This is a genomic window from Streptomyces sp. NPDC006872, assembly GCF_040635845.1.
GTDB lineage: Bacteria > Actinomycetota > Actinomycetes > Streptomycetales > Streptomycetaceae > Streptomyces.
This window is the reverse complement of the sequence record NZ_JBEYIL010000003.1, coordinates 478,587-593,929: the sequence shown is the minus strand read 5'-3', so window position 1 is coordinate 593,929 and position 115,343 is coordinate 478,587. Positions and strand designations below refer to the sequence as shown.

The 115,343-nt window shown below is 70.0% G+C and carries 91 protein-coding genes, 1 tRNA gene and 5 pseudogenes (2 of these 97 cut by a window edge); 48 read left to right on the top strand and 49 right to left on the bottom strand.

All coding sequences use genetic code 11. The features are described from left to right. The 6 genes from ABZ725_RS11690 to ABZ725_RS11665 form a co-directional block, all read right to left on the bottom strand. Positions 1–1,697, bottom strand: the 5' portion of a protein-coding gene (locus ABZ725_RS11690) for a peptidoglycan DD-metalloendopeptidase family protein (protein WP_358802495.1). Its footprint begins 412 nt before the window's first position; the window shows 1,697 of its 2,109 coding nt (coding positions 1–1,697); its start codon is at positions 1,695–1,697; the stop codon falls past the left edge of the window. Between the two features lie 6 nt (positions 1,698–1,703). Next, positions 1,704–2,378 (bottom strand): hypothetical protein, encoded by a 675-nt coding sequence (locus tag ABZ725_RS11685; RefSeq protein WP_358802494.1) that lies wholly within the window; start codon positions 2,376–2,378, stop codon positions 1,704–1,706. A 201-nt stretch (positions 2,379–2,579) separates the two neighbouring features. After that, positions 2,580–2,942, bottom strand: coding sequence for a DUF4913 domain-containing protein (locus ABZ725_RS11680; RefSeq protein ID WP_358802493.1), 363 nt, complete (start codon positions 2,940–2,942; stop codon positions 2,580–2,582). Continuing rightward, complete coding sequence (locus ABZ725_RS11675; protein WP_358802492.1) at positions 2,939–3,961, bottom strand: hypothetical protein; 1,023 nt, start codon at positions 3,959–3,961, stop codon at positions 2,939–2,941. The genes ABZ725_RS11680 and ABZ725_RS11675 overlap by 4 nt, the downstream gene beginning before the upstream one ends. Further along, the gene (locus ABZ725_RS11670; RefSeq protein WP_358802491.1) at positions 3,958–4,569 is read right to left on the bottom strand and encodes a hypothetical protein; all 612 of its coding nucleotides are present in this window, start codon (positions 4,567–4,569) and stop codon (positions 3,958–3,960) included. The genes ABZ725_RS11675 and ABZ725_RS11670 overlap by 4 nt, the downstream gene beginning before the upstream one ends. A 23-nt stretch (positions 4,570–4,592) precedes the next feature. Further along, positions 4,593–5,090, bottom strand: coding sequence for a hypothetical protein (locus ABZ725_RS11665; protein ID WP_358802490.1), 498 nt, complete (start codon positions 5,088–5,090; stop codon positions 4,593–4,595). A gap of 329 nt (positions 5,091–5,419) precedes the next feature. Here ABZ725_RS11665 and ABZ725_RS11660 point away from each other — a divergent pair, with 329 nt between their 5' ends. The 10 genes from ABZ725_RS11660 (at position 5,420) to ABZ725_RS11615 (ending at position 16,888) form a co-directional block, all read left to right on the top strand. Further along, positions 5,420–7,081, top strand: a complete 1,662-nt coding sequence (locus tag ABZ725_RS11660) for a conjugal transfer protein (RefSeq protein ID WP_358802489.1) — start codon at positions 5,420–5,422, stop codon at positions 7,079–7,081. 60 nt (positions 7,082–7,141) lie between these two features. Then, on the top strand, positions 7,142–7,405 hold the full coding sequence (locus ABZ725_RS11655) for a hypothetical protein (RefSeq protein ID WP_307164503.1): 264 nt from the start codon (positions 7,142–7,144) through the stop codon (positions 7,403–7,405). 55 nt (positions 7,406–7,460) lie between these two features. After that, on the top strand, positions 7,461–7,946 hold the full coding sequence (locus ABZ725_RS11650) for a hypothetical protein (RefSeq protein ID WP_351919024.1): 486 nt from the start codon (positions 7,461–7,463) through the stop codon (positions 7,944–7,946). Positions 7,947–8,018: 72 nt separating this feature from the next. Next, positions 8,019–11,018 (top strand): ATP-binding protein, encoded by a 3,000-nt coding sequence (locus ABZ725_RS11645; protein ID WP_351919022.1) that lies wholly within the window; start codon positions 8,019–8,021, stop codon positions 11,016–11,018. A gap of 53 nt (positions 11,019–11,071) precedes the next feature. Next, entirely contained in the window at positions 11,072–11,662 is a 591-nt protein-coding gene (locus tag ABZ725_RS11640) for a hypothetical protein (protein ID WP_351919020.1), read from the top strand. A 53-nt stretch (positions 11,663–11,715) separates the two neighbouring features. Next, on the top strand, positions 11,716–13,908 hold the full coding sequence (locus ABZ725_RS11635; RefSeq protein ID WP_358802488.1) for a hypothetical protein: 2,193 nt from the start codon (positions 11,716–11,718) through the stop codon (positions 13,906–13,908). A 65-nt stretch (positions 13,909–13,973) separates the two neighbouring features. Further along, positions 13,974–14,201 carry a hypothetical protein gene (locus tag ABZ725_RS11630; RefSeq protein ID WP_358802487.1) on the top strand — a complete coding sequence of 76 codons (228 nt, stop codon included), beginning with the start codon at positions 13,974–13,976 and terminating at the stop codon, positions 14,199–14,201. Beyond that, positions 14,198–14,959, top strand: coding sequence for a hypothetical protein (locus tag ABZ725_RS11625; protein WP_358802486.1), 762 nt, complete (start codon positions 14,198–14,200; stop codon positions 14,957–14,959). The genes ABZ725_RS11630 and ABZ725_RS11625 overlap by 4 nt, the downstream gene beginning before the upstream one ends. Before the next feature lie 133 nt (positions 14,960–15,092). Continuing rightward, positions 15,093–16,601 carry a WhiB family transcriptional regulator gene (locus ABZ725_RS11620; RefSeq protein WP_358802485.1) on the top strand — a complete coding sequence of 503 codons (1,509 nt, stop codon included), beginning with the start codon at positions 15,093–15,095 and terminating at the stop codon, positions 16,599–16,601. A 23-nt stretch (positions 16,602–16,624) separates the two neighbouring features. Beyond that, positions 16,625–16,888, top strand: a complete 264-nt coding sequence (locus ABZ725_RS11615) for a hypothetical protein (protein WP_351919009.1) — start codon at positions 16,625–16,627, stop codon at positions 16,886–16,888. 6 nt (positions 16,889–16,894) lie between these two features. Here the strand turns inward: ABZ725_RS11615 and ABZ725_RS11610 are convergent, their stop codons facing one another. From ABZ725_RS11610 to ABZ725_RS11585, 6 genes and pseudogenes are all read right to left on the bottom strand, one after another. After that, positions 16,895–17,554 carry a Uma2 family endonuclease gene (locus ABZ725_RS11610; RefSeq protein WP_358802484.1) on the bottom strand — a complete coding sequence of 220 codons (660 nt, stop codon included), beginning with the start codon at positions 17,552–17,554 and terminating at the stop codon, positions 16,895–16,897. A gap of 104 nt (positions 17,555–17,658) precedes the next feature. Next, positions 17,659–17,796 (bottom strand): annotated as a pseudogene (locus tag ABZ725_RS11605) (ATP-binding protein); the annotation flags it as partial. Positions 17,797–18,086: 290 nt separating this feature from the next. Then, complete coding sequence (locus ABZ725_RS11600) at positions 18,087–18,359, bottom strand: DUF6406 domain-containing protein (RefSeq protein ID WP_358802483.1); 273 nt, start codon at positions 18,357–18,359, stop codon at positions 18,087–18,089. Further along, complete coding sequence (locus ABZ725_RS11595) at positions 18,343–19,665, bottom strand: hypothetical protein (protein ID WP_358802482.1); 1,323 nt, start codon at positions 19,663–19,665, stop codon at positions 18,343–18,345. Before ABZ725_RS11595 ends, ABZ725_RS11600 begins: the two co-directional genes overlap by 17 nt. A 181-nt stretch (positions 19,666–19,846) precedes the next feature. Further along, entirely contained in the window at positions 19,847–22,639 is a 2,793-nt protein-coding gene (locus tag ABZ725_RS11590; RefSeq protein WP_358802481.1) for an ATP-binding protein, read from the bottom strand. Positions 22,640–23,012: 373 nt separating this feature from the next. After that, entirely contained in the window at positions 23,013–23,507 is a 495-nt protein-coding gene (locus ABZ725_RS11585) for a hypothetical protein (RefSeq protein WP_358802480.1), read from the bottom strand. A 54-nt stretch (positions 23,508–23,561) separates the two neighbouring features. Here ABZ725_RS11585 and ABZ725_RS11580 point away from each other — a divergent pair, with 54 nt between their 5' ends. Continuing rightward, a complete protein-coding gene (locus tag ABZ725_RS11580; RefSeq protein WP_358802479.1) occupies positions 23,562–24,491 on the top strand; it encodes a M48 family metalloprotease in 930 nt (309 codons plus the stop codon). Positions 24,492–24,511: 20 nt separating this feature from the next. Further along, positions 24,512–26,641, top strand: a complete 2,130-nt coding sequence (locus tag ABZ725_RS11575; RefSeq protein WP_358802478.1) for a hypothetical protein — start codon at positions 24,512–24,514, stop codon at positions 26,639–26,641. 10 nt (positions 26,642–26,651) lie between these two features. On the opposite strand, the gene ABZ725_RS11570 is transcribed toward ABZ725_RS11575, so the two are convergent. Beyond that, positions 26,652–27,224 carry a hypothetical protein gene (locus tag ABZ725_RS11570; RefSeq protein ID WP_358802477.1) on the bottom strand — a complete coding sequence of 191 codons (573 nt, stop codon included), beginning with the start codon at positions 27,222–27,224 and terminating at the stop codon, positions 26,652–26,654. A 277-nt stretch (positions 27,225–27,501) separates the two neighbouring features. Between ABZ725_RS11570 and ABZ725_RS11565 the strand changes: the two genes are divergently transcribed. Next, positions 27,502–30,051: a hypothetical protein gene (locus tag ABZ725_RS11565; protein WP_358802476.1), complete on the top strand. Its 2,550-nt coding sequence runs from the start codon at positions 27,502–27,504 to the stop codon at positions 30,049–30,051. A 108-nt stretch (positions 30,052–30,159) separates the two neighbouring features. Here ABZ725_RS11565 and ABZ725_RS11560 read toward each other — a convergent pair whose 3' ends face one another. The 5 genes from ABZ725_RS11560 to ABZ725_RS11540 form a co-directional block, all read right to left on the bottom strand. Beyond that, positions 30,160–30,612: a helix-turn-helix domain-containing protein gene (locus ABZ725_RS11560; RefSeq protein ID WP_351918986.1), complete on the bottom strand. Its 453-nt coding sequence runs from the start codon at positions 30,610–30,612 to the stop codon at positions 30,160–30,162. A gap of 5 nt (positions 30,613–30,617) precedes the next feature. Then, on the bottom strand, positions 30,618–31,799 hold the full coding sequence (gene dnaJ, locus ABZ725_RS11555; RefSeq protein WP_358802475.1) for a molecular chaperone DnaJ: 1,182 nt from the start codon (positions 31,797–31,799) through the stop codon (positions 30,618–30,620). A gap of 42 nt (positions 31,800–31,841) precedes the next feature. Further along, on the bottom strand, positions 31,842–32,498 hold the full coding sequence (gene grpE / locus ABZ725_RS11550; RefSeq protein ID WP_351918982.1) for a nucleotide exchange factor GrpE: 657 nt from the start codon (positions 32,496–32,498) through the stop codon (positions 31,842–31,844). Next, entirely contained in the window at positions 32,495–34,330 is a 1,836-nt protein-coding gene (gene dnaK / locus ABZ725_RS11545) for a molecular chaperone DnaK (RefSeq protein WP_351918980.1), read from the bottom strand. The genes grpE and dnaK overlap by 4 nt, the downstream gene beginning before the upstream one ends. A gap of 95 nt (positions 34,331–34,425) precedes the next feature. After that, positions 34,426–35,730 (bottom strand): MraY family glycosyltransferase, encoded by a 1,305-nt coding sequence (locus ABZ725_RS11540; protein WP_358802474.1) that lies wholly within the window; start codon positions 35,728–35,730, stop codon positions 34,426–34,428. Positions 35,731–35,936: 206 nt separating this feature from the next. Between ABZ725_RS11540 and ABZ725_RS11535 the strand changes: the two genes are divergently transcribed. The 4 genes from ABZ725_RS11535 (at position 35,937) to ABZ725_RS11520 (ending at position 40,932) form a co-directional block, all read left to right on the top strand. Then, a complete protein-coding gene (locus ABZ725_RS11535) occupies positions 35,937–38,231 on the top strand; it encodes a (Fe-S)-binding protein (protein WP_358802473.1) in 2,295 nt (764 codons plus the stop codon). A gap of 176 nt (positions 38,232–38,407) precedes the next feature. After that, on the top strand, positions 38,408–39,514 hold the full coding sequence (locus ABZ725_RS11530; RefSeq protein ID WP_358802472.1) for a Yip1 family protein: 1,107 nt from the start codon (positions 38,408–38,410) through the stop codon (positions 39,512–39,514). Positions 39,515–39,749: 235 nt separating this feature from the next. Continuing rightward, positions 39,750–40,523, top strand: coding sequence for a hypothetical protein (locus tag ABZ725_RS11525; protein WP_358802471.1), 774 nt, complete (start codon positions 39,750–39,752; stop codon positions 40,521–40,523). Positions 40,524–40,707: 184 nt separating this feature from the next. Continuing rightward, a complete protein-coding gene (locus tag ABZ725_RS11520; RefSeq protein ID WP_358802470.1) occupies positions 40,708–40,932 on the top strand; it encodes a cold shock domain-containing protein in 225 nt (74 codons plus the stop codon). Positions 40,933–41,205: 273 nt separating this feature from the next. Here the strand turns inward: ABZ725_RS11520 and ABZ725_RS11515 are convergent, their stop codons facing one another. After that, on the bottom strand, positions 41,206–42,717 hold the full coding sequence (locus ABZ725_RS11515) for an SDR family oxidoreductase (protein ID WP_358802762.1): 1,512 nt from the start codon (positions 42,715–42,717) through the stop codon (positions 41,206–41,208). A 136-nt stretch (positions 42,718–42,853) separates the two neighbouring features. Here ABZ725_RS11515 and ABZ725_RS11510 point away from each other — a divergent pair, with 136 nt between their 5' ends. Beyond that, positions 42,854–43,048: a hypothetical protein gene (locus ABZ725_RS11510; RefSeq protein WP_358802469.1), complete on the top strand. Its 195-nt coding sequence runs from the start codon at positions 42,854–42,856 to the stop codon at positions 43,046–43,048. Between the two features lie 88 nt (positions 43,049–43,136). On the opposite strand, the pseudogene ABZ725_RS11505 reads toward ABZ725_RS11510, so the two are convergent. From ABZ725_RS11505 to ABZ725_RS11475, 7 genes and pseudogenes are all read right to left on the bottom strand, one after another. After that, positions 43,137–43,466 (bottom strand): annotated as a pseudogene (locus ABZ725_RS11505) (phosphoribosyltransferase family protein); the annotation flags it as partial. Positions 43,467–43,557: 91 nt separating this feature from the next. After that, on the bottom strand, positions 43,558–44,775 hold the full coding sequence (locus ABZ725_RS11500; protein WP_358802468.1) for a tyrosine-type recombinase/integrase: 1,218 nt from the start codon (positions 44,773–44,775) through the stop codon (positions 43,558–43,560). A 41-nt stretch (positions 44,776–44,816) separates the two neighbouring features. Next, a complete protein-coding gene (locus tag ABZ725_RS11495; RefSeq protein ID WP_358802467.1) occupies positions 44,817–45,008 on the bottom strand; it encodes a helix-turn-helix domain-containing protein in 192 nt (63 codons plus the stop codon). After that, entirely contained in the window at positions 45,005–46,360 is a 1,356-nt protein-coding gene (locus ABZ725_RS11490; RefSeq protein WP_358802761.1) for a replication initiator, read from the bottom strand. The genes ABZ725_RS11495 and ABZ725_RS11490 overlap by 4 nt, the downstream gene beginning before the upstream one ends. A 299-nt stretch (positions 46,361–46,659) precedes the next feature. Further along, positions 46,660–46,857 (bottom strand): hypothetical protein, encoded by a 198-nt coding sequence (locus tag ABZ725_RS11485; protein ID WP_020130201.1) that lies wholly within the window; start codon positions 46,855–46,857, stop codon positions 46,660–46,662. Then, a complete protein-coding gene (locus ABZ725_RS11480) occupies positions 46,854–48,155 on the bottom strand; it encodes an FtsK/SpoIIIE domain-containing protein (RefSeq protein WP_358802466.1) in 1,302 nt (433 codons plus the stop codon). The genes ABZ725_RS11485 and ABZ725_RS11480 overlap by 4 nt, the downstream gene beginning before the upstream one ends. Beyond that, positions 48,155–48,502 carry a hypothetical protein gene (locus ABZ725_RS11475; protein WP_358802465.1) on the bottom strand — a complete coding sequence of 116 codons (348 nt, stop codon included), beginning with the start codon at positions 48,500–48,502 and terminating at the stop codon, positions 48,155–48,157. Before ABZ725_RS11475 ends, ABZ725_RS11480 begins: the two co-directional genes overlap by 1 nt. A 168-nt stretch (positions 48,503–48,670) precedes the next feature. Between ABZ725_RS11475 and ABZ725_RS11470 the strand changes: the two genes are divergently transcribed. After that, entirely contained in the window at positions 48,671–49,450 is a 780-nt protein-coding gene (locus ABZ725_RS11470; protein ID WP_358802464.1) for a GntR family transcriptional regulator, read from the top strand. Positions 49,451–49,860: 410 nt separating this feature from the next. On the opposite strand, the gene ABZ725_RS11465 is transcribed toward ABZ725_RS11470, so the two are convergent. Next, complete coding sequence (locus ABZ725_RS11465; RefSeq protein WP_358802463.1) at positions 49,861–50,163, bottom strand: hypothetical protein; 303 nt, start codon at positions 50,161–50,163, stop codon at positions 49,861–49,863. 320 nt (positions 50,164–50,483) lie between these two features. Further along, complete coding sequence (locus ABZ725_RS11460) at positions 50,484–51,050, bottom strand: ATP-binding protein (protein WP_358802462.1); 567 nt, start codon at positions 51,048–51,050, stop codon at positions 50,484–50,486. A 193-nt stretch (positions 51,051–51,243) separates the two neighbouring features. On the opposite strand from ABZ725_RS11460, the gene ABZ725_RS11455 reads away from it, so the two are divergent. The 4 genes from ABZ725_RS11455 (at position 51,244) to ABZ725_RS11440 (ending at position 55,842) form a co-directional block, all read left to right on the top strand. After that, positions 51,244–52,596 carry a tetratricopeptide repeat protein gene (locus ABZ725_RS11455; RefSeq protein WP_358802461.1) on the top strand — a complete coding sequence of 451 codons (1,353 nt, stop codon included), beginning with the start codon at positions 51,244–51,246 and terminating at the stop codon, positions 52,594–52,596. Positions 52,597–52,959: 363 nt separating this feature from the next. Further along, complete coding sequence (locus ABZ725_RS11450; RefSeq protein WP_358802460.1) at positions 52,960–54,048, top strand: patatin-like phospholipase family protein; 1,089 nt, start codon at positions 52,960–52,962, stop codon at positions 54,046–54,048. A gap of 247 nt (positions 54,049–54,295) precedes the next feature. Next, complete coding sequence (locus tag ABZ725_RS11445; RefSeq protein WP_358802459.1) at positions 54,296–54,661, top strand: hypothetical protein; 366 nt, start codon at positions 54,296–54,298, stop codon at positions 54,659–54,661. Next, positions 54,658–55,842, top strand: a complete 1,185-nt coding sequence (locus ABZ725_RS11440; RefSeq protein WP_358802458.1) for a hypothetical protein — start codon at positions 54,658–54,660, stop codon at positions 55,840–55,842. Before ABZ725_RS11445 ends, ABZ725_RS11440 begins: the two co-directional genes overlap by 4 nt. A gap of 756 nt (positions 55,843–56,598) precedes the next feature. Here ABZ725_RS11440 and ABZ725_RS11435 read toward each other — a convergent pair. Beyond that, a pseudogene (locus ABZ725_RS11435) lies at positions 56,599–56,802 on the bottom strand (phosphoribosyltransferase family protein); the annotation flags it as partial. Then, positions 56,799–57,374, bottom strand: a complete 576-nt coding sequence (gene dcd / locus ABZ725_RS11430) for a dCTP deaminase (protein ID WP_358802457.1) — start codon at positions 57,372–57,374, stop codon at positions 56,799–56,801. The gene dcd and the pseudogene ABZ725_RS11435, both read right to left, overlap by 4 nt. Before the next feature lie 513 nt (positions 57,375–57,887). On the opposite strand from dcd, the gene ABZ725_RS11425 reads away from it, so the two are divergent. Continuing rightward, positions 57,888–57,961 (top strand) — tRNA-Gly (locus ABZ725_RS11425). Between the two features lie 762 nt (positions 57,962–58,723). Here the strand turns inward: ABZ725_RS11425 and ABZ725_RS11420 are convergent. Further along, positions 58,724–58,966 (bottom strand): hypothetical protein, encoded by a 243-nt coding sequence (locus ABZ725_RS11420; RefSeq protein WP_358802456.1) that lies wholly within the window; start codon positions 58,964–58,966, stop codon positions 58,724–58,726. 478 nt (positions 58,967–59,444) lie between these two features. Between ABZ725_RS11420 and ABZ725_RS11415 the strand changes: the two genes are divergently transcribed. Together ABZ725_RS11415 and ABZ725_RS11410 are read left to right on the top strand one after the other, a co-directional pair. Next, positions 59,445–59,801, top strand: a complete 357-nt coding sequence (locus ABZ725_RS11415) for a hypothetical protein (RefSeq protein ID WP_358802455.1) — start codon at positions 59,445–59,447, stop codon at positions 59,799–59,801. 661 nt (positions 59,802–60,462) lie between these two features. Next, positions 60,463–60,969 (top strand): SLATT domain-containing protein, encoded by a 507-nt coding sequence (locus ABZ725_RS11410; protein ID WP_358802454.1) that lies wholly within the window; start codon positions 60,463–60,465, stop codon positions 60,967–60,969. On the opposite strand, the pseudogene ABZ725_RS11405 reads toward ABZ725_RS11410, so the two are convergent. Beyond that, positions 60,966–61,133, bottom strand: a pseudogene (locus tag ABZ725_RS11405) (site-specific integrase); the annotation flags it as partial. The gene ABZ725_RS11410 and the pseudogene ABZ725_RS11405 overlap by 4 nt on opposite strands. A gap of 434 nt (positions 61,134–61,567) precedes the next feature. Here ABZ725_RS11405 and ABZ725_RS11400 point away from each other — a divergent pair. After that, entirely contained in the window at positions 61,568–63,193 is a 1,626-nt protein-coding gene (locus ABZ725_RS11400; RefSeq protein ID WP_358802453.1) for a GMC oxidoreductase, read from the top strand. 93 nt (positions 63,194–63,286) lie between these two features. Here the strand turns inward: ABZ725_RS11400 and ABZ725_RS11395 are convergent, their stop codons facing one another. The 8 genes and pseudogenes from ABZ725_RS11395 to ABZ725_RS11360 all read right to left on the bottom strand — a co-directional run bounded on the left by ABZ725_RS11395 (position 63,287) and on the right by ABZ725_RS11360 (position 70,502). Then, positions 63,287–63,775, bottom strand: coding sequence for a carboxymuconolactone decarboxylase family protein (locus tag ABZ725_RS11395; RefSeq protein ID WP_358802452.1), 489 nt, complete (start codon positions 63,773–63,775; stop codon positions 63,287–63,289). 2 nt (positions 63,776–63,777) lie between these two features. After that, entirely contained in the window at positions 63,778–64,854 is a 1,077-nt protein-coding gene (locus ABZ725_RS11390) for a dihydrodipicolinate reductase (RefSeq protein WP_358802760.1), read from the bottom strand. 108 nt (positions 64,855–64,962) lie between these two features. Then, a pseudogene (locus ABZ725_RS11385) lies at positions 64,963–65,178 on the bottom strand (VapC toxin family PIN domain ribonuclease); the annotation flags it as partial. 116 nt (positions 65,179–65,294) lie between these two features. After that, positions 65,295–65,969 (bottom strand): response regulator transcription factor, encoded by a 675-nt coding sequence (locus ABZ725_RS11380; protein WP_358802451.1) that lies wholly within the window; start codon positions 65,967–65,969, stop codon positions 65,295–65,297. 40 nt (positions 65,970–66,009) lie between these two features. Next, complete coding sequence (locus ABZ725_RS11375; protein WP_358802450.1) at positions 66,010–66,762, bottom strand: ABC transporter permease; 753 nt, start codon at positions 66,760–66,762, stop codon at positions 66,010–66,012. Then, the gene (locus ABZ725_RS11370) at positions 66,755–67,681 is read right to left on the bottom strand and encodes an ABC transporter ATP-binding protein (RefSeq protein ID WP_358802449.1); all 927 of its coding nucleotides are present in this window, start codon (positions 67,679–67,681) and stop codon (positions 66,755–66,757) included. Before ABZ725_RS11370 ends, ABZ725_RS11375 begins: the two co-directional genes overlap by 8 nt. Positions 67,682–67,785: 104 nt before the next feature. Next, a complete protein-coding gene (locus ABZ725_RS11365) occupies positions 67,786–68,931 on the bottom strand; it encodes a histidine kinase (protein WP_358802448.1) in 1,146 nt (381 codons plus the stop codon). A 20-nt stretch (positions 68,932–68,951) separates the two neighbouring features. Then, positions 68,952–70,502, bottom strand: coding sequence for a PucR family transcriptional regulator (locus tag ABZ725_RS11360; protein ID WP_358802447.1), 1,551 nt, complete (start codon positions 70,500–70,502; stop codon positions 68,952–68,954). 115 nt (positions 70,503–70,617) lie between these two features. Here ABZ725_RS11360 and ABZ725_RS11355 point away from each other — a divergent pair, with 115 nt between their 5' ends. Then, positions 70,618–72,078 (top strand): sodium:solute symporter, encoded by a 1,461-nt coding sequence (locus tag ABZ725_RS11355; RefSeq protein WP_358802446.1) that lies wholly within the window; start codon positions 70,618–70,620, stop codon positions 72,076–72,078. A 101-nt stretch (positions 72,079–72,179) separates the two neighbouring features. Beyond that, positions 72,180–72,944: a class II aldolase/adducin family protein gene (locus tag ABZ725_RS11350; RefSeq protein ID WP_358802445.1), complete on the top strand. Its 765-nt coding sequence runs from the start codon at positions 72,180–72,182 to the stop codon at positions 72,942–72,944. A gap of 26 nt (positions 72,945–72,970) precedes the next feature. On the opposite strand, the gene ABZ725_RS11345 is transcribed toward ABZ725_RS11350, so the two are convergent. Both ABZ725_RS11345 and ABZ725_RS11340 read right to left on the bottom strand, forming a co-directional pair. Further along, positions 72,971–73,636, bottom strand: a complete 666-nt coding sequence (locus tag ABZ725_RS11345; RefSeq protein ID WP_358802759.1) for a response regulator transcription factor — start codon at positions 73,634–73,636, stop codon at positions 72,971–72,973. Further along, on the bottom strand, positions 73,621–76,140 hold the full coding sequence (locus tag ABZ725_RS11340) for a histidine kinase (protein ID WP_358802444.1): 2,520 nt from the start codon (positions 76,138–76,140) through the stop codon (positions 73,621–73,623). Before ABZ725_RS11340 ends, ABZ725_RS11345 begins: the two co-directional genes overlap by 16 nt. 137 nt (positions 76,141–76,277) lie before the next feature. On the opposite strand from ABZ725_RS11340, the gene ABZ725_RS11335 reads away from it, so the two are divergent. From ABZ725_RS11335 to ABZ725_RS11300, 8 genes are all read left to right on the top strand, one after another. After that, a complete protein-coding gene (locus ABZ725_RS11335) occupies positions 76,278–77,429 on the top strand; it encodes a type II CAAX endopeptidase family protein (RefSeq protein WP_358802443.1) in 1,152 nt (383 codons plus the stop codon). 388 nt (positions 77,430–77,817) lie between these two features. Further along, complete coding sequence (locus tag ABZ725_RS11330; protein ID WP_358802442.1) at positions 77,818–78,951, top strand: LacI family DNA-binding transcriptional regulator; 1,134 nt, start codon at positions 77,818–77,820, stop codon at positions 78,949–78,951. 92 nt (positions 78,952–79,043) lie between these two features. After that, the gene (locus tag ABZ725_RS11325) at positions 79,044–80,642 is read left to right on the top strand and encodes an FAD-dependent oxidoreductase (RefSeq protein WP_358802441.1); all 1,599 of its coding nucleotides are present in this window, start codon (positions 79,044–79,046) and stop codon (positions 80,640–80,642) included. Between the two features lie 102 nt (positions 80,643–80,744). Continuing rightward, complete coding sequence (locus ABZ725_RS11320) at positions 80,745–82,874, top strand: hydantoinase/oxoprolinase family protein (protein ID WP_358802758.1); 2,130 nt, start codon at positions 80,745–80,747, stop codon at positions 82,872–82,874. Then, the gene (locus ABZ725_RS11315) at positions 82,871–83,470 is read left to right on the top strand and encodes a hypothetical protein (RefSeq protein WP_358802440.1); all 600 of its coding nucleotides are present in this window, start codon (positions 82,871–82,873) and stop codon (positions 83,468–83,470) included. The genes ABZ725_RS11320 and ABZ725_RS11315 overlap by 4 nt, the downstream gene beginning before the upstream one ends. 3 nt (positions 83,471–83,473) lie before the next feature. Further along, the gene (locus ABZ725_RS11310; protein ID WP_358802439.1) at positions 83,474–84,763 is read left to right on the top strand and encodes a transporter; all 1,290 of its coding nucleotides are present in this window, start codon (positions 83,474–83,476) and stop codon (positions 84,761–84,763) included. A 52-nt stretch (positions 84,764–84,815) separates the two neighbouring features. After that, the gene (locus ABZ725_RS11305; RefSeq protein ID WP_358802438.1) at positions 84,816–85,817 is read left to right on the top strand and encodes a hypothetical protein; all 1,002 of its coding nucleotides are present in this window, start codon (positions 84,816–84,818) and stop codon (positions 85,815–85,817) included. Between the two features lie 286 nt (positions 85,818–86,103). Further along, a complete protein-coding gene (locus ABZ725_RS11300) occupies positions 86,104–86,976 on the top strand; it encodes a hypothetical protein (protein ID WP_358802437.1) in 873 nt (290 codons plus the stop codon). 125 nt (positions 86,977–87,101) lie between these two features. Here the strand turns inward: ABZ725_RS11300 and ABZ725_RS11295 are convergent, their stop codons facing one another. Both ABZ725_RS11295 and ABZ725_RS11290 read right to left on the bottom strand, forming a co-directional pair. Continuing rightward, positions 87,102–88,424: a DUF5933 domain-containing protein gene (locus tag ABZ725_RS11295; RefSeq protein ID WP_358802436.1), complete on the bottom strand. Its 1,323-nt coding sequence runs from the start codon at positions 88,422–88,424 to the stop codon at positions 87,102–87,104. 372 nt (positions 88,425–88,796) lie between these two features. Further along, the gene (locus ABZ725_RS11290; RefSeq protein WP_358802435.1) at positions 88,797–92,174 is read right to left on the bottom strand and encodes a CHAT domain-containing protein; all 3,378 of its coding nucleotides are present in this window, start codon (positions 92,172–92,174) and stop codon (positions 88,797–88,799) included. A gap of 100 nt (positions 92,175–92,274) precedes the next feature. Between ABZ725_RS11290 and ABZ725_RS11285 the strand changes: the two genes are divergently transcribed. Continuing rightward, positions 92,275–92,832 carry a hypothetical protein gene (locus ABZ725_RS11285; RefSeq protein WP_358802434.1) on the top strand — a complete coding sequence of 186 codons (558 nt, stop codon included), beginning with the start codon at positions 92,275–92,277 and terminating at the stop codon, positions 92,830–92,832. A 250-nt stretch (positions 92,833–93,082) separates the two neighbouring features. On the opposite strand, the gene ABZ725_RS11280 is transcribed toward ABZ725_RS11285, so the two are convergent. Further along, entirely contained in the window at positions 93,083–93,676 is a 594-nt protein-coding gene (locus ABZ725_RS11280; protein ID WP_358802433.1) for a TetR family transcriptional regulator, read from the bottom strand. Positions 93,677–93,934: 258 nt separating this feature from the next. On the opposite strand from ABZ725_RS11280, the gene ABZ725_RS11275 reads away from it, so the two are divergent. The 6 genes from ABZ725_RS11275 to ABZ725_RS11250 all read left to right on the top strand — a co-directional run bounded on the left by ABZ725_RS11275 (position 93,935) and on the right by ABZ725_RS11250 (position 105,914). Beyond that, a complete protein-coding gene (locus tag ABZ725_RS11275) occupies positions 93,935–94,882 on the top strand; it encodes a patatin-like phospholipase family protein (RefSeq protein ID WP_358802757.1) in 948 nt (315 codons plus the stop codon). A gap of 1 nt (position 94,883) precedes the next feature. Beyond that, complete coding sequence (locus ABZ725_RS11270) at positions 94,884–96,473, top strand: NAD(P)/FAD-dependent oxidoreductase (RefSeq protein ID WP_358802432.1); 1,590 nt, start codon at positions 94,884–94,886, stop codon at positions 96,471–96,473. Positions 96,474–96,635: 162 nt separating this feature from the next. Further along, positions 96,636–102,164 carry a glutamate synthase-related protein gene (locus ABZ725_RS11265; protein ID WP_358802431.1) on the top strand — a complete coding sequence of 1,843 codons (5,529 nt, stop codon included), beginning with the start codon at positions 96,636–96,638 and terminating at the stop codon, positions 102,162–102,164. 5 nt (positions 102,165–102,169) lie between these two features. Next, a complete protein-coding gene (locus ABZ725_RS11260) occupies positions 102,170–103,897 on the top strand; it encodes a sulfite reductase flavoprotein subunit alpha (RefSeq protein WP_358802756.1) in 1,728 nt (575 codons plus the stop codon). 2 nt (positions 103,898–103,899) lie between these two features. Next, positions 103,900–104,808 (top strand): hypothetical protein, encoded by a 909-nt coding sequence (locus tag ABZ725_RS11255; RefSeq protein WP_358802430.1) that lies wholly within the window; start codon positions 103,900–103,902, stop codon positions 104,806–104,808. Between the two features lie 143 nt (positions 104,809–104,951). Then, positions 104,952–105,914, top strand: a complete 963-nt coding sequence (locus tag ABZ725_RS11250) for a D-alanyl-D-alanine carboxypeptidase family protein (RefSeq protein ID WP_358802429.1) — start codon at positions 104,952–104,954, stop codon at positions 105,912–105,914. A gap of 9 nt (positions 105,915–105,923) precedes the next feature. Here the strand turns inward: ABZ725_RS11250 and ABZ725_RS11245 are convergent, their stop codons facing one another. Further along, a complete protein-coding gene (locus ABZ725_RS11245) occupies positions 105,924–108,164 on the bottom strand; it encodes an MMPL family transporter (protein ID WP_358802428.1) in 2,241 nt (746 codons plus the stop codon). Between the two features lie 96 nt (positions 108,165–108,260). Between ABZ725_RS11245 and ABZ725_RS11240 the strand changes: the two genes are divergently transcribed. Continuing rightward, on the top strand, positions 108,261–109,013 hold the full coding sequence (locus tag ABZ725_RS11240) for a TetR/AcrR family transcriptional regulator (protein WP_358802427.1): 753 nt from the start codon (positions 108,261–108,263) through the stop codon (positions 109,011–109,013). A 10-nt stretch (positions 109,014–109,023) separates the two neighbouring features. Here the strand turns inward: ABZ725_RS11240 and ABZ725_RS11235 are convergent, their stop codons facing one another. Further along, positions 109,024–109,779: a hypothetical protein gene (locus ABZ725_RS11235; RefSeq protein ID WP_358802426.1), complete on the bottom strand. Its 756-nt coding sequence runs from the start codon at positions 109,777–109,779 to the stop codon at positions 109,024–109,026. Beyond that, positions 109,769–110,311 carry a SigE family RNA polymerase sigma factor gene (locus ABZ725_RS11230; RefSeq protein WP_358802425.1) on the bottom strand — a complete coding sequence of 181 codons (543 nt, stop codon included), beginning with the start codon at positions 110,309–110,311 and terminating at the stop codon, positions 109,769–109,771. The genes ABZ725_RS11235 and ABZ725_RS11230 overlap by 11 nt, the downstream gene beginning before the upstream one ends. 182 nt (positions 110,312–110,493) lie before the next feature. Between ABZ725_RS11230 and ABZ725_RS11225 the strand changes: the two genes are divergently transcribed. Then, positions 110,494–111,696, top strand: coding sequence for a sigma factor-like helix-turn-helix DNA-binding protein (locus ABZ725_RS11225; protein ID WP_358802424.1), 1,203 nt, complete (start codon positions 110,494–110,496; stop codon positions 111,694–111,696). Between the two features lie 14 nt (positions 111,697–111,710). Continuing rightward, positions 111,711–113,417: a transglycosylase domain-containing protein gene (locus ABZ725_RS11220; RefSeq protein ID WP_358802423.1), complete on the top strand. Its 1,707-nt coding sequence runs from the start codon at positions 111,711–111,713 to the stop codon at positions 113,415–113,417. A gap of 40 nt (positions 113,418–113,457) precedes the next feature. On the opposite strand, the gene ABZ725_RS11215 is transcribed toward ABZ725_RS11220, so the two are convergent. Beyond that, on the bottom strand, positions 113,458–114,195 hold the full coding sequence (locus tag ABZ725_RS11215; RefSeq protein WP_358802422.1) for an SGNH/GDSL hydrolase family protein: 738 nt from the start codon (positions 114,193–114,195) through the stop codon (positions 113,458–113,460). A gap of 383 nt (positions 114,196–114,578) precedes the next feature. Here ABZ725_RS11215 and ABZ725_RS11210 point away from each other — a divergent pair, with 383 nt between their 5' ends. Then, a protein-coding gene (locus ABZ725_RS11210) for a BTAD domain-containing putative transcriptional regulator (RefSeq protein ID WP_358802421.1) crosses the window boundary here: on the top strand, positions 114,579–115,343 show its start. The gene runs 1,311 nt beyond the window's last position; 765 of the gene's 2,076 nt are visible here — the first part of the coding sequence; it begins with the start codon at positions 114,579–114,581; the stop codon falls past the right edge of the window.

The following is a 115,343-nucleotide window of genomic DNA, read 5'->3' as shown; positions in this document are numbered from 1 at the left end:
ATGCCGCGCTGCGCCCAGCCGAGGACCGCGCGGATCACGGGGTCGTCGGAGTCGGGGAGAACACCGGAGGCGCCGGCGCCGTCCGGGGCGACGGCCGCGCTGCCGTTCTCCTCCGCGCAGTCGGCGTACTGGGCGTCCTTGCCCTGGTCGTCGGAGTCGGCGGAGCCCGGGACCGTGCCGTAGTCGGGGTTGGCGGTGATCCGGCCCTTCATCCACTCCTGGGGGTCGACCATGCCGGGGCCCGCGTCCTGGCCGCCGACGAACGGGTTGTCGACCCCCGGGACCCGCACCTCCCAGTGCAGATGGGGTCCGGTGACGTTGCCGGTCGCGCCGACCGTGCCGATCTGCTGACCGCGCTTGACCGTCTGGCCGACGGACACCTTGATGGTGGTCTGGTGCGCGTAGAGCGTGATGACGCCGTCCGCGTGCTGGATCTCGGTCATGTTGCCGTACGAGCCGCCGGGGCCCGCGTGGACGATCTTGCCGTCGGCCGGTGCGTAGATCGGAGTGCCGGAGGTCGCCACGAGGTCGAGGCCGGTGTGGTAGCCGAGGCTCCACATGCTGCCGTTCTCGTGGTACTTGGTGCCGAGCGTGTAGGTGCCCTCCTTCAGCGGCCACTGCCACCCGGCCCCGCCCGTGGGCTGCTTGGCGGCCGGGAAGGCGACCGTGGTGACGCCGGTCGACAGGAGGGTGTTCGCCGTGTACGCGGCCGGCTCCATGGCCGTGGTGGTCGTCTCCTCATCGCCGCCGTCCAGCGGCGGGGTGGACCACGAGCGGGGCGAGGTCGCGGCGATGCTGAGCGCCGAGCCGGGTTCGGCGTTGTTGCCGACCGGCTCCGGGATGTCCGACTGCTGCCCGAGCGTGGGGAAGTCGGGGTTCTTGTCGACGGTCGCCTTCAGATGGGCGTACCAGCGCTTGATCAGGTCCTGATCGCCCGTGAGCACGCCGTGGTAGCGGGTGGCCTGGGTGATGACGACCCGCGGGTAGATCGTGTTGGACGCCGTGGAACCGGAATAGATCTGCAGCGCCTTGAAGGCCTGGGTCTCGGCCTTCTTGGCGTGCAGGAAGTTGGCGGCGGCCCAGGCCGCGTCGTCGATGTTGTAGAGGTCCTTCTTGCCGTCGCCGTTGCCGTCGGCGCCGTAGTCCGTCCAGGCGGGCGTGCCGAACTGCAGGATGCCCATGTAGCCGAGGGAGTTCTTGCCCCCGGGCGCGGCCGACTTGTCCTGGCCGTACTTGGTCTCCTGGTACATCTGTCCGGCGATGAGCGCCCAGTCGAGGCCCTCGTAGCGGGCGGCGGCGCGCATCGCGGCGAGGATCATCTTCGGCGGTATCTCGTTGCGCGCCGTCTCGCTCGGCATGTACATCTTGCCGGCCGGCAGGATCGGGTTGGTGGCCGCGGCGTCACCGGTGTTGCCGGCGTCGGCGTTGTCGGCGTAGTCGCCGCAGGCAGCCGCGACGGCGCCGTTTCCGGTCCCGCCGATCATGCCCATGAGGACGACGATCGCCAGGGACATGCCGCCGAAGGTCAGCAGCCCTCCGCTGCCGCCGAGGATGAGCCAGAGCTTGAGGTTGCTCTTGTCCTTGCCCTTGCCCTCGCCCTGACCGCCGCCCCCCGACGCGGCCTGCCGGGCCTTCTTGGCGGTCTTGGCGATCTTCGCGGCCTTCTGCGCGGCCGCGAGTACGGCGGGTGCCACCATGCCGGCTCACTCCCCCGATTCGTCAGAGGCGCCCACGTCGCCGAGACCGAAGATGTCGAAGCCGGAGACGACCCACGCGCCGCTCTCCTCCTTGACGGTCACCAGCCACTCGTTGGACTCCGTGGTGGTCTTGCCGTTCGCGGTCAGGGCGGCGGTCACGTCCACGACGCTGGAGATCGAGCGGCCGCTGTCCCGCACCAGGTCGTCCGAGATCATCGCGTCCCGCACGACGGTCGCCGTGCCCTTCGACGAGCACCGGTCGGCCTCGCACTGGGCCCACGCCTTGTCGGTGGGCAGGGTGGTCGCCTGCTCCATCTGCGTCTCGCCGGTGGTCAGTCGCAGCAGCGGGGCGCTCCAGGTCGCCGACTTGCTGGTGTGGTCGTACGTGCTGAGGCCGGCCATGTACGTCGCCATGACCTCGTGCGCCTGGGCCACCTCGTCGAGCGCGACGATGGGAGTGGCGCCGCCGCTCGGCGCCTGCGTGCCGTCCGATCCCGGGTCCGCGTTCGCGGCGTCCTGCCCGCCGGGCGTCGCGGCGGGAGTCGCCGAACCGCCGGCGCCGGCCCCGTCCCCGTCGTCCCCGTCGAAGACGGTGAACACCGTGAGCACGGCGACCAGAAGAACTCCGAGCACCGCCAGGGCGAGCAGCCCCGAGCGCTTGCCCTCCGCAGGCAATTCCACGTTCCCGCGCCTCCCTTGTGTTGAGCCGGTACGGCGGGTGACCGGGACACGGTAGGTGGCGGGGGAGGCGGGGAGTCGGGGGAATTCCCGGCGGGGAAAGGGAGGGGGCGGGCGTCGGGAAAACGGAGGAAAGCCGGGGCCGGACTCACCTCACCGCGGCACCGTCCGCGGCACGCGGATCCGGCGGCCCGCCGCGGGCGGTCACTCGGGTCGCGGATCCACCGGCAGTGGGTCGAACGGGTACGCCGTGTGCCCGTCCTTGGGCGAACAGGCCGCGAACGGGCCCGCGTCGGCGTCCATCAGCACGCGCAGATGCGGATCCGCGTGATGCAGCCACCACGTCGACATGCCGAGCGCGGGGTCCTGGCGCAGGTGCTCCCAGGCCAGCCAGAGCGCGGAGAGTCGGGCGCCGGCCTCGGGGTGCTCCCACCACCTCGGGCACCAGGTGGCCGAAGAGCCGTTGAGACGGCGGCGGATCACCTGGGCGAGGTAGTCGGAGACGAAGACGAAGACGTCCGCGAAGTAGAACTCCGGCTCCTCGGCGGCGGGTTCGGTACCGGTCATCGTTCGACTCCTGCGGGCTGCTGCTGAGGCATCGGGGGCGGCAGGGTCAGGGCCGCGGCGGGATCGAGGACTCCATGGCCCGCGGTCGGCCCGCGCGGGGCAGCGGGACGGGCGACGGGCCGCACGTCGACGCCGGGGAGGAACTCGTTTCCGGCGGCGCGCCGCGCCGGCTTCGCCCTGGCGTTCAACTCCTCGTACGAATCCGCCAGTTGGAGTCGCCACAGGGCCGCTTCATGGCCGTCGCGCAGCTTCTCGGGCACCTCGACGCCGCCGAGCTTGCGGGCGAACTCCTTCGGGGACTTCGCCGGGTCGAAGTCGTCCATGCACACCTGTGCCCGCAGGGCGTCGTTCGTGATCAACTCGTCGATCTCCGGCGGCAGATGACCATGCCGTGGCGCGGGCAGGGGGAACTTGATGTTGTCCTTGCCGACGTTGTCGTGGGCGAGCAGCCGAGGCAGTTCGTCCTTGCCCAGGACGGACGACCTCATGATGTCGGTGGCGAAGGCGACGACGGGTCCCTGGGCGGCTTCGGCATAGCGCTGCGAGACCGTCGACCAGACCTCGGGGGCGAGGTCCGCCACCTCGGCGGAGTCCAGCTCGTAGTCCCTGACGAGCGCGCTCTGCACATGCTTGTTCCACAGCTGGTACGAGTCGAGCCGACTGCCCGCCGGGGAGTCCTCCAACACCTGGAAGTCCCTCGTCCTCCCGCAGGCCTGCGCCAGGAAACGATGTCCCACCGGTTCCGGCGCGCCCTCGGGCTGCGACATGAACGACCAGAACGCCCGTACGGCGCCGCGGCCCTCGTGGGTGACGGAGTCGTTCTGCGCCACGTCACGAACGAAGGAAGCCAGGTCCGGTACCTGACGGCCCTGTTCGTGGGCCGCCCGCCAGTCCGCGTAGATCCGCTCGGCCACCGCCGCGCCCTCCTCCCGCGACTGCGGCTGCGCCTGTCGGGAGGAGCTCTGCAACGCCAGCGCGTCCGCGATCTCGGCCCGCGTCGGAGGAGCGTCGAAACTCACCCGGCCTCCCGCACGGCCGGGTACACGGACAGGCTGATCATCGATCCGCCCGGCCGATCCTGCGTCCACGTGGGGAACGACACCGACTGCTCCAGGACGAACGCCGCGCCACCCTCGCCCGGTGCCGTCCAGTGGGCGAGCCGGTACGGGCTGCGGCGCCGCAGCCGGGACTCCCGCTCCTCCCAGAACGTGGGGGCCGGCGGTTCCGGGAAGTCCTCGGCGTCCCAGGCGCCCGTCCACAGCGGAGCGCCCAGCACACCCGCGGCCGCGTCCAGGCAGACGGGCCAGCGCTCGTCCGCGGCGGCCAGCACGGCGCTGTTGGCGCCCGCCTCGTCGGCCTTCACATGCCAGGCGTCGTAGCCCACGCCGGAGACGGGGGCCCACTGGCCGTCCGAGTAGAACGTCAGCTTCCCCCCGCTCGGGCCGCGCACGACCAGCTGCCGGTCGAACGTCAGGGGCTCCCACCCGTACCGCCCGCACCACTCCCGCAGCACGCGCTCCGGGCCCCACGGCGGACCCGGCCACACCGAAGCCCAGTCAACTCCCCGCAGCACCGTCAGCTCGGCGGCGAGGTCCTGTGCCGTGCGGCCGGTCGTCTCCGTCAGCATGGCTACCCCTCTCGATCAGGCCATCAGGTCAGGACGATACCGAGCAGCAACAGCAGCACCACGATCGCGCCCATGACGATGCGCGCCGTCGGGTCCTCGCGTTCCCACAGGTCGTGGACGACGGCCCAGCCGGTCATTCGGGCGGCACGGCCGCTCTGGAGCCGCGCGCCCACGGGCTGCTGTTCCTCGCTGTCGTCGTCCCCGTCGGACGTCGACGGCTCGTCGTCGTCGATCCCGACCGGCAGACCCTGCTGCTCCTGGGCCACCAGGACCATCTGCTCGAGGAGTTCGGGAATCGTGTTCGGCGTGAGGGGATAGGCGAAGGTGCCGTACGGCGTCTCCACACACAGCCGGGCCTGCCACGGGTTGCCGGGCTCGTAGCCGTCGACCCACGCGCGGTCGGACTGGAAGAACTGCGGGGTCTGCAGGGCCGGGGGCGGCTGTCCGCCCGCCTGCACCTGCTGGGGCACGCCCGGGATACGGGGATCGGGCTGCTGCGAAAGCCCGTGGTCGTCGCTCAACTCTCGTCCTTCGCCAGGTCCGTCGGGTCCAGGGGTGGTGCCGGGTACGTCGACGCGTCGGGCAGACGCGCCCCGGGCATTGTGGGCCGAGGGCCTTCGGCGCGCCGACGCCTCTTCCCGACATGCCCCTGCCAGTTTTCCCGGCGACTTTCCCGAAGGAGGCCGGCCGGGAATCCTCCGACTCCCGACGAGGAAAGCGACACCGGTCCCGTGACGGGTCTTTGTCACACTGCCAGCGCACCTGGCTGGGCCAGGGCCCGTCGTGCGGTGCGGCCGTGACCCGCCCCGGCGGACGGACGGGGAATCGACTCGCTGGAGTAACCGACTCGATGACAGACCACAACAGCCCTGCTGGCGCGGTCGGCGGAGGCCAGCCTTCCGGGCAGCCCGGGTCCTTCGGTCCTTCCCAGCAGCCTCAGCAGCAGGCGTGGCAGGGGCAAGGGCAGGGTCAGGGGCAGCACGGTGCCGCCCCCCAGCAGCCACAGGCATCCCAGCCCCAGCCGCAGCAACTCCCCTCCGACGCGGCCCGCGCACAGGTCGCCGCCGCCTGGGTGCGCAACACGCCCCGGGCCGGCCAGGCCGCCGTACCGTCGCTGCCGCCGCGTGAGACGCGTCCCCAGGGCGAGTCGAAGCAGGAGAAGCGCGAGCGGGAGCGGGCGGCGCGCAAGGCGGCGTACGAGCAGAAGAAGGCGGAGAAGGAGCAGCGCAAGAGGGGCGGCCCGGCTACGGCCGCCGCTGCCCCCGCAGTCGCACCCGCGCCTGCCGTGGCCGCGGGGGCCCAGGCCGCGCCCCAGGCCCCCGCCGCCGCCCATCAGACGCTCTCCCTCAAGGCAGCCCCGGCCCGGGCCACCACCACGGCCGGTGCGTCCGGCCCCGCCCAGACCGCGGCCCCCCACCGCGACTTCGTCGTCCCCAAGCCCGGTGGTCGTATCTCCACAGGTGGCCGCCGTACGCACGTCGCGCTCCGCGCCACCCTGCTGATCACCACCTGTGTGTTCGCGCTGGGCTCCTGCGGCGTGATGGGACTGGTGGTCGGCAAGTCGTCCGGGCCCTCGACCGCCGGGCTGGACACCGCCGATGTGAACAAGTACCGCCTCACCGACTTCCCGACCCAGCAGGCGGCGACCTTCGCGGAGCAGTACGCCCTGCTGTGCATGACGTTCTCCCCGGAGACCGCGTCCGCCCGCCGGGTGAACCTCGCTCGCTACGCGTCCTCCGGCGTCGACGCCGAGTGCGGCTGGAGCGGCGAGGGAACCTCCACCGCCGTCTCCGCCACCTGGGACGGGACCGCCGAGAAGCTTCCCGAGTACGGCGACCACGGCCGCTACATCGGGGTCCAGGTCCGCACCGACGACGGCACGCTCACCACGCTCACCGTCCCGGTGTACGTGAAGGACCTCACGACGGGCGACGGCATGCGCGTCGCCGGCGACGTCGGCCAGATGCCGCTGCCGGCCCGCGCGGACGTGCCGGAGATCGACCAGGACGACGAGGTCGTGGACGACTCCCTGGCACAGCAGCTCCAGCAAAAGGTCCTGCCGGGCTACTTCGCGGCCTGGGGCGCCTCCGACGCGACGGCCATGGCCCGCTTCACCACGCCCGACGCCACGCAGTCGGCCACGTCGGGCCTGTCCGGCCGACTGGCGACCCCGACGATCAACGACGTCGTCGCGCTCGTCCCGGCGAGCCTGCAGAAGACCAACCCCTACACCTACCCCGTCGGACAGGCCGTCGAGGTTCGCGTGGTCGTCGACTGGGGCGATCCGAAGAGCGAGACGGTGCGCCGCGCCTATCGGATGACGGTGGTGAACACGGCCCAGGGCTGGTTCATCAAGGACATCCGCGGCGGTGTGCTCGACTCACAGGGCGGACGGGCCGACACCGGCGGGGACGCGGACGCCGCCACCGGCACCGCCTCCCCCTCGGCCGGTCCCTCGTCCTCCGCTTCCGCGTCCGCCCCCACGACCGCCCAGTCGCCCAAGGGCCAGTAGCCCGACGCGTCCTGACCTGCATTCGCTCACCTACTGCTTCACCACCCGAGAGGAAACACCGTGTACCTGGCCGCCACCACGATGGAGGACATGTTCGGAGAGATCGAGACGATCCTCCGCAACGCCGGCACGATGGTCGCCGTCATCGCCCTCCTGATCCTCGGCATCCGCATGCTTCTGTCGATGAAGCGCGGCGACGGCATGCGCGAGGCCTTCCAGGGCTTCGGCATGATCGCGCTCGCCGCGCTCATCATCGGCGGCGCCACCGGCCTCGCCGGTCTGCTCATCGACCTCGGCGGCCAGATCGGCGGCGGCAACGGCTGACGTCCGACTTCGAACGGACCGTCAGTAGCCGTCCCTACCAGGGGAGTTCGCAGACATGAGCCAGGAGGCACCACCGGAGCCGCTGGTCGCGTACGACCACACCGATCTGGTCAACCGCCCCAAGCGGATCTGGAACTGGGGCAACATCCCGCTGCCGGGCCTGCTGCTGCCCGCGCTGGGCGCGGCCTTCGGCTTCGGGCTGCTCTGGCTCATCACGCTGTTCACGATGTCGGCGTTCCTGCCCTTCCTCGGCATGTCGATGTGGACGTCGATCCTCTACTTCGGGCCGCCGTTCGCCGTCTACTTCGTCTGGGGACGGCCGCTGCCCTCGGCGCTCACGCTGAGCCAGCAGATCGTGGTGTGGACCGACTGGTGGTTCCAGCCCAAACGCCTGCAAGGCCTCGCCGCGGACCAGGAACCCGAGGAACTGCACTGGCAGGTCATCCTCTTCACCCCCGGTTCACCGCGCTGGCAGGCCCGCTACGACGCCGCCCGCCGGGCTGCCGCACAGCGCGGCAGCGCCTTCTCCACCTATCGATGAGCCACACCGCCGAGCCACTCACCGAGCCACCGCTGACCTCTTACACGCCAACTACCGCAGGATGACTCCCCCATGTTCATGCTGATCCTTCTGGGCGGGGCGGCCGCCTTCTTCGTGGTCGCCATGATCATGGCCGCCACGTCGAGCAAGAAGAACGGCCAGGGCGGCCAGGGCGGCTCGAACCGGTCGTCCTCGGCCCGCTCCAAGCCGTCCGGCTCCTCGGCCGGCGCCCGCCGCGAGGACCTCCGCCTCCCGTACCGCTACGCCGACGACATGATCTTCGTGCACGGAGACTCGGTGTGGACGGGCATGGTCCTGCCCAACGCCATCGACGAGTACCTGAACGCCGGCGAGCTCCAGGCGATGGCCGAGGGCCCGGCCCGCGGTCTGCTCAACCTGGCCCGCGGCGACCGCAACGTCGAGTGCCACTACCGCAAGGTCTACCAGCCGATCACCGCGCTGACCTGGGCGGAGGAGCTGAACGCGATCGCCTGGGAGCCGACCGACAACTACAAGGCGTACAACCTGCGCAAGGCCGAGTACCAGGAGCGCATCGGCGCCAAGCGGGAGCGCAACATCCTGCTGGTGAAGCTGGGCTCGCTGAAGCGCACCAGCGGCGGCTCCGGCGTCGTCGCCCAGGACGACGAGCCGTACGACGAGCCCGGCCTCCTGCAGGGCGTCCGCGGCGCCGCCGACCAGGCCGCCGCCACCGCGACCGGCGTCGCGGACGAGTACCTCTCCCCGCACGTCCTCGCCGAGTGGACGCAGGTCGCCGTCGAGGTCCACGAGAGCCTGGAGGGCCTCAAGGGCACCCCGCTCAGCCGCGAGGAGCTCGTCTGGCTGATCCGCAAGCCGCTCCACGGCGACCTCCCGGTCCCGCCGGAGCCGGTGCTCGGCTCGCGCGCCTGGGGCCCCAACCAGTTCGACCTGGTCGTCGACTTCTCCGGCGAGAACCGCAAGACGCACATCGTGCTGAACCAGTACGACGAGGTCACCGGCGAGCAGCAGACCAGCTACACCACCACCCTGGTCGCCGCCAACTGGCCCGCCGAGACCCGCTTCCGCCAGTCGACCGCCTGGGCCCGCTACGCCGCCCAGCACGTGGACTTCCCGGTCGAGATCGACATGCGGTTCACGCTCATCCCGTACCTCAAGTTCAAGGACCGCGCCGACAAGATCCGCGGCAACCTGGTCGACGAGATGAACGACATGGCCAACTCCGGCCGCAGCCCCGACACCAAGCTGGCCACGCAGGTCACCCGCGCGCAGGAACTCGTCGACGACATCGACGAGCACAAGATGCCGGGCATGGAGGCGCAGATCCGCTTCACGATCTCGGCGCACGACGTGAAGGAGCTGGAGCGCCGCCGCCGCGTTCTGGAGATGCAGTTCAAGCAGGACCTGAAGGTCACGCTGCTGCGCCCGACCCGTCAGCAGTGGCGACTGCTCCAGTCCCAACTTCCGGGTGATGCGCCCAAGTTGCCGATCGCTCCTTATCTGCGGTTGCAGGAGGTCGAGCAGCTGGGCGCCGGACTCCCGACCGCCGGAACCGAACTGGGCGACAACCCCGAGCAGCGGTCCGGCAAGCGGCTGGGCTGGGTCGGCAACCTGGTCGGCTGGGCGGGCAAGATGCCGGTCCACTACTCGCTGCACGTCGGCCCGGCCCGCAACGACGGCGGTGGCCTCGCGATCGTCGGCGCGTCCGGTGGTGGAAAGTCGTCCCTCGCCCTCCAGAAGTTCTACGAGGAGTCGGAGTCGGGCGTCCGCTGCCTGGTCATCGACCCGAAGACCGACTTCGCCCAGATGTGCTACTACCTGGCCTACGGCTCCCAGGTGAACGACCCCGCCTTCGCGGGGGACGCGGAGTCCGGCCTCCTCGGCACGCCGCAGAGCCGGTTCCAGCCGGTGAACCCCGAGTTCTGGGCGGAGACGGAGGTCGTCGACCTCCTCAAGGGCCAGGCCGGCGTCCTGGACCCGTGGGTCATCGCCCGGGACGTCCCCGCGGGCCGCCTGCTCGCCGAGTCCATGCTCCGCGGCTTCCTCGGCGACGACGACTACCAGCGCGTACGCCTCCCCGTCATCGAGGGCATGGCGACGGTCATCGGCCGCTACAACTCCGCGATCCGCCAGGCGGTCGAGCAGGGCTACACGGCCCGCGACGCCGAACTCGCCGTCCCCCGCCCGACGTTGTGGCAGGTCGTCGACGAGGTCGTGGCGGCGTACGACCAGGCGGTCGCGTCCGGCGACCGGGAGGCGATCAAGGACCTGAAGCTCGCGCAGATGCTCCTCACGGAGCTGCGCACACTGCCGTACGCCCGGCTCTCCTTCGCCGAGCGCCCGCAGCCGCTGTCCAGCATGCGCAAGCGCCGCACGGTCATCACCCTGCGCGGTTTCCAGTCCCCCGCGGCCTCCGACCCGCGCAGCTGGAACCCGGCGGAACGCCTCGCGGCGACGGCCCTGATGGCGGTCGTGGAACTGGGCAGCCAGATGCTCGACGTCGGCTACGAGAAGAACCCGGTGACCGGCGAGATCGGGCTGCGCCCCAAGGCGCTCTTCGTCGACGAGGCGTACGTCGTCACCGCGACCGAGTCCGGCCGCGACCTGATGCGCCGCGCGCTCAAGCAGGGCCGTTCCTACCTCGCGGTCACCGTCCTGATCACCCAGCAGGCCATCGACCTGGTCCAGATCGAGGACTCCGAGGCCCGCAGCGGCGGCGCCAACCAGATCCACACGGTCTTCGCCTTCAAGCAGAAGTCGGCGCAGGAGGCGTCCCTGGTGGCCCCGCTCCTGGGCCGCCCGGAGAACGACCCGAAGGTCATCGCCGCGCTGCAGGAACTCCGCACGGGTGTCTGCCTCCAGCGCGACGCCGACAAACGCGTCGGCACGGTCGCCGTCGACCTGGTCTTCAAGGAGATCCTGGCCGCCACGGACACCAACGGCACCACCCGCCCGGCCCGGCAGGGCATCAACCCGCCCCTGAGCGTGTGGGACTGGACGTTCCTCCAGGAGGTCGAGGAGGACCCGGCCACGGCGCAACGCTCAGATCAGAACGCAGCCGCCCAGCCGGCATGACCGCGCGCGAACCCGCCGCCGACCAACCCCCATCAGCACTGAGGACGGACACCATGCGAATCAAGCGAGCGCTCGCGATCGGCGCCACCCTCGTCGCGTTGACGGCTGTGGGGGCGTGCGGGAGCGGCGACGACAAGGACCAGAGCAGCGGCGACGAGAAGAGTTCGGCCTCGACCGGCAGCACCGAGCAGGCCGCGGGCAGTTCGCTGCCCAAGGCGTCGGACATGGCGTCCATCGCGTACTACCTGAACAAGTACACCCCCTGCCTGGACCTGTCGACGGGCAAGGAGTACGACGCCAACCACGACAGCCAGGACAGCGCCTGGGGCGCCGACGAAGCCGCGGACCCGTCCTGGGGCATCAAGGAGCGCGGGGTCTGCACGGACGAGTCCGGACACCCCATCGCGTTGCTGTCCGTCGAGGACATGGAGAAGTTCCAGACGGCCGTCAAGAAGGACGGCTCCGAGTTCCTGGTCGGTCAGGACTTCGCGGTCGTCCCGGTGGGCGACACGGCACGCCAGGGCCTGCAGAAGTCCGAGCTCAGGTTCCTCACCTGCGACGCGGACTTCTCGGCGCCCAGCGGCTTCACGAAGGAGGCCGCAGCCGTCGACGGCTGTGTGCTGAGCGACTACTTCCCCAGCTGACCCGAACCCCGACCCTCCCCCATCCCACCCCCGCGTTCCCCGAAGGACTACAGATGCCCTCGCGCACAGCGCTGCGCCGCGCCCTCACCAGGGCAGGCACAGCCGTCCGCGCCCTCCTCTTCGTGGCGCTGACCCTGACGGCCCTCACGCTGGCCATGCCGACCCCGGCGTACGCGGGCTTCTCCTGCGACTTCACCGGCGACGACAGCTACCAGATGGACACGCCGGGCAACAACGGCGAGTCCATGTTCGCCGCGGTGATCCAGTGGGACAAGGACACCAAGCAGTCGACGACGCTCCTGGACGACTCCGGGACGACGACCGGCGCGGTGAAGATGCCGAAGAGCCCCGACAAGTACACGATGTACGAACTCGACGGCATGCGCGGCATGAACTGGTCCCAGACCTTCAAGGGCCGCGGTGACGCCTCCGAGGACAACGGGAACCTGGGCAGCGGCGCCGACGACTGCTCGGTGATGTCGATGGTCAACAACGGCATCGCCGACTCCATCCTCAACGGCACCAAGATCTTCACCCGGGCCGCCATCTCCATCAAGGAGTCCGCGTCCAACCCCAGCCCGCTCGCCGGTCTCTACGAGGGCCGCGACAGCGTCGTGACGACGCTGAAGGAGAACGTGCTGCGTCCGGCCGTGCCGGTCATGATCGTGCTGGTCGGCCTGTGGGTGTTCACCAAGTGGCGCAAGGGCGACATGCGTGAGGTGTGGGCCGGCATCTCGTGGTCGGCACTGACGATCATCGCCGTCACCGCGTTCCTCACGGGCGGCAACTACGACAAGTTCGTGAGCACCGCCGACTCCTACATCGCCCGGGCCAACTCGGCGCTGACGGAGACCGTCCTGGCCGGCGTGTCCGGTGAGACACAGGCGCCCTGCGACCTCGACAAGGGCGAGTACAACCGTGGCCTGCGCATATCCAGCTGCGCCATGTACGACACGCTCGTCTTCCGGCCGTGGGCGCTCGGACAGTTCGGCGACCCGGGCAAGAACTGCATCTTCAAGAAGGACGGCGGCGGCAAGGTCACGAACGGCGTCTGCGTTCCTGCCGACAAGAACGAGACGTGCGACTGGGGCAAGGGGGCCCGCTGCGAGGACCTTCGGGTGATCCAGCTCGTGGCCCAGTCCAAGACCAACGTCGACGCGTTCAGCGGAAAGAAGCTCGACAAGTTCGAGGACTCGTGGGTGCCCATCCGCCAGCAGGTCGCCGGCGGCAAGGACGACGGCGACGACGTGGACGACATGCACATCTACCCGGTCGCCTTCGACGACTGGGCGGGCAAGCACGCCGGCAACCGGGTGGGGCTCGCCTTCTACTCCATCATCGCCGCGCTCATCGTCGGGCTGATGGTCATCGTGCTCAGCGCCCTGACCCTGCTGTGGCACGCGGTAACCCTGATCCTCGTCATCCTGCTGCCGCTGGTGGCCACGCTCGGCATCCACCCGTCCCAGCAGAAGCTGCTGCGGAGCTGGCTGGAGACGTTCATCCACAGCTTTGTGCTGCGGGCGGGCTTCGGCGTGATCCTGACCGTGCTCCTGGTGCTCTACCAGATGATCCTGCCGGCCAAGGTCGCCCTGGGCACCCAGCTGCTGATGCTGCTCCTGGTGACCATCGCCATCGTGATGATGCTGAAGAAACTCCTCGGCGGGAACTTCACCCCGCAGGTCGCGGGCGGCGAGGACGTACTCGGCATCCGTGACACCGCGGGCAAGGTGACCGCCATGGCGCCAGGTCTCGCCGCGTCCGCCGCCAAGACCTCGGGCCGCGTCGCGGGCGGCACGGCCAAGGGAATCGACAGGGTCGTCGCCGGCGGCAGGGGCCGGGACAAGATGCAGCAGTGGGGCTGGATCGGTCAGTCCAAGCGCGAGCAGCGCAAGACCCAGCACCAGTCGGCTGACACGACGCGTATGAAGCACGAGATGACCCGGGAGGAATTCGAAGCGCGGAAGGCAGCGGAGCCGGAGTCGTCCCCCGCCCCCACCCCGACACGCGGTCGCCGGGTCAGCGGCGGCGGCCAGTCCGCCGCGCAGCCGGCGCCCCCGTCCGAGCCCCGCCCGATGCCCGCCTCTGCGCCCGCTCCTGCGCCTTCGCCTGTTCCGCAGCAGTCACAGCACCAGCCCCAACCCCCCACCCCCCGTCCCCGCCCCAACCCCACCACACCGCCGCCCGCAACCCCGTCCCCGCCCCCGCCACCGCCCCGGGACCCCCGCGGCCCCAGCGGTCGCGTCTGACCCGCGGCCACCGACCCAGCCGCTGACCCAGCCCACCCGCCCGCAAAGCCTCCGAGGAGCCTCCGATGCCCGCCCTGACCGCCGACCGCACCCCCGGCCAACTGGTCGTGGAGCTGGAGCGGCTCATCGGCGTGGACTGGCCCACGGTGTGGGCGGGTGTTCCTGAGGACGAGGAGAAGCGGGCGGGTGGAACAGCCGAGGACGACGGCCCCGGCCGGCTGCTGGCTCCCAAAGCCGAGGCGTCCGCGGCGCCCGACCTACAGAAACAAACGACAGGACCGGGGCTGGGATGAGCTCAAAGACGAGCAAGCAGGCGAAGTCGAAGTCGAGCCAGAAGCCGGGCCAGAAGCCGAAGCCGCCCCTCGAACCCAAACGGAGCACCCGCCCCGCACAAAGCCCCACGGGCCCCACTAGCTCCACGGACCCCACCGGCTCCACCGGCTCCACGGGAGGCCCGCTCCCCCTCCTCCGCCGTCTCCTCCACCAGGACGAGAACGACCCCTGGGCGGTCAAGCTCCTTCCCCGCGTCGTCTTCGGCCTCGCCGCCGCCTACACGCTTTTCGCCATCGCCTCCGAGAGCGGCTCCAGCTTCATCACGGTCTGCGCCCTGGTCGTCCTCGGTGCGGTGGTCTGGCTGCTGCGCCGCCGTGGCCAGCTCCTCCTGGGCCTCGGGTCGACGATCCTCTCGGCCGCGTTCACCGGACTGTTCTCCGCCGTGGGCGACTCGGCCCGTATGTCCACAAGTGCGACCGTCACCGGCCAAGCCGCCTTCGGGTACTGGGCGCTCGCCGGTATGGCGCTCCTCGGCGCGTGGATGGTGAAGGACCATCCGGGCCGACGCGGCGTCACCGTCGTGCTCGCGGATGTGATCCTCGTCATCGCGTCGGTCGTCGGGATGTTCCTGCCCGAAGCGGGCGTACCGCTCGGTTTCCTGGGAGTGATCGGTGTACTGGCCTTGCGCGGAAACAGCGCGAATGCCGTGGTAGCCCGTACCCGTCGGGTACTTGGCCGACTGCGGCCGCGCAAAGCCAGTGACCCGGCGGACAGTTGAGGCCCGTGTGAACTTTTCGTCTCGTCACTGTGCCAGAACGGCACATGCTTTGCAGATGCGTTGCACCGGGTTGACGGGTCGTTCTAGAGTCCCCTCCGATCACGGATCACCACGGGGGATTACAAACATGCGTATGGCCAGCCATACGGTGCTGCACGCGCGGTCGCCGCGCGGACCGGTACATGGGCAGGGAGCTCACATACCGGACGCCGCCCTGCCCTGCCAGCGCCGACCGGACGTCTTCCAGCACCCACTGCTGGAGGCGTCGACCGACATCCCGGACATCTCTCCCGAACAGCGCCACCAGCACCTCGTCCTGCTGCGCACCGCCCGCGACCTGTGCGCTTCCTGCCCGTTGTGGCAGGAGTGCCTCCAGGACGCGGTCGCACACGCGGAGCCGTCCGGCTACACGGCCGCCACCACGCTCGAGGACCGCCGCTGGATCCGCCGAACGCTCGGCATCGGCGACGGCGACGGCAACCTCCCGACCCACACCGGCGACGGCACCGGCGGCACGGGCGGCGCCGGCGGTACCGGCGACACCTCCCGCCGCCTCCTGCGCCTGCGCTCCCGCACCACCGACGCGGCCGCCCTGCACGCCGCCGAGCGCGGGCTGCCCGAGCTGGAGCGGATCCTCGACGCGTTCGACGCCCGCCAGGAGCAACTGGCCAGGCTGCGCCGCGAGTTGCCCGCAATACCCAGGCAATTGCACGAGCACACCACCACGCGGCCCGCACAGCCCACGCACAGCCAGGGCCCCGGACACCACCCCCAGCCACACCCCCACCCACACGCCCACCCGGAAAGCAGGAGCGAGGACATGCCATCGGCCGAGTCCGGGCAGCGGATCGCCTTCTCGTACGAGGATCCCGCCCAGGCCGTACGACAAGCCCTGCTGGTCCCGCTGATCCGCTCCGCCCTGCCCACGCTCGACAGCCTGGAGCAGCTGGTCACGATGCTGGCGAGCGTGCCCGGCGGTGACATCGCACCGGAGCTGCCGGACCACCTCCGCGCCGTACGGAAGGCCGTGGAGGCGGTGGCCCCGGAGGGCTGCTGCGACGACCCCGCCGAGGCCGCCGCCGACACCGGCGCCCCCCTCCGCGCCCTGACCGGCTCGGTCTCCGTCGAGCTCGCGACCACCGACCCGGTGGCGGCGCTGCGCCGAGACTTCCTGGAACCGCTGCTGCGCGAACTGGCCTCCGGCCTCGCCAACATAGAGAAGGTGGCGACGATGCTCGCCGCGACCTCGGCCGGCGACGAGGGCCGCCTGGAGCCGATCCGCAGCGCGCTGCAGGGCGTCCGCGCATGCCTCCCGCACCCGGCCCCGGCCGGCAGGGCGTCGCCCGCCGCCACCGGCCAGACCCCCCACACCACGCCGTCCGACACCCCCAGCATCCGCGCCGCCGTCGAAACCGCCGTGGCCACGTTCCCGGGCCCCTTCTCCTCCCGCGACGTCCTGCGCGCGTTGCCGCCCGGCGTCTACGGCGACCCTTCGAAGACGATCAGCAACGTCCTGTCCGCCCTGGTCAAGTCGGGCCGCCTACAACGCCTCGCCCGTGGCACGTACGCTCGCACCGTGGACGTCCCCGACGTCCCCGTCCTGCCCGGCCGACCCGAGCCGGACGCGGCGAAGAGCGCCTGAGCCGGAAGGAACCCACCGCCCCGATGACCGAACCGACGCCCACACCCCCGCCCCCGGCCACGGCGGACGCCCAGGTGCACGTCTTCTCCCCCAACGCCGGCCTGATCGACGGCGTCCCGGTCACGGCTCCGCCCTACGGCGACATCCAGGACGTCGTCCTGTCGATCCTCCAACAGCGCGCCCAGCAACTCGGCGCGCCCACCCCGGCCACCATCACCGACAACCGCTACGGCGGCGCGATCCGCCTCCTCATCCACCCGGACGGCACGACGGAACAGCTGGGCTGAGCAGCTTCAGCCCCGCTTGGGCCCGGTGATCGCCTCACCGATGACGAACCCCTTGGCGGGGCCTTTCGGGATGGTGGCGTCGGTGCCGTAGGGGACGCGGTGGATGTCCGCCCAGTCGGCTTTGTCGGGCTGAGGACCGCTGAAGAGGGTGACGGCACCCTGGTCGTCGTAGTCGTCGATGAGGATGTAGACGGGGATGCCGGCGCGGGCGTACTCGCGGCGCTTACGGATGTGGTCGCGGTCCTGGTTGCGCTTGCCGGGGGAAACGACTTCGAAGATCACCCGGACCGCGGCAGCGGTGAGGCCGAGGCCGTCATCGGTCACGTAGCGCTCGGGGTCCCTCGCGACGACGAACAGGTCGGGAATCCACGCCGAGCCCCCGTGAATGATGTTGGTGTCGTGTCGGGCGGCGAAGTCCCCACCCCTGAGGAATTCTCCCAGCGCCTCCTTCAGCAGGAAGATGATCTGGCTGTGCGAATAGCGGCCGGTGGGCGACACCTCGATGGCTCCCTCGATGATCTCAGCGCGGTAGCCCTCGGGAAGTTCCATGGCCTTCCATGCCTGCCACACGACCTCGTCGAGGTCAGGGCCGTTCTCCGGCCGGGACACGGGCTCGATCCTGGTCTCAGGCATGGTGTCGGGCCTCTCGTGCGCAAGAGCGGTCATGGCTGCATCACCTCCTCAAGTGTGGGCTTGACGTCCCTTGGACCACAAGCGACGCGATCACGGTAGGTACGGCAATACGTCCGAACAGGGGGAAGCCCTCCTGATCACCCGTTCGAGCGACAGCGGAAGGATCCACGGCCCCCACCCAGCTCGAACCACACCCCCTTCGCATACCGCCCCGCCCGCTCGTCGGCCACACCCCACCCGTCCGCCATCTCGTCCACAAGGGCGAGCCCCCTCCCCCAACAGGCGACAGCCCCTGCGGCGGGGTGGGCGACGACCGCCCAGACTTACCCGGCCTACAGCGGCAACTTCGTGCACGCCATGCCCGGCATCACCGAGTTGGGCACCGTTCTGCTCGAACTTCCCAGTGGCCTCACGTACTTGGGCGACAGGCCGAGCCTGGACCAGTACGCCCGGCTGTTCCAGCACCTGTCCGAGAACGCCCTCGCACCAAACTCCCTCCGGGCGCGTCAGGCTCCCCTACGCCTACGGACGGATTTCAGGGCGCTCTCCGTTCGACCCGAAAGTCCTAATCGACCCTCTTCAGAACAACACACCAGTTGTCTCTGCCGGGATTCTCCACTCGATCGACCTTCCAAGCCTCTCCCCGGACCAGAAAGGAATCACCCACTTCCAGGGTGTACCTCTGCTCATCTTCCGCAGCCACCCCCAACCGCACGGTCAACGGCACTTCGGGCCGAGCATCGACGTGGATCACTCCGAATTGGATCCCGTCCTCGAAAGCAGGAATTCCATGCACGAGCCTGACTTCAGACACTTTGCCATCACTCCAATGTGACATAGCGGTGGTTGATATATTCCTTGAATTCGGAGAGCGTCAGCGCCTCGGGATGATTCCTGTTATGCGGATTCCTCAGGTGGAAGAACCCTCGGTCATCCACCTTGGTCACCTCATAAGCATGTCCCGAGATGAGGTCTTTGGCGAGGGGAGATTCACTTGCCCCCCTCGACACCGTGCCCACGAGAACCGGACAATCATCAGCGAGCTTCCCGCGAATGTCTTCGATCAGCTGACGATCAGCACTGCGCCCTTGCATATCGTATCCACGGGGGAAATCCACGGTGGACGAGGGACGGCCTGTTATTTGAGTGAGCAACTCCGCACGCTCGTTGCCGTAGCTGCCATCATCCAGCCTCACGTACCCCTGGGCGCCGGAATCAGCCTGAGGGTGCTGTCGATCCCACTTTGCACGGCGCTCGTCGTCCCAGGTCTGGTCGACGCCGGCGATCGCCTTCTCCAGAATCGCCGACCAGGCGACCCCCACTTCGGCCGTCCGGGCAAACCCGGCCTCACCAGGTGATTTCGAGAACACTGGCAGGTCGGGCGTTACCGTGAGATTGATAGGACGCCCGGTCGACTCATAGCGATCCCGTGTCGCCACGTACTTCGTTTCGTGAAGCGTCACATCATAGGAGCCGTCTTCCCGTTCCCGCACACAGTCACGAATAGTGTCGGGCATGTGCCCGGCAACGGCACCCATCGTTGAAATTATCCCGCAGTCGCCAATGCTGCCCTGATGCGTTTGCTCCCGTCGTGGGGCGCCATCGAACAGCGGAACACGCGTACCGTCTTCGCGTTCCAGTGGAGTTCCGTAGCGATCTGGACGGGCATTCAGGGCGTACTGATTCTGAAAGTCGGGCCTGTCCACCAGGGACTGGACCTCCGTCGGCTTGTCCCGGCCCCTCACCGCGGCGACAGCATCCCTGAAATGCCCCAGCAGGCCTCTGTCCGAGGACTGCGCAGCGTCTTCTGACGCCTGTGCGCCTCCGACTGTCTCACCCGGCCCGGCATCGGGTGGCGACGTGGAGTCAGCTTCCTCCGCCGCGGCGACCTGATCACTTTCGTGGCCCATGTCACCGGCCCCCGAGTCTTCGCTGTCCTCCTGCTCCATGTCAGGGACATCGACGTACGGCGGCTCTGGCCGCGCGAACTCGCCGCCCGGCGCTTCGATCGCATCGCCTGGTGACACGTCGGCTTCGTCGTCGGACGGCTCCTCAGGTTCTCCCGTGTCCGGGCCGGAGGCCAGTGACTCAGGCTCTCGAAACCCGATCTCGTCTACAGCAGTCTCTGATTCGTCCGCGGCCAAGCCGTCGTGGGCATCCGGTGGACGCCTCGATGCGCCCTCGGTTCCCCGGTCTGCAGATTCCGCAGAGTCGTCCCCGTACGGTTCTTCAGGCTCTCCGACCGCATCCGGTTCCCACCTCGTCGCGGCTTCAGCCTGCTGTGGCGGCACATCCGGGACTGCTGGTCGTTCGCTCTCATGGATTTCACTCACCGTTGGTCCCCCGTGGTGTTCCCGGCAGGGCAATGCCCGGTCGCCTGATCGTGCGGTCAAAGCACGTCAGCGTGCGCGCGAACCGCTTCCTCCACTCCTCCGACGGATCCACACACCCCACGATCCGTTCCAGCGCCGACGGCTCGTACCGTCCGTGGTAGTACTCCCGTGTCTTCGTGCCCTTGCGGGCCTTCCAGCGCGGTTCGCCCACCGGGCACGGGTCATGCCCGTCCAACTGCGCGCGCATCATCGTCGCCACGTGTTCGCTCAGCGCCCCCGGGTCCGCCGGAGCGCCCACGCGGCTGTGTACCGCCGCGTCGACGGCCTGGCCGATCGCGCAGTCCAGCAGACGGCCCCGGTAGGGGTCGAGGTCGCGGCGCATCGCCTCGCCCGGCAGCGGGGTCGTCCAGCCCAGCAGGTGGGCGGCCACCGCCATCTCCGCCCACAGGGTGATCCGGAGTTCGGTCCGGGCCGTGAGGCGTTGCGCCCTGCGCAGGTCTCGGAGCGTGCAGGGGGTCGTCGTCGAGCAGTCCGCCGCGCAGGCCCGGCTGCGCGGGCCGGTCAGTCCCGCCGCCTTCGACGGGCGGATCGCGCCCGCGTCCTCGCGGGACGTTCCGTCGCGCATGCGCACCAGCAGCGGGTAGTCCATGCCGTCCGTGAAGACGGCGGCCTCGCCCGGCCGCAGGGTGACCAGGTACTCGGACTGCGCCGGCGTGATGTTCATCGTCGCGCCGACGGCCTCCCGGTCGTCCTGGGCCGGAAGCCGGTGGACGACCTTCGCCGCCGTGTTCTTGATGACGTCGGGCAGGAGTTTGCTCGGGATCTGGTCGGCGATGACCAGGCCTTCGCCATACGCCCGGATCTCCGCCAGCAGGCCGGCGAACATCTCCACCGCGTGGGCGCTCGCGCCGCCCTCCTCCGCGCGGCGCAGCAGTCGGTGCGCCTCCTCGAAGACCGTCAAGTGGCGCAGGGGGAAGGAGAGCCGACGGGTCACCCGCTGTTCCATGCGCAGGTACTCGACGAGCCTGATGAGGATCGTGCCCATCAGGAACGCCTTGTCCTTGTCGTCGCCCACGTCCTCGATCTCGAAGACGACGTTACGGCGCAGCAGTTCGCCGAAGTCGATCGGACGTCCGCCCTCCAGGAAGCGGCCCGTCGTGCCGAGGCGCAGGCTGGCCAGGCGGATCTTGATGAAGCCCTGGACGTTGTCGGCGACCTCCTTGCCGTAGCCGATGTCCAGCACCACCTTGAGCGCCGTGTGCTCCAGGTCCTCCAGGGTCGGGTAGCGCGGCTCGGTGCCCGGGATCGTCGGCTCGCCCAGCGTCAGGTCCCAGCCGAGGTCCTCGTAGCAGCGGGTCAGCGCGGCGCTCAGGACCTGCGGGAACGGCTCCTGCGGGTCGAAGGACGCCAGGAACAGCGCGCGCACCATGTCGAGGTGGGTCTGGAGCGGGAAGCGCTCGCCGCTCGTGTAGGCGGACGGCTCCAGGGGGTTCAGGCCCGCCGGGAGCGACTCCGGGTCCCCCGGCTTGATGACGACCACCTCGGCGTCGTCCCCGAGCCGCGCCGACATGAAGCGGTACTCGGCCTTGGCCGGCTCCACGACCAGCCACGGAATGCCCGCGTGCGTGGCCGACTCCAGCAGTCCGCGCACGGTCTGCGACTTGCCGCCGCCGGTCGCCCCGCACACGAAGGTGTGCCGGTTGAGGGTGGAGCGGGTCAGTTCGAGGTCGCCGACCGGACTGCGGTTGCGGTCGAGGACCGAGCCCAGCCGGACGGGCCCGGCTCCGGGCTGCGCCGGACGGCCCGCGGTCTCGGGCGTGACGTCGAACTCCGGGCGCAGGGCGAACCGTACGCCGGGGATCTCCTGGGCCGGGGGCCGGGCGAGGGCCGCGAGCAGGTCCGAGCCGGCGTGGAAGGGGTACTCCTCGGGGGCCGGCAGGACTCCGCCGAGGGCGGTGGGCAGATCACCGACCCGCCCGGTCGGACGCAGCGCGTACGGCAGTCCCTCCAGGTCGGCCGACGCACACAGCAGGGCGGCCACCCGGGTCGCCTCCTCGGGCGTGCGGCCGCCGGCCAGCAGCCGTATGCGCCACAGCCCGGTGGCGGAGGCCTTGGCCAGCTCCTTGTGCCTGCGCTCCAGCCGGGCGGCGGCGATGGCGTACTCGGGCGAGCCCTCCGCCTTGGTCTGTGCCCTGCGTCGTTCGTCGGACACGTCGCCGGTGAGCTCGTCGAGTTCGGCGGGCGGCACCGGCTCGGCGAACACCAACCAGGCGAACGGTTCCTGCCAGACCCCGAGGAGACAGTCCTCCAAGGTGGGCCGCTGGAGGGCCGCTCCCGGGTTCGCGTACCTCGGCTCGTCGTCGACCAGCAGACCGTCGGTCACCCCGGCGACCGCGCTCCAGCAGGGGAAGGAGGCCATCAGCGCGGCGGCCGTCCCCGTCGGCTGACGCTGTCCGCGCGCGCCCGCGGGCAGCCGCAGCAGGGACGCCGTCGGGTCGGATTCCTCGGCCCGGCCGCCCAGCAGGGCGCTGCCGCCGATCAGGACGTCCAGCGGGCCGTCGGCCGCCCGGCGCGCCCAGCCGACCAGCACGGCGCCGCCCGCCGGATCGTGCGGGTGCGGTGCGTGGTGGGCGGAGACGAGGGCGGCGAGGCGCTGCGCCCGCAGCTCGTCCTCGCTGCCGACGGGCCGGTCCGTGGACGGCCGCTGCCGAGGAACCTCGCGCAGCAGCGCGGCCTCGGCACTCGCGAACCGCTGCCAGGCGCCGCCGACGGGACCGTCCGTCATATGAGTTCCGTCCGAGCGGCAGGTTCCGTCCGCGCGGCGAGTTCCGTCCGCGCAACGAGTTCGCTGCGGAGAACGCACGCAGACCCGGACTCCGTCTGGGCATGCACATGCGCAGGCAGTGTGGTTGGCAACGTATCCCCCGCCGATCCCCAGCTGTCGATCTTGCCTTGCAACTGTAACGTCACTTTCCAGGATTCCCGGTGGACTTGGGAAGTCCCGTCAGGCACCATGTGTCGGCTGCAGATCAATGACTGGCATCCGCTTCGGCGGACACGGGGGCGAGTTCAATCATCAGAGGCGTGCTTCTTGCTGCCCTCGGGACGGTCATTTCTCACCTGTCCACATTTGAGCGTCTTTCTGGCGTCCATCTCTCTCAGGGCGAACCCATATGACCCATCCCGTTGACCCTCGCCAGCCCCAAAACCCGTACGGGCACGGCGGCCCCGGCGATCCCGACGACCAGGCGACTCCACCTGGCCAGCCGCAGCAGCAGCAGCCGCCCTATCAGGCAGCGCCGCCGCCGCAGCAGCCCTACCCGGCCGCGCCTCCTCCGCAGCAGCCGCCGTACCCGCAGACGCCCTACCAGGCAGCTCCGCCGGCCCAGCCGCCGTACCCGCAGCAGCCGCAGCAGCCGCAGCCTGGTTACCAACCTCCGGCGCAGCCACCGCAGTTCGCGCCGGGCCAGCCACCGCAGTTCGCGCCGCAGCAGCCGCCGTACGGTCAGCCCCAGCAGCCGCAGCCTCAGCCGCCGTACGGTCAGCCGCAGCCGCCCTACGCACCCCCACAACAGCACCCGCAGCAGCAGCACACGCAGCAGCCGTATCAACAGCCGTACCAGCAGTCGTTCGCGCCGCCGCAGTATCCGCATCCCCAGCAGACTCCGTATCAGGCACCGCACCAAGCGCCGCAGCAGGCACCGCAGTTGGCGTACCCGCCGCAACAGCAGCCGCCGCAGTACGCGCCGGGCGGGACCGCGGCCGGCGTGCCGCAGGTGCGGCGCGGCGCCGATGCGTCCTCGGTGGCCGTGCTGCTGCTCAACGTGCCGCTCTTCCTGGGCAGTCTGCTGGTGATCTGGCTGATCTCGCGCGCCCTGCCGAGCGGCCTCGACACCGCCCTCATCATCGCCTGGCTCGCCTCGGGCGCGCTGGTGTTCCACCGGCCGACCGAACGCAGCCTCGCCAGGATGCTGTTCCGGATGCGTCAGCCCACCGGCGCCGAACTGGCCGCACTCCAGCCGCTCTGGGACGACGTCACCCGGCGGGCCGGGATCGACGGCTCGCAGTACACGCTGTGGATGGAGGACACCGACGAGCTCAACGCGTCGGCCGCCGCCGGGCACATCGTCGGTGTGACACGCGGGGCCATGCGGCAGCCGCCCCACCAGCTGTCGGCGATTCTCGCCCACGAGCTGGGACATCATGTGGGCGGTCACTCCTGGGCGCTCCTGCTCGGGATCTGGTACGCCGTCCCGGTCCGGATGTTCATGACGGTCGTGAAGTTCGTGACGCGCTTCCTGTTCTACTTCACCGCCCATCTCTCCTGCCTGGCGGCCGCCGTCTTCGTGCTGGTCTTCGGCTCCCTCGCCGTCGCGACCTTCCTCACCTTCCCGCCCGCCCTCGCGCTCTACGCGCTCCCGTTCCTGCTCGCCTGGGCCGGACGGCAGGGCGAACTGCGGGCCGACCGGTTCGCCGGCCAGCTCGGCTACGGGCCCGTGCTGATGTCCGTGTTCGCGGGCTGGCAGGCGGAGGGCCATGACGACGCCGCGCGCAAGGAGGGCCCGGTCGCCCGGCTCATGTCCTCGCATCCGCCGCTGCACCAGCGCATCCGCGCGCTCGAGACCTTCGTCTCCTGACCGGCCGGGAGCCCTGACCCATGACTGTCGAGAACACCGAGGCCGGACGGCTCGGCCGCTATCTGCGTCTCTTCGACGCCGGCCAGCGCCTCGGCTGGATCTACCGTGACCCCGAGTCGCTGCGCCACCCGTTCGTCGAGCCCGAACCGCAACGGGAGCAGGTGGCGGCCGGGTACGAGAACCAGGCGACGGCCGCCCGGCTCGACCACCAGGACCGACGCGGCTCCGCCCTCAAGATAGGCGGCGGTGTCGCGGCGGCCTGCTTCGTCCTGAGCTTCTACCTCGGCCCCGCGTTGGCGATCGTCGGCGTCGTGGCCCTCGTCCTCGGACTGGCCCGTCTCGCCCTCGCCCAGCAGAAGCTGTCCTCGGCCACCGGGGCGCTCACGGCCCAGCACGGCGCGCTGGAGCAGCGGTTCCAGTCCTCCTGGCAGGTGTGGCAGCAGCGCAGGCAGTACCACGAGAGCCAGCAGGAGCAGTGGGTCCACAGCCTCGACGCCTGGGGTGCGCAGCCGATCGGCCCCGACACCCGGCGGCTGGACGTCTTCGGCGGCAGCCAGCGCGGCCGCGAGGGCTTCCTCACGGTCTTCGGCACGTCCACGCTCCAGGAGCGGCCGGTCATCGTCGTCGACCTGACCCAGGCGCTGGTGTGCCGGGAGCTGTCGATGCTCGCGGAGGCCGCGGGGGTGCCGGTCGACGTGCAGCTGCTGCCCGGCCGGATGGCGGAGAGCAGCATCGTCGGCGGGCTCGCGCCGCACGAGCTGGTGCACGCGCTGGTCGAGGCCGTGCACGGGGACAACCCCGAGGCGGGCCGCGCCGAGCGGGCCGTCGACACGCGCATCCTCACCCAGCTGTGCGGGGCGCTCGGCGCCGACGTCTCCCTGGCCCGGCTGGGCGCGGGGCTGCGCGTCCTGATGGGCGAGGCCGACGACACCAAGTGCCTCGGCCGCGACGAGCGCAACCGCATCGCGGACGACCTGCTGAACGACAAGAACAAGGACCAGGTGCGGGACAGCCTGTTCCGCCTGGTGTCCTTCGTCCATCCGCTGGAGCAGCTGGGCACCGCCCGGGGCGGACGCGGCCCCGGCTATCTCACCTGCCTCGCGCTGGACTTCGGCGCGGGCTCGGCGAGCACGGAGCTGTTGGCGGACCTGGCCGTGCAGAGCGTGATGCGACGACTGTCCACCTTCGAGGAGACGGCCCCGTCGGTCGTCGTGGCCCTCGGCGAACAGGGGCTGCAGCGGCGCCACTTGGAACAGCTGGCGCAGGTCTGCGAGCGCAGGGGCGCGCAACTCGTGCTGTCGCACCCGCACTTGAGGGATGCGGCGGAGCAGATGATAGGCGGCGGCACGGTCGCGTTCATGAAGCTCGGCAACCACCAGGAGGCCAATGTCGCGGCGGACTTCATCGGCCGCGAGCACTCCTTCGTCCTGCACTCGCTGACGGACACGGAGGGGCACACGGTCAACACCTCCGTCGCCAAGACGATCGGCTCGTCGGTCAGCCGGGGCACCACGCACAGCGAGTCCGTCACCCGGGGAAGCAACTGGGGCAGCAGCAGCTCCACCAGCTACCAGGCCGGGTCCAGCCCCTTCTCGACGTCGACGTCGACCTCCACCAGCTCCGGCGGCAGCTACAGCGAGACGACCGGCACCTCGACCAGCGTCACGCACTCCACCAACGAGTCCACGACCCACACCACCGGCGACAGCGACAGCACCAGCCTGGCGACGGGACGACAGCGCGTCTACGAGTACGTCCTCGAACCCACCCAGCTCCAGGCCCTCGCCGAGTTCAGCCTCCTGGTCGTGGAACGCCGAGCGGGCGGCGCGGTCCAGGTGCACCCGGTGGACTGCAACCCCAACATCGTCTTCCTGGACCGGGTGAGTACGTCCCCACTCCCGCAGTTCACCCCGCCACCGTCGCCGGCGGCGGCGGCAACCCAGATCGCGGCGCCGCAGCAGCCGTACGCCCCCACGGCCCCGCAACAGCCTTACGCCCAGCCGCCGTACCCGACCACACCCCAACAGCCCTACGCCCCGGGCTTCCAGCAGCCCCAGTGGCCGAACCAGGGCCAGCCCCAGCAACCGGGCGGCTGGACCCAGGGCCCACCCCCGAACTGGCCGGGCCAGCAGCCGGGGGGCTATCGGTAGGGGCGGTTGGTCAGTCGGTGGGGGCGGTGCCGAAGGGCGGGGCACCGGCCTCATCGATGTCGGCGAGGACCGCGCGGGCGTCCCTGATGTTCATCTCGAGAATGTCGCGCTCGAAGTCACGCGGTTCGCGCCGGTAGCGAGCCTTACCAGCTTCGGAAGTGAAGGCATCAGCCGGAACGGCGTCTTCGCCCGGCGGGATGAACTTGGGAACTTCTTCGAAAGCCGCCACGATATACGCCATTGCATCACGCAACTTGTACTTCTCGGATTCAGGCGTATTGAGAAGCCGCACGCCCACGGATTCGGAGAGCCGGAGAGCGACCCCGGCGAATTCTCCCGGGTCGATGATCTGGGACGGCTCGGGTCCACCGAAAGCCGGCGGAGGAGGCGGAACCTCCTCCGCCATCCGGAAGACGAAACGACGAGTCGTGCCGCACTGGCGGCACGCACCCTCGTACACCGCCACGAGATCATCCCCGTGCTGCTCCAGCCGATGCTGCCGATCGAAGTCGCCGGAACCGCACTCACAGGGATGCAGATCCATGTAGAGGTGGGCTTCGAAGGCTGAGCGCGCAGTCAACATGACATGATCCTACGGGCCGTTGATGAACATGTAGACGGAAGGTACGGGGGACGTGCTGCTACCGGAATCCGAAGAGGCCACTGACGCACAACTGCGTGCCCGACAGGCGACGCTGGTCGCGGCGGCGGAACGCGATCTGGGAGCCGTGGCGTCCATCGTCCTGGGGGAACGTTTCGGCGCATTCCATAAAGTAGAGGGCACAAAGGACGATCGGGAGCACTTCCTTCTCAAGGATTCCCAGGGCGGTTCCGCCAAGATCTGCGTGGATGCCATTCCGATGGAGACGGGCACCCTCGCATACACGGTGACGAACACGACGTCGGGCTATTACCTCCTACAGATATCCGACCGGCTGCCGAGCGAGCACCTGTCCCGCGTCCTCGCCCACGAGGTGGGGGAACTCGTCGCGGTACGCGACCGGTCCAGCCAAGGACTGGCGCCGGTGCGCGAGAGCCTCTTGACCCAAGAGGCTGACATCGGTGATCGCCATGAGCTGTCCAGCCAGGACCATGCACGCATCGGCGAACTCAATTGGCTGGCGGCCCAAGCCGCCGACGTAGAACTTCCGGAGCAGCAACGGGCCGAGTCCCGTTCCGAGCTCTCGGCGCTGCTCGACCAGTGCGGGCTCCGGCCAGTGACCGCCGTGGCGGAAGCGGACGCCTACGACGTTGAATCGAAGGCGGCGCGAGCGCGGCTCGTCGCATCCAAGGAATCCCTTTCCTACGACGCCAAGCGCTTGGTCAGGGACCTCGCCCACCCCATAGAACACCTCTCCCCCGCCGACGCCACCGCCCTGCAAGCCTCCCGGGACGCAGCCCTCCGGGCCGACCGCCAGGTCGACGCGTTCATCGGGCGGCGGGACGTCACCATGCCCCTCCCCGGCTACGACCAGAACGGCCTCCCCCTCCCCCGCGACGAGTTGGAAGCCTCTGCCACGGCGTGGGCGGACTACCGTGCCCAGGTCAGCGAGCGCACCGTGCAGACCCTGGAGGGGCAGCTCGCCGCCGGGCAGTTCCCCCTGCGGCAGGTGGTGATCGGCGGCGGAGCGAGCCTCACGGGACGCAACTCGGACGCCCTGTTGATCGACGGCGTCGGCCGCTGGCATCTGGACCCCGGCGACGGAATCGTCCAGTCCGCAGACCAGGACCGTGATCTCGCCCAATGGATGGGCGTCGACCCCTACTCGGCGGTCCAGGATCCCCGGAACCGGATCTCCATCCACGCCGTCCGCGTCTGGGAGGACCAACTGGCCACCCAGGGCGACCTGGTGAACGGTCATGCTCGGCTGCGGCTCGGCCGGAGCGGCGAACTCCTCGCCGAGGTACGGCCGTTGGGCGACGACGGCAAGGAGAGCGCGGACCCGCTCTGGGTCGCCTGCGACGGAACCCCCAGCATCGCCACCGGTCTGACGCCGGAACTCGTGCCCGGAACGCCGCGCGGAGCCTCCGGAGTGGAGAGCCGCGGCGAGGCCGTACGTCTGATCAGCGACCGCCTGCGGGAGCTGGAGGGCCCGGGGCTCCCCGAAGCAGGCGAGATCCGCGCCTGGCTGACCCAGGCCGAACGGGGAGGCGCGGACGCCCGCACCGTCCTCGACGCCCTGAACTCCTTCCCGTCGTTGCGGGAGTCCCTCACCGCCGGCCTGGGCACCGCGGACGCCGCCCGCATGGGCAACTGCTTCACGGCCCTCGAATCGACGCAGAAGTGGGAGTCGGCACGCGAGGCGGCGCCGGGTCGGGTGCTGCTGGGCGACGAGGTCGCCGAGAGCCGTTTCGACCCCCACGCCGCCAAGGAGTGGATCGTCGTGGGCACGGGCGGAACCGCCGTCGCCAACGCGGAGATCATCCTGATCCAGAATCCCGACGCCCACGTCACGATCGTCGGCACGGGAACGCCACCGGCGCTGAAGCACCAGGTCCAGTTCCCGGCGATGATGGAGACGTACGGACAGGACAAGGAAGGTCAGAAAAAGCGCCTGACCTTCATCGAGGCCCGCGTCGGAGCCATCGAGACCTACCAGGACGCAGAGGGAGAGACCCACTTCCAGGTCCCCTACAACGACAAGGAGACCAAGGAACCGCGGATGGCCAAGGCCGACGGCTACGTCACCAGCCTCGGCCGCACCAACCCGCTCCCGCCCGCCCTCCAGGTCCTCGCGAACGAGGTCCGCGACCGGGGCGGCGAGATCTCCGGTGACCTGCTGTTCGACAGGGACGACCAGTACATCGGCTACGGCCTCACCTTCTCCGTCGACGGTCAGGAACACCGCGTCGACGTGGACGGCGCCGCCTCCTGGCAGTTGCCGCGCGAGATATTCGCCCCCGAGACGGGGATCCAGGCCGAGCTGAACGAGATGGGCATCCGCGGACTGCCGTCCGAGACCGGCAACGCCGCCCCCGGCTTCTCCCCGATCGCCCGCCAGAGCGCCCTGCGCGCACGCGCCGTCGCGGCGGCGGCAGCGGGCGACGAGAACGCCATCCGGCGCACCAACGAGATCCCGGAACGCTGGCGCCGCCCGGATCGAAGCCAGAACAAAACGCAAGAGCAAGACCGAGAGCAGGGGCACAGGCAAGAGCAAGAGCAAGAGCAAGGTCAAGGGCAGGAGACCGGTCCCGCCCCCGAGCCTGCCACCCCGAAACCGGCTACCCCGAAACCGGCCACCCCGAGACCGGTCGCCGCCCCCACCCCTCGCGTCCCCGGCGCACACCTCTGGCAGGCGGGCCGCCCCCAGGGCGTCGCCGGCCGTCCGCCCACCGCCCCCGCCCAGCAGCCGCAGCAGCAGCCCCCCGGCTACGAACCGCCGACGCCGAACATGGGCATCGGCGACTGACCCACAGCAACAAGCGGGCGAGCGAGCAAGCACGGGAAAGGGGCGGCACCAGGCCGCCCCTCCCTCATATACACGCGTATGCCTCAGTCGGACGACCAGATCGGACGACTAGTCGGACGACTGCTGCCGCTTGGGTCGCCACACCACCAACGCGCTCGTCTGCTGGACCTCCTGGTACGGCACCAGGTCCCGCCGGTACGAGGCGTGCACCGCCGCCTCCCGCTGCTGCATGGCCGCAGCCGCGCCGTCCAGCGCCGATTCCATTTCCGCGACGCGGGACTGGAGCGCGGCGACCTGGTTCTCCAGTTCGATGATCCGCTTGATGCCGGCCAGGTTGATGCCCTCGTCCTGGGACAGCGCCTGCACCGTGCGGAGCAGTTCGATGTCCCGGGCCGAGTAGCGTCGGCCCCGGCCGGCGGTGCGGTCGGGCGAGACGAGCCCCAGGCGGTCGTACTGACGCAGGGTCTGCGGGTGCAGGCCGGAGAGCTGGGCCGCCACCGAGATGACGTAGACCGGGGTCTCCTCGGTCAGTTCATACGGGTTACGTCGACGGCCGTCCATCACTCTCAGGCTCCCTTCGCCGCCTCGAACAGCTCCGCCCGCGGGTCCTCGCCCACGGTCGCCTCGCGATACGCCTCCAGCGCGTCACGAGCCTTCCCCGACAGGTCCTTGGGCACACTCACCTCGACGGTGACCAGGAGGTCGCCGCGCGTGCCGTCCTTGCGGACCGCGCCCTTGCCCCGCGCCCGCATGGTGCGGCCGTTGGGCGTGCCGGGCGGCAGCTTCAGGGTGAGCGACGGTCCACCGAGCGTCGGCACCCGGATCTCGCCGCCGAGCGCCGCCTCGGTGAACGTCACCGGCACGGTCACCGTCAGGTTGTCTTCCTTGCGGCCGAAGACGGGGTGCACGCCGACATGGACGACGACGTACAGGTCGCCCGACGGGCCGCCCCGTTCGCCCGGACCGCCCTTGCCGCGCAGACGGATGCGCTGTCCGTCCGTCACCCCCGCGGGGATGCGGACCTGCATGGTCCGGGACGACTTCGCGCGACCGCTGCCCTTGCAGTCCAGGCACGGATGCTCGGCGATCAGACCGCGGCCCTTGCAGTCCGGGCAGGGGTCGGTGAGGGAGAACCCTCCGCCGGAGCCCCGCGCCACCTGGCCGGTGCCGACGCATGTCGGGCACACGCGCGGTGTGCCGTTCTTGTCGCCGGTGCCCGAACACGCCTTGCAGGGGGCCTGCGAGGACATGCGCAGCGGAACCGTCGCCCCCTCGATCGCCTCGGTGAAGGTGAGGGTGACCTCGGTGTCGATGTCCTGCCCGCGCCGGGGCTGGGTACGGGTCGTACCGCCCGCGCCGCCTCGGTTGAACAGGCCGCCGAACACGTCCCCGATGCCGCCGCCGAAGCCGCCGGGGGCACCGCCGCCGCCCTGGGCGCCGCCTCCGAAGAGGTCGCCCAGGTCGAAGTTGAACGAGCCGCCCGCGCCCGGGCCCGGGCGGAAGCCGCCGTTGCCGAAGAGCGCGCGCGCGTCGTCGTACTCCTTGCGCTTCTTGGGGTCTCCCAGGACGTCGTTCGCCTCGGAGATCTCCTTGAAGCGCTCCTCCGCCTTGGCGTTGCCCTTGTTGGCGTCCGGATGGAACTCGCGGGCGAGCTTCCGGTACGCCTTCTTGATCTCGGCCTCGGTGGCGTCCTTGGGAACGCCGAGGACCTTGTAGAAGTCCTTCTCGATGAAGTCCTTGGTGCTCATCCTCGACGTGCCCCCTTTCCGGTGTTCCGCTGGCTGTCTACGTCAGCCCTCCTCAGGGCCGTTGTCCTTGTCCTCGCCTGCCTCGGTGCCGTCCTCGGCCTTCACGGGCTGCGCCCCGGGCTGCGGTTCGGCGACGGCCACCCGCGCGGGGCGGATGGTGCGCTCGCCGAAGCGATACCCCGGCTGCAGAATCGCCACGCACGTCGTCTCGGTGACGTCGGGCGCGTACGAGTGCATGAGGGCTTCGTGGATCGTCGGGTCGAAGGGCTCGCCCTCCTTGCCGAACTGCTGCAGGCCCATCTTCGCCGCGACGACCTCCAGCGACTCGGCCACCGACTTGAAGCCGCCGACGAGTTCGCCGTGGTCCCGCGCGCGACCGATGTCGTCGAGCACGGGCAGAAGCTCGGTCAGGAGGTTCGCGATGGCGATCTCCTTGACCGCGATCCGGTCGCGCTCGACCCGGCGGCGGTAGTTCTGGTACTCGGCCTGGAGGCGCTGGAGGTCCGCGGTGCGCTCGCCGAGGGCGGTGCGCACCTGGTCCAACTGAGCCACCAGACCGGCTGTCTGGTTCGCGTCCCCGGCCGGGGCCGCCCCCGCCGCCGCAGCGGAGGTGGGGGCGGCCTTCGGCTCGGCGTCTTCAGGGGTGGCGCCGGAGGGGACGTCGGGCTTCTCCTCGAAGCCCGGGGTCTCCTCCGTCACGCGGCACCGTCCTTGCGCTCGTCGTCCACGATCTCGGCGTCCACGACGTCGTCGTCAGCTCGCGGGGCGTCGGCCTGGGGGGCCTCGGCGCCCTGCGCGCCGGCCTCGGCGTACATGGCCTGGCCGACCTTCTGCGAGACGGCGGCGACCTTCTCGGTGGCCGTGCGGATCTCGGCGGTGTCCTCGCCCTTGAGCGCGGCCTTCAGCTCCTCGACGGCGGCCTCGACCTCGGTCTTGACCTCGGCCGGGACCTTGTCCTCGTTGTCCTTGAGGAACTTCTCCGTCTGGTAGACGAGCTGCTCGCCCTGGTTGCGGGCCTCGGCGGCCTCGCGGCGACGGTGGTCCTCGTCCGCGTACTGCTCGGCCTCCTGGCGCATGCGGTCGACCTCGTCCTTCGGCAGCGAGGAGCCGCCGGTGACGGTCATCTTCTGCTCCTTGCCCGTGCCCAGGTCCTTCGCGGTCACGTGCATGATGCCGTTGGCGTCGATGTCGAAGGCGACCTCGATCTGCGGGACGCCACGCGGGGCCGGCGGCAGACCGGTCAGCTCGAACATGCCGAGCTTCTTGTTGTAGGCCGCGATCTCGCGCTCGCCCTGGTAGACCTGGATCTGGACGGACGGCTGGTTGTCCTCGGCCGTCGTGAAGATCTCCGAGCGCTTGGTCGGGATCGTGGTGTTGCGCTCGATGAGCTTGGTCATGATCCCTCCCTTGGTCTCGATGCCGAGGGACAGCGGGGTCACGTCGAGCAGCAGGACGTCCTTGACCTCGCCCTTGAGGACACCGGCCTGGAGCGCGGCGCCGATGGCGACGACCTCGTCCGGGTTCACGCCCTTGTTGGCGTCCTGACCGCCGGTCAGCTCCTTGACGAGCTCGGCGACGGCGGGCATACGGGTGGAGCCGCCCACGAGAACGACGTGGTCGATCTCGGAGAGGTTGATGCCGGCGTCCTTGATGACGTTGTGGAACGGCGTCTTGCAGCGCTCCAGCAGGTCGGCCGTCAGCTGCTGGAACTGGGCGCGGGTGAGCTTCTCGTCCAGGTGCAGCGGGCCCTCGGCGGACGCCGTGATGTAGGGCAGGTTGATCGAGGTCTCGGTGGACGAGGACAGCTCGATCTTCGCCTTTTCGGCGGCCTCGCGCAGACGCTGCAGCGCCATCTTGTCCTTGGCGAGGTCCACGCCGTGGCCGGCCTTGAACTGCTGCACCAGGTAGTCGACGACCCGCTGGTCCCAGTCGTCGCCGCCGAGGTGGTTGTCGCCGTTGGTGGCCTTCACCTCGACGACGCCGTCACCGATCTCCAGGAGGGACACGTCGAACGTGCCGCCGCCGAGGTCGAAGACGAGGATCGTCTGGTCGTCCTTGTCGAGGCCGTACGCGAGCGCGGCCGCGGTGGGCTCGTTGACGATACGAAGGACGTTGAGACCGGCGATCTCGCCGGCTTCCTTCGTCGCCTGACGCTCGGAGTCGTTGAAGTACGCCGGGACGGTGATGACCGCGTCGGCCACCTTCTCGCCCAGGTACGCCTCGGCGTCGCGCTTGAGCTTCTGCAGGATGAAGGCGCTCATCTGCTGCGGGTTGAAGTGCTTCCCGTCGAGCTCGATCGTCCAGTCGGTGCCCATGTGACGCTTCACCGAACGGATGGTCCGGTCCACGTTGGTGACCGCCTGGCGCTTGGCGACCTCGCCGACAAGCACCTCGCCGTTCTTCGCGAAGGCGACGACGGACGGCGTGGTCCTGGCACCCTCGGCGTTGGTGATGACGGTGGGCTCGCCGCCCTCCAGAACGCTTACGACGGAGTTGGTTGTGCCCAGGTCGATGCCGACCGCACGTGCCATGGTGATCTTCCTCCAGCTGACTTGAGTGGAACGGACTCAAGTGTGCACGAGGCTCGCCTCCGGGTCAACAGACCTGAGTCGTACCCACTCAACTCTTATCCGTTCCTTACACGCAATCCAGCGTTGACCTGCGACGACACGGACGACGTGGCCCGCCTCACCCCGAACTCCGGGTGATCCGCAGCGGCCTCGGGTTGACGCCGGGGCCCGTACACGGGCGCGGGACGCGCCTCTCGGGAGGCAGCCTCTCGGGAGGCGGCCTCTCGGGAGGCGGCCTCTCGGGAAGTGGCCTCTCGGGAAGCGGCTTCTCGGGAGGCGGGACGAGCCCGGCGGGCGCGACGGGCACGAGGGCCGTCCGCCTGCGGCACCTTCTGTGGCGCGCGCGCCTCGCGCGGCCGTGGCGCACGCGGCCGTGGCGCACGCGCGCGTGGCGGCCCGTACACCGAGACCCGCAGCAGCCCGAGCGGGACGACGACTGCCACGCCGGCCACCCACAGCACCGCCCGTGCGTCCGCCCACCCGCCGTGCACCAGCACCCCGACGAGCACCGCGCCGAAGGCCGCGACGCCGAGCAGGACGCTCACGCCCTGAGGAGTGAGCCCGAGCCGCCGCAGCCGGTGGGCGAGATGGTCGGGCGCGGCGCGCAGCAGGGGCCGTCCGGCCAGCCGCCGGGACACGGCCACCAGAAGGACGTCGGCCCCGGCGACCGCGGTGAGCGCGAACAGCACCCCCGCGCCGACGACCGGATCGTGCCCCGCGCGGGCGATCACGGCGGCCGCGGCGAGCAGGAAGCCCGCGAAGAGCGACCCGCACGTCCCGAGGGCGACACGTGCGGGGGGCCAGTTGTGCATGAGGAACCCGGTCAGCGCGGCGGCGAGCACGCTCAGCAGCACCACCAGCCCGTCCATGACCTCGACGGCGACGCACGCGGCCACCCCGAAGGCGGTGACGACCCCGACGGTCCCGGCCACCCCGTCGGCGTGGTCGAGTGCCCGGAAGGCGAGGGCCACGAAGGTGATCCAGCCGACGCCCACCGCCGCGGCGACCGGCCCGGTGTCGCCGTACGGCACCACGAAGGCCGCCGCGACGGCCGTGCCGACCACCAGGAACCGCGCCTTGAGCCGCCACACGTCCGCGACGAGCCCGAGCGCGGCGACGGCGCCTCCCGCGACGAGCAGCACCTCGATGCCGTCCCCGAGCGGCGCGACGCCCGTCCAGTCCCCGGCGACCGAGACGAGACAGGTGGCGAGCGCGACGGCGGCGCCCCCGAACAGCGGAACCCGTCGCTGCCGCTGCCGCCGGTCGATCAGCCCGAGTCTCAGGGCGGGCACGCGCAGCAGCGCGGCGAGTACGGCGGCGAGGAGCAGGGCGGTGGCGGCAGCGACGATCCCGTAGAGCACGGCTATAAATTAGCTATAAATGTACCAATTTGGTACGAATAACACGGCCGGGTTTATCTCGAGTTCTGAGGCAACCCTGAGCGACTCAGATCACTCCACACCCCGCTACAGTGCGACGCAGAATGAGGGGTACTCTCAGACGGACTACATAAGTTACCGCTTAGTAATCTCTACCGAAGTCCCTCGCAGGCCCGAGGAGCCCCCAAATGCAACTCGCCGCGATCATCGTGTCGCTGGTTCTGATCGTGGTCGGCGTGGCCCTGTTCGCCCGCGCGATCCTTCAGATCTACAACTTCATGCGGCTCGGCCAGAGCGTGCCCGCGGGCACCCGCACCGACGAGCCCGTCCAGCGCACCGTCACCGTGGCAAGGGAATTCCTCGGCCACACCCGGATGAACCGCTGGGGCATCGTCGGTGTCGCGCACTGGTTCGTGGCGGTGGGCTTCTTCTCGCTGCTGCTGACGATCGTCAACGCCGTCGGCCAGCTGTTCCAGGCCGACTGGATGCTGCCGATCATCGGCGAGTGGGCGCCGTACAACGTCTTCGTCGAGTTCATCGGCACGATGACGGTCCTCGGCATCCTGACCCTCATCGTGATCCGCCAGCTCAACAAGCCGAACAAGCCGGGCCGCAAGTCCCGCTTCGCCGGCTCCAACTTCGGCCAGGCGTACTTCGTCGAGGCCGTCATCCTCATCGTCGGCGTCTGCATCTTCATGCTGCACGCGCTGGAGGGCGCCCAGCACCATGTGGACGGCTACGAGGCCTCGTTCTTCATCTCGTACCCGGTGGTGTCGGCGCTGGAGGGCCTGGACGTCTCCACGCTCCAGAACCTCACCTACTTCTTCGCCGGCCTGAAGATCGCGACCTCCTTCATCTGGATGATCACGGTCGCCCTCAAGACGGACATGGGCGTCGCCTGGCACCGCTTCCTCGCCTTCCCCAACATCTGGTTCAAGCGCAACGCCAAGGGCGAGACCTCGCTCGGCGCGCTGCTCCCGATGACCTCGGGCGGCAAGCCGATCGACTTCACCGACCCCGGCGACGACGACGTCTTCGGCGTCTCCCAGGTCGAGCAGTTCTCCTGGAAGGGCCTGCTGGACTTCTCCACCTGCACCGAGTGCGGCCGCTGCCAGTCGCAGTGCCCCGCCTGGAACACCGGCAAGCCGCTCTCCCCCAAGCTCCTGATCATGTCGCTGCGCGACCACGCGCACGCGAAGGCGCCGTACCTGCTGGCCGGCGGCGGCAAGAGCATGGAGGGCGAGGAGAAGGCGTCCGAGGAGCAGCTGGCGGGCGTGCCCGCGGCGGCCCTCGCGGAGGCCGAGCGCCCGCTGATCGGCACCGCCGAGGAGAACGGCGTCATCGACCCGGACGTCCTGTGGTCCTGCACCACCTGCGGCGCCTGCGTCGAGCAGTGCCCGGTGGACATCGAGCACGTCGACCACATCGTCGACATGCGCCGCTACCAGGTGATGATCGAGTCCGCGTTCCCGTCCGAGGCGGGCACGATGCTCAAGAACCTGGAGAAGAAGGGCAACCCCTGGGGCCTGGCGAAGAAGCAGCGCCTCGAGTGGCTCAAGGAAGTCGACTTCGAGATCCCGGTGGTCGGCAAGGACGTCGAGGACCTGACCGAGGTCGAGTACCTGTACTGGGTCGGCTGCGCGGGAGCCCTGGAAGACCGCGCGAAGAAGACCACGAAGGCCTTCGCCGAGCTGCTCCACATCGCGGGCGTCAAGTTCGCGATCATGGGCGGCGACGAGAAGTGCACGGGTGACTCGGCGCGGCGTCTCGGCAACGAGCCGCTGTTCCAGGAACTCGGCATGGAGAACGTCATGGCGCTGAACACGGCGTTCGGCGAGGAGCTGGACGACGACGGCAAGGTGACCGAGGAGTCCCGCAAGCCGAAGTCGGCGAAGAAGATCGTCGCCACCTGCCCGCACTGCCTCAACACCATCGGCAACGAGTACCCGCAGCTCGGCGGCGACTACGAGGTCATCCACCACACCCAGCTGCTCCAGCACCTGGTGGACGAGGGCAAGCTGATCCCGGTGACCCCGGTCGAGGGCATCATCACCTACCACGACCCGTGCTACCTGGGCCGCCACAACAAGATCTACTCGCCCCCGCGCGAGATCATGACGGCCGTCCCGGGCCTGCGTCAGCAGGAGATGCACCGCCACAAGGAGCGCGGCTTCTGCTGCGGCGCCGGCGGCGCGCGGATGTGGATGGAGGAGCGGATCGGCAAGCGCATCAACAACGAGCGCGTCGACGAGGCCCTGTCCCTGAACCCGGACATCGTCTCGACCGCCTGCCCGTTCTGCCTGGTGATGCTCACGGACTCGGTCAACGGCAAGAAGAACGAGGGCAAGGCCAAGGAGTCCATCACGGTCGTGGACGTCTCCCAGCTCCTCCTGGAGTCGGTCAAGACCCCCGTCACCGACGACGAGCCCCCGGCGGGCGACGCGGAGACGGAGAGCGCGCCGGAGCCGACGCCGGTGCAGTGACGGATGCCGTGGCCGATGCCGTGGCCGATGCGGTGACGGCAGCGGTGACAGGTTCCCCATGACGGATGCACGACGGCGCCCAGGGTCACAGGACCCGGGGCGCCGTCGTGCACCCTGAAGCTCCCTCAAGGCCTGGTGAGACCCCCTGAGGCACCCTCAGATCCACCCCCTAGGGGATGTCACAGCTCGGCAGCAAACCCGTCCCCGTACGCCCCGCCCAGCCGCACGAGTCGGCCGGACCAGGTACGTTCGATGACGTGGCTGGATTCAGGATCGGACGCGGCCGGGACAACCCCGCCCCCCAAGCGCGACCGCAACAACCCCCGTACGGGCAGGCGCCCCAGGGACAGTCGGCACGGCCTTCGGGCCCGTCGTACGGCTACCCCTCGGCCCAGCAGCCGTACCCGCAGCAGCAGCGGCCGCAGTACGGCGGCACGGGCGCGGGCGGCGGCCAGTGGCCGCAGGCGAACGGCGGCGGATACGGCGGCCAGGGCGGACAGAGCGGCGACGAGCCGGAGTACTTCGGCGGCGACGCCCCGTACGGCGCGCCCGGCGGCCCCGGTGGTCCGGGTGGGCCCGGTGCTCCGGGCAACGGCCCCGGCGGCGCCCCGTACGACCCGTACGCCGCGAACAACCCGGGTCACACCCAGGCCTTCTCGGTCGACGACCACAACCAGTACGACCAGTACAACCAGGGTGGTACGTACCACGCCGGTGCGGCGGCCCCGGCGGGCCCGGTCGGTCCGCGGCTGCACTGGAAGGAACTGCTGAAGGGCATCGTCGTCGCCCCCAACCAGACGTTCCTCCAGATGCGGGACTACGCGATGTGGGGCCCCGCCCTCGTCGTCACGTTCCTCTACGGACTGCTCGCGGTCTTCGGCTTCGACGGCGCCCGCAAGGACGCGATAAACGCGACGCTCTCCAACGCGATCCCGATCGTCCTGACGACGGCCGTGGCGATGGTGCTGAGCTCGCTCGTCCTGGGCGTGGTCACCCACACGCTGGCCCGCCAGCTCGGCGGCGACGGCGCCTGGCAGCCCACGGTCGGCCTCTCCATGCTGATCATGTCCCTGACGGACGCGCCGCGTCTGGTCGTCGCGATGTTCTTCGGCGGCGACGCGTCGTTCGTACAGCTCCTGGGCTGGGCGACCTGGGTGGCGGCCGGCGCCCTCCTGACTCTGATGGTCAGCCGCTCCCACGACCTGCCGTGGCCGAAGGCGCTGGGCGCGTCCTCGATCCAGCTGCTGGCGCTGCTGTCGATCGTGAAGCTGGGCACGTTCTAGCACCTGACGGACACCGGCCAGTAGTACCTGGCAGACACCGGCCAGTACCTGGCGGACACCAGTAGGGCCCTCGGCGGGTGGCCGGGGGCTCTTGGCATGCCGTCACCGAAAGCGAGATTTCACGAACACACGGCTGGACAAACCAGCCGAACAGTCGCATGTCGCACCATCATAACTACAGAGCGTAATATAATGTGACTGTTCCCTACAACCAAACCTCTTACGAGGAGTGTGCGTGAAAGCTCGCTTTGGCATGAGGCGGGGAACGGTGCTTGTGGCCGCCCTGCTGGTCGCCCTCAGCGCCGCGACCCTTCCGGGTTCGGCAGCCGCAAACACGGACGACAACCAAGCCCACTCGGACCACTGGGGCGTGATCGCCCGCAACACGATCGGCTCCCCCGTCGCCGAACTCCGCAACGGACCCTTCGGCCCGTTCGGCACGCCGGCCGCTGTCGCCAGACCGCCGTACGGGCGAGGCAGCCTCGGCATCGAGGTGGCGAACAACTCCACCACGCTGACCCCTCCCAGCGAGAAGGTCGACTTCGGCAATGAAGTGGACTTCTTCGGCCAACAGGTGCTGCGGGTGCGGCAAGTGGGCTTCCACGTGTTCCAGACGAACGAGAACGTCGGCTACGGAGGCCCGACGAACATGCCGAACATCAGGTTCGAGATCGACCCGGATGTGACGTCCACCGACGACTACTCCACGCTGGTGTGGGTGCCGAACGCATCCCCGGTCACAAGCGGCTGGAGCCCGTTCATCGACGCCACGAAGACCGGCTACTGGTACCTCACCGGCAACGAGACGAGCTGCACCCAGGCCGCCCGCTGCACCTTCACCCAGCTCAAGGCCTCGTTCCGCACCCTCCAGGCAAGGCCGACCATCTACACGGTCGCCGTGGGCAAGGGACGGGACTTCATGTGGATCGGCGCGATCGACGGCCTCCGACTGAACGACCACATCTACGACTTCGAGCGCTACGGCGTCAGGGCGATTCGCGTGAAGTGACGCGAAGGAACGAACACACCCGGACCTGACCGGGCGGGGCCGCCACCAGAATGGCGCCGGCCCCGCCCCACCCCACGCCACACGGGCCGCCTTCCCGCAGCAGGTACTTCCGAGCGGGCGACCGGCCAGGGTACTTCCGCGTGACCGGCAGGCCGGCACAGACAGAGCCCGTCCGGTGTCGTTCATGGTGATTGCGACCGTCCGCGAGTGGTACGCCGAGGAAGGGTGGGGCGTGCTCGACTCCCCCGAGACCCCCGGTGGCTGCTTCGGCCACTACGCCGACATCCGGACGACGGGTCACCACACGCTGTCACCCGGACAGCAAGTGGACCTCACGTGGGAAGCCCCCGGCTTCAAACAGGACGATTACGACTACCGCGCGGTCGATATCGTGCCCCGGTCAACCTGAAACAAATCCACACCTGACATCAACGACGGTGCACGCCCGCTGCTCACCTCGGTGCGACATGCGGAGCTGGTGGTCACGGCAGCAGCGAGTGAGCAACCGCCAACCGCACGGCCGTCCTCCGAGCCGCCGACGTCGGATCGACCGCTGAGGCTCCAAGGCAAGGCCTGCGCGGTGCGCACCCCTATATACATACGTCAGCCGGCTACTCGGCTCAGGGCCCCAACGCTCAGGCCCGACGCCGTACCAGTCGATCCAGGGTGAACCCGCCACCTCTCATCGGGTACGGGCCGGTTCAGGGGCAGCCGATTCGGCAGCGGCCGCGATGTTGCGGGCCATGCCGCCGAAGACCGCGGCGTGGAAGGGGGCCACGCCCCACCAGTAGGCGTGCCCGGCCAGACCGTGCGGATGGAACAGGGCCCGCTGCCGGTACACCGTGCGCCCCTGTGGATCCCGGTCGACGGCCATCTCCAGCCAGGCCAGGCCCGGCAGCCGCATCTCCGCGCGCAGCCGGAGCAGCCGGCCCGGCTCGATCTCCTCCACTCGCCAGAAGTCCAGGCTGTCGCCGATCCGCAGCCGGGTCGCGTCCCGGCGGCCCCGGCGCAGGCCGACACCACCCACCAGGGTGTCCAGCCAGCCCCGTAGGGACCAGGCCAGCGGCGAGGAGTACCAGCCGTTCTCGCCGCCGATCGCCTCCACCACCCGCCACAGCGCACGCGGCGACGCCGCGACCGTCTGCTCGCGGTGATCCGTGTAGAGGCTCCCGCCCGCCCAGTCGGGGTCGGTCGGCAGCGGGTCGCTGGGGGCGCGAGGAGTGGAGGCCGAGGACCACCTGGTGGCCACGTCCGCGTCCCGCACGCGCCGCAGAGCCAGTCCGATCGCCCGATCGAGGGTGAGCGGCCCCTCCGGCGGGTCCGGCACGTAACGGACGATGTCCCGCTCGGCGCAGACCACCTCGTGCTTCAGTGACTCGACCAGCGGGCGCGCGAGAGCGCCCGGCACCGGGGTGACCAGACCGACCCAGAGGCTCGACAACCGGGGGGTGAGCAACGGAACGGGCACGATGACGCGTTTCGGCAGCCCGGCGACGGCGGCGTACCGCCGCATCATCTCCTGGTACGTGACGACGTCCGGCCCACCGATGTCGAAGGCCCGGCTCACCTCGTACGGCAGCCGCGCGCAGCCCACGAGGAGGCGGAGCACATCGCGGACGGCGATCGGCTGGATGCGGGTGCGCACCCAGCTCGGGGTCACCATGGCGGGGAGCCGCTCGGTCAGATGGCGCAGCATCTCGAACGAGGCCGAACCCGACCCGATGATCACTGCCGCCCGCAGTACGGCGGTCGGCACGCCCGAGGCCAGGAGGATGCGGCCCACTTCGGCGCGGGACCTCAGATGGGGTGAGAGCGCGTGCTCGGGTACGCCGACGGGGGTCAGCCCGCCGAGGTAGACGATCCGCCGGATTCCGGCGGCACGCGCCTGCTCGCCGAAGATCCCGGCCGCGCGCCGGTCGGTCTCCTCGAAACCCCGCCCGGTGCCCAGCGCGTGCACCAGGTAGTACGCGACGTCCATGCCCTCCATGGCCGCGCGCACGGACGCCTCGTCCGTCACGTCCCCGCGTACGATCTCCGCCCGCCCGGCCCACGGATGGTCCCGCAGCTTGCCGGGCGAGCGGGCCAGGCAGCGCACCGAGTACCCCGCCGCCAGCAACTCCGGCACCAGCCTGCCGCCCAGGTAACCGGTGGCGCCGGTGACCAGACAGCGCAGCGGCCGGTCGTCGTCGGTCATGCCGATCGCACGCATGCCGGTCTGGTGCGCCTTGTCCGGCGACGGCCGGCGGACCGGGCCGCAAGAAGCGTCATGGCTCTCATGTCTTCCCTGGATGCGCCCCTCGGAGGGGCTCTGTCGCTGTTCCCCTGAGGCCATGCTTGGGGCCGAGGGCGAGCACCGCAACCTCGCAGTCGCGACGACGCTCTGGACCGGCCCGGGTGACGATGCGGTCCGGTCGGCGCAAGTGTCGCGTGCACGTATGGCCCGGCTGCAGACAGCGCAGCAGCGCCTCCGCGCCGACCGCTACGGCGAAGGTGATGAACCCACGTCCCTGGCCGAGGACGGTTGACACATCGCTCGCAGCCCAGATGACCAAGGGTCTTCAGTCGACAGCCCTGTGCCCTGCACACGCGGAAGCAGCCGCAAGAACCCGCAGGTCAGAGCGCATCCTTAGACGGAGTGATCGGCTCCCCCGACTTACGTACTACAGGCAGGACGCTCCACGGAAAGTTGATCCAGTCGTCGGTCCGCTTCCACACGTACTCGCACTTCACGAGCGAGTGCGACTTCTCGTAGATGACGGCACTGCGCACCTCGGCGACGGCGTCCAGGCAGAAGTCGCGGACGAGCTTCAACGTCTTGCCCGTGTCGGCGACGTCGTCGGTGATCAGGACCTTCTTGTCGGAGAAGTCGATGACGTTGGGGACGGGCGCGAGCATGACGGGCATCTCGAGGGTCGTCCCCACCCCGGTATAGAACTCCACGTTAAAGTTAAGAGGCGCAATCACCAAGCAATATGCCCGGCTATTGCGCCTCAACTCAGCACCAGCTCAGCACGTGTGGCCGAGTCAGCACCAGCTACGCCGTGCGGATCCGACTCAGCGACTCGGACAGATCACGGGCGACGGCCCGCGCCACGGCACCCTTGATCCGCTCTTCGGCACCCGGAAGGAGATGGATGTACACCTGTTCGGTTGTCTTGCTACTGGCGTGCCCCATCCATACGGCCAGCTCCGGGAGTGGGACGCCGGCCGCGATGGCCACCGAGGCGAAGTAGTGCCGGAGGGACTTGGGGGTGAGACCCCTGTGCCCCAGGCCCGCATCCTCGATCGCCTTGTTCCACCGGACGGCGAACGTCGTCCGCGACGGGAAGCGGTTGGCGTACGTCTCGGACTCGTAGAACCATCCTTCGTCGCCCCAGGTGCCATAGGTGGCGATGTGAGCGCGCCACGCTTCGTCAGTGATCTCCGGGACCGGGACCTTGCGACCCGTCCGAGACCACTTCACCTCATCCCGGATCGCCGTTCCACGGCCCGCGCCCTCGTTCGCACCGAAGCTGGAAAGCTGGGCGTTGACCTTCACGAAGCCGGTGCCCTGCTCCCATTTCTGCTCGCACAGCGCCAGGGCCTCACCGACCCGGAGACCGCACCCCGCCATGCTCCAGACCACCGAGCGGTAGTAGGGCTTGATCTCCTCGAAGATCGCCTCGACCTCACCGCTTGTCGGCACTTCGGCCGGATCGATCGGACGGTAGGCCGGATCCCTGCGCTTGCGCGCTTCTGCCTTCTTGCAGGGGTTACGCGGGATGATCTCGGCGGTCCAGGCGTACTTGAAGAGCGAGGCAAGGACGACCTTGCGCGTGTGGATGCCGTACGGCTTGTACCCCTTCTCTTTCTGGAGCGTCTCCCACTTGGTGATATCACTGCCAGTGATGGAGGCGATGGGGCGCGGACCGAAGAACTCGGCGTAGTGGTTCTTGTAGATGCTCACGTACTGTGCGCGCGAGGACACCGCCAACTGATCTTCGTCCGAGCCCGCGTTCAGCCACTCGTCCCAGACGTCGGCGAACGTCCTCTTGGACTGCTCAGGGTCGATGTACGACCCGGTGTCCTTGTCGCGTTCAACCTTGCGCTCCCACTTGGCAGCTAACTTCTTGCCGGTCGCGCCCGATTCGAAGGTTTTCTCTCGCTGCCGCCCCGAGCGGCCACCAGGCTCACGCCAGCGGGTCACCCAGGGATGCGGGCACCGGTCCCATGCCGTGACGGGACAGTCACACCGCTTGATGATCGAACCCATGACAGGGTCCCCCTTCGCTCGATCTACTCAGCACCAATATTCTATACGTGCTTATTAACGACGTGTCTGCTTAACCAGGATTCCAAGTCCCTTTCTCGGAAGCGGAGATGCTTGCCGACGCGGTAGCCGGTCAGCCCCCACGCCCTCCAGTTGCCGTAGAGCGTGTGCAGGGACACCGACAGAAACTCGGCGGTCTGAGCAGGCGTCAGAAGCCGGTTGGAGCCTCCTCTCATGAGCGGACAGCCCCCTTGCACTCGTCTCGGACGGCCTCTCGGTTGTGGGCGAGATCTTCGGCGATTCCGGCGGCAATGAGGGCCGCGCCCGAGGTGTGGCCGGATCCGATGTAGCGCCAGCGGCTTTCCGTGATCGTGTCGGGAATGTCGGTGTGACCGACGTGTTGGGCACGTTCGGCGCGAAGTGCCGCGTAGGTGGTGGAGTAGGCGCGCGACTTGGTGAGGATGTGGCCCCGGTACCCGAGGGTGTGAGACCAGGCGCGCAGGTGCAGCGGCTCGTACTCCGGGAGGCCGCCGAGACGCCAGCAGGCGCGCATGAGCGTACGGACGTGTTCGCTCACGGGTACCGAAGCGACGTCGTCCCAGGTGGTGATCCTGTGGTCAGTGCCGGCGCCGGTCTCGTCCGCACCCTTGGTGACGTACTTGGCGACGTACGCGGCCACAGCGTCATCGTCGGGACCGTCGCCGTCCGCCCGGAGAGGACGGATGTCGATCTGAGGGCCCCAGGTGAGGGCAAGTTCGCCGACAGCGGGACTGTAGGGGGTCCGGACCAGGACGCGCCCGGCGGAGGACCGTACAGCGTCGGCCAGACGCTCGGCAGTGCCCCAGGCCGGGGGTTCGTCGTCCGGTCCGTTCGGTCCGTCGAGGCGGACCACGGCATGGATGTGGACGCCGGCCCGTTTCTGGTACTCGGCGACGCGGGCGAAGGACAGGCGGGCGTGAGCGGCGAAGCGGGACTGCACGATGCCCGCAGAGGAGGCGAGCCGACGCCGGACGTCGATCACGAAGCGGTCCCACAGCTTGGAGGCGTGCGCGTGCCACAGCACGTGTGCTGTGTGGTCGTAGCAGTCCAGGCAAAGGGGTTGGCCCACGACAGGTGTGTCCGGCGTATGGACCGCGCCGCAGCCGAGGGGACGGCCGTGTTCACAGGTTCCGCCGTCGCGCCGGGGGCGGCATCGTTCGCCAGCGCGATGGACCGGGCCGAAGGATGGAGCGGTCAGGGTGACGAAGAGCCGGGGCCGGTGGCGGACTGTGGCGGGTACGTTCTTGCCGCCGAGGAGGCCCGCCCGGATGAGATGGAAGGTGTCGCCTGCGTGGAGTCGGGAGCAGGCCGGGCAGATGGTTGCGCGGCGGTTGCGGCAGCGGATGAGGAGGCGTTCGCCGGGTTCGTCGCGGGTGTCGTAGCGGCGGAGGATCTCGCCCGTCTCGCCGTCCAGGGTGGTGGTGGAGCCGGAGAGGTGGACGGGGTGGGAGCAGCCGCCGGTAGCGGTGATCTGCTCCAGCCAGCGCGAGAACTTGGGGTCCTGGGCGAGGCGTATGGCATCACGGTCGGTTTCGGTGAGCTGACGCAGGCGCGCCGCGCGGTCGAGGGCGGCGCGCCTGTCAGCCGGGGTGAAGTCCGGGGTGATGGTGGTGACCTTCCGGGGTGGGCCGCCGCAGCGGCACGGATGTGGGTGGGTGGTGCGAGGTGGGTCATGGGGATCACTCCCTTGACTGGTCGGGGCGGCGGGACGGGTTCAGCGGATGGTGCCGGTACCGCGGCAGACGCGGCAGCGCCGGATCCGCCCCGTCCAGGTCCGACGGGCACCGTCGCCCTTGCAGTACGGGCACCTCACGCGAGGCATAGGCATGACTGGGGTGTCCTCTCTGCTCAGGTGTGGGAGAAGCCGCTGATGAACCAGGTCACGAGGCCGTGGATGGTGAAGACCACGGGGGTCTGGCCGAGGTAGACGCCGAAGAGGCCGACGCAGACCGCTTCCCAGGCGCGGACGTCGCGGGAGCGGACGAGGAGGACGGTGATGATCCCGAAGATCACCGCGAACGTGAACGCCGTACCTTCGCTGATCACTTGGACTCTCCTTCCAGCGCTGCGAGGGCGCGGGCGACGAGGGGCAGTTCCGGGGTCATCGCGGCGTATTTCCGGGCCGTGGCCACGGCTTCGTCGGTGGGGGTGAGGTGGGAGCGGGCGCGGCTCCATCCGCCGTCAGGGCCGGTACACACGGCCACCCCGCGCTCTTCCGGCGTGATGGATTGGGCGACGGCAACCGCGTCTTTGTTGAGGTCGCCGAGGGTCATTTCCGCCGTGCCGGGGTCGTTGACCCGGTGGCAGATGCGGCCTCCGAGTTGGGCGCGCAGGGCGGTGACGCCGGGGCCGAGGTCGGATCCGACGCGTTGGCCGGCCACCACCAGGTGGATGCCGAGGGCGGCTCCGAGCTGGGCGAGCCGCAGCAGGAGGGTCGAGCACTGTTCGGCTTCCGCCTTGCTCTCGCGGGTGCCGTCGGACAGGTACAGTTCCGCGATCTCGTCGACCAGGACCACGACCGGGACGGGGCGGAGCTTGTCCGGGAGCTCCCAGACGGAGCGGACCCCTGCCGACCGGCAGGCGCTCATCCGGTCGTGCATGTCGACGACGAGGGCGGAGAGGACCGCGACCGCTTCCCGTCGCGAGGTGGCCAGCGCGCTGAGCCGTGCGGTGAACAGGCCGAGTTCCATGCCGCCCTTGCAGTCGACGGCGACCAGGGCGACGCGTTGTGTGGCGAGTTGGGTGATGAGCCGGGCCATCAGGGTGGACTTGCCGGACCGGGTGGCCCCGGTGATGAGCCAGTGCGGCACGAGCCGCAGGTTCATCACCCACGCCCCGCCCGTCTCCAACGCCCCGATGAGGGCGGAGAGGAGTTCGGCCGGGGCCGTGACTAAGCCCGGCCGCTCCAGCGGGTCATGGGCCATGGCGGTCAGCAGCACGAGCCCGCGTTCCGGCGAGGTGACCCGCACCGCGTGCACCTTCCAGGCGTGCACGAAGGCGTCCGCCGCCTTCAGGTAGGTCGCCGGGGTCTGCCCCGCATGCAGCCGGATCGTGAGCGTCAGGCCCATGGGGGTGGCGCGGGGGAAGGAGCAGCGCGGAGCCACCGGCCGCACCGGGTCGCCCTTGACCAGCAGGTGACCGACGAGGGTCCGGGCCGGAAGCCGGGACACCGCCAGGTCGTTGAGGACAGAGACCCGCCGCCAGGTGCAGGCCACCCGCCAGGCAGTCACCGGGTAGCCGACGAGGTACCAGTCCCAGACCGGCCGATGCCGGCGCACCAGGTCGCCGACCACGAGCATCCAGGCCAGCACGGCCAGGGCGAAGGCGAGCACGATCGGCCCCATCACGCATCACCGCCCTTGCCGTGCGCGGCAGTGGCACGGACGGGGGTGATGGCGTCGGCGCGGAAGCTGACGCCGTGGCGGTCGCCCATCGCCCACATGAACGCCATGAGCCCGGTGACCTTGACGATCTGTCCTTCTTCGATGCCGGTCGGTTCGCCGCTGACGGCGATCTCGATGACGGAGATCCGCCGCCGGTCCTGCCGCACGGTCACGGCCACGGTGTAGACGGGGTTGCCGTCCCGGTCCCTCTTCACCTCCTGTGTCTCGGAGTTGCTGATCTTCACTTCCGGCGCGATGGCGCACCGCAGTACGCCCAACCGAGCCGTGTCCACGGGAATGGACTGCATGATCTTTGGCCTCCTTGGCCAGTCGAGACGCCAGTCTGGTACTGACGTCACTTGTCCTTACGAGTGATGAGTGTGTGGTGCTGTACGGCGAGAGCGCAAGTACTTATGCTGACGAGTGACGCCGCGCGTGCGACGTGCCTATGACCCCGACCCGTCGGAGATGCCCAGATGTCGGAGATCCAGCGCCCCGGAGCCCTCTACCAGCAGGTCGCCGCCGCCATCCGCGAAGCGATCCTGTCCGGCGAGCACGAACCCGGCGCTCCCCTGCCGTCGGAGGCGCAGCTCATGGAGCGCTACCAGGTGTCCCGGCCGACCGTCCGCAACGCGGTCGCCGCCCTGCGCGCGGAGGGGCTGATCGACGTCCGCCACGGCAAGGGCAGCTTCGTCCGCGCCGACCGCGGCCCCGCCGCAGGCATCTCCCGCTACGTGGGCAAGACGCCGGCCGGACACTTCACGCTGTACGGCGTAGCCGCCTGGCAACAGACCGAAGAGCCCACCACCTACCGCACCCACGCCACCGAAGCCACCGCCCACCAACTGGAACTCAAGGTGGAGGACGCCCTGTTCGGCTGTGACCGCCTGCTCGCCGACCCCGCGACCGGGGCCCGCGCGATGCACCGCACCCTGATCCCCTTCACCACCGCCGAGGCCGTACCCGCTCTCGCCGAGGCACCGGACACCGATCCTGCGACGGTGTACGCGCTGCTGACGAAGGCCGGGCACAAGCTGTGGTGGTCCGAGACGGTACGCGCCCGCATGCCTATGCCCGACGAGCGCACCGCGCTGCGCCTGCCCGACGCGACCCCGGTCCTGCACGTCTCCCGCGTCACCTGCGGCACCGACAGCGACGCCCTGATCCTCGAAGAACTCCGCATCGGAGCAGACCGCGCCGCACTCGGCTACCGGATCACCGCCGACAAGGAGCCCACCCGACGCGGGAGGGCGTGACCGCGAACGGTAATCGGTCGAAACAGTCTTCACTTCCTCAAGGGCGCGCCTGCGGCGCGCCGGGCCGCCCGGCCGCCCCGGCCGGGCATGCGGCGTGGCCGCCGGTCCCGGCCGAGCGCCGGACGCCCCACACCGCAGCCAGCCCCAGGAGTCGAAGCGCCGACCGGCCGTCGAGGGCCGGGGCGTGGGTGGCCGGGGGTCGCCGGCCGCAGAGACTTTAGGCAGCCACCATGGGGCGAGCCTCGAAGAACAGGGGGCCCATCGGGCACAACCGCGGGCAGGTCCAGTACCTGCCCGATTCGCCGGGCGAGCGTAAGGCCCCCTGTTCACTCGCCCCATGGCAGCTCCCGCCCAAAGTCTCTGCGGCCGGCGACGTGCCCATGTGCACCGCCCACCAGCGGAAACACCCCTCACCGCGCACCACCGCTGTCGCCGTCGGCGAGCTTCTCCAGGAGCCCCGAGAGCCGGACGGCCGCAGCGGGCAGACCCACCAGGCGCACCACCCCGCGCCCGTCGTCGTCTGTCGCCGCTAAAGCCCGTAACTCGGACGGCTCGAACTCTGCTAAGAGGAGCGCAAAGTTCAGCTGATCGGCGGCCTCACGCGCCACACGCCAACCCGCCATGTAGTCGACGCCGCGCACCCACAGACCGGATCCGACCCCGGCCACATCGTCCAGTCCATCACTCGCCCAGCCCTCACCCGAGCCGCTCACGTGTTCCACCTCTGCCCTGATCTAGATAACGGATCGTCAACTCTGGCTGGTCCAGGGCGGATACACAGCACGAAGGCCCCGGTACCATCAGGCACCGGGGATCTTCGCGTTCCCCAACCGGGCCACCCCTTGCTTTCCAGGGCTGAGAGGGTGGCCCGGTCTCGGTATGAGGTTGTGAGGCGTGGCCCCCAGGCACTGAGTGGGGAACTCAGCGAACCAGCCCAGGAGCCACGCCCCGATCTCCGGAGGGCTCGCCCTCCGGCTCCCGGCTGTCGGACCACTCCCGAGGGAGTGACACGGATGACGACAGCCGGAGATCATCAGGACGGATGGCCCCGAGTTCCGCCGTCGAGGTCGATTCGGCACCACACGGTCTTGCCGCCCCGGTCTTCCGGCGTCCACCAGACCGCCGCCGCCAAACGCTGAATGATCAGCAGTCCCCGGCCACTGTCCGGCAGGACCGCTTCCGACAGCTCTTCCATCAGGCCCGGCCAGAACGTGTCACCGAGCGGTAGCAGCGGCGGTGACGAGTCCTCATCCGCGACCCCGATGAACAGCCACTTCGGCCACACCTTGAAGTGCACGTCGACACGACGGGAGCAGCCAGGACGTGTCAGGGAGCGTTCCGGCACCACGTGGTTCACGACGTTGCCGACCAGCTCTGAAACGATCAGCCGGGCGTCGTCCACCGCCTCACCAGCTCCCACGCCCCGCAGGAACTCGGCCGTCTGGTCCCGCGCGACGCGGGCCACGTTGTCGCACTCGGTGAAGAGGGTCAGGGTCAGGTAGTGCCCGCCGGACGAAGGATCCGGCGCGGCGAACCAGTGCGCGTGCGCGTCCAGTTCACTCGCTAAGTGCGCATGTGATCGCGCTCTTCTCGCGTCCATGAACGGGCCCCGTCTCAGGTCACGTCTACCGAGGCGTTCCCGGCAGGGAGATGAGGGTGCACCCTTCAACCCACCTGCCGCTCCCCCCTCTTGGGGACCCCCCTCACCGGTACACTCGGAAATAGGACGTGAGTGCAGATCGAGAGAGCCGATCTGACGACGGGCGTCAGGTCAATCACGATGGGGAAGTGAGATGGCCGAGGCAGCACCGACACCGGCAGCTCTGCCGCCGCACGTACTGGAGCGCGCGGACGTGCGGTCGGCGATCGCCAACCACGACTTCGGCGAGGTCTTCAGACTCGCCAGGCTCCACGGCCACATCAGCTACGCCAAGATCTCCGAAGCCGTCGGCTACAAGCGCGAACACATCGGCAAGATGGCCCGCCCCGAAACCGAGGGCAAGGGCGTCCGCCCACGGATCACCCAGCACTACAAGATCCTCGAAGTCGTCGACGGCCTACGCATCCCTGGCCATCTCGCGGGACTCGCGCCGCGCCCGTGGGAGTTGGAACGACCGTCCCCCGCATCCCGGACCGAGGACCCCAGCACGTTGATCGCGCAGGGCGGAGCCGGCCTGTGGGACATCGCCGAGATGCTGAGGCGCACGGAGATGTCCAGCATCAACAGCGCCGCCCTGGAATCGATCGAACAGGGCATCGACCAACTGGCCCGCGCGTACCCGTACGCCGATGCCGACTACCTCCACGACCGCACCCGCAACGGCCTCCAATACGTCACCAAGCAGCTCGAAGGCCGAATGACGCTCCGCCAGCACCGGGAACTACTCGTCGACACCGGATGGCTCTTCCTGCTCAACGCGTGCGTCCAGTACGACCGAGGCCAGCGCGAGGCCGCCAACCTCAGCAAGGCCGCCGCACTCCGCATCGGCCAGGAGGCAGGCCACGGCGAAATCATGGCGTGGGCATGGGAAATCGAAGCATGGTTCGCCCTCACGCAAAGCCGCTGGCAAGACATGCTCCAGGCCGTAGAGGCCGGACATGTCGCCGACCAGACGCATTCCGTCGGTGTGCAGTTGTACGCCCACAAGGCACGCGCCGCCGCACGCATGGGGGACGGCCGCCTGGTCCGTGACTCCCTCGACGCCGGCCGAGCCCGCCTGGATCGCCTACCGCGCCCGGACCACCCCGAACACCACTTCATCATCGACCCCGACAAGTGGGACTTCTACGAGATGGACGCCTACCGTCTCCTCGGAGATGACGAACGCGCCGCCGCCCACGCCCGCTCAGTGATCAACATCAGCACCGGCCCCGATGGCACCGAGATTTCCCCCATGCGCGCCGCGGAAGCCCGTCTCACACTCGGAGTCGCGGCCGCCCGCACGGGCGACATAGAGGAAGCAATCGGCATGGGCACCACAGCTCTCGATGCCAACCGCAAGTCGCTCCCGTCCCTGCTTTTAGTCGCCGACGAGCTGGACAAGGAACTCCGCTCCCGCCACCCCCGCGAGGCGGCTACCCGCGACTTCCACGAACGGGTCATGACCATCAAACGAGGAGCAGCCAGACCCGAGCTCCCCTTCTGAGGTGGCCTAGACGTCTGGTTCCGAGAGCCCGACGGCCGTCCGACGGACCCGGATCACAATGCCGTCGACAAGGCGGGTCCTACCACTGCCAGCCATGCACGAACTCGCTCTTAGGCCACACGGCGCCAGAGGCCGATCAGGCGAAGGGACCGTGCTGTGCTGTCCGGGCCTGTCCGCCTCGACCTCCGTCATGGCTTCAGGGCGTGCTGTGCTCCGTTGCCACTGAACCAATCCCCCCGGTGAACCCGCGAACCTTGGTCCCAAGATGCGCCTGAACGGGCCGGGTGTTCGAATGAAACATAGGGATTGTTCGCCCGGATCCTCGGAACTCTCATCACCTCGCTTCAGGAGGTTGAGCAAGCAATGAGTGCCGAGACTTCTACAGCTCTGTCATTGTCTGGCGGAGGCTACCGTGCGATGCTCTTCCACGCTGGCGCACTGTATCGGTTGTGCGACGCGGGGTGGCTGGAACGCTTGGACCGGGTGTCCAGTGTATCTGGGGGATCGATAATCGCAGCGCAATTGGCGACACAATGGGATTCCTTGATGACTGGGCCGAACTTGCCAGATTCATACCGTGCTCATGTGCTCGAACCCCTGCTGGCATTTTCCCGCCGCACCCTTGACGCGCCATCCATAGCAAAAGGATTCGTCACTCTCGAAGGTAGCGCCCGCAGGGTGGCCGCCACCTACAGAAAGCACCTTTACGGCTCGACGACACTGCAGCAGATTCCCGACCATCCACGGTTCGTTTTTAATGCGACAAACCTGCAGAGTGGTTCACTCTGGCGATTCTCGAAACCGTATGCCAGGGATTACAAAGTTGGAGGAATCGAGAATCCCGAGTTCGATCTAGGCACGGTAGTCGCAGCCTCGTCCGCATTCCCCCCCTTCCTGTCGCCCATGATCTTGCAGATTCCTCAACACATGTGGACCCTTCCTGGGGTCGACCCTAAATTTGAGCGCAAACCCGGCATATCGCGGATCATTCTGAGCGACGGGGGAATATACGATAATTTGGGGCTTGAGACCGTCAAGCGCTTTACCATGCTATTTGCGAGTGATGGCGGCGGCGCTTTCGAAAGCGTGTTGAAGCCGCATACAAACTGGCTCGGTCAATTGCGACGCGTCCTTGCGGTCGAAGACGGCCAAGTTCGGTCGCTGCGCAAACGGGCGATCATTGACCAATACAAGAGTGGCGCCCGGGGTGGCACATACTGGGGAATTCGAACGAACGTCCAGGACTATGGACTTCTCGATTCTTTGCCAAGCCCCCACACAGAGACGCTTCGCTTGGCCGCTATACGCACCCGACTAGCATCTCCGGGCACAGTGGATTCGCTAAAGTTGGTCAACTGGGGATATGCGGCATGCGATGCAGCATTGCGGAGATATGTTGACAGCTCCATATCACCCCCAAAGGAATTCCCATTCCCTGAAACCTTGCTTTGAATTCGAGGCGGTGGAGTCAATGATGGAGCACGGCACATACTTGCAATTGCCAAAAAGGGTCGTGGCCCAAGTGGCGAGCTCCTGGGACCCACAGTCGGTCGAGAACGGTAAAGCTATAAACATACAGGCAATAATGCGCAGATGGAGCGGATGTCAATTCTGCTATGCCGTAGCCGATGAGGTGACCACAGACGTAATAACGATGGAAGTGTCAAGTTGGCCGACGCTCGACAGTAGGGGGCGTCTCATGTTTCTACCCATTCCTGGCCTGCCATCCAGCACTATTGAAAACGACGAGAAGACCGTCCTTCTTGATATTGCAGCTCACGACCTCAGCAACAAGGAGCGCGTGGTTTTCGGCATCAGCCAAGAAGGAATTCCCGTCCAGGAAGGGGAGGTATTTGGAATGGCGGTAGTTCCTAGAGCCTGGCCAAAACCAGAGCACGTAGTGCGAGGTGATGATCTAACCCAACTTATCCCGTCGCCTCTTTATGACGTTACATCCGAGGCATGGGAGCTGGCTCGTGTGGCACTGTTGGCTACACATACCCCACCGCTGAACAATGAAGAGACTATCGCGATTTTGTCAGATGAGCCACACGGCGAATCATGATTCTAGAGGGGAATGTCGCAGCGATGACCAGGTCTTCTCCAACAACCCTCTCCGATTTCGAGACTATCGCAGGACTGAGCGAAAGAAGCGATTTCATAAGCGACATTAAATCAACAGATCTAGTTTATTTTCTTCTTGACGTCGGAAATGGTGATGCCCAAATTCTGCTCCTTCCTGAACAGTATGGCCGACGCGCCGTTGTGGTAGTCGACGTTGCCCGATTCAAGATGGTTGATCGACTGATACGTGCCCTGAGTGACACGCCACTGCTTCGTGATTGGAATGGCGAGATTGAAATAGCGATCGCCACACATCCTCACAGAGACCACATTTACGGCATGGCAAAGCTTCTGAGCTCGTATAGAGTTCGAGAGTTCTGGGAACCGGGCTGCCCGTTGCCTAGTCAGAGCTATTTCGACATGTGTACAACAATCGAAGATAGGCGTCACATCACAGGTCACTGCTTGCCAACGAGTGGATACGAACAAAGGATTGGAGATCTGGTTCAGCTCACTGTTGTAGCGCCTTCCGTTGCATTGAAGCACAGATTTGAAGAGAGAGGATTTGATGTCAATAATTCATCTATAGCGCTACTAGTTGAATACCCGAAGATGCAGGTCGCTCAGCTTGGAAAGCGAAGGCATGACTACAGTCACAGGCGAGGGAATCGACTACTTCTCGGTGCGGATGCTCAAACTGTAAGCTGGGCTCAAGTAGAGACAGAATTCCCGCGTTTGTCTAGCGGGGATTATCTGAAGGCGGATGTATTCAAGGTGCCACACCACGGCTCAAAACATGGTGTCAACCTTGAACTGGTCGAGCGCGTGAGTCCCAAGTTTAGCCTTATTTCCTGCGCTTCCGGAGGCGGGCGACATAACTTCCCGCATGGCGTGACGCAAGAAATCCTAAGGGAGGCACGATACGCGATCGCCGTTAAGGGGGGCCCTCGTCCGACGGATCACGAACTAGGTATTCACCAGACAAGTGACCGATATTTGAACGGTGAAGATATGAATGAGCCGCTCGGAACTATCGCAGTCGTGGTTGGGCGGGCACTTAATGATCTGGCTCTCTGGCGTCTCCGAGATGATGAGAACCAGATCAACCTTCAAAGGGCCGTGTGCCTCAGTTCGACGGCAGTTGCATCGGAAATGGTTTCGCGCCGAACATTCGAACGTTGATCCACGGCGGTTGCCTGGACGAGGTCGACGAGAGACTTACCGTTTACGGCCCATTCGAGCGCTCACCCAGGGGCGTTGGCAAGACATGCTCCAGGCCGTAGAGGCCGGACATGTCGCCGACCAGACGCATTCCGTCGGTGTGCAGTTGTACGCCCACAAGGCACGCGCCGCCGCACGCATGGGGGACGGCCGCCTGGTCCGTGACTCCCTCGACGCCGGCCGAGCCCGCCTGGATCGCCTACCGCGCCCGGACCACCCCGAACACCATGCCTGCCCCTGTGCCTGCCTCTGCGCCGAGCCCGACACCTGTGCCTGCCCCTGCCGGCGATGCCCTGAGCCTACCCAACAACAAGATCAAGACGACATGCCAGTGATCTGCAAGCCCTTGGTCGCCGACGAACTGGACAACGAACTCCGCTCCCGGTAGGCCCGCAAGGCGGCCACGCGTGCCCTCCATGAACGGGTCATGACCATCAAAGGAGGGCGGGGCTGCCAGGCCAGAGCTGCCGTTCTGATGAGCCGCCGCTCTGTGCGCGCTTACGGGTAACCAACCCACAAACGCGAGGGCGCGATCACAACCGCGCCCAGCCGCCCAGGGCCGGGACGAGCGGGCACTGAGCGGTCAGCACCAGCTCAGCACACGGACCATGATCAGCAACAGTTAACGCAAACGAACAGCAAGATCAAACTAGCCCTACAGATCGCCTCATCTGCCCGTTTGCCATGGCCAGACACCGAGTGCTAAGCAGCCAGCCCAAAGTACTCCACGTTCACCAGGTGGAGGTTTTTGCAGTCGAGCGCGTAGGCGAGCCCACCGGCGACGAAGACGCCCCCGCGGGCGATGCTGAGGACTATGTCGGGTACGTACCCGTCGTCGGCGATCGTCTGCGCGAGTTCGCGGACGGCGACCCCGAACCGCTCGTAACTCAGCTCCTCCCGAGCCACGCCCGCGTCACTCATACCTGGGTCCGATGGAAGTTGAGGAAGGACCGGGAGGCGGTCGGACCGCGCTGCCCCTGATACCGGGACCCGTGCCGCTCACTGCCGTACGGGGACTCGGCCGGCGAGGTGAGCTTGAACATGCACAGCTGGCCGATCTTCATCCCGGGCCAGAGCTTGATGGGGAGCGTGGCGAGGTTGGACAGCTCGAGCGTCACATGCCCGCTGAACCCGGGGTCGATGAACCCGGCGGTGGAGTGGGTGACGAGCCCGAGCCGCCCGAGGGAGCTCTTCCCCTCGAGCCGCGAGGCGAGATCGTCGGGAAGCGAGATGACCTCATACGTGGAGGCGAGCACGAACTCACCAGGATGAAGAATGAACGGCTCGTCGCCCTCGGGCTCCACCAGCCGGGTCAGGTCGACCTGCTCGACGGACGGATCGATATGCGGGTACCGGTGGTTCTCGAACACCCGGAAGTACCGATCGAGCCGTACATCGATGCTCGACGGCTGCACCATGGATTCGTCGTAGGGGTCGATCCGTACCCGCCCGGCGTCGATCTCGGCCCGGATGTCCTTGTCTGAGAGAAGCACGTCCCGAGGATACGCACGGCGCGCGGAGCCACCACAATCGGGACGACTCCACGCGCCGGGCCGCTGACTGGCCGGTTTGCCTACCGCTTCTCGAGAATCACCGGCACGACACTTCGCAACCGGGCACAACGAGGGCACCGGACGAGTCGCCCGGGACCGAGCCGCTCGGCCTGCTGCATCGGGAACGAAGCGGTGCTGAACACGTGCCCATCGGCACAACGGACGACGGTGCGCTCCATCAAGTCCTAGAGTCCCTTCCCCAAAGAGCCGCGTCCGGCTGCTGCTCGCCGGACACTGAAAGCCACATTACGGGACGAACGGGACGACCCTCCAGGCGGCACTCCGACCCCGCCCGGCCCCTCTTCCGCACCCCCACCGTACGCCCCAACTCCGGTCCCCCGCACCCGGATCCCACCCCTGAAACGCACCCGGACCCCAGGGCTTCAGCGCCCGGGGCCTGGCATGAGGTAGAGTGACGGAGCGTTCCGACACCGGCAGTGACCGGCGTCTTACGCGGGTGTAGTTTAATGGTAGAACATCAGCTTCCCAAGCTGAGAGCGCGAGTTCGATTCTCGTCACCCGCTCCAAAAGCCAAGGCCCAGGTCATCGACCGGGGCCTTTTTTGATCAGCGGGGCCGGCCGTCTCCGCGGCTGGCATGGTGACAGCTAGCTGCACTTCCTGCATTTCCTGTCGTGCCTTGCGAACGGCCGTATCGAGGCCGACTACAACTTCCTGCTGCCGGTCGTCGCCGGAGGGACGGAACCTGTCGGCTCGACCCAAACGGCGACACCTGCCCCTCCCATTAGCGCGAACGCGGTCGCCTCAGCACGAGATGGGCCGGTTCCGGCGAAGGCCCGGTCGGCGCGGGCGGTGCGGAGTGTGCCGAGGGGGGTGGAGTAGCGGCGGAGCTGAAAGAGATCATGTACAGACTCCGACAAGTACGACAGCGCGTGAAACTCATGGGGCCTGAAACCATCCACACACGGGCCACCGCATTGGGGGGACGCCCTACAGGATTACTGCATCCATCTCGAAGCGGTCGCCGAGGTGAAGGCCATTAGCACGCCTGGCACACCTCAGATGTTTGAGCAGGAGTACGCGGGAATGCGCGCCTCGGCCGCCGCCCATGATTCCTTCGTGCGAGCGGTTGGTGCACTCATCGAAGGCAGAGACGCATCACATCGATTGTGATCAATACTGCCTCTGCGGCCAGCTCGGGCCGCCCTGGGGCCGTCCGAAGGGGCCCGTTGACGACCAACGGTGACAACCACCGACAGCTAAGTCGTAGTTCACAGCGTTGATCGTCAACAAGCCCGCAAGTCAGGAATGCGACCCGACACTTCTTCGGCTACTGACTGTCTTGCAGTCCGTCAAACACAACCAAAGAGCCATCCCGCTCGAACCGCAGCACGCGGGGCCGGGGAGCTTTCTGGGCTGAGTCCGGCTCAGGATGAAGCTCTCCGTAGCGCTGATGGTAAAGATCAACCGCTTCGCGGAGCGGGCATCCTTGTGCCTCACGAATCGCCTTCACTGCGAGGATGGTGCGTCCCTCCAGAATGTAGCGATCTACACTCTCCGGCAGTTCTGCCACACGTCCTCCCCGGTCCGGCATCGAAGTAGAGCAACCGCGGCTCCTCCGGTCAACTGAGTTGAGCAGCCGACCATGGAAGCCCTCGGCCGTGCCCGCCGCGTGCCCGTCTGAGGGGTGCGCCGCGGGGTCTTACCCAGCTCAGTAGTCCTCACCAACCACCGTGCCCGTAGTTCGCATCGAGGGGCAGCATGAGTGTCTAGGCCTCACCACCACGCTTCCGCCGTCGTGGCTCGCTCCGGCGACAGCGGCGGTCAGCGCCGAACCTCGGCGGACGGTCAGTTGAGGACCACGAGCGGTTGGCCAACGTCCCCGGACCACTGTGATCGACCTGATAGGGATGAGGCTGGCCCGCAAAACCTGTGTCCGGCACGGGCCATCCTCAACCGACGGACCCCCGATCACGCAGGTGTCCCAAGCTGATGGCACCCCTGGCTGAGGACAAGGCCGACCTGTCAGTGCGGTATGAGAGCCTCCGGCCATGAGCTACGACTTGGCTGTGTGGGAGGGCGAGCGTCCTGCGGACGACAAGGCAGCCGCGCGCGCGTTCACGGACCTCTATGAGCACTACGTCGACACGGATGTTGAGCATCCGCCGACCGAGCGCATAGCGGCTTACGTCGCCGGCCTCCTGGGGCGGTGGTGTGACCTGACCGAGGACGAGAAGGACACCTCCCCGTGGTCGACGAGGCCGTTGATCGGAGAGGCATGCGGCCCGCTCGTCTACTTCCCGATGCGCTGGAGCATGGCTGAGGAAGCCTCCACCTACGCGGCGGCCCTTGCAAACTCAATGGGGCTGGTCTGCTTCGACCCCCAGCAGAACCGTCTCAGGCCCTGACGCCGGGAGCGCGCTCCCGTCTCAGTTTCCGTCTCATTCAGCGCCGTTCACGGCCGTTCAGACGAGACCCGCAGCCGCCCCCGCCCTCATGACCGGCCGCCCATGAACGCAGGTGAACGCCCCTGCACCCGACCCAAGACCGCACCACCGCAGTTGGAAAGCGTGCGTCCGCCCCCGCGAGAGGGGGTGCGCGGCCGGCGCTGGCAGGTCACCTCGTGGCCATCGACGAAGCCCGGCCGTCGGTTAGGTCCCGGACGAGTCTCCGAGCCGCCCCCAGACAGGCCGGGGATGAAACCATCCCTTCAGAGCTGGAACCCCCGGAAGCCGACCGCGCGCTTGAGACCATATGCGCAAGCACTGACAACGCACCTGTCGGCGATGGACCGTTGAGTGGGTGAGTGTCTAACTGCGCGACAACGCCGACGGACAATCGCGGACGCGCGCGAACGCCTACGAACCATCGGTGCAGGTAAAAGCCATACCAGCCCAAGGCCCAGCCCCCGCCCAAGTTTCTTCGGGACGAAGAGGTCGCGGGTCAAATCCCGCCACCCTGACTCAGAAGTACAAGGTCAGAGCCACTTAGACCGCCAGATCACCTTCCGTTGCAGGAGCCTCGAGCGGCTACGCTGGGCGCGCGATTGCCAGGGCAGCGAGCTGCGAGGTGGCGACAGAGCTTGGGGGCGGAGTGCAGCCGGACAGTGGCCTGGGCGTCGGTCTCAGCCCGAGGGAGGCAGCCGCCCTCCTGCTGGACAAGATTCGTCAGGGCAACGGCTACGCCCGCGGCAAGAAGAAGCGGTTCGGTCGAAGTGCCGCCGTCACCAAGGTGGCGACGCTTGTACTGTCCGCTGCGTCCACCGTCATCCTGGGCCTGCAGAACCTCAACGCGTGGGCTGGTCCGGCCTTGGCGTGTGTGGCGCTGGTGACGTTGCTGGGAGCCGTCGAACCGTTCTTCAACTGGCGCTCCCGGTGGGTTCTGATGGAGGAAGCGCAGTACCGGTTCCAGCGACTTGCCGATCACCTCGAATACCTCGTGGCATCGACGGCCGCCGACGAGCTCACGTTCGATCAGCTGAACGAGATCTTTGGCCAGCATCAGGCGATCTGGGGCGACCTAGGCCGCACATGGCTGGAGCATCGTCGGGAACCCGCGCCGTCGACCAGTGCCTAGTGATCGTCGGGGGCGCGGGTCTCCCGTTCTGGCACGGCCGCAGCTTCTTGCACTTCCTGGCGTGCCTCGCGGACGGTCGCGTCGAGGCCGGCTGCAACTTCCTGCTGTCGGTCGTCGTCGGAGTGCTGATAGATCAGCGCGGCTTTCTCGGAGGACTGGCCGGCGCACCGACCGCGGGCTGCTCTTCACCGGAGGCGTCCGAACGGCGACCCGGCAGGCACGGCGATTCGGCGTCCATTGACCCCCATCGCCTTTCATCATCACCTTTCATCACTTCCCTCACCTCCCAACGCCCCTTCAAAAGGACGCACGTGCACAAGGGCGCCGACGAATCCTTCTACCTCATCTCGGGTTCGCCGGAATTCCTGAACGGCGATCAGACCTTCATGGCGAGCGCCGGTGACCCCGCCCCCGGTGCGAAGCCCGAGGAAGCGGACCTGAATTGATGCCAGAGGGAGGGATGCGTGGGATGCGTCAGCGGTTGATTCCTGATGCGAAAGCCCGCGGGCAAAACCTAAGTTACCCGCAGGTTTCCCGTGACTTATTTCACCCTTCTCAGTAGAACTCGTTTCTCTTATGCAAGGGGAAGGAGATCTACGTGGGCACAAGTCCTGCCGACATACTGCAAGGAAGAGGTCTGTCCCGGCGCGGCTTCATTGGAGGAACTGGTTCTATTCTTGGCGCCGCAGCCCTGAGCACCTTCGGCATCCCGACCGCTGAGGCCGACCCGATCGAACCCGGCGCACAGGTCGCCGCACTCGTGATCGGAACCGGATACGGGGGTTCCGTCACCGCACTGCGACTCGCACAGGCCGGCGTGGACGTCCACATGGTGGAAATGGGCATGGCCTGGGACACCCCGGGAACGGACGGCAAGATCTTCGCCAACACCGCCAGCCCCGACTATCGGTCCTTCTGGCTTCGCACCCGGACCAAGCAGCCCCTGAGCAACTTCCTCGGCTTCCCGCTCGACAAGGACGTGCCGAAGTACACGGGCATTCTCGACGCCGAGGAAATGGGCGGCATCATCGTGTACCAGGGGCGGGGCGTCGGGGGCGGCTCCCTCGTCAACGGCGGTATGGCCGTGACGCCCGACCGATCCCGGTTCCCCGGGGTGCTCCCCTCGGTCGACGCCGACGAGATGTACGACGTGTACTACCCGCGCGCGAACAGCGCGCTCGGCGTCGGCACGATCGACCCCGCCTGGTTCGAGACGACGGACTGCTACCAGTACGCGCGCGTCGGCCGCAAACACGCGGAACGGTCCGGCTTCGCCTTCAGGTTCGTCCCCAGCGTCTACGACTGGGACTACATGAAGCAGGAGGCCGCGGGGACGGTGCCCAAGTCGGCCCTGGCCGCCGAGATCCTGTACGGCAACAACTACGGCAAGAAGTCCCTCCAGAAGACCTATCTCGCGCAGGCCCGCGCCACCGGCCGGGTCAGCGTCTCACCGCTGCACAGGGTCACCACGGTGACGCCGGCCACCGGCGGCTACTCCGTGACCATCGAGCAGCTCGACACGAGCGGAGCCGTCACCGCCACCAAGACCGTGCTCGCCGCGCGGGTGTTCTTCGCCGCCGGAAGCGTCGGCACCAGCAAGCTGCTGGTCCGGCTGAAGGCGACGGGCGCGCTGCCCGGCCTCAACAGTGAGATCGGCAACAGCTGGGGCGACAACGGCAACGTCATGTGCGGCCGGGCCAACCACCTGTGGGACCCGACCGGAGCGCTTCAGTCGTCGATGCCGACCGCGGGCATCGACAACTGGACCGCGGGCGGTGCGTTCGCCGAGGTGGCGCCGCTGCCGACCGGTATCGAGACCTGGGCGTCGTTCTATCTGTCGATCACCAACAACCCCAACCGCGCACGGTTCACGTACAACACGTCGACGGGACAGGTGGAACTGAACTGGCAGACCGCGTGGAAGCAGCCGTCCATCGACATGGCGAAAACGATCTTCGACAAGATCAACGCCACCGAGGGCACCATCTACCGCACGGACCTCTTCGGCGCCAACAAGATCTGGGGCGACCATCTCACGTACCACCCGCTGGGTGGCGCGGTCCTCAACAAGGCCACCGACAACTACGGCCGTCTGCACGGCCATTCGGGTCTCTATGTGATGGACGGTGCGCTGGTCCCCGGCAACGTCACCGTCAACCCCTTCGTGACCATCACGGCGCTCGCCGAGCGCAACATCGAGAAGATCATCGCCGCGGACTTCTGACACCTGTGGGCCGTGGCCGATGTGCCGCGGCCCGCAACCGGCAACCCGCAAGCCCGCGAGCCCGCAGGCCCGCAACCCCCAACCCCCAACGCCTCACGAATCCTGTGGCGAAGGCAGCGCACAGACGGTGTCGAGACCCAGCACGTGATTGAGACGGCCGAACGCCAGCCAGGAGCCGATGCTCATGGTCAGCTCCACGATCTCCGCCTGGCTGTAGTGCGCCTTCATCCGGTCCCAGAAATCGTCGTCCAGGTGGTGATGGTCGAGTGCGTAGCGCTCCGCGTACTCGGCGGCGAGTCGGGTCCGTTCGTCGAAGACGTCCGTGGTCCGCCACTGCGTGACCGCGTCGAGGAACCCTTCCTCGACCTTCTCCCCGTCGCGTTCGGTGCGCCAGTCCAGGCAGAACAGGCACCCGTTGATCTGCGCGATGCGTAGGCGGGCGGCCTCGAACTCGCGTAGTCCGAGGGTCGAGTACTCGTAGACGGACAGGGAGAAGGTGCTGGCCGCATGTCCGATCTTGGGCACCATGTCACCCCAGACGTACGGGATGGGGTCGGTGCCCTCGGGGATGTCGATCTGCATGATCACTTCTTTCCCAGTCTGCCCACCGCGGGGCGCAGCGGGACGTCGAGTGCGTCGAAGAGACCCGGTTCGGCCTCGACGAGCCAGTCGATGGCGTTCACCAGACGGCCGGCCGCCGTCGCGTTGCCGCCGGCGGCTCTGTTCTCTCCCTCGTCCGTGGCCTCGACCGTGACCTCTATGCGGGGGCGCCCTTCGATGATCACGCGATGTGCGCCCGCCCCGCCGTCGGGCGGTGCCGGCCAGTCCGGGGCGCAGGTGGCGTGAATGCGGGTGACATGCTCGATGACGATGCGGGGCTCGCCCGCCACCACGCCCTGCACCTCGAAACGCACCGCTCCCTGGGTGCCGGCCGGGAACTCCCCCATCGTGTCCGTGACGACGGACGTGTCGAGGGGTCGGCGTTCCGACGTCTCCTCGATGGAGTCCAGTTCGACGCCCAGGGCCCGTGCCATCATCCGCAGCTGTCCGCCCCAGATCATCGTCGGAATGCCCTCGGCGAGCATCAGCGGCTGATAGTCCAGAGGATGTCCCATACCGATCAGCCGGCGGACCGCTTCCTCCTGGTCGTACGTCGAGTAGTCGAAGATCTCCTGGCAGCGGACGGCGTCGATGTCGGACCCCAGCCCGCTGACCAGCAGCGGGAGCACGTCGTTGGCCCAACCGGGGTCCACGCCCGACACGAACAACGAGCCGCCCCCGGCCTCGACGGACTCGAGCAGCACGTCGCGGATCTCGGCAGGCGCGTTCGTGCAGTCGTACATGCCGTACAGGGACGGTGTGACGACCACCGCGCCGGCGCGGACCGCGCGGCTGATGTCATCGAGGGCTCCGTCCATGCGGACGTCACCGGACGCCGCGTACACGACCGCGCGAGGGGCTCCGGAGAGAACCGCGTCCACATCGTCCGTCGCCGTCACCCCGAGGCGCCGGCCGAGTCCGCTGAGCTCACCCGCGTCCTGACCGACCTTGGCGGGAGTGGACACCAGCACGGCCATCAGACTGAGCATCGGGTGCGCCGCGACAGCTCGGATGGCCGCGCGCCCGACGTTGCCTGTGCCCCAAACCACCGTGGGAATCATGGCCGGAGGGTAACGATGCACCCCAAAACTTCCCATAGCCGTGCACGAGGAATCGGGCCAGGCACGGGCAACGGACCCGCCGGTGATCGACCGTCGACCGTCCCGCACGGTGTCGTAGTCGGCGGCTAGCGCCACGTTCACCGCATCGGCGAGGTCCAGGTCGAGCGCGCCGTGGCGGACTCGGACGGACTGCGCGGCACCCAAGTGGTCTTTCGTGATCTCGGGCATGAGGACCCGGTCCCGGCTCATCCAGCGTCGCAGGTCGTCGACCGCGCTGACGGCGGCCGCGGGTCCCCACTCGTGTGTGGCCACACGGTTCGCCATGGCCGCGTGATGGATCTCCGGTGCCGTCCTGCGAAGCAGTCGACGAGCAGCGGCGACTGGCCGAGGCCGTGGACGGCAGACGATCCGCACCGGCCTGCGCCCGTCACCGTGGTGCGTCAGCTCGGCATGCCCCGCTCTGCGTGGCCGGTTTCGTAGGCGATGATGACCAGTTGGGCGCGGTCGCGGGCGTTCAGCTTGGAGAGGAGGCTGCTCACATGGGTCTTCACGGTCGGCAGCCTGATGAGCAGTTGCCGGGAGATCTCGGCGTTCGACAAGCCGTTCGCGATCAGCACGAGCACCTCCTGTTCCCGCTGGGTGAGCCCGACGAGCCGGGAAGCCGACCGAGCCGGTTCGTCGCCGTGGGAGAAGCTCGCGATGAGGCGGCGCGTGACCGTGGGCGCCAGTACACCCTCGCCGGTGGCGACGACGCGGATGCCGGCGACCAGCTCGGACGGGGAGGCGTCCTTCAGCATGAATCCGCTCGCGCCTGCCTGAAGGGCCGGGTAGACGTAGTCGTCCATGTCGAACATCGTGAGGGCCAGGACCCGCACTGCGCTCAGCGTCTCGTCGGAGCAGATCGCCCGCGTGGCGGCGATGCCGTCCATGACGGGCATGCGCAGATCCATCAGGACGACGTCCGGTCGCAGTTCTCGGGCGAGTTCCACGGCCCGGACGCCGTCATCCGCCTCGCCTATCGCCTGCATTCCCGGTGTCGCGTCGATGAGGACACGGAAGCTCCCGCGCAACAGCGCCTGATCGTCCGCGATCAGCACCCGGACCGGCTCAGCCACTCCGCACTCCTCCGTGCGCCAAAGGTTCGGGCATGTCCCGTCATGCGTCCCAGCGGTTGTGCCGGAGGTAGCCGAGGAACAGCGCCACCACGGTCCACACGATCAGCACCATAGCTCCGGTGTACCCGTCCGGTGAGTCGACGGTGAGCAGCTGGGTGCCGGCCCGGTCGGGGAAGTACCGTGCCACCTCCTTCGTCGCTCCGATGACCGACAGGATCTGCGATCCGGCGAGCACCATCGGGAGCAGGATCGCCAGCGGGACGACGGCGCTGCGGGCGGTCGCGGCCACACCTGCCGCGAACAGGGTCATCAACGTCAGATAGACGACCGCGCCGGCCAGGGCGCGGGGGACGCCGTTCGCGTCGATCGAGGCGCCGTGGGGTCCGAGGGCGATCTGGGTGACCAGGTAGCCGGCGACGGTGGCGGGGATGGCGACGGCCGCGGCGGCGACACCCGTGACGGTCATCTTCGCCGCGTAGAGGCGGCCTCGTCGGGGCACGGCGAGCAGTGAGAGCCGCATCATGCCCGACGCGTACTCGCTGGAGACGATGAGCACTCCGAACACGATCAGCGCGAGTTGACCGTAGAGGATGCCGTCCAGGCCGGCCTGCTCGGGGGTGAAGTCGGAGCGCAGCCGGGAGCTGTCGGACTCGATCGCGCCCTGCGCGGACCAGCCGCCCAGAGCGGCGACGAGGACGCTGACGGGGGCGAACAGCAGCAGTGCGACGAACGTGCCGCGGATGCCCCGCAGCTTGGTGAACTCGGCCCGGACGGCCGCGATCGTCTCAGCCATGGGTGTTGCTTCCTCCGTTGCCGGTGAGCTTGAGGAAGGTGTCCTCGAGGGATGCCGTGCGGGTGCTCAGCTCTTCGAGCGGGATCCCGCTCGCCGCGGCCAGCCGGCTGATCTCCGCCGCCTGTATGCCGTCGACCTCCAGGCCGCCGTCCGGTGCGAGCCTCGGCGAGGCTCCCTTCTGTGCCAGTTCGGTGTGGAGCCGCAGGGGTTCCGGTGTCCGCACCCGTACATATGTCCGTCCGTGGCGTCGGATGAAGTCCGACATGCCGGTCTCCGCGAGGAGTTGCCCTCGGTCGATGACGATCAGGTGGTCCGCGACCATGGACATCTCGGTCATCAGGTGGCTGGAGACGAGGACGGTCCGGCCTTCGGCGGCCATCGAGCGCAGCAGTTCGCGCAGCCACCGGATTCCTTCCGCGTCAAGGCCGTTGGCGGGTTCGTCGAGCACCAGGACCGGTGGGTCGCCGAGCAGGGCCGCGGCCAGACCGAGCCGCCGGCCCATGCCGAGGGAGAACGTTCCGATGCGCCGCTCGGCCGCCCCCGTGAGGCCGACGGTCTCCAGGACCTCGCCGACGCGTCGCCGGGCGATCCGGTTGCTCTGCGCCAGCCACAGCAGATGGTCGGCGGCGGTCATGCCGCGATGCGGGACGGACGTCTCCAGCAGGGCACCGACATGCCGGGCGGGGTACGTCAGTTCGCGATAGGCGCGGCCGCCGATCGTCGCGGATCCGGTGTCCGGGCGGGTGAGGCCGAGCAGCATCCGCATCGTCGTGGACTTCCCGGCTCCGTTGGCGCCCAGGAATCCGGTGACGGCCCCTGACCGCACCGTGAAGGTGAAGCCGCCCACCACGGTGTTCTGCCCATACCGCTTGGTCAAGTTCTGCACGTCGATCACATGGTCGATCACATCGTGGATCACATGGTGGAGTCTCGTCGAGCGCCCCCGTCGGCCACATCGGTCCGGGGGTCGGGACCATCGGACGGCCTTCGCGGGCCGAAGTCATACCTGCGAATGAGTCCGGCTCAGTACGGCAGCGTCGCCCGGATCCGGAAGCCCGCGTCCGGTTCCGGTTGCGGTCCGGCGCTGAAGGTGCCGCCGTGGGCGGCGATCCGCTCCTTCATTCCGACGAGGCCCAGTCCGCCGCCGCCGGGCACGGTCGTCGGACGGGTCCCGGGCCCAGGACCCTCGTCGGTCACGTCGATCGTCAACGTGCCCTGCTCCGAGGTGAGATGCACCCTGCAGCGGGTGGGTGCGGCGTGCTTGACGACGTTCGTCAGCGCCTCCTGAACGATCCGGTACGCGGAGAGCGCGACGCCGTCGGGAGGTTCCTCCGCGCACTGCGACCGCAGGTCCACGGACACTCCGGCCGCTTCGGCGGTCCGGACCAGGGCGGGCAGGTCCGACAGCCCGAGAACCGGCCGGAGGTCCTGAGCACCGCCCTCCTGATCCCGGCGCAGCACGTGCAGCGTGGCCCGCATGTCGCGCAGTGCCTTGCGGCTGACGTCCTCTATCACCGTCAAGGCTTCCCGTGCCGCCTCCGGGTGCGTGGCGAACACGTGGTTGGCGACACCGGCCTTGACCGCGATCAGGCCCACGCTGTGCGTGACGACGTCATGGATGTCACGGGCGACACGGCGGCGTTCCTCGGCCCTCGCCTGCTCGGCGGCCTGCTCGACGGCGCGCCTCATGCTCTCCCGCCGTTCTCCGACCGTCGTCCCCCACGCCCAGGCGGCACCGAGGACGAGCAGGCCGAACACGACCTGCGCGGCCCTGGTCCCGCCTTGCCGGTCCTGCCCTCCCGTCGCCGTGAGCAGGATCGCTCCCGCCGTGCACAGTCCGGCGACGAACGCCGGGGACGGCCCTCGTCGCCGACTCCTCGTCGCGGCCACCGCATACAGGGCGTACGCCGCCGCGAGAAACGGAATCGGCCCGGCACCCACGGCCAGTGCCACGCAGGCGACGAGCTGGACCAGCCCGAAGACCGGCACGGGCCACAGCCTCCGGGCCACCAACGGCAGCGCGCTGCCCAGCGACAGCAGCCACACGGCGGTGACGCTCGCCTCGCCGCCGACGGCCGGCCGCAGCAGCGACACCTGCGGGAGCAGTGCGAACCCGACCGCGGCCAACGCATCGAGCATGACCAGGCGCCGACGAGAGACATCACCCATGCCCTGAACGTAATCGTTCTTCAGGGGCGGTCGTGTGCCGCCTCGTCCGGTAGCCATTGGAGGGCGAACCAGAGTTCCATGCGGGTTCCGGGGTCCTGGAGGTCGGTGTCGAGGAGGTCGGCGACCCGGGCCAGACGGTGGCGGACGGTGTTGCGGTGGACGCCCAGGAGCGCCGCGGTGCGGTCCCAGCTGCCGTGGAGGGTGAGCCAGGTCCGCAGGGTGTCGAGGAGGACCGGAGCGCCTGGCGGGCCGGCCCCGTCCAGGGGGGCGAAGCGGGTGCGGGCGAGTTCGCGGGCGTCGGCCGGGGCGACGAGTGCGTGCAGGGTGAGGGGGTCGGTGGTGTGGACGGCGGAGGGTGTCCCGGTGGCGAGGGCGCGTTGCAGGGCGCGTTCGGCCTGTGCGGCGGCGTGCGGCAGGTCGTCCGCGGTCGCGGGGGCGCTGTAGCCGAGGACCCAGCCGAGCTCGGCCGCCCGGTCGGGGACGCCGGGGACCAGTGCGGTGAGCGCGGGGCCGTCGATGTGGACGTACGGGGTGCCCAACAGGCTTGACAGGGAGGCCAGTTGAGCCGGGTCGGCGGCGACGGGCGTGCCGTCGGGGCGGCGGCCGTGGACCACCGTCCAGTGACCGTCCGCTGCCGATCCGTCCCCGGGGAGCAGCGCGGGGGCGACCTCGGCGGGCGTGGCCCCGAGCATGAGCCGTACCAGCGCGCCGACGCTGTGGGGGTCGGTGCTCAGGGCGTGCCGCGGGCTGGTGAGCAGGGACAGCAGGACGGTCGCCGTGCCGGTCACCTGGCGGTGCACGGTGGTCGGGGGTGTGGTGGCGGCCTGTCCCAGGGCCAGCGTCGTGCCCGTCGTACGGTCCGGGCCGGCGGGCAGGGTGTGGACGGTCAGGTGGATGCCCCGGTCGGGGTCGTGGGTCGCCGCCGCCCTGGGGCCGCCGGCCCGCCGCAGGGTGCGTACGGCGAGGTCGCGCAGCAGGTGCGGGGACGCGGGGCGCCGGCCCGCCGAGAGGAGTTCGGCGCCCTGGGCGTCGTAAAGGACCGACCACGCCCCGGTGTGGGCGGCGAGTTGGCCGAGGACGGACCGGAGAGCGTCCGGGCGGGCGGCGGCCGAGGCCAGCGCCGACTGGGCCCGGGAGATCTCCCGCAGCTCGCGGTTGCGGACCTCGGCGATCGCCGCGTAAGCGGCCCGTCCGACGGCGACGAAGGGGGTGGCGGGCGGGAGGCGCAGAAGCGGGAGGCCGTGCCGGTCGCAGGCGCGGGCCAGGTCCGGCGGCACCTCTTCGTGCACGGGGGCCACGCCGAAGCCGAGCGCGACGACTCCGGCGGCGACCACCCGTCGTACGTACGTGTCGATGCCGTCCGCGTCGTCGGGGAGCCGTACGCCGGAGGTGAGGAGGAGTTCGCCGCCGACCAGGTAGGGCGTGGGGTCCTCCAGCTCCGTGGTGCCGACCGTGCCGACCGGGCAGTCCTCGGCCGGCGGTCCGGCGAGCTGGGTGAGGCCGAGGGCCGGGTCGGCGAGCAGCACGCCGAGGCGCACGGACGGCTGCTCGGCGTTGGCGGATTCATCCAACGAACGTCCCCACATTGGACAGAACTGGCACTTCAGCACCAGTACACCGCGTGGCTACGGTCATGTCACCCGCCTCCCCCCCTTTTCCGCTCCCTCCCCTCTCCCGGAGGTCCCCGTGACCGTCGACTACGTCGTCATGGCCGCCTATCTGATCGGCATCATCGGTGTCGGCTGGTGGGGCAGACGCCGTGCCGCATCCAAGAGCGACTTCCTGGTCGCCGGGCGTCGGCTCGGCCCGCTCATGTACACCGGCACCATGGCCGCCGTCGTCCTCGGCGGCGCCTCCACCATCGGCGGTGTGCGCCTCGGCTACACCTACGGCGTCTCGGGCGCCGCCATGGTCGGCGCCATCGGCCTCGGGCTGCTCGCGCTGAGCGTCTTCTTCTCGGCCCGTATCTCCCGGCTGCGCGTCTACACGGTCGCCGAGATGCTGTCGCTGCGCTACGGCGGCGCCGCGAGCGTGATCTCGGGCGTCGTGATGTGGATCTACACGCTGATGCTGGCGGTGACCTCGACGATCGCGTACGCCAGTGTCTTCGACGTCCTCTTCGACGTGCCGCGCTGGGTCGCGGTGGTCGTCGGCGGCACGATCGTCGTCGGCTACTCGGCGCTCGGCGGCATGTGGTCCATCACGCTCACCGACATGGTGCAGTTCGTCGTGAAGAGTCTGGGCGTGCTCGTCCTGCTGCTGCCGATCGCGGTGGTGAAGGCGGGCGGCTTCGGCGCCATGGCGGACCGGCTGCCGGGCGGCTACTTCTCCCTCACCTCCATCGGCGGGCAGACCATCGTCACCTTCGTGCTGATCTACACCTTCGGCATGCTGATCGGGCAGGACATCTGGCAGCGCGTCTTCACCGCCCGCAGCGACAGGGTCGCCGCGTGGGGCGGCACCGTCGCCGGCGTCTACTGCCTGGTGTACGCCCTGGCCGGGGCGTTCATCGGGATGGCGACGAAGACCCTCTACCCGAACCTGGCCGCCGCCGACCAGGCGTTCGCCACCATCGTCAAGAACGCCCTGCCGACGGGCGTGCGCGGACTGGTCCTGGCCGCCGCGCTGTCCGCGATGATGTCCACCGCCAGCGGCGCGCTGATCGCCTCCGCGACCGTGGCCAACCAGGACATCTGGGCCCGGCTGCGCCGCCGCGCCCCCGCCCGTGAGAGCGACGAGATCGGCTCCAACCGGCTCGCCATCGCCGTCCTCGGCGTGGCCGCCATGGTGATCGCCTGTGTCCTCGCGGACGTCATCGAGGCGCTCACCGTCGCCTACAACCTGCTGGTCGGCGGTCTGCTGGTGCCGATCCTCGGCGGCCTGCTCTGGCGGCGCGGCAACCTGCCGGGCGCGCTGACCGCGATGATCGCGGGCGGTACGACGGTGATCGTCTTCATGGTGACCGACGGGCTGCTCGCCAACGAGCCGATCTACTACGGCCTGCTCGCCAGCCTGGTCGCCTACGTCGTCGTGAGCCTCGTGACCCGGCCGACCGACGAGACGGTCCTTCAGACGTGGCGCCGCCGCTTGGCGGGCGAGCCGACGCCGACCCCTGCCGCCACGAGCCCGGAGCTCAGCACGGCCTGACCGACCGCCCAGCCGATCGCCCTCCTGAGGCGCACCCACCCGGACCCGCACCCGCACCCGCACCCGCACCCGCACGTGCCGTATGCCATGAAAGGCCCTCGATGCCCACCGCCTCCGCGGAGGAACTCCGTCTGCGCCGCGAACTCGCCGCCGTCTACCGCCTGGTGGCCCACTTCCGGATGACCGACCTGATCTTCACGCATATCTCGGTACGGCTCCCCGGCCCGGAACACCACTTCCTGATCAACCCCTACGGGCTGCTCTTCGAGGAGATCACCGCCTCGAACCTCGTCAAGATCGACCTGTCCGGCCACCCCGTCGAGCCCGAGCGGACCCCCCACCCCGTCAACCCGGCCGGTTTCGTCATCCACAGCGCGATCCATGCCGCCCGCCCCGACGCCCGGTGCGTCCTGCACACCCACACCAGGGCCGGCTGCGCGGTCGCCGCCCAGGAGGAGGGGCTGCTACCCCTCAACCAGATCTCCATGGAGTTCTACGGCAGGCTCGGCTACCACTCCTACGAGGGCGTCGCCCTGAACCTCGCCGAGCAGCGCCGGCTGGTCGCCGACCTCGACGGCCACCCGGCGATGATCCTGCGCAACCACGGTCTGCTGACCGTCGGCGAGACGCCCGCGCAGGCGTTCCTGCGCATGTACTACCTGGACAAGGCCTGCGAGATCCAGACGAACGCCATGGCAGGGGGCGCGAAGCTCGTCCTCCCCGACCCCGAGGTCTGCGAGCTCACCGCCCGCCAGCTGACCGGGGAGGAGCACGGATCCGACTTCCAGGACGACCGGGCCTACGACCTCGCCTGGTCGGCACTGCTCCGGCTCCTCGACCGCATCGCCCCCGGTTACCAGGACTGACGGGAACGCGACCGACAGGACCGTGCTCAGACCGTTCCGCGTGGCCTGACCAAGCCGCTCTCGTAGGCCAGGATCGTGGCCTGCACCCGGTCCCGTAGGCCCAGCTTGGACAGCAGGGCGTTCACGTGGGTCTTCACGGTGCCGGTGGTCACTCCGAGGGCGGCGCCGATCTCGGCGTTCGTCAGGCCCGACGCGATGTGCAGCAGGACCTCGCGCTCGCGTGGTGTGAGGGAGGACAGCACCCCCGTCACGGACGGCGGCTGCGGCGCGCCCTGGGCGAAGGTGTCGATGAGACGGCGGGTCACGGTCGGGGCCAGGATGCCCTCGCCGGTGGCGACCACGCGGATCGCGGACAGCAGGTCCTCGGGCAGGGCGTCCTTGAGCAGGAATCCCGAGGCCCCGGCGCGCAACGCCTCGTACACGTAGGCGTCGAGGTCGAAGGTGGTCAGGACGAGGACGCGCGGCGGCCGCTCCTGCGCGGTGATGAGACGGGTCGCGGTGAGCCCGTCCATGCCGGGCATGCGGATGTCCATCAGGACGAGGTCGGGCGTCTCGGCGGCGGCGAGCTCCACCGCCGACGCCCCGTCACCGGCCTCGGCGACCACCGTCAGATCGGGTTCGGCGTCCACGATGGCGGCGAATCCGGCGCGGACCACCGCCTGGTCGTCGACGACCATCACGCGTGTGGTGATGGGAACACCTCCTGGACGGGCACCGGCGGGCTCGGCCGGATCGACAGCAACACCCGTACCGTACCTGTCTGTTCGAGAGTGATCCGTCCGGTGCCCGCCCCCGCCCCTGTCCCTGTCCCCGTCCCCGTCCCTGTTCCCGTCCCCGTCCCCGTCCCCGTCCCTGTTCCCGTCCCCGTCCCTGTTCCCGTCCCCGTCCCTGTTCCCGTCCCCGTCCCTGTTCCCGTCCCCACCTGTACCTTCAGGCGTTCGGCCACGGGGCCGGTCACGGCCAGCGGTACGCCGGTCACCGTGACGCGCAGGGTGTCCCGCCGTCGGCGTAGCGTGACTCGCGCCGGGCCCTGGTCGCCCGCGCCGAGCGCCGCCTCGACTATCCGGTAGGCCGACAGGGTCACGGAGGGTGGCAGGTCCTGCGCCGCCTCCGGCAGGCCACGCAGTGTCACGTCCCTGCCGGCCGCGCGTAGGGTCCGGCACAGGGTGTCGAGGTCCGCGGCGGTGGGCGCCGGGGCGAGCCCCCGCCCGGGGTCCTCCGAATCCTCCGCCTTCCCCAGGCTGTGCAGGAGTTCACGCATGGCGGCGAGGGCCGAACGGGCCCCGGCGGCCACCTCCTCCAGTCGTCCCTGCCGGGCCTGTTCGACGAGTGCCGCCGTGGGGTGCAGGACCGCGTCGTGCAACTTCGCCGCCAGTCGCCGCCGTTCGGCGTCCGCGGCCCGTTCCGCGTGCCACAGCGCGCCGGCCAGCGCGAAGTCGTCCCAGGCGAGGATCCGCAACCGGCGGCGTCGCACGGCGAGCCCGGCACCCCACAGGCCGACGAACACGACGACGAGCGCCATGGCCAACGGCACGAACATCACCAGGGCGGCGAGCCAGGTCGAGTCCTCGCCCTGCAACTCGCCGTCCGCGCCCGCCGTCGCGACCAGGGTCCCGGAGAGCGAGAGCGCCGCCGCGCACCACGCGGGCCAGGTACGGGCGGCTCCCCGGCCGTAGACCGCCACCGCGTACACCGCCAGCAGTTCCACAAGCGCTCCGCCGGCGAAGAACTCGGACTCCCGGGACGGCAGACCCGCCCCGACAACCGCCGCCGGCCACAGCCACGACGTGGCCAGCACGCCGAGGAACGCCGGCCACGGAGCGCGCCGCCGCCACAGCAGCGGCACCGCGTGAGCGGTCAGCAGCACGGCCACGACGAGCAGGCCGGGCAGCGCGGCGCGCAGGCTCGCGCCGGTCCAGTCCTCCGCGGTGACCAGGGCGAACACCAGGGGAAGGAGCGTCGCCGTGCACACCAGCGCGGGGTCGGCCAGCCGCTGCTCCCGCAGCACGTCGCGCCGACCCGCGCCCACGCCCACGCCCTCGCCCTCGCCCTCGGGCGGACCCCACGGTCCCGTGACGTCGGGCAGCGTGGCCCTCACCCGCCAGCCCCCGCCGGGGGCGGGGCCCGCCGTCAGTTCCCCGCCCACCGCCGCGGCCCGCTCCTTCATCCCCGCGACGCCGCGCCCGGAACCGAGGCCGCCGACTCCGTCCGGCGCCGCGCCGCGCGGGGGAGCGTTGTCGACGCTCAGCTCCAGGACGCCCTCCCCGCGCAGGACGCTGACGCGCGCGGCGGAGCCCGGGGCGTACCGCAGGGCGTTCGTCAGGGCCTCCCGGACGATCCCGTGGACCGCCTCGGCCGCCGGACCGGCCAGGTCGGCGGGGAGCACGGCGTCGATCGGACGCCCCAACCGGCCGAATCCGGCGATGAGTTCCTCGATGCGCGCCGTCATCGGACGGGGATCCGGACGGTCGACGTCGCGCAGCAGACCGACGAGCCGTTGCAGCGCCGTCAGGGTCTCGGTGCCGGTGTGCTCGGCGAACGACAGCGCCTCGGCCGTCAACTCGGGCCTGCTGCCGCCCAGTCTGCGCGCGGCGTCGGCCGTGATGACGACGGACGTCAGGTGATGGGCGCTCACGTCGTGCAGTTCGCGGGCCAGCCGCCGCCGTTCGGTGTCGCCCGCCCGCCGCCGGGTCTCCTCCGCGCCGGCCAGCCGGCGGGTCGCGAGGAGCCGCCCCTTGAGCCACTGCCGTCGGGCCTCACCGAGTCCCGCGCAGACGGCGTACACGAGCGCGCCGAGCGCCCACTCCGAGGCGAGCGCGGGCCGGACCCCGAGGTGGATGAGGGACAGGAGCCACTCGACGCCCACGGCCGCGGCGAGCGCGCGCACGGTCACGGGCACCGGGCAGCGGACCGCGACCGAGTACAGCGCGATCGGCGCACCCATCCCGAAGTAGCCGTCCTGCCAGGCCAGTTGGCCCAGCAGGAGGGCACCGAGGCACCAGGCCAGGGTCCGGACCGGCGTCTGCCGTCGTCGGCCCAGCGCGGCCGTCTCGGCGACCACCGCGCCCAGGACGGCGACAAGCGCGGCCGCCCCGGGCGGCTCCGCGCCGGCCGAGCCGACTCCGGGCCACAGCCAGGCGATCTGTCCGGTCGCGAGCAGCGCGGGGAGCAGCCAGTTGCGTAGCGTCGTCTCCATATCGGCACGAGCGTAGGGCGGGGTGCGACGGCGCGGCACCGGCCCCAGGTACGAGGTCGCTCTCTACCTTCCGACAGAGTCGCCCTTCGTGCCCGCGGCCGATGTGGGGACACGGGCCCGCGGGGAGGCTTGTCCCCATGACGAATCCCCTCCCCGAACTGCTCCCCTACCACCGCATGGCTCGCGCCTCGGTACGCCATCGATGGTGGCGGCCCGTGCTGGGCACCGGGTTCATGGCCGTGGCGTGCGTGATCGCGGCCGTACTCGTCTACGGCCTCGGCTCCGTCCTGGGAGCGGCCAAGGGGTATCCCGAAGCCCCGGACGGAACGGTCGAGTTCGGTCCCGTCTCGGGCACCGCCCTCGACCTGCTGGCGATCGCCTCCGCCCTGCCCGTCGTCCTGCTCGCGGTGCGCTGGATCGGCCGCCGCCCGGCGGGCACGGTCTCGTCCGTGACGGGCGGACTGCGGTGGCGCTGGCTGGGGCTGTGCGTGCTGGCGGCCCTCCCGGTCCTCGCCGTGACCACCGGGGTCATGCTCCTGCTGCCCATGGACGATGCCGAGCCGTCGCGGTGGGCGGGCTGGGAGGTCTTCGGCCCGGCCCTCGCCATGCTGATCGTCCTGGTGCCGTTGCAGGCGGCCGCCGAGGAGTACGTCTTCCGCGGCTGGCTCACGCAGGCGGTCGGCGGCTTCCTGCGCTCTCCCTGGTGGGCGCTCGTGCCCCAGGCCGTCCTGTTCGCCGCCGCCCACGGCTGGGGCACCCCGTGGGGCTTCGCCGACCTGACCGTGTTCGCGGTGGTCGCGGGCTGGCTCACCGTGCGCACCGGCGGGCTGGAGGCGGCGATCGGACTACACGCCGTGAACAACCTCCTGGCCTTCGGCGTCTCGGCCGCCGTCGTCGACGGCCTCAAGAGCGACGAGACCGCCGCGGACCTTCCCTGGCAGCTCGTGGCCGTCGACCTGGCCGGCATCGCCCTGTACACGGCTGCCGTCCTCTGGCTCGCGCGCCGCCGCACACCGACCCGCGCCGTCCCCGCGCCGTCACCGGTCCCGCCGCCGCTGCCCTTCTCCGCCGCGTATCCCCCGTTTCCTGCCGCGTATCCCCAGGGTCCCGCCGCGTACCTCCAGGGTCCCGCCGCGTATCCCCAGGCTCCCGCCGCGTATCCCCAGGGTCCCGCCGCGTATCCCCAGGGTCCCGCCGCTCACATCCCTGTCCCCGGCGGGCCGGTCCCGGTGCTCCGTGACCCGGTGCTCCCGGACCCGGTTCCGTGCACCGAACGCTCGGGCAGCTGACAGGACGCACGCAGCCGACCGATGTGCCCGCCAAACGGGCCGGTTCCTCGCGGCGTAGTCCGGGGATGCGCCGCTCCCCGACGACTCTCAGCTCGCTGTCCTGCGGTGACATGCGCTCACGCCAGCCGCCCAGAGTCATGCCGAAGTGGTTCATCGTCGCCATGCGGGCCATCGTCGTCCAGTGCCCCGCGGAGTCGTCGCACGTGGCCTGGACCAGTTGCATACCCTCGGTGCCGCCAGGCTCGAAGGTGGGAACAGCAGTACCACCCGGCCACCCTGGCCACCCTGGCCCTGGCTTCTGTGCCAAGCCTTGACCCGCTGGGCCGGGAGGTGCAGTCTCCGTTAATGCGTATTATGTAATACGCATTAACGGAGGGGGGAGGCCACGGTGGAACCCAGGAAGCGGCCCGGCCGGACGCCCGCGCCGACCGGACGTACGGCTCGGCCCCGGCAGGCCGAGGTGGCCCGGCTCGCGGGAGTGTCCCAGGCGACCGTGTCCCTGGTGCTCTCCCCGAAGCCCGACGGCAAGGGCCCCCTCATCTCCGAGGAGACCCGCCGACGGGTCCTGGAGGCGGCCCGCAGTCTCGGTTACGTGCCCGACCCGGCCGCCCAGCGGCTGGCCGCGGCCCGCAACAACCTCCTCGGTGTCTTCAGCTTCACCGCCACGTTCCCCACCGATGTGCAGCACTCGTACTACCCCTTCCTGGTCGGCGTGGAGTGCGAGGCGGCGGCGCTCGGCTACGACCTGGTGCTGTTCACCGGGTCCAGCACCGGCGGCGCGGGGGCCGCGCGTCCCGACGCGCTGAGCCGGGTCCGGCTCGCCGACGGCTGTCTCTTCATGGGCCGGCACACACCCCGGGCAGAGCTCAAGCGGCTGGTCGACGACGGTTTCCCGGTCGTGCACCTGGGCCGCCGCGAGGAGTTGGAGGGCGTCGCGTGGGTGGGCGCGGACTATGTCGAGGCCACCCGTGACGTCGTGGGCCATCTGGCCGGGTTGGGGCATCGGCGGATCGTTCTCGTCCGCGAGGACGACGACGCGCCGGCCTCGGCGGACCGTCAGCGCGGCTTCCTGGAGGGGTTGGAGGCGGCGGGTCTGCCCTACGGGCCCGCGGCCGTCTTCCGGTCCGCGGATCCGCAGCGGGACCTCACGCCCGAGCGGCTGCGGGCCTGGGCCGACGAAGGAGTGACGGCCTTCGTCGTGGAGGAGACCGACACCGGGGCGGCCTGGCGCGGACTGCTCTCCGCCGTGCGCGGGGCGGGCCTCGCCTGCCCCGCGGACGTGTCCCTCGCGCTGCTCGGCAGCCCGCCCTCCGATCTGGCGAGCGAGCCCGTGCCGACCGGATTCGACATTCCCCGGCCGCAGTTGGGCGCGGCGGCCGTACGGCTGCTGGCCTCGCTCGTCGCGGGAAAGGGAGAGGGAGAGGGAGAGGCAACGGGGGAGCGAGAGGCGGCGCGGGAGCCGCTCGTCAGCTGTGTCTTCCGGCCGGGCCCGACGACCGGACCGCCGCCTGTCCGTCCCTGAGCACGAGCACGATCCGTACGAACCTCACCCGGACCTCCTCCCCTCTCCCCACCCTCCCCTGTCATGGACCTGATCTAGCAGCAAGGAAGCCCGTGTTATCCGAAGCAGACATCCTTGTCGTGGGCGGCGGCCTCGGTGGCGTCGCCGCCGCACTCGCCGCCTGCCGGGCCGGACGCAGCGTCGTGCTCACCGAGGAGACGGACTGGATCGGCGGCCAGCTCACCAGCCAGGCCGTACCGCCCGACGAGCACCCGTGGGTGGAGCGGTTCGGCACGACCGCCTCGTACCGGCGGCTGCGTGAGGAGATCCGGCGGTACTACCGCCACTGGTACCCGCTGCGGGCCGAGGCCTTGGCGCTCACCGACCTCAACCCGGGAGCGGGCCGCGTCAGCAAGCTCTGCCATGAGCCGCGGGTCGCCCTCGCCGTCCTGGAGGGCATGCTCGCGCCCCATCGTGCGGCGGGCCGGCTGACGGTGCTCACCGAGCACCGGCCGGTCTCCGCCGAGTCCGACAGCGATCTCGTCCGGTCGGTGACCCTGCAGGACCTGCGCGACGGGACGCTTCGCACCCTCACCGCGCGTTACGTCCTGGACGCCACCGAGACCGGCGAACTCCTCCACCTCGCGGGCGTCGAGCACGCGAACGGGGCCGAGGCGCGCGCCGAGTTCGACGAACCGCACGCCCCCGACGAGGCCCAGCCCGACAACCAGCAGGGCATCACGGTCTGCTTCGCGCTCTCCCACCACGAGGGCGAGGACCACACGATCGACCGCCCGGACGACTTCGACTTCTGGCGCGCCTACCGGCCCTCGTTCTGGCCCGGCCCGCTGCTCGGCTTCGAGGCGCCCGACCCGCGCACGCTGGAACCGGTGGCGCGGACCTTCGTACCGAATCCCGATCTCGACCCGCTCGGCGTCTCCGCCGACCAGAGCGCCGACGCCGGCGACAAGGAGTTGTGGGGCTTCCGCCGTGTGCTCGCACGGAAGCTGCACGTGCCGGGCGCCTTCGACTCCGACATCACCCTCGTCAACTGGCCGCTCAACGACTACTGGCTCAAGCCGTACATCGGCCAGGAGGCCGAAGCGCTGCGCGAGGCACGACAGTTGTCGCTGTCGCTGCTGTACTGGCTGCAGACCGAGGCCCCGCGTCCGGACGGCGGCACCGGCTTCCCGGGCCTGCGGATCCGCCCGGACGTGACCGGCACGGCGGATGGGCTGGCCAAGGCGGCCTACGTCCGCGAGTCCCGCCGTATCAAGGCCGTCACCACGGTCACCGAGCACGACGTGGCGATCGACGTCGTCGGCCCGTACGGCGGCACCCGGCACCGGGACTCCGTCGGCGTGGGCGGGTACCGCATCGATCTACATCCCTCGACCGGCGGCGACAACTACATCGACATCGGGTCGGTGCCCTTCGAGATCCCCCTCGGCGCACTCGTGCCGCGCCGGGTGCGCAATCTGCTGCCCGCCGGCAAGAACATCGGCACCACCCACATCACCAACGGCTGCTACCGGCTGCACCCGGTGGAGTGGAACGTCGGCGAGGTCGCCGGTGCGCTGGCCGCGCACTGTGTGGCCGAGGACGTCGAGCCGCACCAAGTGCAGGCCGAGGACAAACGGTTCGAGGACTTCGCGCGGCTGCTCGACCGCGACGGAGTACAACGCCACTGGCCGGACGTACGCGGCTACTGAGGACGGCCACGCGGCTGCTGATCGCCCCCGCACACGGACGGTACTGACGGCACGGACGGTACAAGGAGGTGCCCCGACATGAGCTCTGCCATCAACCCTGGCATGAACACATCCCGCATACGCGTCGGCATCGACGTGGGCGGAACCTTCACCGACGCCGTGGCCGTGGACGCCACAACCCTCGAACTCCTGGGGCAGATCAAGGTCCCCACCAGCCACCACCACGCGGACGGCGTCGCACACGGCATCGTCGAGGCGCTCGACCGGCTCCTGGAGCAGACCGGCTGCGCCCCGACCGACGTCGCCTTCCTGGCGCACGGCACGACCCAGGCCACCAACGCCCTTCTGGAGGGCGACGTGGCGACCGTCGGACTGATCGGTATCGGGACCGGCCCCGCGGCGGTGTTCACCCGCCGCCTCGCCTCGTTCGGCAAGCTCGAACTCGCCCCCGGCAAAAGGCTTCCGCTGGCCTACGCGCATGTCGCCGACCCCGACGACACGGCGGCCGTCCGGCACGCCGTCGAGCGGCTCAAGGAGGACGGCGCCCAAGTCCTCGTCGCCAGCCAGCCGTTCAGCGTCGACCGGCCCGAGGGCGAGCAGGCCGTCCTGGACGCGGCACGGCCGTACGGGCTGCCGATGACCGCCGCGCACCGGATCACCTCGCTGTACGGGCTGCACAAGCGCACCCGCACCGCCGTGGTCAACGCGGCGATCCTGCCGCGCATGCTGGCCACCGCCGACCTCGTCGACGCCTCCATCACCAAGGCGGGCGTGACCGCGCCCCTGATGGTGATGCGCTGCGACGGCGGCGTGATGGCGCTCGACGAGATGCGCCGCCGACCGCTCCTGACGGTGCTGTCGGGACCGGCCGCCGGAGTCGCGGGGGCGCTGATGCAGGAGCGGGTGAGCGAGGGCGTGTTCCTGGAGACCGGGGGCACGTCGACCGACATCAGCGTCGTACGGCGCGGCAAGGTCGCCGTCCGGCACGCCACCGTTCTCGGCAAGACCTCGTATCTGAACGCCCTCGACGTGCGCACGGTCGGGGTCGGCGGCGGCTCCATGGTGCGGATCGGGGACGGCCGGCTGACCGGCGTCGGACCGCGCAGCGCCCATATCGCGGGGCTGCCGTACGCCTGCTTCGCCTCCCCCGACCAGTTGCGTGACGCGCGTGTCGCCACCGTCCGGCCCCTGGACGGCGACCCCGACGACTACGTCGTGCTCGACGCGGCGGGCGGGCGGTTCGCCGTCACCATGACCTGTGCCGCAGGCGCCCTCGGCCGCGTCCCCGAGGGTGACTTCGCCCACTGCGACCCGGAGACCGCGCGCGCCGCGCTCGCCCCGCTGGCCGCCGTGCTCGGCACCGACGTGGCGACCGCGGCCACACGGATCCTCGACGCGGGCGTCGCCCAGGTGAGGACGGTGGTGGACGCCATGATCCGCGACTACCGCCTCGACAAGGACACGGCCGTTGTCGTCGGCGGGGGCGGCGGGGCCGCGTCCGTCACCCCGCACCTCGCCCTCAGCAGTGGCATGGAGGGGCGGATCGCCCGGCACAACGAGGTGATCAGCCCCATCGGCGTCGCCCTCGCGCTCGTCCGGGAGCAGGTCGAGCGGATCGTGCCCGGCGCCTCGCAGGAGCAGATCCTCGCCGTGCGGGCCGAGGCGGAGCGGGCGGTCGTGGCCCAGGGGGCCGCCGCCGAGGGCGTCGAGGTCGAAGTCACCGTCGACCCGCAGACCAGCACCGTGCGCGCGGTCGCCACCGGCGCCACCGAACTGCGCACCCAGGACCGGGCCCATCGCGCCGACGACACCGAGCGGCTGCGTGCCGCGGCGGCCAGTCTCAAGGCCGACCCGGCTGCCGTCCACGTCCTGGCGGGCACCGCCGCCCACACCGTCTACGGGACGGAGACGCACCGCCGCCTGCGGCCGACCCGCCACGCCGTACGGATCGTCGACATGGACGGCGTCGTACGTCACCACGCCGCCGACGCCCACGTGGAGACCACCACCGTGGCCGGCGCACCCGAGGTGCTCGCCCGGCTGGTGGGCGAGTCCACGTCGTACGGCGACGGCGGGGTGCGCGCTCCCGCCCTGCGGCTGCTGCTCGGTTCCCGGATCGCCGACCTGTCCGGCGTCCTCGATCCGCAGCCGCTGCTCGCGCTGGCCCACAGCGAGTTGCGGACCCGCGCGGCCGACGAGCCGGTGGTCGCGGTCCTGGAGGTGCGGTCATGACGGTCACCGAACTCACCTGCGTCGACGACGTCGAATGGGGCGTGCGACTGCTGGCCGCCACCCCCACCCACGAGGGGCGCGACCCCGAGCTGCTGCGCCAATGGGCCCGTAGAGCCGATGAGTTCGGGTCCCGGCTCGCCCCCGTGCCGTCCACGGCTCGCGTGGTCGAGCGGGGCGACGGTCTGGAGCGGATGCTGCTCGCCCGCTACACGTCACGGCCCCCGACGGTCGAGCTGTACACCGACACGCTCGCGCTCGCCGAGGAACTGGTCGATGCGCGCGGCTGGCGTGCCTGGTATCCGCCGGGCTCGGTGCGGGCCGCCGCGCTCGCCCACGAGGCCGTGCACGCCCACCTGCACCACGGTCCGGCGAAGGCCGCGCTGAAGCAGGCGCTCGGCCACACCGTGCTGCGTCTCGGACGGCACCGCGTGGCCGGGCATGTCGCCGGCGCCGAAGAGGTCGCCGCCCATGCCTACGCCAGAACCGTCTGCGGGCTCGGCCGCAGCCCCCTGCTCCTCACCGCCGCGCTGCGCGCCGAGCTCACCCGGCCCGGGACTCCCGCTCCGAGAAGTCCCGCTCCGAGAAGAGAGAACTGACCCATGGGCGTCGTCATCCTCCTCGTCATGGCCGCCGGTGTCGGCCTGATGCTCACCCGCAGACTCCCCACCGCCTTCGCGCTGGTGCTGCTCGCCGTCGTCATCGCCTTCCTCGCCGGGGCGCCGCTCACCGGCAAGAACAGCGTGCTGGACACGGTTCTCCAGGAGGGCGCGCCGACCCTGGCGGCCACCATGATCGCGATCATCCTGGGCTCCTGGCTGGGCAAGCTCCTCGACGAGACCGGGATCGCGGGCACGCTCGTCCGCAAGATCGTCGAGTTCGGCGGCGACCGCCCGACCGTGGTGGCGCTCGGCGTCCTCGCCGTGTCCGCGCTCGTCGGTACGGTGACCGGCTCGGCGCCCGCCGCCATGCTCGCCGGGATCATCGGCATCCCGGCCATGATCGCCGTCGGCGTGCCCAAGGTGACCGCCGCGGGCACGGTGCTGATGGGCATCGCCGTGGGCATCCCCTTCGAGCTGCCGCTGTGGCAGTTCTTCTCCACCGCGCTGGAACTGCCGGTCCCGACCGTGCGCGGCTTCATGGTGAAGCTGTTCCCGTTCGCGCTCGTCGCCGCCCTCGCGTTCGTCCTCGTCGAGACGCGAAGGCGGGGCACGGAACACGCCTGGTCGCTCAAATCCGTCGACTCCCTTGATGGGAAGCCTCGTTCACGCCGCCAGGAGCTGGGCGACGCGCCCTGGTACGCGCTGCTCGCCCCCGCCGTCCCGCTCGTCCTCGCCCTGGGCTTCGAACTCGCCATCATTCCCTCGCTGTTGGCGGGCGTGCTGTACGCGCTGGTCACGACCACCCGGCCCCGCGAGATGAACAAGCGGCTGCTGCGCACGCTCTACGGCGGTTTCGAGGTGGCGGCCCCGCCGCTCGTCCTGTTCATCGCCATCGGCATCCTGCTCGCGGCCGTGAAGCTGCCGGGTTCCGTGGAGGCACTCGAACCGCTGGTCAAGGCCGTGAGTCCGCAGAACCCGGTGCTGTTCGTCCTCGTCTTCACACTGCTCGTCCCGCTGTGCCTCTACCGCGGTCCGCTCAACGTGTTCGGGCTCGGCGCGGGCATCGCCGGCGTCCTCATCGCCGCCGGCGTCTACCCCGCGGTCGCCGTCCTGGGCATGGCCACCTCGTACAACCAGGTCTTCGGCGTCGCCGACCCCACCAGCACCCAGACCGTGTGGAGCGCCCAGTACGCGGGCGTCACTCCGCAACAGGTGATGGTGCGCACGCTGCCGTTTGTGTGGGCAGTCGCCCTCGGAGGCCTGTGCGTCACCGCCGCCACCTACCTCTGAGCCCTTCTGCCGTTCCTGCCGTTCCTGCACGTTCCTGCCATCGGAGCCCCCCATGCCCGACCACCACCTCGACCGGCGTCTCCTCCTGCGCGCCGGCGCCGCCACCGGAGCCGCTCTCGCCGTCGGGACGGCCCTGGGCGCCCAGCCGGCTGCCGCGGCGCCCGGCGGATTCCCCGACTACACCTACGTCCGCACTCTTCTGACGCCGTCCCAGCTGAAGTACAACCCCACCGGCGAGATCATCTTCCCGTGCATCCGGGGCGTCTACGACAAGCTGAGCTCCCCGCTCGGCCGCTACTACCTGTACTACGCGCCGCACGACCCGCCCGGCGGGATCTGCCTGGCGTACGGCGACTCGCTGGAGGGGCCGTTCACGGAGTACCCGTCGAACCCGATCGTCTCCAACAACTGGTCGGGGCACTACTCCGTCAGCCATGTATCGTCGCCCCACGTCCTGTGGAACCAGGACGTCAAGGAGTTCTGGCTGTACTTCCACGGAGAGAACTACACGACCCGCCTCGCCCGCTCGGCCGACGGGATCCACTTCACGTACGACAAGGTCGTGCTGTCGAAGTCCATGCTCCCGGCCGGCACCACGGAGACGTCGTACGCCCGGGTCTTCCGCCACGACCTGCCCGCACGCGACGCCCGCTACGTGATGCTCTTCATGCTCAACAACACCACCGACCACCGTGACATCCACTGGGGTTGGTCCGCCGACGGCCGCACCTGGACCTACGACCAGCAGCCGCTGATCCGGCACAGCGACGTCGGCGCCGTGAACGTCGGCGGTCCGCACCTTCTCCACCGCAACGACAGCACCTACGTCGTCTACAACAAGGACAAGTCGAGCGGCGGCGACATCATGATCACCGAGGTCGGCAACGACTTCGGCAAGCGCACCCACCTCGGCCTCTTCTACAACTCCCGCAGCGCGGCTCCGGAGGACGGGCGGGCCGCGGCGCCTTCCTTCGGCACCGACGGCGGCGTCCCGTACATGATCTACGAGGCGGGAGAGCGGCTCTCGGGAGCCATCGCCGTGGCCCGGGGCTGACCCGGCAGTTCGACTCCTCGGTGACGACCGTGCCGCAATGCGGCACGTCACCGAACCGCCGCCCACAGCCGCCGTGTTGCTGTGTTGCTGTGTCACGACTGTGCCACGGCGGTGTCCTGAAGGGCCAACGGCGGTGTCCTGAAGGGCCGACGGCCGTGACCTCAGGGCTCTGCGGCCCCTCATACCCAGTGTCCTACTCAGATGTCTTGCTCGAAGCAAGATCGGGAATCCGGCGGAAACGCCGCCGGCGCCCCACTACCCCACCCCTCGGAAGGAACCACCCCTGATGAACCGCCACCTGCGCAAGGCCGTTTTCGCCACCGTTGCGATCACTGCCGGGCTGCTGATGACGGCGTGCCAGAACGGCACTGACGCCGACTCGTCCGGCAAGAGCGAAACGGGCGCCGCGGCGGACGCGGAGAACGCGTCGAACTCCAAGAACTCGAAGGGTGTCAGCGGGACGTTCAAGGACGGCAAGGTCACCTACCTCGCCTCGGGCAAGTACATCGTGACCGTGACGGGCAAGGACGCCCAGCAGTTCCTGGTGGCCGAGGACACCGAGGTCTACGGCGTCGGCACGATATGCGGCGTGTCCGGGTCCAAGGTGGACGCGCCGTGCACGCTGGACGAGTTGGAGGCGGCCGTCAAGAAGGGCGCCGTGAACGCCGACGTGGAGATGAAGGACGGCATCGCCACCCTGGTGACCGAGCGGCGTGCCGCACAGCAGGACACCGGCTCCGGCTCGTCGTCCGGATCCTCCGGCTCGTCCTCCGGCTCGTCCTCCGGTTCTTCCGGCTCGTCGCCCAGCGCCGGCAGCGGTTCCAGCAGCGGCTCCGACTCCGGCTCCCGCGAGACCGTCGTCGAAGGCGTCAACGGAGGCAAGGGCGTCAACGGAACCTGGTTCGGCAACGTCTCCTACGTGGCGCCGGGCAAGTACACGGTCTCCGACTCGAAGGGCACCGAGCAGCAGTTCCTCGTCTCCGAGGACACCAAGATCCTGGGTTACGACGACATCTGCGATGCCATCAACACGGGCCCGGGCGGCGAGGGCAGCGCCGAGTGCACCGAGGCCCAGCTCGAGAAGGCCGCCAAGAAGGGCTTCAGCGCGGAGGTCGTGATCAGCAACGGCATCGCGACCACCATCCGCGACGACAACTGATCCGCACCGCACACAGAGCCGGTGGACGGCCCCTGCGCCTTGCAGCGGGCCGCCCCTGGCCTACCGGTCATGGGACAGAATCAGTGACCCGCGTCACAGCGAACGGGGCGGAACTGCAAGCCGATTCAGATCAGTTCGGGGTGCGGTTCCGGTTGTTGTGTCGGGGTGGTCTGCGGTTCCGGTTGGGCGAGTGCGGTGGTCCGGACGTAGCCGTAGATCACTGAGGTCATCGCCAGGATGAGGAGCGGTCCGGACACCCACGGATGCTCGGCCATCTGCAGCGGCAGAAAGCGGTAGGACACCAGGAGCGCGGTGAAGACCGTCGCGCCGTGGGCGACCAGCCGGACCCCGGATCGGTCCCAGCCGCGGTCGAACGAGCGCAGAGCCGCCTCGATCGTGAGCGTGAACACCACGCCGGCCACGAGGTCCACGCCGTAGTGGTAGCCGAATCCCAGGGTGGCGCAGAGCGTGGCGATCAACCAGAACGTGCCTGCGAATCGCAGGGTCCTCGGACCCTTCCGGGAGTGGATGAAGATCGCGACGGCCCATGCCGTGTGCAGGCTGGGCATGCAGTTGCGTGGGGTGATCTCGTCGAACGGCATGGGGTGCGGGACGGTGATCGGCGGCGGCGTTCCCGGCCAGAGATCGGCCACCGCCCACTGCGCGGTGGAGTGCGTCTCCGCCCACAGGCTGACCGCCGCCCAGTGCTCGGTGCCGTCGCCGTAGGCGAAGATCGGTCCGACCACCGGGAAGATCATGTAGATGCCCGGCCCGAGCATGCCGATCACCAGGAAGGTGCGCACCAGGTGATGGCCCGGGAAGCGGCCCTCGGCCCCCACGTTGCGCAGTTGGTACAGCGCGACGAGGACCGCGGCCACCGCGAGGTTGCCGTAGACGAAGTCGAGGAAATTGAAGCCGATCGGGCCGGTGGCCGTGACGATCCGGCCCATCACCCACGAGGGGTCGCCCAGCGCGTGATCGGCGGTCGCCACGTACTGGTCGAGCACCCTCGGGCGGGTCGTCGAGGTGATGAGCAGCCAGGTGTCTCCGGCCTTGCGGCCGGCCACCAGCAGCAGGGCCAGTCCGACGCCCTTCAGCAGCAGCACACGTTCCGGGCCGCTGCGGCGCGTGACGGCGATGACCGCGTAGCCCAGAATCACCCACAACGCGCCGGTGCCGAAGGGGTGGCCTTCGGTGACCTTGACGTCGGCCGCCCAACGGACCAGCCAGAGGACGGCGTCGATGCCGATCGCGACACCGGTCGCGATGAACCGTTGCCGCCAGGTGAGCACCACCAGCATCAACGCCATGCTGGCGTACAGCAGAGCGCCCGACTTAGGGGGGAATATCACCTCGCGCACCTGGCAGGTGATCGGCCCCGGCAGGCCGTAGCGATGTGCGGCGAACTCCAGCGCCATGAGGAATCCGAGGGCCGCGACACCCGCCACGGCCCAGAGTCTCGCCCGTGGTCGACGCCACACGGAGGACGCCGTTCTCCAGGTTATTCGCGCTGTTCGCGAAGACGCCTTCGGTGTTATACGTATCAATTTCGGCCGCTTTGTTAGATTCTGGTTGTTTCGGGGTGGGTTTCGTTCGTCACCCTCCAGCCGGGGCCGCTCTCTCTGGCATGAAGAGCAGTCCGTCGAAGCAAGACGGAAAGTCAGCTGTCCGGGTTCCGGCGTAGTTCCGGTCTCGTTCCGGAGCCGTTCCGGAGCCGTTTCCGGCCTCGTTCCCGCACGTTCTTCGACCCGCGAGCGAAACACAGCGAATCCGCGCAGGTCAATAGCCGTGTACACCCCGCCGTGGTCGTCGGCAGCAGGTCACGGACCCATGTGGATGTGCGCGGCCCAGAGGGTCGGGAAGCTGGGGTAGCGGTCTCGGATCAGTCCGATCGCGGTATGCACGGCGACGCCGGTGCGGGCGGCGTCGAAGCCGTCCGCGGCGAGTTGCGCGTAGACCCGCTCGGCGATCTCGACGGCGATGGTGTCGTTGATCTGCCACAGCGTGCCGACGACCTGCGGAAATCCGGCGAGCTGGAACGCGGTGACGACGTGGAGGGCCTCGTCGGCCAGGTCGCGCCCGGTCACGGCGGTGGCGCAGGCGGACAGATAGGCGAACTCGGATCGCTCGAGCCGCAGCCGGGAGATCTCCAGCACGTTGAGCGGGTTGGCGGCATGGTCGTGGACCAGCAGGTGACTTCGGTGCGGGTCGTCGGGATCCACACCGGCGTGGCAGGCGAAATGCGCCCAGGGGTGGGCGGCCAGACGGGACAGCACGGCCTGGCGGGTCGCCTCCTCCCCGACCAGGCCCTCCAGCGCGGGAAAGATCCGGGCCAGGTGCTGGTACTCGGTACGGGCGCCCGGCAGATCGCGTGCGCCCGGCGTCTGCGGCATGGCGACCGCCAGTACGCGCGGCAGGCCGGATTCCCCGGACGGCGCCGCACGCCGGGAGTGCTGGGCGCGGGCATGGGACAGCGCACGCACGGTGGGCGTGTACGAGGACACGACGCTGTCCATGACCGTCTCTCGACGCCCGTCCGCCGAGGGCGCCTGAAGATGGCGTCCGGCGGCGTGCAGCGGGAAGTGCGCCAGCGGGCCGCAGGGGATCCACCACATGCGACGCATGCCGGTCCGGCCCGCGGGCTCGGTGCGACCGAGCAGGTCCAGGACCGGTGCCGCCACGTCGTCCCAGAGCCAGGGCAACGTGTCCTCCGCCATGACACGTTCGGCCTCGATGCGTGCGTCGCGCGAGCTGCCGCTGCGCGCCAGAAGGCGGCGCATGTCATGGAGGCGGTCGTGGACGTCGTCGTGGTCGACGTTCGGCAGCTCGCACACCTGGATGCCGTCGACGGTCAGCACGAGCGCGTCGCACCGGTACCGGCTGACGTTGACCATGACGATGGGGCCGCTGTGGGCTTCGGCGGCCAGCTGAGCGGCCTGCGGGGGCAGCAGGAAGCGCGCCAGACCGGGCAGTGCCCGGATCCGGGCGACCAGACCGTCCAGCTCCTGTGCCAGCCGGCGGCGGAGATCCGGGTCGGCCGCGCCTCCGGCGGCCTCGGCGCCGCCGATCAGATGGGAGCCGTCTGTCGTGGAGCCCTCGGTCGTGGAGCCCTCGGTCGTGGAGTCGTCCAGGCGGGCGCACAGGTGGTCGAAGCGAGCCGCCAGGTCCGGGGCGCGCTCACGCAGTTCGGTGAGATCCGTTCGGGACTCCAGGGCCTGCGCCAGCAGCACACCGCGTCCCATTTCGAGCACTTCGACCGCCCGGTCCGGCAGTCCGGCGGCAAGCGCGCAGGCGGCCGCGTCGCTCGCCAGACGTGAGTACTCGGTCATCCATCGCGTCGCATCGGAGCGCAGGAGGCCACGAGCCGCCAGGCGGGGCAGCAGTTCCACGCCGAGGGCGAATCCGCGCGCCGCCTGCTCGGGCCGGCCGATCGCCATCGCGAGCTCGCCCCATTCACGGGCGGCGGACAGCCGGACCGCGGTCGGGGCGGTGCCCCGGGACGCCGCCGCCTCCAGGAGACCGAGCGCCTCCTCGACCTGCCGCCCGTCGACCTGCCGCCCGTTCTTCGCGGTCACACCGTGGATGCTCAGCGGCAGCGACAACGACAGCCGCAGCGACAGCGACAGCGCCAGATTCAGTTCGCATTGCGCCCGGAAGTGATGGTCCTCGGCGGTTCCGTCGACGGCGGTGCGGCCTGCCGCGATGGCCTCCTCCAACGAGGCCGGGTCCCCCGACTGCTCGAAGTGCAGCCGCAGGGAGTTGCCGAGGTTCGCCAGCACGGCGGCTCGGTCACGGCCGCCCGCGCGGGAGGCGAGGTCCGCCATCTCGCGCTCCAAAGCGATGGCGTGCCGCAGACTGCCGAGGTCCTCGGCCCGACGGGCCCTGGCCTTCAGTACGACGGCGAGGTTCGCCAGATGCATCCATCGATTCGGGTGGTCCTCGGGCGTCGCCGCCACCGCTTCCTCGCCCAGCACGATCGCGCGGTCGAGGGCCCGCACGTCTCCCGTCCGGTTGAAGCGCTGGTTCAGCATGCGCAGGAGGGTCGACCGGTAGCGCGGTCCGTCGGGGTGCTCGGCGGGCAGGAGGTCGACGACGGCGCTCGCGGCCTCGATGCCCTCGTCGAGCGCGGTCATGTCCCCGGTGCGGTCGGAAAGCGTGTTGAGCAGGCCACCGAGGTTGTTCAGGGCCGTCTGCCGGATCGGCGTACCGCGCGGCGCCGCCCTGACCGCCCCGCGCGACATGGCGATCGCCTCGGTCAGGACCGACTGGTCCCCGGTGCGTGCGAACTGGTGGCCCAGCAGGAGGGCGGCGTTCACTAGCACCACCGACCGGGCCTGGTCCGAGTCCGGTACGGCCTCCAGCGCGGCGGTGCTCAGCCGCAGGGCCTCGTCCAGCAGGGCGGTGTCGTCCGAGCGCTCGTAGAGCATCCGCAGGGAGTCGGCCAGCCCGCCCAGGGGCACGTACCGCTTCTCGTCCACCGGCGACATCGCGCGGACCCCCGCCCGACCGATGTCGACCGCCTCCCGCAGCTGTCGGACATCGCCTGTGCGCTGGAACAACGCGCGAAGGGATTCGGCGAGGTTGTGCAGGCACATCGTCCGGTCGGTGCTCCCGACGGCGGACTGCTCCGCCGCGCCACGGGCGACCACGACGGCCTGCTGGACGTCGGCGAGCTCCCCCGTGTGCTCGTACAGCCGCTGCCAGGCCATGCCCAGGGTCCTCAGCCGGCCGACGAGCAAGGCGGGACCATCGGCGGCGTCGGCCACGGCATCGGCCACGGCGTTGCGCGCGGCGTGGATCGTCAGCCGCGCGGCGTGCGCGTCGGCGCCACCGTCGAGGTGCGACGCCAGCACCTGGAGCAGGTTCTCCCACGTCGCCTCGCCGTCCGGATTCAAGGGCGGCCCGGGCGGTCGCGGCACCGGCTCGGGCAAGGGAAGTTCGGGCTTCAGAAGGCTCACGAGGACGAGCAGCGCGGTGGCCGTCCGCACCTCGGGCAGGGCGCGTTCGTCGGCGAGAGCCAGCCCCCGCCGCCAGTGCAGCATCCCGACGAGGTGGCACGTCTCCACGATGTCCTGGGTGCGGGTCGTAGCGGCGAAGAGCTCCACCGCCTCGGTCAGGGCGGCAGGGTCGAGCAGGCCGTACGGACCGGCCGCACCGTCGAGTCTGGACCGGACAGCCGTCGCCCACCGCTTCCGCACGCGCCCCCCAACGCCTTTTGCGCGCGGCCGACTTCACCGTGCGCGCCCCTCAACATCAAGTTCCCCTGTGCACGATACGCCGAACGCATAGCGTGACCGCATGACAGATCTGGTCGAGTCCCTGTCCAAGGTCATTCTGCGGGCCAGCGAGGAACTGCTGCGGAAAACCGGTACCTACCCCCGGCCCCTCGTCCACATCCTGGCCGAGGACATGGACCAGCCCTACGTCGGCTTCATCACCTGTCGGCCCTTCTACCGCGGCGCGGACGCGGCGACCGCACTCGCGAACCTGGGACTGTTCCCCTCGGTGCTCATGGCGACACGGCTTGTCGTTGCGTGGGAGGACTGCGACCTGCGCACGGCGTTGGAGCTCCCGGGCGAGCCCTTCGCGAACGGCCTGGTCATCCTCGACGCCGGCTTCGAAGGCCACACCCTGAACTGGCACCCCTTCGACATCGAGGTCGGGGAGGTGAGTCAGCACGGCATACCGCTGGTCATCCCGCACTGGGGCACTCCTGCCCGGGTCGAGGATGTGCAGCTCCTGGCGCCGATCGCCGCACTGCTCGAAACCTGGCGGGAGTTCCGCAGCGACGACATCCAGGAGACGGCGATCGGGCTTCAGGAGGCGGGATACGAGTTCAACATGATCCAGCGATGAGCCGAGCGGCCTCGGCTGCTCTGGCGCGTGGTCGCCGGCGGAGGGGTGCGCGGCCGGCGCTGACAGGTCACCTCTTGGCCATCGACTGGGCCCGACCGTCGGTTGGGTCCCGGGTTTGACACCGGGCCGCCCCCGGACAGATTCGGGGATGCAGCTGCTCTGCAGAGCTGGACACCTCGGAAGCCGACCGCGCACCTGCGACCCTAGCCGGGGGCACTGACAACGCACCGCGCCGCGGACCGGACAGGCCCTAGTCGGGCAGCCGCAGGATGAGCCGCAGGGTGTCGGTCAGTGCGGCGGTGGGGATGGTCGGGTCGGCGATCCGTTGGACGCCGAGTCCGATGCCCAGACCGAGCAGGGTCCTCGCGGCCTGGTCGGCGGGCATGGCCGGTGCGACGCCCAACTCCTGGGCCAGCGCGTCGAGGAGCTGGGCGAGCATTTCGTGGATCATGGCGGCGCGGGCCGCGATCTCACTCCGGAGCTCGTCGTCGTGACGTGCGCTGGTGAGGAACTCGACCTCCAGCGTGGTCCAGGCCTCGTCCCCGATGTGTTCCTCGCCCCATGCGGCGAAGCTCGCCAGGCGATCGTCGATCCTGGCGTCGCGCATGACGGAGTCCGTGAGCAGCGTCAGCTGTTCGGCCCGGATGTCGTCGAGGACGGCCAGGCACAGGTGGTCCTTGCTGCGGAAGTTGGAGTAGACGGCGCCCTTGGAGTAGCCGGCCGCCTCCGCGACGTCGCTGAGCGAAGTGGCGCTGTAGCCGTCGCGGAGGAACAACTGCCGCGCGGTGGCGACGAGCCGCTCGCGCGTGCGTTCCTGACTCTCGGCGCGGCTGAGGCGGGCCATGTCTCGCTCCCTCTCCCGAGCTCCTGAAGCTCTCGGATCCTAACTCCGGTTCGGGCTGTCCAGTGCATTCAGATACCGCTAGTATCCCGATCTCGTCGGTATCCCGAATGGGCGGAGACCTCAGTGACCGCAACGGGCAAACGAACGACCCCTTCCACGGCCCCTTCCACGGCCCCTTCCACAGCTCCTTCCACAGCTCCTTCCGCAGCTCCTTCCGCAGCCCCTGCCGCGCCCCCTTCCACGTCCCCTTCCCGAGGGCTGGTTCTGGGCTGCGGAGGAACGCTCGGCGCCGCCTGGACGATCGGCGCCCTGCACTCGCTCCAGCAGGCCCTGCAATGGGACCCGCGCGATGCCGAGGTCCTGGTGGGCACCTCCGCCGGGGCCGAGGTGGCGGCGATGCTCGGCGGCGGCATCGGCGTGGCGGATCTGCTGGCCGCCCAACTGGCCGGCCAGGACGCCCGGTCCGAGTTGGTCCGGCACTTCGCGGCTCCGCCCCGGGCGATCCCGCCGAGGCCCGCGGCGTTCCCCGGATCGCCGCAGCTGGCGCGCCGCGCACTGCGCCGCAGCGTTCCCATGCTGGCCGGGCTGTCCGGCATGCTGCCGCAGGGGCGGGGCGACAACCGCCGGATGGCGGCCCTCGCGGACTTCCTGGCGCCCGCCGGACAGTGGGTCCGGCATCCGGCGACCTGGCTGGTGGCCACCGACTTCGACACGGGCCGACGCACGGTCTTCGGGCACCCCGACACCCGGCCGGTCGCCCTGCGGGACGCGCTCCGCGCATCCTGGGCGGTGCCGGGCTGGTTCCCCCCGGTGCGCATCGACGGCCGGCGGTACGCGGACGGCGGCATCCTCTCCACCGCCTCCGCCGACCTCCTGGCCGGCCGCGGGCTCGACGAGGTGTACGTCATCGCGCCGATGAGCTCGCGCACGCCCGGACCGCGCCGCGGACTCGGACGGGCGGAAGCGCTGCTGCGCCGTGTCATGACCCGCACGCTCGACGCGGAGTGCGCGGCCCTGCGGGCGACGGGCGTCCGGGTCGTCCGGATCGAGCCCACCGCCGCCGACCTGGAGGTGATGGGCGGCAACTTCATGGACCCCCGGCGCCGCCTGACGGTGCTGGAGACGTCTCTGCGCACCACACGCGCCGTCGTCCGCGACCGCCTGCGGTCGGCCGCCCGGCCCGCCGACGCCCGGACAGGAGCCTGATATGCCCGCCGACCGCCCCACCGCGTCCCTCACCCGCGAGACCCACGACGTCGAAGCGCTGATCATCGGCAGCGGCCTGTCCGGCATCGGAGCGGCGATCAAGCTGCGCGAGGCCGGTGTGCGCGATCTCGTCCTCATCGAGAAGGCGGACGACCTGGGAGGCACCTGGCGGGACAACACGTACCCGGGTTGCGCCTGCGACGTCCCCTCCGCGCTGTACTCCTACTCCTTCGCGCCCAACCCGGAGTGGACGCGTGCCTTCGCCGGCCAGACCGAGATCCGTGCCTACCTCCGCGACACGGCCGCCGCGTACGGCATCACCCCGCTCGTCCGGTTCGGCGTCGAAGTCACCCGGGCGCAGTGGAACCCGCGCGAAGCCCGCTGGCACGTCGAGACCACCCGCGACCGCTACACGGCCCGCTTCCTGATCGCGGCGGCCGGGCCCTGGCACGAGCCGCTGCTTCCCGACATACCGGGTCTGGAGGATTTCCCCGGCGAGGTCTTCCACTCCTCGCGCTGGCGCCACGACCACGAGCTCACCGGCGCACGCGTCGCCGTCATCGGCAGCGGCGCCTCGGCCGTGCAGTTCGTCCCGGCCATCCAGCCGCGGGTCGGCCGGCTGCACCTGTTCCAGCGCACCGCCCAATGGGTGCTGCCCAAGCCCGACCACCGGGTGCCGAGCGCCGAACGATGGCTGATGCGGCACGTTCCGGGAGCACAGCGGGCCCTGCGGAACGCGGAGTACGCGGCGCTGGAGGCCCTCGGCGTCGGCTTCCGCCGCCCGGGGCTGCTGCGGGCCGTGCAGAAGGTGGGCACCCTCCACCTCAGGGCCACCGTCAAGGACCCGCGGCTGCGGCGGGCGCTGACCCCCGACTACACCCTGGGCTGCAAGCGGCTCCTGCTCTCCAACACCTACTATCCGGCCCTGACCCGGCCCAATGTCGGCGTGCACGCCACCGCGGTCGAGGCCGTCCACGGCAGCCGTGTCATCGGCGCCGACGGCAGCGGCGCGGACGTCGACACCATCATCCTGGGCACCGGCTTCCACATCCTCGACATGCCCATCGGCCGACGCGTGTTCGACGCGGACGGCGCCAGCCTCGACGACCACTGGAAGGGCAGCCCGGACGCCTACCTCGGCACCACGGTCAGCGGCTTCCCCAACGCGTTCGTCCTGCTCGGGCCGCACCTCGGCACCGGGCACTCCTCGGCGTACACGGTCCTGGAAGCGCAGCTGGACTACGTGGCGGGCGCGGTGCGCCACTTCCGCTCGGCGGGCTGGGCCGCCATGGACGTACGGCCCGAGGTGCAGGCGGCCTTCGACGCCGAGGTCCAGCAGGCGCTGCCGTCCACCGTCTACAACGCGGGCGGCTGCTCCAGCTACTACCTCGACGGCAATGGGCGCAACAGCTTCAGCTGGCCGTGGTCGACGGGGCGGATGCGCCGACGGCTGGCGGACTTCGACGCCGAGGCCTATGCCGTAACGTCGCATACCGAGTCGCATACCGAGTCGCACGCCGAGCCGCACACCGGCTTGCATACCGACCGGTATATCGATGGGCAATACACACTTGCCAGGGAAGTTAGGTAACCCTTACCGTACGCATTCGCACCACTCAGGGCCTCGGCCGGCACAGCACACCCGGCCGGTCCGCCCGCGGCGAGCGCTTCACCGACGCAGCCTGGCCGTCCTCCCCACCGCCTTGAGGGCCGGGGAGGTACCCCCAGCTGGAACCGCTCACAGGACGGGCCCGTGAATCACTCCCCCTTCGGTCTGTACGACCCTGCCCGCGACCACAGCGCCTGCGGCGTCGGCTTCATCACCCGCCTCGACGGGACGCCGAGCCACGACGTCATCCGCCGGGGCGACGAAGCGCTCCGCGCCATCCCGCACCGGGGCGGCAAGTCCGCCGAGGGCGTCGGCGACGGCGCGGGCGTCAGCGTCGACCTGTCCGTGGAGTTCTTCAGCGCGCTCACCGGTCAGGAACTGCTCGCCGGGCACTTCGGCGTCGCCAACTGTTTCGTGCCGACCGACGCCGGACCCCGCCGCGCCGACGCCGTCGAGCTCGTCGGGCGGTCCCTCGCCGCGCAGGGGTTCGAGGTTCTCCTCGTCCGTGAGGTGCCGGTCGACCACTCCGTCGCCCGGCCCGCCGCCGAGGCCTACCAGCTGCCCATCGTGCAGTGGGTGTTCCGGGCCCCGGAGGGGTGGCAGCGCGATGACGTCGACTCGGCGGCCAACCGCGCCCTGCTCGCCGTCGAGGCCGTCGCCTACGCCGACGACCGGGACCGGTACGCCGGGCTGTACGCGCTGTCGCTGAGCGCGCGCACGCAGGTGCTCAAGGGGCGGCTCAACTCCGGTGAGGTCATCGGGTACTTCCGGGATCTCCGCGATCCCCGGCACTCCGTGCGGTCGCTGTACTTCCACACCCGGTTCTCCACGAACACCGAACCGCATCCGACCATGGCGCAGCCGTTCCGGCTCATGGCGCACAACGGCGAGCTGAACACCGACCGCAAGAACCGGCTGAGCGACGAGGCCCTCGCGCGGGCCCGCACCCGGAGCATCGTGCGGCCGCCCGGGCAGTCCGACTCCAGCCGGCTCGACCAGACCCTCCAGAGCCGGGTCTTCGACGACGGTCTGGACCTCGTCGAGGCCGTCGTGTCGCTCATGCCGCCCGCCTGGGAGAACGACCGCACCCTGCCCGACGCCGTCCGGGACATGCTCGAGTACTTCTCCCTCTACGAGGAGAAGAACGACGGCCCCGCCGCCGTCATCTTCAGCGACGGGGACGTCATCGGCGCCCGCCTGGACCGGCTCGGGCTGCGCCCGCTGCGCACCGTCGAGACCGCCGAGTACCTGATGGTGGCGTCGGAGGCCGGTCAGGTCGCGTTCCCCGACGAGGACGTCGTGCACCGGGGGCGGATCGAGGCCGGCGGCATGCTCGTCGTCGACCACCGCACCGGGCGGCGGATGCGGACCCGCGAGGTGCTCGACGCCCTCGCCGCGCGCCGCCCCTACAGCGAGCTGCTCGACACGGCCCGGGTGAACCTCGACGACCTGCCCGCTCCCGACTACTACCGCGGCACCACGACGCTCGGGTACGACGGCGACCTGACCCTCGCCGGCCGGTACGTGGCGTACTCGCTGAACCAGGAGAGCTTCCGGTTCATGCTCGACCCGATGCTCGCCGACGGGTCGGAACGCATCTCGGCGATGGGCTACGGCAACGCCATCAACGCGCTCAGCGACACCGAGGGCGGCATGGCCAAGTACTTCTCGCAGCGCTTCGCCCAGGTCACGAACCCGCCGCTGGACAGCATCCGCGAGGCCGACGGCATGAGCATGCGGGTCGCGCTCGGCCCCAAGCCGGACGGCACCGGGAGCGCCGGGAGCGCGAGCGGGCGGCAGCTCGTCGTCTCCTCGCCGGTGCTCGGGCACCTCGACATGGTCCGGCTGCGCGACCAGCGGATCGTGCCGCTGGAGCGGTTCGACATGCTCTACGACCCGGTGGCCGGGGACGAGAGCGCCAACGCCGACTCGCTGCGGGCCGCGCTCCACCGGCTCTGCGACGACGTCGAGCGGTTCGCCGGCGAAGGGGGCGGCATCGCGGTCCTCACCGACCGGGCCATCTCGTCGACGCGCGCTCCGCTGCCGGTGATCCTCGCCGTCGCGGCGGTGAACCAGCGCCTCATCGAGACCGGGCTGCGGCTGCGCGCCTCGCTCGTGGCGGAGAGCGGTCAGCTGCTGTCGTCGCACCACGTGGCGACCGCGCTCGGCTTCGGCGCCTCGGCCGTCTACAGCCTCAGCGCGCGGCTGCGCGCCGAGGAGAGGTACCCGAGCGCGCCCGCCCCCGCGGGCGAGGTCACCGACACCGACCGGGCGCTGGCGAAGTTCCGCAAGGCGGCCGAGAAGTCGCTGGCCAAGACCATGGGCCGGGTCGGGCTGTGCACCGCCGAGAGCTACATCGGCGGCGCGTTCTTCGAACCGAACTACCTCGACACCCGCGACGACGTGTTCGCGCGGGCCTTCCCGCACATGGACGCCCCCGTCGGCGGCGTCGGGTTCGCCCGTATCGCGCAGGCCACGACGGACTGGCACGAGCGGGCCCGCAGCGTGGACACAGAACAGCAGATCCCGCTGCTCGGACTGTTCAAGGAGCGGTCGGACGGGGCCGGGCACTCGTTCGGCGTCAACGCCGTGCGCGGGTTCGGCGGCATGACCGAGGAGCAGCCCGAGTTCGGGAGGACGGAGGACCCGGACGCGCTGCGGCTGCTCACGCTCGGGCAGCTCGACGACGCGTTCGGCATCACCGACGCCGCCTACCGCAACACCGGGTACGACGCTCTCGGCGACGCCGAGATCGACGCGTTCCGGATCACCCCCGGGTACCGCGCCTTCCTGCGGACGACCCACGAGGAGCGGTCCCGCCGGCCGTCCGCGCTGCGTGATGTGCTGGCGCTGCCCGCGGACGTCACGGGGCTGCGCACCCCGCAGGACTTCGCCCGCGAGCTCGGCCGGTTCTCCACGACCGGGAACGCGAGCGTCACAGCCCGGGGAGTGGTCGCGTTTGTCGAGGACGGGTCCGTCCGGCTGCGGCTCGCCGCCCCCGGACCCGACGGCGCCGAGCGGCACGCCGCGCTCGCCGCCGGGCTCGCACTCGCGCACCCCGGCGAGGTCGAGACCCTCCGGGCGGACGCCGACGGCGTCACCGTCGCCGCCACCGGCACCGCCGCGCGCCTGCTCGCGCTCCTCGACGACGCCCCCGACAGCGTTCCGCTCGACGCCGTGCAGCCCGCGCACGAGATCACCCGTGCGCTCGCCTCCGGCGCGATGAGCCACGGCGCGCTCGTGGCGACCGCGCACGAGGCCGTCGCGCACGGCACGAACATGGTCGGCGGCCTGTCGAACAGCGGGGAGGGCGGCGAGCACCACACCCGGTACGGCACGATCCGCGGCTCGCGCATCAAGCAGTTCGCGTCCGGCCGGTTCGGCATCTGGGCGGGCTATCTCGCCGACCCGATGCTTCAGGAGCTGGAGATCAAGATCGGGCAGGGCGCGAAGCCCGGCGAGGGCGGTCAGCTGCCCGCGCCGAAGGTCACCGTCGACATAGCGGCCGCGCGCGGCGGCACCCCGGGCATCGAGCTGATCTCCCCGCCCCCGCATCACGACACGTACTCCATCGAGGACCTCGCGCAGCTCATCCACGACTGCAAGGCCGCGCGGGTGCGGGTGATCGTGAAGCTGGTGTCCTCGGAGGGCATCGGCACCATCGCAGTCGGCGTCGCCAAGGCGGGCGCCGACGTGATCAACGTCGCCGGGAACACCGGCGGCACGGGCGCGGCGGCCGTCACGAGCCTCAAGTACGCGGGACGGTCCGCGGAGATCGGCGTCGCCGAGGTGCACCAGGCGCTCGTCGCGAACGGGCTGCGGCAGAAGGTCGTCCTGCGCTGCTCGGGCGCGCACCAGACGGGCGGCGACGTCGTCACATCCGCCCTGCTCGGCGGCGACAGCTTCGAGTTCGGGACGACCGCGCTCATGATGCTCGGCTGCGTCATGGCGAAGAACTGCAACGTGAAGTGTCCCGCCGGGCTCACCACGAACCCCGAGGCCTTCGAGGGCGATCCGCGCGCGCTGGCGCAGTACCTGCTCAACATCGCGCACGACGTCCGGCAGATCCTCGCCCGCCTCGGCCTGCGGTCGCTCCGCGAGGCCCGGGGCCGCACGGACCTGCTCCAGCTCCTCGACCACCCGGCGAGCGTCGGGCGTCTCGACGTCCGTCGTCTGCTCGCGCGCGTGCCCGAGAAGGTCGTCGCGGACCCGGAGTACCTGGAGAAGGACTTCACCACCGACGACGCCCTCATCGAGCGGGTGCGGGCGGCGCTCCTGGAGCGGCGCGAGCCGTCCCTGCTGGTCGAGGGCATCCACCTCGGCAACAGCGACAAGTCGGTGGGCGGGCAGCTCTCCATCGACGTCGAGCGGCTGCTCAACCACCAGCTCACCGTCGGCGCCCCCGCGATCACCACCGACGACCGCGGCCGTCGCCGTCTCGTCGACGACGCCGTCCGGATCCGCACCACCGGGTCCGCCGGGCAGTCGTACGGCGTGTTCTGCAACGACGGCATCAGCCTCGAGCACACCGGCACCGCGAACGACGGCGTCGGCAAGAGCCAGAGCGGCGGGCGGATCGTCGTCCGCGCCCCGGGCGGCGGCAGCGCGCAGCGCGGCGGCAACGTGCTCGTCGGGAACTTCGCGCTGTTCGGCGCGACCGGCGGCCGGACGTTCGTGCAGGGGGAGGCCGGTGACCGGTTCGCCGTGCGCAACTCCGGTGCGACCGCGGTCGTCGAGGGCGTCGGCGACTTCGGCTGCGAGTACATGACCGGCGGCACCGTGCTCAACCTGGGCGGCTTCGGCAAGGGCCTCGGCAACGGCATGAGCGGCGGTTTCCTCTACCAGTACGACCCGTCGGGCGAGCTGGGCGGCCGGGTCAGCGCCGACTCGCTGCTGGTGTTCCCGGTGACCGACACCGCGCACGGCGCCTTCCACGAGGAGGCCGTACGGCTGCTGCTGGCCTGGCATGTCGAGGCCACCGGCTCCGAGCTGGCCGCCCGGCTGCTGCACGACTGGGACACCGAGCGGCAGCACATGTACTGCGGGATGCCCCGGGCGCTGCTCCTCTACCAGGACTCCACGGAGATCCTCGCCGCGGCGACCCGCGGCGAACTCCTCGACGAGCTGGCGACCTCGATCGCGACGGACAAGCTCCGCGCGTTCAAGGTCGACTACCGCGACCGCCGCACCGTGCTCGACGGCCGGGCCCCGGCCTTCGGCGACCAGGGCAGCGACGACATGTTCTCGCTGCTGTCGTCGTACACGGTGCTCGGCGTCGCCCAGGACCTCGCGCTGAAGCGGGTGCCCGGGGCGACCGGCCCGGACGATCCGCGGGTGGCCGAGGCCGTCCGCAACCTCGTCCTCACCGAGGACTTCTTCGTCAAGCAGCGGGTCGTGAAGTACCTGCGCGGCACGCTGGAGCGGTTCGAAGACGGCGAGTTGGCGACCCTCATCGCGATCAAGCGCCTCAACGACTACAAGCGTGCGCTGAAGCAGCGCAACAACCTCAGCGTGGACGCCCCCGGCACCTACGGCTGGATCGTCCACCAGACCACGAAGAACGCCGGCCGCGTCCGCGCCGCCCGGTTCGACGAGCTGCTCGCGAACGCGGCGCTGGAGGACATCGCCTCCCGTCGTGCCCCGCTGGCCCCGACCGAGACGGTGACCGCGTGACCCTCATGCCCCCGACCGGGTCCCTCATCCCGGCCGACGCACCCTTCTCCGCCGCGCAGGAGGCCTGGCTCGCCGGGTTCATCGCCGGCATCGCGGCCGCCGGACGCCGGGACACCGCGGCGGACGACGCGCCCGCCGCGACGATCGACGTCCTGTTCGGCACCCAGACCGGGAACGCCGAGCTCCTCGCCGGCGAGGTCGTCGCCGGGGCCCGCGCACACGGCCTCGGCGGGAACGTCACCGCGCTCGACGACGTCACGCCCGAGCGGCTCGCCGCGATGACCCATGTGCTCGTCGTCGTCTCGACGTACGGCGAGGGCGAACTGCCCGACAACGCCGGGTTGTTCTGGGCGGCGCTCCAGTCCGACACGGCACCGCGACTGGAGGGCCTGCGCTATGCGGTCCTCGGGCTCGGCGACCGCGGCTACGACGACTTCTGCCAGGCCGCGAAGCTCATCGACACCCGGCTGGAGCAGCTGGGGGCGAGCCGGTTGCACGACCGCGTGGACTGCGACGTCGACTTCGAGGAGCCGGCGGCGCAGTGGACGACGGCCGTCCTGGACCGGCTGGCCGCCGAGACCGGAGCGACGGGCACGGGCACGGGTACAGGTACGGGCGCAGGCGCGGCCCCGGTCGCGGTCGGCCCGGCCCGCTCCCCCTGGAACAAGCGCACCCCGTACCGTTCCCGGCTCGCGGTGAACCGGCTGCTGTCCGCGCCGGGCAGCGCGAAGGAGATCCGCCACTACGAGTTCGACCTCGGCGACAGCGGCATCGCGTACCAGGCGGGGGACGCCCTGGCCGTCGTCCCGGTGAACGACCACGCGCTCGTCGACACGCTGCTGGAGCACCTGGGCGCGAGCGGCGCCGAGGAACGCGGGGAACTCGCCGGACGGGAGATCCGCACCCCGTCGAAGGAGCTGATCGCGGAGCTGGCCGAGCGGGCGCCGGCGAGCGAGCTGGCCGCGATCGTCGCGCACGGCGACCGGTCCGACCTGGACTCGTGGCTCTGGGGCCGCGATGTGCTGGACCTGCTGCGGGACGCCGGTTCGGCCGCCCCCGGACTGACCGAACTGCTGCCCCTGCTCCGGCCGTTGCAGGCCCGGCAGTACTCGATCTCGTCGAGCCCCCTGGCCCACCCGGACCGTGTCCACCTCACGGTCGCCTCCGTGCGGTACGGCCGGTACGAGGGCGTCGCGTCGACCTATCTCGCGGACCGGGTCGGCGCGGACGCGGCCGTCGGCGTCTACCTCCACCCCAACGCCTCCTTCGGCGTCCCGGCGGACGACGACGCCCCGATGGTCATGATCGGCCCCGGCACGGGCATCGCGCCGTTCCGCGGCTTCCTGCACGAGCGCGCCGCACGGGGCGCCGCCGGCCGCAACTGGCTGTTCTACGGCGATCAGCACCGCGCCACGGACTTCGTGTACGAGGACGAGCTGACCGAGCTGCGCAAGCGCGGCGTGCTCACCGAGCTGGACCTCGCGTTCTCCCGCGACCAGGCCGAGAAGGTGTACGTGCAGACCCGGATGCGGGAGCGGTCGCGGGAGTTGTACGGGTGGCTGGAGGACGGCGCGCACGTCTACGTCTGCGGCGACGCCTCCCGGATGGCGAAGGACGTCGAGGCGGCGCTGCTGGGCGTCATCGCCGAGCAGCGCGGACGCGGGGGCGACGACGCCGCCGAGTACCTCGCGGACCTGCGCCGGGCGAAGCGCTACGTACGGGACGTGTACTGAGCATGACGGACGACCATCCCGAGCGGCACTGCGCGTTCGAGGGCTGCTGCGGCAGGCGGAACGGCACCGCGCGGCTGATCGACGCGCGGATGCCGGAACTCGCACGCTGCCTGACGCTCTTCCAGTACGTCCAGGCGGTCACCGGCGGGCCGGTCGCCCGGATCGACCAGGCCGGCAGTTACGCGGTCCCGAGCCTGCGGGGCGACGCGTTCGCCGTCCGGCCGGGCTCGATCGCGCTGCGCATGGACGCCGACGGCGTCGCCTCCGCCGTGGTCGCGCGGGACGAGGAGACGGGATCCGTCGCCCTGCATCTGCTCGACGCGGACGGCCGGACCGTGCACCAGGGGCGGCTGCTCTCCGCGGGCGACCGGCTGCTGACCGGCCTGGTCGGCACGATCGACGCCGGGTCACCGGCCGCCCGGCCCACGCCCCCCGAGGTGCCGCCCTGGCAGCACGGCGACCAACTCGCCCAGCTCGACGCGGTCCTGGCGGACGGCGGGGCCGCCCGGCGCGCGGCGTTCGAGGAGTACGGCGGCGAGCACCGGCCGATCGACGTGGACGTCCTTCCCGCCGTGCTCGACCACGTCTGCTCCGTCGGACTCCCCATCGGCGTCGCGGTGTTCGCCCCGGCGGCCATGCAGGCCTGCAACGGCCGCGTCCATGTCACCGACCGGACCGTCGGCGGGCGGGTGTTCGCGGCGATCGAGAACAGCTCGGTGGAGATCGACCTCGCGGGGGTCGGGGCCTGCCATCTGGTCCGGTCCACGGCGGCGCACGGGCCGACGTCGGCGCTCGAACTGGACGACGAGGACGGGCGGTGCGTCGCGGTGATCACGCAGTTCGGGATGGTGGGTGAGCAGGTCCATGAGGCGTGGGAGCAGCTGACGGCCTCACTGCCGGACCGGCCCTAACTCGTCGGCCGTCCGCCGAACTTGTGCCATGGCAGGCGGTGTTGGACGACCGTTGCCCCTGTCGGATCAAGGGACATCTGTGCGATTCTCGTTCGGCCGCCGGTGTACGGAACCGGTGCCGGTAACGGGAAGTCAGGCACGGCATGCAGAAGAGATCAGGCGCCGCCCATGGCGGCGGGCCGGCCAGTCGACGGCGGTTCCTCGGGCTGGTCACGGCCGGGGCGGCCGCCGTCGGCGCGGCCACGGTCGGCCGGGCCGCCCTCGCCTCGGAGCCGACCGTGCCGCCGCGGACGTTCCTCTCGCAGGCGGACATCGACCGCCGCAGGCTGGTTGTCGCGAGGATCCTGGACACCGCCGACCCGGCGGCCGTCGCCGCCTGGATCACCGGCACCGGGTCCGCTCCCGAAGGCGTCAAGCCGGAGATGGACGCCCAGGTCGACGCGCTGGCCGACGCCGCGGCGGCCGACCTGGACGCCGACCGCGACGCGGTCCTCGTCTCCTGGGTGCGCAGCGCGGCGACGCAGCGCACGATATGGGACCGCAAGTACGAGTTCCTGCGCACCGGTTCGGGCGGCGCCGGCACCTTCGGCGTCATCACCGACGAGGTGCGCGCCGCGTACCCCGCCCAGCTGGGCTCGGACCCGCAGTGGGACCCGGACAAGGACTCCCACCGCTCGGTGTGGGAGTCCCTGACCTCCGAGGGCCGCCAGATCGAGATCCTGCGCACGTCGACGGCGCCCGGCGTCTCACGCCATCACCTGGGCTCCGACGCGGACTTCTTCGACACGACGCCCCAGGACTGGACGGACGACGGCCCGGAGGCCGCGAACTACCGGTGGCTGCGCGCGAACGCGGCCCGCCACGGCTTCCTCCAGACGTACACGGCGGAGTCGGCCGCGACCGCGCCGGCGATCAGCGAGGAACGCTGGCACTGGTCGTACGCCCCGGTCTCGGAGGCGGTCCTGGACTTCGTCCGCGCGAACGAGGACGTCATCGCCGCCTCGCTCGACGAACTGTGGAGCTACGACCCGGCGCGGTTCACGTTCATCAAGGCCAACTGGCGCAACTACATGTTCCATGTGAACGAGACGGCGTACTTCGGCTGAGCGGGAGACTCAGACCTCCGTCGTCGTCCGCACCGGTGCGGACGCGGGCGTGGGCGTGGTCGCGGGGCCGGCTTCGCTGAGGCCGTACCGTCCGTGCAGCCTGCGGAGGAAGGCGGGGGCGTACCAGGCCGTTCGGCCGAGGAGGCGCATCGCGGCGGGTACGAGGACACCGCGTACGGCGACCGCGTCGATGAGGATGGCCAGGCCGCTGCCCAGGCCGAACATCTGCATGAAGCTGATCTTCGCCGTGCCGAAGGCGAAGAAGCTCACCGCGAGCAGACAGGCCGCCGCGGTGACGATGCGGCCCGTGTGGCCGAGGCCGTGGACGACGGCGGACTCGGTGTCCTCGCCCTGGTCGTGGAGTTCCTTGATACGGCTGGTGACGAACACCTCGTAGTCCATGGACAGTCCGAAGGCGATGCAGAACATCAGCACGGTCATCGACGTCTCCATCGGCTGCGGGGTGACGCCGAGGACGGCTGCGAGGTGGCCGTCCTGGAAGATCCAGGTCATGGCGCCGAGGGTCGCGCCCAGGCTGACCATGTTGAGGAACAGGGCGCGCAGCGGCTGGACCACGCTGCCGGTGAAGAGGAAGAGCAGGACGAACGTGGTCAGGGCGACCAGGGCCAGGGCCGGCGGGATGCGGCCGCCGACGGAGTCCTTGTTGTCGACCAGCGCGGCGTCCACTCCGCCGACCAGGGGCTGGGACCCGCTGGGCGGTGCGACGGACCGCACCTCCTTCACCAGGCTCTGGGCCGCGCCCGACTTCGGCGCCAGGTCGCTCACCACGTCGATCCGCTGGGCGTCCGGGCGGCTGAGGGCGGTGGCCGCGTCGGGCGAGGCGGGCGTGGCGCGGCCGTCGGTGTAGGTCCCGGTGCCGGCCTCGACGCGGACCACACCGTCGAGGGACGACAGTCGGGTCGCGTACGAGCCCAACTGGGCCTCGGTCACGGGCTGGTCGATGACGACGTGCACGGCCGCGTCGTCGTTGCCGTCGAACTTCTCCCGCAGCACGGACGAGACCTGGCGGCTCCGGGCGTCCTCGGGCAGCACGCGTTCGTCCGGCGTGCCGAGGGTGATGCCCAGCAGCGGGCTCGCCGCGAGCAGCAGCACCGCGAGCACGGGCAGTGCGGTGAGCGCGGGCCGCCGCATGACGGTGCGGGCCAGCCGCCCCCACAGCGGCGTCCGGGAAGCGGGGCGGCCGGGCTTCGCCCACGGGAGCCGTCCGCTGTTGACCCGGTGGCCCAGGACGACGAACAGGGCCGGCATCACCAGCAGCGTGCCGACGGCCGCGATGGCCACGACGCCGACTCCGGCGTAGCCGAACGAGCGCAGGAAGTACTGCGGGAACACCAGGAGCGCCGCGAGCGCGACGGCCACCGTCGCCGCGGAGAACGCCACCGTGCGGCCCGCCGTGTGGACCGTCCGCCGTACGGCGTCGTCCACGCTCGCGCCCGTCGCGAGCTGCTCCCGGAACCGGCTGATCATCAGCAGGGCGTAGTCGATGCCGAGGCCGAGGCCCAGGGCGGTGGTCAGGTTGGTCGCGTTGATCGAGACGTCGGTGACGCTGCCGAGGAGGGCGAGTTCGGCGAACGTGCCCGCGATGGCGACGAGCGCGATGACCAGCGGCAGCAGGGCCGCGACCACGCTGCCGAAGACGAACAGGAGCAGCACGAGGGTCAGCGGCACGGCGATGGTCTCGGCCAGGACGAGGTCCTCGGGCACCTGGGCCGACAGGTCGTTGCCCACGGCCGCGCCGCCTCCGGCCTGGATGGTGAGCCCGCCCTCGTACGGTCCTCCCGTGTACGCGTCGATGACGCTCTTGGCGTTCTTCTCCGCCTGCGTCTCGTCGCCCTTCACATGGGCGAGGACGAGGGCTTCGCGACCGTCCTCGGAACGGAGTGCGGGGCTGTCCGCGTCCCAGTACGAGACGACGTTCTCGAGGTTGCGGTCCTTCCTGAGATCGGCCAGCAGGGCGCGGCCGCTCCGCTCGGCCGCCGGGGTGTCGACGCGGCCTTGAGGAGCTTCGGGGGCCCGGACCAGCAGGACCAGGTTCGTCTCCCCGCCGAACTTCTCCTCGATGGCCTTCGCGGCCCGGGTGGACGGGGAGGCCGGGTCGTCGTAGCCGCCGCCCTTCAGCTTGCCGAACGCGCCCGCTCCGACGGCGCCCATGAGGGCCACCGCCACGACGGCGACGACGAGTACCAGCCGGGCCCGGCGAATCGCCAGCTCGGCTATGCGGTCGAACATGACCGGTCTCCTTTGACAGGAAAGGGGAGAACAGGACTGGCGCCACGGACGAAACTAACGGGAGGAAAGAAAAGTTGGCAGTGTTAGATTTTCTTCATGGCTGTACTCCCCGAACCCGCGACGACGGTCCTGCCCTCCCTGCGCGAGCGGCGTCGGGCCGCCGCCACCCAGGAGATCCTCGACGCCGCCGAGCGGCACATCACCGAGCACGGGCCGCAGGCGCTGTCCCTGCGGGCGGTCGCGCGCGGCCTCGGCATGACCGTGCAGGCGCTCTACCACTACTTTCCGAGCCGGGACGCCCTCGTCACGGCGATCATCGCCAAGACGTACGAGGACCTGGCCGACGCCGTCCGGGCCGCGGTCGACTCCGCGGCGGACGACACTGCGGCCGACGACCGCGACCTACCCAGCCTGGTGGTCGCGGCCGAGGGCTACCGGCGCTGGGCCATCGCCCACCCCGAGCGCTTCCAGCTCCTGTACGGCACACCGCTGCGGGACTACGCGGCGCCCGTCGACGGCCCGACGACGCAGGCGATGCGCCGGATGAGCGTGATCTTCCAGCGGGAGCTGTTCGACGGGTTCAGCACGGCGCAACTCGCCGCCGCCGACACCCCGGCGCTGTCGTCCGAGCTCCGGACGCACCTCTCCGCGTTCCCGCCGGACGGTCCGGACGCCCTGCCGCCGCCCGCGATCGCGCTCCTGCTCAGCGCGTGGGGCCATATGCACGGCCTCGTCGTCCTGGAGGTGTTCGGGCACACCGTCTTCGTCGGCGACCACCAGGCCGAGATCTTCCGCATGGCGATGCGGAACATGCTCCAGGACACCCGCGGCCGGATCCCCACGGCCTGATCCTGACGGTCTAGGGCCGGTCCGTCGCCGTCGGCGGGGCGGCGGCCGTCGGCAGGGTGGTGAGTGCGAAGGACGTGCCGGCCGTCGCCAATCCGTGGAACCACTTGGCGTCGGCCTGCGCCAGACCGATCCAGTTGCTGCCGCTGTCGTCGCCCTCGGGCTTCTGCACGTCGTAGGCGGAGTCGAAGCCGACGTAGACCCGCTCGTTCCGGGCGTCGCGCAGTTCGACCGCGTACGTCATCTCCAGAACGTGGCGGGTCCCGTCGGTCAGGTCGGTGACGATCAGAGGCTTGGTGTCGTACGTCCGGTACACGGTCAGCGGGCTCGTGAGCCCGGCGCTGTCGAAGTACTCCGAGGACAACCGCAGGACCTGGTCCTTGACGGTCAGCGTGCGCCCGACGAGGTCCAACGTGCCGACGACGGGCACGGGCACGGACACGGAAGGGGACGAGGACGGGGACGGGGAGGAGGACGGGTCGGCGGGTGTGGCGGACGGGGGCTGGCTCTGCCTTCCGGCTCCGGCTCCGGCTCCCGTCCCGGTCGCGGCCCCCTTGCCGTCCTCGTGCGCTGTGAGGTTCGCGGTCAGGGCGAAGGCCACCAGGGCCAGGGTCGTCGCGGTCGCGCCCAGCGTGCCGGCCAGGCGGCGGCGGGCCCGGCGTACGGCACGGGCCCGGACCTCGGCGCCGGAGAGCACCGGCGGAGTCTCGGCCTGCGCGGCCAACTCGCGGAGTGCGGTGGAGAGTTCGGTGGAGAGGTCATCCGACAAGGCCGCCCTCCTTCCGCACCGGGTCGACCGCCTCGACCGCTTCAGCCGCTTCGGCCGCCTCGTCCGCCGTCAGATGTCTCGCCAGCGCCGCCCGTCCCCGGGACAGCCGGGCCTTGACCGTCCCCACGGGCGCGCCGGTCTCGGAGGCTACCTGCTCGACACTCAAATCGCACAGATGGTGCAGGACGATCGCCAACCGCTGTGCCTTGGGCAATTGGCGCAGCGCGGCGACGAGCGCCGTGTGCTCGGGGCCGGGCCCCGGTGTGGACTCGGGCGGCGGGGTCCGGCGCACCAGTTCCAGCCAGCGCTTGGCCCGCCGCCAGCGGCTGACCGCCAGCCGGGTGGCCACCGTGCGTATCCACGCCTCGGGCGCCTCGTCGGCGAGGAAGTTCTGCCGCCGGTCCCAGGCCCGGACGAACGCCTCCTGGACGACGTCCTGCGCCTCTCCGTGATCCCCGGTGAACGCGGCGAGCTGCCCGGTCAGACGGGGGAACGCGGCCGTGTAGAAGGCGTCGAACTCGTCTTCGGTCATGCCCCCACCGGAGTCTCGGAATTCCCGTGCAACCTCGCCGACCCGCCGTGCGTACAGGTCACGTAGGTCGCGCCCATCGAAACACAACACAACCCACGGGAAAGACGATGAACACGAGTCTCAGGATCCATCGGCTCCCCTCCGGTCGTCGGCGGCACGACGATTTCGCCTCATACGCGCGGATGAGCTGGCCCCGGCTGGTCACCACCGCGTACCTGCTCACCGGCGACCTGGACCGGGCGAAGGAACTGGCGCGGGACACCCTGGTGGTGGTGTGCGCACGGTGGCGGCGGATACCGCGGGACGACGTGGACTTCTATGCCCGGCGTTCCCTCGTCAAGGGCCATCTGCGCCGGGCCCGCCGCCGAAAGCCCGTGCCCCAGGGGGTGTTGGGGGCCTTGTCCGCGCTGACCGCGCTGTCCGCGGTCTCCGCCCGGCAGCGGGTCGTGCTCGTGATGCTGCACGCGGAGGGCCTGGGCGAGGTCGAGATCGCCCAGTTGCTCGGCTGCTCGGCCGGCACGGTCAAAAGCCTCGCCCAGCGCGGCCTGGCGGTCTGCGGGGCCGGGAGCGCGGGAGGAGGCGGGGGCGGACGCGGGGGCGGGAGCGGTGCCGAGCGGTTGCGCGGGCTGTTCGCGAAGGCCGCCGAGGCCGCCGAGATCGCCGAAGTCATCGACGTCGTCGAGGTCGTCGAACTCGGTGACGACAGCGTCCCGTTCGCTCTGCCCCTCGGTGCGATCGAGCAGCGGGGGCGGGCCCGCCGCCGACGTCGTACCGGCGCCGTGGCTGCCGTCTGCGCGCTGCTGCTCGCACCGACGGCCGTGTTCGCCGCCGAGCGGATCGGGGTATTCGGCGCCGCGGAGTCGTCCGGGCCCTCCTCCGCCGCGGAGGCGGGGAGCCCGGTGCGGATCGTCGCGCCCGGCGAGCGGGTCCAGGTCGTGAAGGGCGTGCAGGTCTGGCTGACCGCCGACGGCGAGCACTGGTCGACACCGACCGGCTCCAACCAGTTCCGCGGGCCGGCCGACGGCAGCACCGAAGGTGCGAAGTCGGGGGTCTCGGCCCAGGCGGAGGCGGTGAACGACAAGTACTTCCTGTCGGGGCTGTATCACGGCCTCGCCGCGGACCCGGGCCGCGTCGCGGTCGCCGTCGGGGACGCCACGGTCAACGGCGCGGTCCTCACCCTGGCGGGCAGCCCGGGCTGGGGCTTCTGGTACTCGAACACCCTGCTGACGGGATCGGAGCTCAAGTCGGTCTTCGCCGAGGGCTTCGACGACACCAGGGGCCGCGAGAGCCGCGCGAGCGGCGAGCGCGGCGCGGACGGTCCGGCCGTCGTCACCGTGTACGACGCGAACGCCAAGGTCGTCGCGCGGACGGACGACCTCAGGTGAAGGGCCTCCCGTTCATGAGGAGTCGGGCGCGGCAGCTGAAACGGGCGGCGACCTCGCACCGGCTGCGCATCCGTGTCCCGCTCCGCCTCCGGCTGCGCCGCACCCGGGGCCGTCGGCTGCGTCGGCTGCTCATCGCCTTCCTCGTGCTGATCGCCGGGCTGTGCACGGCGGCGGTCGTCGCCTACCGGCTGACGGACATCCCCAAGCCGCACCCGGAGACGGTCACCCAGAGCACGGTCTTCACCGACGCCAAGGGGTCCTATCTGGGCCGACGCGGTCCCGTGGACCGTCAGGAGGTGCCGCTCCCGCAGATCCCGCGCTACCTCCAGGACGCGGTGATCGCGGCCGAGAACCGCTCCTTCCGCTCGGACAGCGGGGTCTCGCCGCGGGCCATCGCCCGCGCGGTGTGGGCCTCCCTGACCGGGGGCGAGCGGCAGGGCGGGTCGACCATCACCCAGCAGTACGTGAAGAACGCGCTGCTGAGCCCGGAGCAGTCGCTGTCGCGCAAGGCGCGCGAGGCGCTGATCGCGATCAAGCTGGACCGCACCCGCTCCAAGGACGAGATCCTGGAGGGCTATCTCAACACCGTGTACCTGGGCCGGGGCGCCGCCGGCGTGCAGGCGGCGGCGCGCAACTACTTCGGCGTGGACACCGAGGACATGACCGTCTCGCAGGCGGCCGCGCTGGCGTCGATCCTCAACATCCCCTCGTACTACGAGAAGGCGGGCTCCGACCCCGCGGTGACCGCGAAGCTCAGGCAGCGCTGGGAGTGGGTGCTCGACGCGATGGAGGCGGGCGGCAGCATCACGGCGAAGCAGCGCGCCGACGCCGCCTTCCCGGCGTTCCGGTTCTATCCGCCGGGCACCACCGAGGGACAGCGGCAGTACATGATCGACGTCGCCGGGAAGGAGGCCGCCGACCGGCTCGGCATCACCGAGGACCAACTGGCCCGTGGCGGCTACACCGTGCAGACCACCTTCGACCTGGCGCTCCAGGACGCCACCACCGAGTTGGTGAAGGACCTCAAGGGCGACAAGGGCACCACGCTGCACACCGCGGTCGTGGCGATCGAGCCCGGCGACGGCGCGCTGCGGCTGCTGTACGGGGGTTCGGACTACGCCCGGCAGCCGTTCAACGACGCGGTGAACGGCGCGGTGGAGGCGGGGGACGCGCTGGAGCCGTTCGCCGAGGTCCGGTTGGGCTCCCCGCTGAGCGCCCTGCGGAAGACCGCGGCGCCCAGCCCGCTGAAGCTGGCATCGGCGTACGCGACGGCGGCGGCGAACGGGGTGTACGCGACCCCGTACACGGTCACGAAGATCACCCAGGACGGCCGGACGGTCTACACGGCCCGTCCCGAGACCCGGCGCGGGCTGGACGAGAAGGAGGCGTGGTCCGTGAACGCGGCGATGCACAAGTGGCCGTCCCCCGGGGCCGTCCAGGCCGATGCCTCGGTCTTCTTCACGGCCGGGGCGGGCGGTGGGACCGCCCGCCGGACCGTGTGGTCCACCGGGCTGGACTCCCGACTCGCCCTGACGGTCGTGCTCTTCGCCGATCAGCCCGGCAGGAAGAAGAACACGACCGTGCCCGCCCAGCTGCCCGACAAACCGGCGCCGACCGATTCCGCGGCCGACACGGCGGCCCGGATCTGGGAGCTGGCCACGGCAGGTGCCGGAGCGTCCCGCACGCCGACACCGGTGGCGGAAGGGGAAGCGGGTGAATAGGGGCAGCGTCACCGTTCGACGATGCCCGACCGCCGAGGGATCACCCCCAGGTCGCTTCGAGCTTGGCGTAGTAGCCGGCGATGTAGCCCGCCAGGGTGGGGTGGAAGACCGAGGCCGGGTCGGACAGGTCGTTGATCCACGGGTCGGAGCCGCACGCCCCGTGGTTCTTGAACTCGGGGCGCACGTCCAGGAAGTGGACCGGCTCCTTGGCCGCAGCGGCCTTCGTGCCCTCGGCCAGGGCGTCGGCGAACCCGTTCATGTAGGTGCGCTTGGCGGCGCTGAGGTCGATGACGGGGCAGACCCCCGACGTGGAGATCGCCTGCGGGTAGCCGAGGACGCTGACGGTGGCGTTCGGCGCCTTGGCCTTGATGTCCTTGTACAGCGCGGCGAGTTCGTCGACCAGCTGGTTCTCGGCGTAGTACGACATCCAGTCCGTGGCCGTCTTGCAGTAGGCGTCGGTGTTGGTCAGACAGGCCTGGACCACGCTGCTGAACTGGGCGTCGTTGCCGCCCACCGTGAGGGTGACGAAGTCGGTGCCCGTGCTCAGGGCGGACAGCTGGTCAGCGCGCACGTCCGCGATGGTCGCGCCGCTGCACGAGACGTCCTTGAGCGCGTACTCGTCGTGCACGCCCGCCCACAGGGCCGGATAGCCGAGCTCGCTGCGCTTGCAGGCGCCGCTGGCGCTGTCGTAGTGACCGGCGCCGACCCCGGACGCGTACGAATCCCCCAGGGCCACATATTCCAGTTCTCCCGCCGCATGGGCGGGGGCGCCGGACATTGCCGCAATTCCGGCGAATGCCATCACAGTGCTGACGACGGCAGACTTCAATTTACGCATGAGTTCCTTCAACAGATTCCGTGTCGCGGGATCCCGAAGGTAGCCGCGGCTCGTTGCTCGGGAATTGTCGGCCCGTTGCCCGTAATTGACTTTCCTTCAGAGCGGCGGGCAGGGGCGGCCTTGTCGCCCCGAGGTCGTAGTCCCGCCCTATATCCGCGGTTGCAGTTCCCCGGCGCCGAGATCCTTTCCTGTGCCGATGCGCCGCCCCGCCCGCGCATTCGAGAATTGAGCCGTACCGAGCGGCGGACAACACGCGGACAACAGCCGAGCAACCAACCGTTGGTTGACTCCTTGACGAGCTCGCCACGTAAGGAACTACGCACATGGCCACTCCGGATTCACGACACGCACACGCCATGCGGTTCGGCGTGCTCGGCCCCGTCGAAGTCCTGAAGGGCAGCGCCTCCCTCGATCTGGGCCCTCGGCAGCGCCGGTTGCTGCTCGTGCGGCTGCTCATCGAGGACGGCCGGCCCGTCTCGCAGGACACGCTCTGCCGTGACCTGTGGCCGACCGACCGGCCGACGGGCGCCGCGTCCTCCGTGCGCGCCCACATCAGCCGGCTGCGGGCGGTCCTCGACCCGGTCCGGCAGGGCCGGTCCACCACCCTGGTCAGCGGCCCGACCGGCTACGCCCTCAAGGTGCCCCGCGAGGCACGGGACACGGCTCTCTTCGAGGAGTCCGTGGGCCGGGCCCGGGAGGCGCTGAGACAACGTCAACTGGCGACCGCCCGGAAGGAGATCGACATGGCGCTCGGACTGTGGCGCGGCGAGGCGCTGGCCGAGGCGACCGAGCACGCCTTCGCGATGCGCGAGCGCACCCGGCTCGACGGCGCCCTCCAGGACGCCAAGGAGCTCCAGGCCACGATCCTCGTCCAGCAGGGCGAGACGGAACCGGCGATCGACGTCGCCGAGGGCCTCGTCCTCAAGGCCCCGCTCCGGGAGACGTCCTGGGCGCTGCTGATGCGTGCGCTGTACGCGGCCGGCCGGCCGGTCGAGGCGCTTCGGCAGTACGAGCGGTTCCGCGGCATGCTCGCCACGGAGCTGGGCCTGGACCCCAGCCCCCAGCTGAGGGATCTGCACACCGCGATC

What these genes read in the sequence shown, in the direction of transcription:
- ABZ725_RS11680 (WP_358802493.1), bottom strand. Translation starts at nt 2,942, where the DNA reads ATGACCGGTACCGAACCCGCCGCCGAGGAGCCGGAGTTCTACTTCGCG.
- ABZ725_RS11670 (WP_358802491.1), bottom strand. Translation starts at nt 4,569, where the DNA reads ATGCTGACGGAGACGACCGGCCGCACGGCACAGGACCTCGCCGCCGAG.
- ABZ725_RS11660 (WP_358802489.1), top strand. Translation starts at nt 5,420, where the DNA reads ATGACAGACCACAACAGCCCTGCTGGCGCGGTCGGCGGAGGCCAGCCT.
- ABZ725_RS11650 (WP_351919024.1), top strand. Translation starts at nt 7,461, where the DNA reads ATGAGCCAGGAGGCACCACCGGAGCCGCTGGTCGCGTACGACCACACC.
- ABZ725_RS11645 (WP_351919022.1), top strand. Translation starts at nt 8,019, where the DNA reads ATGTTCATGCTGATCCTTCTGGGCGGGGCGGCCGCCTTCTTCGTGGTC.
- ABZ725_RS11640 (WP_351919020.1), top strand. Translation starts at nt 11,072, where the DNA reads ATGCGAATCAAGCGAGCGCTCGCGATCGGCGCCACCCTCGTCGCGTTG.
- ABZ725_RS11635 (WP_358802488.1), top strand. Translation starts at nt 11,716, where the DNA reads ATGCCCTCGCGCACAGCGCTGCGCCGCGCCCTCACCAGGGCAGGCACA.
- ABZ725_RS11630 (WP_358802487.1), top strand. Translation starts at nt 13,974, where the DNA reads ATGCCCGCCCTGACCGCCGACCGCACCCCCGGCCAACTGGTCGTGGAG.
- ABZ725_RS11625 (WP_358802486.1), top strand. Translation starts at nt 14,198, where the DNA reads ATGAGCTCAAAGACGAGCAAGCAGGCGAAGTCGAAGTCGAGCCAGAAG.
- ABZ725_RS11620 (WP_358802485.1), top strand. Translation starts at nt 15,093, where the DNA reads ATGGCCAGCCATACGGTGCTGCACGCGCGGTCGCCGCGCGGACCGGTA.
- ABZ725_RS11615 (WP_351919009.1), top strand. Translation starts at nt 16,625, where the DNA reads ATGACCGAACCGACGCCCACACCCCCGCCCCCGGCCACGGCGGACGCC.
- ABZ725_RS11610 (WP_358802484.1), bottom strand. Translation starts at nt 17,554, where the DNA reads ATGACCGCTCTTGCGCACGAGAGGCCCGACACCATGCCTGAGACCAGG.
- ABZ725_RS11600 (WP_358802483.1), bottom strand. Translation starts at nt 18,359, where the DNA reads ATGTCACATTGGAGTGATGGCAAAGTGTCTGAAGTCAGGCTCGTGCAT.
- ABZ725_RS11590 (WP_358802481.1), bottom strand. Translation starts at nt 22,639, where the DNA reads ATGACGGACGGTCCCGTCGGCGGCGCCTGGCAGCGGTTCGCGAGTGCC.
- ABZ725_RS11585 (WP_358802480.1), bottom strand. Translation starts at nt 23,507, where the DNA reads ATGCGGATACTGCGGCGGCGCGAACGACTGCTGGTACGGCTGTTGATA.
- ABZ725_RS11575 (WP_358802478.1), top strand. Translation starts at nt 24,512, where the DNA reads ATGACTGTCGAGAACACCGAGGCCGGACGGCTCGGCCGCTATCTGCGT.
- ABZ725_RS11570 (WP_358802477.1), bottom strand. Translation starts at nt 27,224, where the DNA reads ATGTTGACTGCGCGCTCAGCCTTCGAAGCCCACCTCTACATGGATCTG.
- ABZ725_RS11565 (WP_358802476.1), top strand. Translation starts at nt 27,502, where the DNA reads ATGGAGACGGGCACCCTCGCATACACGGTGACGAACACGACGTCGGGC.
- ABZ725_RS11560 (WP_351918986.1), bottom strand. Translation starts at nt 30,612, where the DNA reads ATGGACGGCCGTCGACGTAACCCGTATGAACTGACCGAGGAGACCCCG.
- dnaJ (WP_358802475.1), bottom strand. Translation starts at nt 31,799, where the DNA reads ATGAGCACCAAGGACTTCATCGAGAAGGACTTCTACAAGGTCCTCGGC.
- dnaK (WP_351918980.1), bottom strand. Translation starts at nt 34,330, where the DNA reads ATGGCACGTGCGGTCGGCATCGACCTGGGCACAACCAACTCCGTCGTA.
- ABZ725_RS11535 (WP_358802473.1), top strand. Translation starts at nt 35,937, where the DNA reads ATGCAACTCGCCGCGATCATCGTGTCGCTGGTTCTGATCGTGGTCGGC.
- ABZ725_RS11530 (WP_358802472.1), top strand. Translation starts at nt 38,408, where the DNA reads ATGTCACAGCTCGGCAGCAAACCCGTCCCCGTACGCCCCGCCCAGCCG.
- ABZ725_RS11520 (WP_358802470.1), top strand. Translation starts at nt 40,708, where the DNA reads ATGGTGATTGCGACCGTCCGCGAGTGGTACGCCGAGGAAGGGTGGGGC.
- ABZ725_RS11515 (WP_358802762.1), bottom strand. Translation starts at nt 42,717, where the DNA reads ATGACCGACGACGACCGGCCGCTGCGCTGTCTGGTCACCGGCGCCACC.
- ABZ725_RS11510 (WP_358802469.1), top strand. Translation starts at nt 42,854, where the DNA reads ATGCTTGGGGCCGAGGGCGAGCACCGCAACCTCGCAGTCGCGACGACG.
- ABZ725_RS11500 (WP_358802468.1), bottom strand. Translation starts at nt 44,775, where the DNA reads ATGGGTTCGATCATCAAGCGGTGTGACTGTCCCGTCACGGCATGGGAC.
- ABZ725_RS11495 (WP_358802467.1), bottom strand. Translation starts at nt 45,008, where the DNA reads ATGAGAGGAGGCTCCAACCGGCTTCTGACGCCTGCTCAGACCGCCGAG.
- ABZ725_RS11480 (WP_358802466.1), bottom strand. Translation starts at nt 48,155, where the DNA reads ATGGGGCCGATCGTGCTCGCCTTCGCCCTGGCCGTGCTGGCCTGGATG.
- ABZ725_RS11475 (WP_358802465.1), bottom strand. Translation starts at nt 48,502, where the DNA reads ATGCAGTCCATTCCCGTGGACACGGCTCGGTTGGGCGTACTGCGGTGC.
- ABZ725_RS11470 (WP_358802464.1), top strand. Translation starts at nt 48,671, where the DNA reads ATGTCGGAGATCCAGCGCCCCGGAGCCCTCTACCAGCAGGTCGCCGCC.
- ABZ725_RS11460 (WP_358802462.1), bottom strand. Translation starts at nt 51,050, where the DNA reads ATGGACGCGAGAAGAGCGCGATCACATGCGCACTTAGCGAGTGAACTG.
- ABZ725_RS11455 (WP_358802461.1), top strand. Translation starts at nt 51,244, where the DNA reads ATGGCCGAGGCAGCACCGACACCGGCAGCTCTGCCGCCGCACGTACTG.
- ABZ725_RS11450 (WP_358802460.1), top strand. Translation starts at nt 52,960, where the DNA reads ATGAGTGCCGAGACTTCTACAGCTCTGTCATTGTCTGGCGGAGGCTAC.
- ABZ725_RS11445 (WP_358802459.1), top strand. Translation starts at nt 54,296, where the DNA reads ATGTTTCTACCCATTCCTGGCCTGCCATCCAGCACTATTGAAAACGAC.
- ABZ725_RS11440 (WP_358802458.1), top strand. Translation starts at nt 54,658, where the DNA reads ATGATTCTAGAGGGGAATGTCGCAGCGATGACCAGGTCTTCTCCAACA.
- ABZ725_RS11415 (WP_358802455.1), top strand. Translation starts at nt 59,445, where the DNA reads ATGAGCTACGACTTGGCTGTGTGGGAGGGCGAGCGTCCTGCGGACGAC.
- ABZ725_RS11395 (WP_358802452.1), bottom strand. Translation starts at nt 63,775, where the DNA reads ATGCAGATCGACATCCCCGAGGGCACCGACCCCATCCCGTACGTCTGG.
- ABZ725_RS11390 (WP_358802760.1), bottom strand. Translation starts at nt 64,854, where the DNA reads ATGATTCCCACGGTGGTTTGGGGCACAGGCAACGTCGGGCGCGCGGCC.
- ABZ725_RS11375 (WP_358802450.1), bottom strand. Translation starts at nt 66,762, where the DNA reads ATGGCTGAGACGATCGCGGCCGTCCGGGCCGAGTTCACCAAGCTGCGG.
- ABZ725_RS11365 (WP_358802448.1), bottom strand. Translation starts at nt 68,931, where the DNA reads ATGGGTGATGTCTCTCGTCGGCGCCTGGTCATGCTCGATGCGTTGGCC.
- ABZ725_RS11350 (WP_358802445.1), top strand. Translation starts at nt 72,180, where the DNA reads ATGCCCACCGCCTCCGCGGAGGAACTCCGTCTGCGCCGCGAACTCGCC.
- ABZ725_RS11340 (WP_358802444.1), bottom strand. Translation starts at nt 76,140, where the DNA reads ATGGAGACGACGCTACGCAACTGGCTGCTCCCCGCGCTGCTCGCGACC.
- ABZ725_RS11335 (WP_358802443.1), top strand. Translation starts at nt 76,278, where the DNA reads ATGACGAATCCCCTCCCCGAACTGCTCCCCTACCACCGCATGGCTCGC.
- ABZ725_RS11320 (WP_358802758.1), top strand. Translation starts at nt 80,745, where the DNA reads ATGAACACATCCCGCATACGCGTCGGCATCGACGTGGGCGGAACCTTC.
- ABZ725_RS11315 (WP_358802440.1), top strand. Translation starts at nt 82,871, where the DNA reads ATGACGGTCACCGAACTCACCTGCGTCGACGACGTCGAATGGGGCGTG.
- ABZ725_RS11310 (WP_358802439.1), top strand. Translation starts at nt 83,474, where the DNA reads ATGGGCGTCGTCATCCTCCTCGTCATGGCCGCCGGTGTCGGCCTGATG.
- ABZ725_RS11305 (WP_358802438.1), top strand. Translation starts at nt 84,816, where the DNA reads ATGCCCGACCACCACCTCGACCGGCGTCTCCTCCTGCGCGCCGGCGCC.
- ABZ725_RS11300 (WP_358802437.1), top strand. Translation starts at nt 86,104, where the DNA reads ATGAACCGCCACCTGCGCAAGGCCGTTTTCGCCACCGTTGCGATCACT.
- ABZ725_RS11285 (WP_358802434.1), top strand. Translation starts at nt 92,275, where the DNA reads ATGACAGATCTGGTCGAGTCCCTGTCCAAGGTCATTCTGCGGGCCAGC.
- ABZ725_RS11280 (WP_358802433.1), bottom strand. Translation starts at nt 93,676, where the DNA reads ATGGCCCGCCTCAGCCGCGCCGAGAGTCAGGAACGCACGCGCGAGCGG.
- ABZ725_RS11270 (WP_358802432.1), top strand. Translation starts at nt 94,884, where the DNA reads ATGCCCGCCGACCGCCCCACCGCGTCCCTCACCCGCGAGACCCACGAC.
- ABZ725_RS11260 (WP_358802756.1), top strand. Translation starts at nt 102,170, where the DNA reads ATGCCCCCGACCGGGTCCCTCATCCCGGCCGACGCACCCTTCTCCGCC.
- ABZ725_RS11255 (WP_358802430.1), top strand. Translation starts at nt 103,900, where the DNA reads ATGACGGACGACCATCCCGAGCGGCACTGCGCGTTCGAGGGCTGCTGC.
- ABZ725_RS11250 (WP_358802429.1), top strand. Translation starts at nt 104,952, where the DNA reads ATGCAGAAGAGATCAGGCGCCGCCCATGGCGGCGGGCCGGCCAGTCGA.
- ABZ725_RS11245 (WP_358802428.1), bottom strand. Translation starts at nt 108,164, where the DNA reads ATGTTCGACCGCATAGCCGAGCTGGCGATTCGCCGGGCCCGGCTGGTA.
- ABZ725_RS11240 (WP_358802427.1), top strand. Translation starts at nt 108,261, where the DNA reads ATGGCTGTACTCCCCGAACCCGCGACGACGGTCCTGCCCTCCCTGCGC.
- ABZ725_RS11230 (WP_358802425.1), bottom strand. Translation starts at nt 110,311, where the DNA reads ATGACCGAAGACGAGTTCGACGCCTTCTACACGGCCGCGTTCCCCCGT.
- ABZ725_RS11225 (WP_358802424.1), top strand. Translation starts at nt 110,494, where the DNA reads ATGAGCTGGCCCCGGCTGGTCACCACCGCGTACCTGCTCACCGGCGAC.
- ABZ725_RS11220 (WP_358802423.1), top strand. Translation starts at nt 111,711, where the DNA reads ATGAGGAGTCGGGCGCGGCAGCTGAAACGGGCGGCGACCTCGCACCGG.
- ABZ725_RS11215 (WP_358802422.1), bottom strand. Translation starts at nt 114,195, where the DNA reads ATGTCCGGCGCCCCCGCCCATGCGGCGGGAGAACTGGAATATGTGGCC.